This window comes from Dyella sp. M7H15-1 (genome assembly GCF_004114615.1).
GTDB lineage: Bacteria > Pseudomonadota > Gammaproteobacteria > Xanthomonadales > Rhodanobacteraceae > Dyella_B.
On sequence record NZ_CP035300.1, the window covers coordinates 573232 to 688574 of the forward strand.

Here is a 115343-nt window from a genome sequence, read left to right on the forward strand (position 1 = left end):
TGCACGTAGCGGCGTAGGTGGCCATGCTCGCGCCGCACGATCAGCATCATCTTGGCATGGGTCTTGAAACCCACCACGCCGTAGACCACCTGCACGCCGGCCTCCTGCAAGCGCTCGGCGAGACGGATGTTAGCTTCTTCGTCGAAGCGTGCCCGCAATTCGATCACCACGGTGACGTCCTTGCCATTGCGGGCGGCTTCCACCAGCAGATCGACCAGCGGGGTGTCCTTACCGGCGCGATAAAGCGTCTGCTTGATCGCCAATACATCCGGATCCTGCACGGCTTCGCGTAGCAGATCCACCACGGCGCTGAACGATTCATAGGGATGGTGCAGCAGGATGTCGTGCTGGCTGAGCGTGTCGAACATCTTTTTCTTGCCCGTGCCGAACGCGCCCGGCATGGCCGGTGTGAAGTGCGGGAATTTCAGGTCGGGGCGATCAATTTCGTCGTAAACAAGCCCCAGACGGATGATGTTGACCGGACCGTTGCAACGATAGACGTCGGTGTCTTCCAACTCGAAGTTGTCAATCAGCATTGACACGATCGATGGCGGGCAATCCGTGTCGATTTCCAGGCGCACCGGGCGGGCGTAGCCGCGGCCGATCAGTTCTTCGGTGAGTGCGCGCGCCAGGTTGTCGACTTCTTCTTCAACGATCAGCTCGCTGTTGCGGGTGACGCGGAATTGATACGCACCGGCGACTTTGAAGCCAGGGAACATCATGTCGACGAATGCCTGCAACAGCTCGGCCAGGAACACGAAATGATCGCCCGTGCCGCTGACTTCATGGGGAATGCGGATGATGCGCGGCAGCGAACGTGGTGCGCGCACCAGCGCCATATGGCCTTCGTGACCGAACGCATCGCGGCCTTGCAGCACCACCGCGATGTTGAGCGTCTTGTTGAGGATACGCGGAAACGGATGCGCCGGGTCGAGGCCGAGTGGCGACAGCACCGGCAACACCTCGTTCTCGAAATAACCTTGCAGCCAGCGGCGCTGGCGTGCGGTCCACTGCTTGCGCGTGACGAAGTGAATGTTGTCTGCGGCCAGAGCAGGGCCCAGCTCATCTTGCCAAGTGGTGTATTGCGCGCCGACCAGGTCGAGCACGCGCTCACGGATATGCATGAGCAATTCGCCCGAGCTGATGCCATCCGGACCGGGTGCGGCCGAGCCAAACGCGTGGCGTTGCTTGAGCATCGCCACGCGGACCTCGAAAAACTCATCGAGATTGCTGGCGACAATGCTCAGGTAGCGCAGGCGTTCCAGCAGCGATATGTCCGGATCGCGGGCTTGGGCGAGGACGCGGAAGTTGAACTCAAGCGCACTCAATTCGCGGTTGAGGAACAGCTCAGGCTGGGGCGTTTCGTGGACGACAGGTTGAATGGCTTGGCGACGCGGCATCCATCTATTCTCACTCATGCGCGTCGCTACGCCTATGGATGTGCAAGAAATCGTTCAACGTTTTGTAATGAAAGCAAGGTCTGAGGAGAATGGCACTTACTTAAGCTGCAACTCGCTGATCTTACAGGTAAGAAGGGCTGGCTCGAGTGATAAGATGGTGTCATCAGACATCCCACCATCACTCGAAACCAGCCCTGATGCAGCCTAACCGTCGTGTCACCTATCAGCAACAACAGAACGCATCCTGGCGTTTGTCCAACGAATCTCGCCACTCTCAAAGCGAACGCAGGAACTCGGCGAGATCAAGCCGCTCCTCCACGCTGAGATTCAATGGCCGTCCTGCCTGCAAACTGCGGTAATACACTTCGCGATCGATCGCATCCTCCAGCGTTGGTACGCTGCCATCGTGCATGTACGGCGCCGTGTGGGACACACTACGTAGCGATGGCGTGCGAAATAGCCCGATGTCCGCCGGGTCCAGCGTGACATTGAACCGCCCAAGCTGGGCTTCGTCCGCCTGCGTGGCGACGCGATCGCCGATGGCGCCACCTTGTAGCGATCGTGTGATCACGCCTTGGGTGAGTGCGGACAGGTTCGCGGCAATGCCATCCAGGCCGACACCCGATCGATGATAGGCATGATCCGTGAACGCCGATGACGAACCGTCGAGCCGATGGCATTCCGCACAGCCGGCTTTGCCTTGGAACAAGGCCAGCCCGAGTTGTGCGCGCGGATTCAACGCAGCGCGATCACCGCGCCGATAACGATCGAACGGACTCTCGGGCGGCGTCAACGAGCGCACATAGGCGGCGAGGACCGTGCCGACCTCGGTGGCTGTGAGCGAAACGCCTCCGTCAGAAAAGGCTTGCGCGAATGCCGTGCGGTACGCACCGTTGCGCGTGATCCGCCGCAACAGTTGGCTCTGATCGTGAAGGCCCATCTCCACGGGATTGGTGAGGGGATCGAGCACGGCCTGCTCAAGTGTCGTGCGGCGTCCATCCCAGAAAAAGGTGGATTCGTTCGCTGCGGCGATAGGGAGGAGACTCGGCGTGTTGCGCGTACCCGTATGCCCATATACCCCGATGGCCACGGCACGCCCATCCGTGTAGCTCCTGTCCGGCATATGGCAAGACGCACAGCGCACGGCGCCATCGGCGCTCAACGATGGATCGTTGAAGAGCTGCTTGCCCAACGCAATGCGCCGGGCAAGCCGCGCTGCGTCGGGCGACGCATGCACAACTGGATGCAACACGACTTCCGCGGCCACGCTGATCAGCACGACCGCAGCCAGCAACGCAATCCAACCCTTGCGAGGCATCCTGCACGTTCTCCTGTCGCGGGTCGGTCGTCTACATCGTCACAAAGCGCACGGTGGCGCCGCTGGCTTTGAGCGCTGCCGTGTCGGCAGCTTGCTCGGATGCATCATTGACGACCATCACCACGATGCCTTTCAGCGCAGTTGCCGAAAACGGCCCTGTCACGACGCCGTGCCATCAGACCACAACGCGGTTACGTCTGCCTACTGTGAAAATCTTCACGGATTATTCATGCCGAATCTGATGCCATTCGCAGACAACTTCACCCCCCTTTCACGCCGGGACAGGGCGTCAGGGGTTCAAGAGGTTCATGACGTTGAGATCAAGCTGGCCGTTTCCCAAGGAGCGGTAAGAAAAGGACTGTGCAATGGAATCGCTGGGGAACGGAAGGTGGGAAGTGGATGGTGCGCCATTTGGATCGAGCGCAAGCCCGTCTCGCCGGCGTTGGATCGATCGATGGTTTCATGCAGGCGTCACCGGTCTGCTTTGCTTCCTGCTGCTAGCTTCGGGTGGCTTGTCCGCACAAACCTCCCACTACGTCTACGACGCCAACGGTCGCGTCGTCGCAGTGACCGCGAGTAACGGCACCAGCGTCCAATACGGCTACAACACGCTCGGGCACGTGAATCAGGTCAGCACCCCCTTTGCGGCGGGGCAACTGGGGATCTTCTCGTTCATGCCAACCCATGGCAAAGCGGGGACACAAGTCACGCTTCAGGGGCAAGGTTTCGACAGCCAAGCTGCGAATGACACGGTGAGTTTCAACGGGACGGTAGCCAGTGTCACTTCGGCCGCGTCAACACAATGGGTGGCAACGGTTCCAAGTGGCGCCACCACGGGGCCGATCAGCGTGACGGTGGCGGGTAACACGGTCAGCAGTGCCACGTCCTTTGTCGTGGATGACACCGGGGTACCCCCTACGATTGCTCAGGTCAGTCCGGTGGTGGTGACGACAGGCCAGACGGTGACCGTCACCGGCGCGTATCTCGATCCTGTTGCGGGTGACACGCGTGTCCAAATGGGTGGCGGCAATATTCTCGCGTTGGTGAGTATCAGTGATACGCAGTTGCAATATGCCGTGCCAAGCGGTGCGATCAGTGGGCAAGTTACGGTCGACACCCCGTATGGGGAGGCGACGAGCACGTCGCCCGTTGTTGTGCTGCCTAGTTCGATCAACGCCGCCAACGTGGTCAGCAGTGGCTATGTCACGGCTGATGGTGCTGTAGCCCATCTCAACATCGGTGCTGCCGGCCAAATGGGTGCAGTGGTTTTCAATGGAACGGCAGGCGAATGGGCGAGCTTGCAGATCAGCCATATCACGACGGCGAGCAGCATTAGCTACATGATCTATGCACCGGATCATGTGCAGATTCAATCCGGAACCATTTCCACCACCTCGCCCACGATACATCTGCCGCCATTGACAACGAGCGGTGCGTACCTGGTGGTGTTTCAACCCAATACGACAGGCGCCCAGCTCACCGTGGCGATGGAAATAAACCCGGCGATTGTCAACAGCGTGCCGCTAGCACTCAGTACCGCAGGGGCGGCGCAGAGCAAACGACTGATTATCTCGGCCACGGCCGGCAGCAACCTGGAATTGACGTTGGAAAACGTCAATGTGGTGGGCGGCGGTGAGAACGGGGTGAATCTGGCTGTCTACAAGGCGGCAGGGACATCCATTGCATCATTTGGTTGCTATGCGGCCGGTTCCGGCGCTTCCTGCCGGGCGGCCTTGTGGAACCTGGCAAGCGGTGCCTATACGGCCATCGTGACACCCATGAACGGTGGCACGATGAGTTTCAGTGCGTTATTGCAAGCGGATATCGTGGGTGGCGCATTAACCGCGAACACCCCAGTCCCCGTCCATCTTGGCATGGGGCAGATCGAGCGCTTCACCTTCACCGCCAACGCCGGCGATACCGTGGCCTTGAACGTGTCAGGCGTCAGCACCACTCCGTCGGGCCAACCGCTGTATGCCTTAGTCTTCAGTCCGACCACGCAGGCGATCGCGACGAACAATGCGTATGTCAGCTTCAACACGGTCAACTCCACAACCATCAACCTGGCCAATCTCCCCGCGACGGGCACGTATACGGTGGTGTTCTACACCGCCATAGGCATTCCGGCCAGCGCACAATTGATGCTCGTGCCTGGCGTGACAGGCACGATGAACAGTAGCGGTGCAGTGCAAAGCTTCGCCACAACCACGCCAAACCAAAACGCCTATCTGCGCTTTACCGCCCATGCGGGCGATAACCTCGAGTTGGAACTGGAAAATGTTGCCGTCACCGGCGGAAGCAACAGCGTTGAGCTCAACGTCTACAACCCTTCCGGAAGCTTCTTAACAAACTTTACCTGCTATACAGGCTCCGGCGCTTCGTGCCGTGCCGCCTTGTGGAATCTCGTGTCCGGCGTCTATACCGCCATCGTTTCCCCAACCAATGGCGGCACAATCCGTTTCGATGCACTGTTGCAGCCCGATGTCATGGGTGGCGCATTAACCGCGAACACCCCAGTCCCCGTCCATCTTGGCATGGGGCAGATCGAACGCTTCACCTTCACCGCCAACGCCGGCGATACCGTGGCCTTGAACGTGTCAGGCGTCAGCACCACTCCGTCAGGCCAACCGCTGTATGCCTTAGTCTTCAGTCCGACCACGCAGGCGATCGCGACGAACAATGCGTATGTCAGCTTCAACACAGCCAGTTCGACGACGAGCAACCTGGCCAATCTCCCCGCGACGGGCACGTATACGGTGGTGTTCTACACCGCCATAGGCATTCCAGCCCATGCGCAATTAACGCTAATACCCCAGTAAAACGGATCAACACGGATCGAGCGATGAGTGGTCATGCCACGGCATGCCTAAAAGGACATTGATGATGAAAGTCAGGGAAACGCGCTGGAGTGGCGCACGGGTGGTCGGGATGATGGCGAGTGTCATCCTGCTGAGCGTGGTCGCCGTGTCGTTGCCAAAGGCATCGTCGCCCGAACGGGTCACGACCCATCATCACGCATACGTGCTACCCGCCTCGGCCGACATCCGTCGCACGCTCCTGCCCGACGGGCGCTTGCTTGAGGTGCATGGCGGAGAAGGTCTCGCTTATCTCCTTGATGAGGGCCAGCGCCTTCCCGTGAAACTGCCGGAAGCTCGTCGCTTCGGCTCGGTCACGGTGATGCCCGGTGGCGACGTGCTGCTCTGGGGCGGTGTCGATGCGCAAGGCCACATGCTGGACAACGGCGAATGGTTCCATCCATCCACGCAGCATTTCGTGCGCACGGGCGCGTTGGACTTGCCGGCGCGTGCCGGCCACACGCTTACCGTGCTGACGGATGGCAGCGTGCTGATGACGGGCGGTTGGTCGGTCGACGGCAAACCCGCGACCCTGTCTGTGGTGTGGCAGCCGCAAACCCGTCAGATCACGCTGCTGAGCAAGGCTGTATCACCGCGCATGGAAGCCAAGGCCACCTTGCAAAGCGACGGCTCTGTCGTGATCGAAGAGGGGGTCGATGAGCACGGCCTGCCGATCCACGAAGCGTGGCAATACGATCCCACAACGTCACGATGGTGGGTCGGCGTCACCGCGCCGGCCAAACCGGCATCGCTGATCACAAAAACCTCCCCCGACCAAAACACCACGTCCGCTTCCCTTCACGGCCCGCTGGTGATGCGCTTTGCAGCCCCTGTCGACGTGCGCCAACTCAACGATGGCGCGGTGACCTTGCTCGGTCCGGAAGGCGCGGTGCCAGTCAAGGCGATAGGCACCGAGGGTGGCCGCCTGGCCTTCGTGCAATTGCCGGATGATCTGTATCCCGGCTCGCGCTATACGCTGTTCGTGAAGGGCTTGCACACCGCAACCGGCGAGGCGGTGCCGTACACCGCGGTGGGCTTTACCACCGCCAGCCACGATGTCACTGGCGTGGTGTTGGCTGGGTCGGGGGCGCGTCCGGCAGCGAACACGCCGACGTCCTCGGAAACCGCTCTGCCCCCGCTCTATGTGATGGCCGGTGGCGGGCATGCGACATGCACGGGCGATCAACTTTGCCGAGATCACGGCTTCGTACGCGACGGGGCGTTCTATCCCGGCAAGAACAATGCGCCGGATGCAACAGGCGCCCACTGGCGCCTGTATGCCAAGTACCAACACCTGCCCGACACGCGTGCGCTGGAAGCGGCACTGCCAAAAAATATCACCGCATTCATCGGCCAAGTGCGCCAGATCGACGAAACGCCTGTCGCCAACGTGGCGGTGAGCATTGGCGATCAGATCGTGAAGACGGATGCGCAAGGTATATTCGTGCTGAAAGATCTTCCCGCCGGACGGCAGGAACTCTTCGTGGATGGCGACTCGGCCAACCATGGTCATGTGACATACGGTCGTTTTGTGGTCGGCGCCGACGTGAAGGCCCACGCCATCAGCCACATGCCATTCGTGATGTACCTACCACGCATCCTGCCGCGCGACGAGATCGCATTGCCGACACCGACCCCGCGCGAAGTGGTGCTTGAGCACCCGGACATGCCGGGACTGGAGCTACATATCCCTGCCGGTGCGGTGTTCAAGGATCGACAAGGCAAGGTGCTCACGCATATTGCGCTGGTGCCTACGCCGGTCGATCACGCGCCGTTCCCGTTGCCCGACAACTTCCCGATGTACTTCACCCTCCAGCCGGGCGATGCGGTGATGCAAGGGCTGACGCCGGAAGCCGCCAAGGGCATCCGCGTGGTCTACCCCAACTATGGCCAAGCGAAGGCCAACACGGCGGCTGATTTCTGGGTGTATAGCGCCCAAGACGGCTGGCAGATGTACGGCACTGGACATGTTTCTACCGACACCCAACATCTCGCACCCGATCCCGGCGTGGCGCTGACGCTTGCCTTGGGTGCGGGTGCGTCGATCAGCAGCGCCGCCGGAGGGACGGAGCAAAAGGTTTGCAATGCGCAAAGGGGCGAGCCGATCGACCTGCAAACCGGCATCCTGTTTCACGAGTGGGACGATCTGGCCATTCGCGACATCCTGCCGTTGACGCTGACCCGTACGTATAACTCGGCGAGTACGGCCTCGCAGATGTTCGGCATCGGTGGCAACAGCAACGTCGGCATGCATCTGGCCGGCACCACGCCCAACAACGATCACACCTTCAACACGGTGCAGATGGTGTTGCCGTGCGGCGAGGGGGTGAACTTCCATTTGGTCAGCGGTTCGGCCAATTGGCCGTTCCCGGCCGGTACCGTGTGGGAGCACACCGACACCGATTCGTCGCTGTATGGCGCCACCCTGCAGTTCGTCTACGACACCACGCCCAGCGCCGCCCATTGGATCGTGACGATGAAGGACGGCACGCAATACGCCTTCACCAATCATGTGCCCAACAGCCTGTCGTGGATACAAGACCGCTACGGCAACCAGATTCAATACACCTACAACGGCGGCCTGCTCGAACAAGCCCTCTCACCCAGCGGCCGCACCCTCACCTTCAACTACGACAGCGGTAACCGCGTCACTAGCGCCGTCGACCACAGCGGCCGCACCCTCGGCTATGCCTACAACAGCGCCGGAAGCCTGACCACGGTCACGTACCCGGACAACACCACCGAGCAATACACCTACGACGCCAACCACCACATGCTCACCATGCAGGATCGGCGCGGCCATGTGTGGGTGACCAATCAGTACGACGCCAATGGAAGAGTGACCAAGCAAACCTACGCCGACAACACGTCCTATCAGTTTGCCTATATCACTGACAGCAACAACGTCGTCACGGCGACCACGGTGACCGACCCGAATGGCAACCAGGAGCAGGTCGCCTTCGATCCAGTGAGCAGTTATCCCTCCAGCATCACGGAGGCTTACGGTACCTCGCTGGCGCAGACCGCCACGTTCAACCGTGAGTCGTCGGGCTTACTCGACAGCCAAACGGATGCCCTGGGCCGCACCACCGCCTACGCCCACGATGCGCTAGGCAACGTCACCCGCATTACGCGGTTGTCCGGTACGTCGAATGCGGTGACCACCCGCTTCACCTACACCAACGATTACAACCAGCTCGCCTCGGTGACCGATCCGTTAGGGCATACCACCACCTTCAGCTATACCCATGGCTGCCTCACGGGACGCACCGATGCGTTAGGTCATAGCACCACGATCCAGTGCAATGCCGCCGGCCAGCCGACGACGGTGCAGGATGCGTTGGGCCATACCGTGAGTCTTACTTACCGGGGCTACGACCTGCAGAGTGTTACCGATCCGCTTGGTCGCACGGTCAACTACGTGGTCGATACTTTGGGACGTCGGATTGCCGCCCGCGATCCATTGGGAAATGTCACGCTCACGCAATATGACAACAACGATCGTGTAACGGCTATGACAGACCCGCTCAATCAAACCACGACGCAAACTTACGACGGCAACGGCAACCTGCTGAGCGTGACGCTGCCCAACACCGGCGTGATCCACTACGCCTACGACAACCGCAACCGGCGGATCACGCGCACCGATGCCATGAACCAGAGCGAGTCGTGGACGTATGACGGCATGGGCGATGTGCTCACGCATACGGATCGCAAAGGCCAAACTACCGACCTCAGCTACGACGCGCTCAACCGCAAAAGCCTGGTGTCCTACGCGGATGGCTCCGGCATCCAGGCCAGCTACGACGCCGGCAACCGCATCACAAGCCTGACCGACTCGACCAGCGGCACGCTGAGCTGGGATTACGACGGCCTGGATCGCGTCACCAGCACCAGTGCGCCGCAAGGCAGCGTCAGCTACACCTACGATGCCGCCGGCCGGCGCACCAGCATGACCGCGGCGGCGCAAGCGACGGCCAACTACGGCTACGACAATGCGAACCGCCTCACGACGATCACGCAAGGCAGCGAAACAGTGCAACTGGCGTATGACGCCGACAACCGACGAGCCACGCTGACGCTGCCCAACGGCATCACCGTCAACTACGGCTATGACACCGCGAGCGAACTGACCGGGCTGACCTATACGCAAGGCAACGGCACCCCGCTTGGCAACCTGACTTACGGATATGACGCCGACGGAAGAATCATCAGCAAAGGCGGCAGCTTCGCCACGGACGTGCTGCCGACGGCGACCACACAGCCGGCGACGTTTGACCTGAATGATCGGGAGACGAATTTCAACGGGCAGGCGCTGACTTACGACGCGAACGGCAACCTGACCAGTGATGGGACGAACACGTATACGTGGAATGCGCGCAATCAGCTTGCGCAGATCAGTCAGGGCGGCACGGTGCAGTTGAGCTTCAGCTATGACGCTTTGGGGCGGCGGACCAGCAAGTCCATACAGGGCACTGCAACGCAATTCCTGTATGACGGCATGAATGCGGTGCAGGAAACCCAAGGTGGCACGATCAATCCGATCCTGATTGGTTTAGGCATCGACGAGCGTTTTGCGCGCAACGATGTCACGGGACGAACGTACTTCTTGACGGACTTGCTCAACAGCACGATTGCATTGACTGATCCGACTGGTGCAATCAGGCAGCGCTACAGCTACGACCCGTATGGGAACGTGACACCAAGTGACACGACAACGGGATTCACGAATCCGTACCAGTACACGGGGCGAGAAGCCGACAGCCCGGGCCTCTACTACTATCGAGCACGCTATTACAGCCCCATGATGGGTGGCTTTATCAGCGAAGACCCAATTGAATTCGACGGCGGTCAAAATAGCTTCTATGCCTATGTTGGTGGGGACCCGGTGGACAATGCGGACCCACTTGGCCTTGCTTCGGGACCTGTCTGCCAAGCTGCATGGGCAGCGGCGGGAGCGGCATGCGGTGGAGTTATTGGAGGAGGGCTTGGGGCTTTAGGAGGTGCGGTGGGTGCTGGTGGTGCTTGCACGCTTGTCGCACCAGGGGTGGGCACAGTTGGGTGCGGAGCTGCCGGAGGTTCGGCTGGTGGTTCTGCGGGCGCGGGCGCGGGAGCTGTGGCAGGTGGAGCAGTCGGCAGCTGGCTCGGTGGCAAAATGTGCAATGCGACTGATGATGGCTCGAATAAAGACCAATGCTATGCCAACTATGAGGAAGACATTAGTGTTTGTAGGGCTATTGCTCGTCGCAGAGGTTCATGGAAAGGTCGGGCTTGTTATACGTCCGCTGCTGATCGATTGGCCGCATGCGAGCGAGGACTTCCGTTGCCACCGCTGAATACATGGAATAACTAATGTCAGGCAGAATCTACAATCACTTGGTTACCGTTGATCTGGATAAGCATTGCATCCGAGTTTTTCGGGTTATGCCAAGCGGCGAGAATGTCTTGTTCACTGAGCTTCCTCTGCCAATGGAAGGGGGAGAGGGGTGGACAGATGGGCTGACTGCTGTTGCGCATGCTCTTGGCGAAGATATATTCATGGATTCGCCAGTGACGCGCGATTTTTTTGCACTTTGACTTAGGCGAGTCAGGGTGAAGGGTATTTTGTAAGGGCGTAGTGGCAAAGATAGTTATTGAATTGCCCGAATCGTTGCCCGCGCCAGCCTGGGAATGGGGGAGGATGCGAAACGCCCCCATCGTGAAGCGATGCCGGTTGCGCAAGAAACGCTTTGCCTTAGCGATTTCCGCACCGTCCGCAGTATCCTTTACACGGCTTTCGCTGCCACGGGTGAAAGCGCTTCTATCATTTCTGAGCTTCGCATGCTTCACGACGTCTTCCATTCCCGGAATCACCGGGACGAACCGTCGTAGCTCCCGATAGTGGGACCGTCCGCCCGGCGTGTCCCAACCTGCCCAACCTCGTCCCGACCTTGTCCCAACCTCGCGGACCGCATGGCAATGCGGGTTGTCCCAACCTGCCCAACCTTTTTGCGCCTCGCGCGTATATAGATTTGTTTCGGCCTTCGCCGGTTGTGTCTTATATGTGCGTAAACAGGTCGGGCAGGTTGGGTAGGTTGGGACAAGCCAGTCACACCAACGGTTTCGATGGCCCAACCTCATCCATCCGAGGTTGGGCCGGTTGGGACAACCCCGCCGCCATCGGTATATCGCCCCTGCAGCGCGGGTCCTCCCGAAGCGATCCGCATACGGGTTGCACAGCCGCATAACCGCGCTAATCGGAGCCATGCAACTTTGGTTCAAAAGGCGGCGTGGCGGTTTACCGGGTTCAAAAACAGGCTGCCATCGCACGGACTCATGCCCTGACGATGGCGCGCGACACGATCCGATGCGCTGATCGTCGCGCTGGGAAATGATTTGCCTTAGTCATTTCCCAACGAGCGGGCACGCTGCGCGCATGTGGGTTCATCAGTGAGGACCCGATCACGTTTGGTGGTGGGCAGTTGAGCTTCTATGCCTATGTCAACGGCAATCCAATTGCTTTTATTGATCCAAATGGGTTGTGGCAATTCACTGCGGGAGTTACGTTATCACCGTTTGGAATTGGTCCAGGCGGAGTGCTGACGTTTGGATACAATAATGGCCAATTCAATTTAGGTGGCTGGCTTGGAGCCAGCGTTGGAGATTCGATTTCGCTAAATTTGAACGATGCACCATGTCATACATCTGGAGCATTCCTCTCCACTCGTGCGGATGGGCGAGCAGGTATTGGAGCATTGGGAACAGATTTCTCAGCGCAATCGGGCCAGGACGGCAGCAGCGCGGATCTCACTACTGGAGTGCCAGGTTTTGAGCATTTATCGGGAGGCATTGGTATTGATAATGGACAAATAAGTGCAACACCACAGACGAATATTACTGGCGGTGCGCAAGCATTTTTAGGTGGCGGTGGGCAGATATATTTTTGAAGAGAGTAAATCATGACATCGCAACATATTTGGTTCTTTGCGCGTCTAACTTTGCTAGTGCTCGGCCTTATTGGGTTCGCTGGGTTCCTGCGTACCGGTTCCAATTTTGATCCATTAGCTGGCCTTATTTGTGGTGCCGTAGTTTTTCTTTTCGTTCAATCGACTGTGTCAAAGTACTCAACGAGAAAGGAGGATATTTTGTCGCTTGTTTCGCCATTCTGGTCGCCCTGGAAATACCCCCAGACTTATTGGTTTACTTTGGGAGCCTTGGTAGTTATTTGTTCAGTGGTTAATCTCTTTGTTCACGTTGGCATCATCATGGCAATTCGCCTGTATTCTGGCCTGACATTATTTGGAGTTGGTATTCTAGCGGGATCAATTTTTGCTCGTCGCCGATTGAGAAAAACTTAACACGTATACGTGCGATAACAGTTCGGTACGGTAACGGTTCCAGGTTCAGTTTGCGATGATGTTGAAGGTTGCGAATGTTGAGATGATCCAACATCGGGGTCAACATCGGGGTCAGGTTGCCTTATTTAGGATCACCCAACAACGATCACACCTTCAACACGGTGCAAATGGTGTTGCCGTGCGGCGAGGGGGTGAACTTCCATTTGGTCAGCGGTTCGGCCAATTGGCCGTTCCCGGCCGGTACCGTGTGGGAGCACACCGACACCGATTCGTCGCTGTATGGCGCCACCCTGCAGTTCGTCTACGACACCACGCCCAGCGCCGCCCATTGGATCGTGACGATGAAGGACGGCACGCAATACGCCTTCACCAATCATGTGCCCAACAGCCTGTCGTGGATACAAGACCGCTACGGCAACCAGATTCAATACACCTACAACGGCGGCCTGCTCGAACAAGCCCTCTCACCCAGCGGCCGCACCCTCACGTTCAACTACGACAGCGGCAACCGCGTCACTAGCGCCGTCGACCACAGCGGTCGCACCCTCGGCTATGCCTACAACAGCGCCGGAAGCCTGACCACGGTCACGTACCCGGACAACACCACCGAGCAATACACCTACGACGCCAACCACCACATGCTCACCATGCAGGATCGGCGCGGCCATGTGTGGGTGACCAATCAGTACGACGCCAATGGAAGAGTGACCAAGCAAACCTACGCCGACAACACGTCCTATCAGTTTGCCTATATCACTGACAGCAACAACGTCGTCACGGCGACCACGGTGACCGACCCGAATGGCAACCAGGAGCAGGTCGCCTTCGATCCAGTGAGCAGTTATCCCTCCAGCATCACGGAGGCTTACGGTACCTCGCTGGCGCAGACCGCCACGTTCAACCGTGAGTCGTCGGGCTTACTCGACAGCCAAACGGATGCCCTGGGCCGCACCACCGCCTACGCCCACGATGCGCTGGGCAACGTCACCAGCATCACGCGGTTATCCGGCACATCCAACGCCGTCACCACCCAGTTCACCTACACCAGCGACTACAACCAGCTCGCCTCGATCACCGACCCGCTGAATCACACCACCCGCTTCAGTTACACCAATGGTTGTCTGACCCAGGTCACCGACCCGCTGGGCCACGGCACCACGATCCAGTGCAATGCCGCCGGCCAGCCGACGACGGTGCAGGATGCGTTGGGCCATACCGTGAGTCTGCGTATTTCGGCCCATCGTGACCGCCCATTTCGGTAAGGCGTGACCGGTCATTTCGGTAAGCCGTGACCGCCCGTTTCGGTTGATCGTGACCGATTTTCGACGGTCACCGAAATCAGCGGTCACGGCTTACCGAAACGCGCCCCTCGTTGTGCATAACTTCAACGCAACGGCATCCTCCACGGCTTTTTGGAGTGGCGATGCCGACCCCGCGAGTAGCTATGCGCAAGATCAAAGAATGTCTTCGACTGAAGCTGGAGTGCGACCTCTCGCACGAACGCATCGCCTTGGCCTTGGGTCTGTCCAAGGGCGTGGTCAGCAAGTACGTGAAACGTGCCACGGCCGCCGGACTGGACTGGCCCGGCCTGTCCGCCATGGACGACAACGCGATTGCCGCCCAGCTGTGTATGTCACCACCCGCCGTGCGTGGCGAGCGGGCACCCATCGATCTGCCATGGGTGCATCGGGAGTTGCGCCGCAAAGGCGTCACGCGACAATTGTTGTGGCAGGAATACTGCGACGCGAACGCTGGCCGTCTCACGTACCAATACACCCAGTTTTGCCAGCACCTCCACGACTACACGGCCTCGCTGCGCCGTTCGATGCGTCAGTTGCACGTTGCCGGTGAAAAGCTGTTTATCGACTACGCCGGCCCCACCCTTGGCGTCGTCAACCCCGACACCGGCGAGCTGCAGCGAGCGCACATCTTCGTGGCCGTGCTGGGTGCGTCCAGTTTCACCTATGCCTGCGCCACACCGGGCGAAACGCAGATCGACTGGCTGCGCGGCTTGACGCAGGCGTTGGCATTTTTTGGTGGCGTGCCGGCGCTGGTGGTACCTGACAATCCGCGCGCGCTGATCACCCAGCCGGATCGCTACGAGCCCGTGCTCAACCGTGCTACGCAGGCGTGTGCAGAGCATTACGGCATGGCGATCCTGCCGGCCCGCCCACGACGCCCGCAGGACAAGGCCAAGGTCGAGGTCGGCGTGCAGGTGGTCGAGCGCTGGATCCTCGCGCGCTTGCGCCATCCGTGCTTTTTTACCTTCAGCGCTCTCAATCACGCCATCGCCGACCTGCTGACGGACTTGAATGCACGGCCGTTCAAGAAGCTCGACGGCTCGCGCCGTTCGTGGTTCGAGACGATCGACCGTCCCGCCCTGATGCCCTTGCCGGCGCAACCCTATGAGCCGGCGCGCTTCAAGCCGTGCAAGGTCAACATCGATTACCACATCGAGGTCGATGGCCATTACTACAGCGTGCCGCATAGCCTGGTACGCAAGACCGTCGAGGCGCGCATCACCGACACCACCGTCGAGATCCTGCATGCCGGCCAGCGCATCGCCAGCCACGTCCGCTCCCCGGCGCGCGGACGCCACACCACCGTCGCCGACCACATGCCGGCCGCACATCGTGCGCATCGGGAATGGTCACCCGGTCGCTTCCTGCACTGGGCCGACACGATCGGCGCGGCAACCCGTCAGTTGGTCGAGCACCTGCTGACCGAGCGCCCGCATCCGGAGATGGGCTATCGCAGTTGCCTGGGGCTGCTGGCGCTCGCGCGCCAGTACGGCGACGACCGCCTGGAAGCGGCCTGCGCACGCGCGTGGGCGATCGGTTCGCGCACGCGCAAATCCGTGCAGTCGATCCTGCACAACAAGCTCGATCAACACCCCTTGCCCAGCGCCATCGCCCAAACCGACTGGGTCACACCCGACCACGTCAACCTGCGTGGCCCCACCTATTACCGCGATCCACCCACCACTCACTGAAAAGGAGACCACCTTGTTGATCCATCCCACCCTTGAACACTTGCGTGCCCTCAAGCTCGACGGCATGGCACAGGCGCTGGAAGAACAGCGCCTGTTGCCGGCCTGTCACGATCTGCCGTTCGAAGATCGGCTCGGCATGCTGGTCGATCGCGAACGCCATTGGCGTGACGGTCGACGGCAGGAACGATTACTTCGTGTGGCCAAGCTCAAACACGCCCAGGCCTGCCTGGAAGATGTGCAGTACAGCGCCGACCGCGGTATCGACAAACGCCTGATCGCCACCTTGTCCGGCGGCGACTGGATCCGGCAGGGGCAAAGTGTGTTGCTGACCGGTCCGACCGGGGTTGGTAAAACGTGGCTGGCGTGTGCGCTTGGACAACATGCCTGCCGCCAAGGCTTCCCGGTGTTGTATCAGCGTGTGCCACGCCTCGCCGAGATGCTACGCATCGCCCACGCCGACGGCAGCTTCGGTCGCGTGCTTGCTCAGTTGGCGCGCATCGACGTGCTAATCCTTGACGATTGGGGCATGACACCGCTCGATCAGGCGGCGCGCCATGATCTGCTGGAGGTCATCGACGATCGCGGCAACGGCAAATCGACCCTCATCACCAGCCAGCTACCGATCGAACACTGGCACGCCTGGCTCAACGATCCCACCCTCGCCGATGCCATCCTCGACCGTCTCGTACACCGCTCTCATCGCATCGTGCTGAAGGGCGAATCGATGCGCCGAAAGTCCTCCGCCAAGCCAGCCGCCGATACCTCATCGTGACCGGTCCAGTTACACTCGAGTGCACCGCACAATGACTGGCGCTGACCGGTCACGATCAACCGAAATACGCGGTCACGATCGCCGAAATCCGCAGTGAGTCTTACTTACCGGGGCTACGACCTGCAGAGTGTTACCGATCCGCTTGGTCGCACGGTCAACTACGTGGTCGATACTTTGGGACGTCGGATTGCCGCCCGCGATCCATTGGGAAATGTCACGCTCACGCAATATGACAACAACGATCGTGTAACGGCTATGACAGACCCGCTCAATCAAACCACGACGCAAACTTACGACGGCAACGGCAACCTGCTGAGCGTGACGCTGCCCAACACCGGCGTGATCCACTACGCCTACGACAACCGCAACCGGCGGATCACGCGCACCGATGCCATGAACCAGAGCGAGTCGTGGACGTATGACGGCATGGGCGATGTGCTCACGCATACGGATCGCAAAGGCCAAGCCACCGACATCAGCTACGACGCGCTTAACCGCAGAAGTTTGGTGTCCTACGCCGACGGCTCGGGTACCCAGGCCAGCTACGACGCCGGCAACCGCATTACAAGCCTGACCGACTCGACCAGCGGCACGCTGAGCTGGGATTACGACGGCCTGGATCGCGTCACCAACACCAGTGCGCCGCAAGGCAGCGTCAGCTACACCTACGATGCCGCCGGCCGGCGCACCAGCATGACCGCAGCGGCGCAAGCGATCGCCAACTACGGCTACGACAACGCCAATCGCCTCACCGGCATCACCCAAGGCAGCGAAACGGTGCAGTTGGCGTATGACGCCGACAACCGACGAGCCACGCTGACGCTGCCCAACGGCATCACCGTCAACTACGGCTATGACACCGCGAGCGAACTGACCGGACTCAGCTACGCGCAAGGCAACGGCACCGCGCTGGGCAATCTGACGTATGCCTACGATGCCGACGGACGCATCATCAGCAAAGGCGGCAGCTTCGCCACGGACGTGCTGCCGACGGCGACCACGCAGCCGGCGACGTTTGACCTCAATGATCGGGAGACGAGCTTCAACGGGCAGGCGCTGACTTACGACGCGAACGGCAACCTGATCGGTGATGGGACCAACACGTATACGTGGAATGCGCGGAATCAGCTGACACAGATCAGCCAGGGCGGCAACGTCCAGTTGAGCTACAGCTACGACGCGTTGGGACGTAGAACAAGCAAGACCATCCAGGGCGCGGCAACGCAGTTCCTGTATGACGGTGATAACGCTGTGCAGGAAACGCAAGGCAGCACGATCAACCCGATCCTGGTTGGCTTGATCACGGACGAACGCTTTGCGCGCAACGATGTGACAGGACGTACGTATTTCCTGACGGACCTGCTGAATAGCACGATCGCGTTGACCGATCCGAGCGGTGCGATCAAGCAGAACTACAGCTATGACCCGTATGGAAACGTGACAGCAAGCGATACGACGACGGGCTTTACGAATCCGTATCAGTACACGGGCAGAGAGGCGGATAGTCCAGGTCTGTATTACTACCGCGCGCGTTACTACAGCCCGATGATGGGTGGCTTTATCAGTGAAGATCCTATCGGGTTCGGTGGTGGGCAGGGCAGCTTTTATGCCTATGTGGGGGGTGATCCGCTGAACAGCATTGATCCGCTGGGTCTGTCGGGTCTGAATATTGTCCACGGAGTTCCACCAGGATCTGTGTCATACACTGCTCCTGATGGGCAGAAATTTTATGCTCCTTCCTCGGCCGACTTTTGTGCAGAGGAGGATGCAGGCCGGAACAATGGACCGAATCCATGGGCGATGAGAGATGCTGTTGGACAGGGTGGGCGATTTGATTACCAAAGAGGTGGTAATAACTTCTATCCTGCTTACACGAATGCGGCCAACTATGGCGTTGGTGTATACATGTATGGGGCTGGGTTCTCTGAGTGGGAGATGAATGCGATTGGCGGGGCGTATTCGTTTTTTAATTCATCCAATTCGAACGCCGCGAGTCAAAGTAGCTGGTGGGACAATGGGTGGAAAGCCGCCGCAAATGGCAGCCTTGGCTGCGGTTGCAGGAAGTAAGGAATAGTCGATGACGATGACAAATATTTCGATGAAGAATGGCGCTTCAAAGTTAAAGATATGGGTTGCCATCAATGCCATTGGGCTAATCCTTTATCTATATTTTTCCTCAAGAATTTGGGCTCCCGCAGACGAGGCTGGTCTGATGGGTGGTCCTGGTGATCCCATTTTATGGGCTATGACTGCTTTGCCTTTCCTTATCGTCTGCTCGTTAATAAACATACTTTGGTTTGTGATGATACTTCTAAGGAAAAAGAGATCATCATTTTTGAAATCGTTTTTTGTTTGGGTATTGGTGGTGGCTGCATGGATTTTGGCGAACAGGTACGATGAATATCGTCAATACCGCGGAACTGTTGTAATGCAACATGCGGCGCTGATTAGCGGATCAGAACAGAGGTCTGTCAATCAAACGATGTAGCCGGATAACCGAAACAGGGGTCAGGTTGCACTTTCATCCAACGACGGAAAGAGCACATGTCCTGGGTTTCAACGTGTGCCTCACCCAGGTCGCCGACCCGCTGGGTCACGGCACCACGATCCAGTGCAATGCCGCCGGCCAGCCGACGACGGTGCAAGATGCGCTGGGCCATACGATGAGCTTTGCCTATCAGGGCTACGACCTGCAGAGCCTCACCGATCCGCTCAACCGCATGACGAACTACGTGGTTGATACGCTGGGCCGCCGCATCGCCACGCGCGATGCGCTGGGCAACGTCACCCTTGCGCAGTACGACACCAACAATCGGGCGGTATCGGCCACCGATGCGCTCAACCAGACCACCACGCAAAACTACGACGGCAACGGCAACCTGCTGAGCGTCACGCTGCCCAACACGGGCGTGATCCACTACGCCTACGACAACCGCAACCGGCTGGTCACGCGCACCGATGCGATGAACCAGAGCGAGTCATGGACGTATGACGGCATGGGTGCGTATTCCGACGAAATCGGCCACTCATTCCAGCGCAAATCGGCCACCTGATCCGAGCCAAATCGGCCGGGTCTTCCGAGGTTAATCGGCCACCCCGGCAAAGGCCGTGCGCGGGGTGGGTGGATTATGGGGTGACGGAGCGGGTCGAGGCCACCGTGGCCGGAGCGCGCTTGCGCATGGACTCGCCGGTGAGGGCGAGTCGGTAGCTGTTATGGACGAGGCGATCGAGGATGGCGTCGGCGAGGGTGGGGTCGCCCAGGTACGCATGCCACTGCTCGACCGGCAACTGACTGGTGATGAGGGTGGATTTCTTGTCGTAGCGATCGTCGAGGATTTCCAGCAGGTCGCGCCGATTGAGGTCGGTCAGCGGTGCCAGGGCAAAGTCATCGAGCACGATCACGTCGACCTTGGCGAGCGAGCGGAAGTAAGCGCTACGACGTGATTCGGCGTGTGCCTTGGTCAGTTCATCGATCAATCGTGGCAGGCGGAAGTAGCGCACCGAGTAATCTGCCCGACAGGCCGCTTGAGCGAGCGCACACCCGAGATAACTCTTGCCGACACCGGTCGGTCCGGTGATCAGCACGTTCAGGTGCTCTTTGATCCACGTCAGCGTGGCGAGTTTGGCGATCAAGCACTTGTCCAGCCCCCGTGCGATGCGTGTATCGAGGTCTTCCAGGGTGGCGCTCTGTCCGAGTTTGGCCCAGCGTAAACGCTGATGCAGGCGCTGCGTATCGCGGTCGGCCATCTCGTGCTGAACCAACAGGGCCAGGCGGTCCTCGAAGGGCAAATGGTCGGCTTGGGTAGATGCCAGTTGCTGCGTCAGGGCGGCGGCCATGCCGCGCAAACGCAAGGATTGCAGTTGTTCGATCAAGGGATGTAGCACCATCGTGGTCTCCGTCAGTGGTAGTAGGACGCGCCGCGCACGTTGTCGTGCTCGGGCAGGGAAAGTGTCAATTCGGTTTGCGGAAGGGTGTGCTTGATCAGCGCACGAATGGCGCGGTAACTGGTGCTGTTGTGCGCCAGCGCCTGCTTGCAGGCTGCCTCCAGTTGCAGCGGCGAGAAGTCGTTGGCCAAGCGCAAAATGCCCAGGCATGCGCGCAACGCATATTCGGGATGCTTGCGCATGTTGACTTGCATGTTCAGCACGCCGACGACGTTCGGCCCGATGGTTTCGGCACGTGCAAACAACTGCTCGATCGTCAGCTCCGTGACCGCGCGATGGCTCTTCGGGCGATGCGCCGGGCAGGTCGTAAAACCGCCGCGCATCGTGGAGCGCGTATGCGCGGCGACGCGCGTGCCGCGCAGAAAGATTTCCACGGTGGAGGCACACAAACGCACGTCCACCACGCGGCCCGTCAGGGTATGCGGCACCGAGTAGTAATGCCGATCCACCTCGACGTGGTAGTCCAGGTGCACCTTGGCCTTCTTCCATTCGGCGTATTCGTAGCGCGTGGCAGGCAGCCGTTGCAGCGCTGCTCGTTCGATCGCCTCGAATACGCTCAGACGGCTTCCCTCGCGCTTCTGAAAGGGTTGCCGATTCAGTTCATCCAACAATGGGCGGATGGCTGCGTTGGCCTCGTTGAGCGAGAACAAGGATTGTTCGCGCAGCGGCGCCAGAATCCGCCGTTCCACCACCTGCACGCCCACTTCGGCCTTGGCCTTGTCGCGCGGCTTTCTCACCCGTGCCGGCAGCACCGTGGTGGCGTAGTGCTCGGCCAGATCCTGATACGACGGATTGATATCCGGATCGTAGCGATGTGCTTTGGTCACGCCGGCCTTGAGGTTATCGGGCACGATCGCGCGCGGCACACCACCGATGAATTCCAGTGCCCGCACGTGCGAGGCCAGCCAGTCAGGCACGCTCTGGGTCCAGGTGGCCTCGGCATAGGTGTAGCTTGAATGCCCGAGCACGGCCACAAAGATTTGTGCCGGACGCAGCTCGCCGGTGCGACGGTCGATGATGTCCAGCGTGTGTCCCGCGTAGTCGACAAACAGCTTGTCGCCCGGCACATGGACGTGGCGAAGCACCACGTCCTGCTTGCTGGCCCATTGCCGGTACAAATCGGCAAAACGGCTGTACTGATAACCGTCGGGGTGATGGGCTTTGTACTCCTCCCACAACAGCATCAGCGTGACGCCTTTGCGCGTCAGTTCGTAGTGGATACGAGGCCAGTCGGGGAGTGGTTGGTGAGCCTGCTCAGCCGACACGGTCGGCGGATAGAGCCGATCCCACAGCGTGTCTTCGTCCACCTCCTCGGGGAGCGGCCAATGGACGCCAGCGGCTTGCGCGCGGCGCAGGTAATCGGCCACGGTGCTGCGCGCCAGCTTGACGCTGGCTGCCACCTGGCGGGCGGATAGGCCGGCCGCGGTGAGCCGGAGAACTTCTCGAATCTTGCGCATGGACAACCTCGCTTTGGGCATCGCTCTGCTCGCTGGGGAAAAGCGGGCGAGCGTGCCCGATCAGGGGTCCACGCATGACGTTGGCAGGGTGGCCGATTTGGCTCGGAATGGGGGGCCGATTTACGTCGGAACGGGTGGCCGATTTAGCTCGGAATCAGTGGCCGATTTGCGTCGGAATACGCAGCCAAGCCACCGACATCAGCTACGACGCGCTCAACCGCAAAAGCCTGGTGTCCTACGCGGATGGCTCCGGCATCCAGGCCGGCTACGACGCCGGCAACCGCATCACAAGCCTGACCGACTCGACCAGCGGCACGCTGAGCTGGGATTACGACGGCCTGGATCGCGTCACCAGCACCAGTGCGCCGCAAGGCAGCGTCAGCTACACCTACGATGCCGCCGGCCGGCGCACCAGCATGACCGCGGCGGCGCAAGCGACGGCCAACTACGGCTACGACAATGCGAACCGCCTCACGACGATCACGCAAGGCAGCGAAACAGTGCAACTGGCGTATGACGCCGACAACCGACGAGCCACGCTGACGCTGCCCAACGGCATCACCGTCAACTACGGCTATGACACCGCGAGCGAACTGACCGGGCTGACCTATACGCAAGGCAACGGCACCCCGCTTGGCAACCTGACTTACGGATATGACGCCGACGGAAGAATCATCAGCAAAGGCGGCAGCTTCGCCACGGACGTGCTGCCGACGGCGACCACACAGCCGGCGACGTTTGACCTGAATGATCGGGAGACGAATTTCAACGGGCAGGCGCTGACTTACGACGCGAACGGCAACCTGACCAGTGATGGGACGAACACGTATACGTGGAATGCGCGCAATCAGCTTGCGCAGATCAGCCAGGGCGGCGCGGTCCAACTCAGTTTCAGTTACGACGCATTTGGGCGTCGCACAAGCAAAACGGTGCAAGGTACAGCCACGCAGTTCCTGTATGACGGCATGAATGCGGTGCAGGAAACCCAAGGTGGCACGATCAATCCGATCCTGATTGGTTTAGGCATCGACGAGCGTTTTGCGCGCAACGATGTCACGGGACGAACGTACTTCTTGACGGACTTGCTCAACAGCACGATTGCATTGACTGATCCGACTGGTGCAATCAGGCAGCGCTACAGCTACGACCCGTATGGGAACGTGACACCAAGTGACACGACAACGGGATTCACGAATCCGTACCAGTACACGGGGCGAGAAGCCGACAGCCCGGGCCTCTACTACTATCGAGCACGCTATTACAGCCCGATGATGGGCGGCTTCATTAGTGAAGATCCTGCGGGTTTTGCTGGTGGACAGCTAAGTTTCTATGCTGGATTCAGGGGCGATCCCGTGGACTTTAATGACCCTCTGGGCTTTAGTGCAGCCTCGACTGGTGCTGCATGGTATTAACCGATCTCAGCGGAGCGATTCGGGAGCAGTACAGTTATGACCCTTACGGCAACGTGACGCCGAGTGACACGACAACGGGCTTCACGAATCCGTACCAATACACGGGACGAGAAGCCGACAGTCCGGGCCTCTACTATTACCGTGCGCGTTACTACAGCCCGATGATGGCTGGTTTCATCAGTGAGGACTCGATCACGTTTGGTGGTGGCCAGCCGAGCTTCTATGCTTATGTGGATGGTGACCCAGTTACGTATGGTGACCCGGCAGGACTGGCCGAGTGGCAATGGAATGGAAAAGGGAATACCTCTGTCTGCTCGTATTATGAGTCCATGTATAAGACCACGAAATTTCCATATTATAATGCGGCATTAAAAATATGCATGGGCGGTTCTCCTGCCGTTAATGCGATGATGAATGTAGGATTGATGAATGCTTGGATGAATAAAACCACTGATTTGAGCGAGGCGGATATGTATGACGTGATTAGCAAGGGTCTGATTGATATGGATCGCTTATATCGTAAAAAAGACAAATTGGGTTGCCATGACTGCGTAAAGGGTCACGAAATAGACGAGTACCACGACTACGTATTTATGGAAGTTGGGCTTGGGTCTAGCTTCTATGGTGGGAATTGGTGGCCGCACGATACGTGGCCCAACCCCGTGCCTGACAATTGAGGGTGTAAAGGCAATGATAGACAGCAAAAGGCTGATATTTCTTCGAGTAGTCTGCGGTTTATTAATCGCCGTGGGTGCATGTTTTAATTTAGTCTTTGGTTATGCATTTTTAATGGGCCTTGATTTTGGCAATGCACTTGATTTTAGCAAGGCCGTATTTGAGGTTATATTGTCATCAGGAATTATAATGCTGGTTTCTTGCATCGTTGTTCTTGTGCGGGCAAAAAATGGCGGTCAGCTGTATGCACTTTTGCTTCTTATGCCTGTCGTTTTTGCTATACATTATGTGTCAGTGGTACTTATTGCGCATACTAGCTATTTATTTTTTATAGGTTGTCTTTACGTTGCAATTGCCTTTGCTATTCCTAAATTTGTACTAAAGCTAGGTAAAGGGCGGAGCTTCCTGTGAATTTGAGGCGCGTTGGCAACATCACGCTCACCAACAAATGGGTCACCAACAAATGGGTCACCAACAAATGGGTCACCAAAACAGGGGTCAGGTTGCACCTTCGTCAGTGCAGCCTCGACTTTCTTGGCCTGCCAATTCTGGCGCGTACTATCCCGGCAAGAGCAATACGGGGCAGGATGCGCTGGGCAATATCGCCAGCTTCACTTACCAGGGCTACGACCTGCAGAGCCTCACCGATCCGCTCAACCGCACGACGAACTACGTGGTCGATACGCTGGGCCGTCGTATCGCCACGCGTGATGCGCTGGGCAACGTCACCCTCGCGCAGTACGACACCAACAATCGGGCGGTATCGGCCACCGATGCGCTCAACCAGACCACCACGCAAAACTACGACGCAGGCTGCGGAACTGATCAAAGACATTCCTGCTGAGCATCTCATGGCCGACAAAGGTTATGACAGTGATGCCATTGTTGAGCAGGCTCATGAGCAAGGCATGCAGGCGCATATTCCGCCACGTAAAAACCGAAAAGAGCCGCGCGACTACGACACGTACCTGTATCGTCATCGCCACCTGGTTGAGAATGCGTTTTTGTACCTGAAACAGTGGCGTGGTGTGGCGACACGCTACGCGAAGAATCTGTCCTCTTTCCTTGCCGCTGTGCAAATTCGCTGCCTCGTCATGTGGCTCAGAATCTTATGACGACATGCTCTAGCGGCGGCTGTAGTACGCCACAATCCGGTCGCCCAGCATTTGCAACAACTGCACCAGCACAATTAGCAGAAGTACGGTGACGACCATGTAATCGGACTTGTAGCTCAGGTAGCCGTAACGGTAGGCTAGGTCGCCCAGGCCGCCAGCACCAATGGCGCCGCCCATGGCGGTATAGCCAACCAGGGCAATGGCTGTGACGGTTATGCCTGCCCACAGGCTGGCCCGTGCTTCCGGCAGCAACACGTGGCGGACGATCTGCCAGGTGGTGGCGCCCATGGCCTGCGAGGCCTCAATGACGCCACGTTCCACCTCGCGCAGGGCCGTCTCGACCAGTCGCGCGAAGAAGGGTGCAGCGCCGATGACCAGTGGCGGTATCGCACCGCGAATGCCCAGCTTGGTGCCAACCAGAAAGTAGGTAAGTGGCATCAGCACGATCATCAAGATGATGAAGGGGATCGAGCGCAATACGTTCACAGCCAGTGACAACGCGCCATAGAGTTTCGGCATGGCGTGCAGTTGTCCTTTGCCAGTAAGAAACAGCAGTACGCCCAACGGTAGGCCGATCACTACCGTGAGCAGAAGCGAACCACCCAGCATCAGCAAGGTGTCAATGCAGGCATGGCCAAGCTCGCCCCAGTCGTCGATGTTGGGGAAGAGGTTTTGCAGCACGGGAAGTTGAGTGGCGATCATCGTGCAAGTTCCTCGACTTCAATACCTACATCGCGCAGCGCTTGCAGGGCTTTGTCCACGTTTTCGCCCTGCATCGCCAGTGTGAGCTGACCGTAGGGCAGGTCCTTGATGCGATCGATGCGTCCGGCAAGGATGTTGAAATCCACGCCCGTTTCGCGCGTCACGCGTCCGAGTGTGGGCGACCAGGTAGCTTCGCCGCGGAACGACAGGCGCAGGATGCGGCCTGCCACATTCTGGTAGGGCAGGCGCTCGTTAGCGGCTTCTTCTTCCGGCAAGGCCTCGTTGACGAAGCGGCGCGTGGTGGCGTGCTGCGGATGCAGGAATACGTCGGCCACGGCGCCTTGTTCGATAATGCGGCCAGCATCCAGCACGGTCACGCGATCACACACGCGACGCACCACATCCATTTCGTGCGTGATCAGCACAATGGTGAGTTTCAGCTCGCGATTGATCTCGGCGAGCAAGTCCAGCACGGACGCGGTGGTCTGTGGGTCGAGCGCACTGGTGGCTTCGTCGCAGAGTAGGATCGACGGATGATTGGCCAGCGCACGCGCAATGCCCACGCGCTGTTTCTGACCACCGGAAAGCTGCGACGGGTATTTGCCCGCATGCGCGGCAAGACCCACGCGTTGCAGCAATTCGTCCACGCGTGCACGGATTGTGGCCGAATCTTTTCCTCCGGCAATGCGCATGGGGAAAGCGATGTTTTCGGCCGTGGTCTGGGAGGAGAGCAGGTTGAAATGTTGGAAGATCATGCCGATGCGTTGCCGCGCAGCACGCAAAGCCGCATCGGGCAGGGTGGTGATATCGGTGTCGTCAATCAGGATGCGACCACCGCTCGGGCGTTCCAGCAGGTTGATCAGACGGATAAGCGTCGACTTGCCTGCCCCGGAGTGCCCGATGATGCCAAATACCTCGCCATCGACGATCTCCATATGGAAGGGTTCGAGCGCCGGAATGTCCTTGCCATCAATGCGGTAGGACTTGTGGACATTGATAAATCGGATCACGACAGGGCCTGGAAAAGGATCGGAGCCGGCATTCTATGCCACCGAACGTTCCAGAGCCTGTTTACGCCAATAGCGTAAACAGGCCCTAAGAGCTGGAGTAGACTTCCCTATCGATATGTCTCGGAGTGCCCTATGACCACTGTCTACGACTTCAACGCACGCGACATTGACGGCCACGATCAGTCGCTGGCCACGTGGCGCGGCAAAACCATGCTAATCGTCAACGTCGCCTCCAAGTGCGGTTTCACCCCGCAGTACAAGGGTCTGGAGGAGCTGTGGCGCAGTCATCGTGACAAAGGGCTGGTGGTGTTGGGCTTCCCGTGCGACCAGTTCGGCCATCAGGAGCCGGGGGACGAGGCGGAGATCAGGAACTTCTGTTCTACCAGCTACGACGTGACCTTTCCCATGTTCACCAAGATTGAGGTGAACGGCGACAACGCGCATCCGCTGTACCAGTGGATGAAGAAGAAAGCTAAGGGGCTACTGGGCAGCGAATCGATCAAATGGAACTTCACCAAGTTTCTGATCGACGCGGAAGGGAATGTGATGAAGCGTTATGCGCCGAACGACACGCCAGAGAAGATCGAGAAGGATTTGCAGAAACAGCGGTGAGCCTTATTTAGTGTTGCCTTTTAAGAAGTGGATCAACCTAGCGTCATTGACCAGCGAAGCTGGTCAATGACGCTGGAAGATGGACGTTAAGGCGAACGGCGTCGATTCACCACAGGCGTCAACTATGCCCCTGAAACCCTGCCAGTAACTCCGCAATCGCATCCAGATTGCGGCTGGGGCTTGGCTCATCGCCCACACGCACAAAGTTGTTGAGCATGATCGCAAACGCCAGCCGCTCGCCGGATACCGTCGTCACGTAGCCAACCAGGCAGCGCACATCATTCATGCTTCCGGTCTTGGCGTGTACGTTGTCCATTGCAGGCGTGTTGCGCATGCGCCATTCCAGCGTGCCATCCACGCCGGCGTTGGGCAGTGCGTCGCGGAACTGCGCACCATAAGGCTGGCTGGCAAGATAAGTGAGCAGGCGCACCATCGCGTTGGGCGTGGCCAGGTTCTGGCGTGACAGCCCGGCACCTTCCTCGATCCGGCTGTCAGTGGGAGCAATGCCGATATGCTCCAGCAACTCATGCATGGCGCGTATGCCCCATGCTTCAGAACTGAGGAAGCCGGATGGTGGATCGCCGCCTTGCGAGGCGCTGGCCTGCGCCTTCACGCCGGCAATTTGCAGCAGGTTCTGCAGGTAGAGATTCTGTGAACGCTTCAAGCCGCGGGTCAGCACCTCCATCAACGGCGGCGACAAAACCTGGGCAACGACGACTGCTTTATCCATGTCGATGGCGTTTTGCTCGGGCCAGTGCACCGTACGCACTTGGCCTTCGACGCGAATGCCATGCCGCACCAGCGCCTCGCGCAGCAGGGTACCGGCGAATCTTGCCGGATCGGCGATGGCCAGCTTGAAGGTTTGCGGATTGCTTCGCGCAGCGATATTACCGAACGCATACAGCGTGCTGTCGCCGGGCGCGCGATAGAGGTTGATGTCGCTGCGCGTGTGCTGTGCGCTGGTGGTCACGGTGTTGACGACACGCGTCATCGCACCCGGTGGATCGAACAGCAGTGACGCGGGGCGACCGGGCGACGCCGATGGTGTCACCGTGAGGTTGACGACGTTTTCCTGCACGCTCAGCGCCGACGAAGGTACAGCGAACCAGCTTTGCAAGTCACGCGCTTCCCATCCGGAACCGACTGAGGGGCCACTAAAGTAACTGTCATCCGCAATCACGTCGCCGTGCACATCGCGTACCTCGTTGGCAGCCAATTGCGTGGCGAGCTGATCGGCCCAGTCAGTGTTGGTGCCTGGGGTGCCCAGGGTGGGATCACCCATACCGTGCAGGATCAGCGGTCCTTCCAGATACCCGCCCGAAATCGGGTGGGTGGCGAGCAATTGGGTAGGGATGCGGTAATCGGTACCGAGCGTATCGAGCAGCAGCGCGGCGGTGTACAACTTGGCCGTGGAGGCTGGCTGCAACAGCCGCTCGGCTTCGTGCGCATACAGCGTGCGGCCGGTATCCAACGACGTGACGGCGATGCCCCAGCTTGACGAAGCGAAGCGCGGGTCACTGATCTGTGCGTCGATCGCCGCGGCGAGCTGTTGCGCGGTGGTGTTGACGGTGGTGGCCGGTGCATAGGTCGAAGCAGCTTGTGCATGCGCGAGAACATTCCACAGCATGCATGCTGCACCGATCCACGCCAGATATCGCGATGAGACAGCATTCATGGCCTCTAGTATTGCCGAACCGCCACGACGCGCGGTAGTTCATATCACCCACGCCTCGCGTATGCACAGGCTCAGCCAAGCTAGGCTTATGCTGCGCGTGGCCATGTGCATGGTCCGGGTGATCATCACTACTGATTTTTTACCGCAACGATTTGCGGTTGATGCTGAAAATACTCACTGGCAGCAAGCGTGTATGGCTTTATTGACATCAGTACCAATCCAGCAACGAAATACCTACACCCAGGTACGTCGCGTTGTGGTTGTAGTCGATGATGCTTTCGCCGTATCCCTTGAATAGCTCCATATAGCCACGCAGGTTGCCGACCAGCGGGAAACTCCAGGTCAACCGTCCGGCACCGTGTTGTTGGCTGCCGCCGCGTAGCGAATCGCGTAGCAGCAGGCCGAATTCCTGGCCATTCCATTCGTGGATGATCTGCACGTCGGCACGTCCGATGTAATGGGTGATGTCCGGATTGTTGTCATCCGCGGCCTGCTCGGGGATGCGCCACCATGGACGGAACATGATCGTCCAATTGGCGCGCTCGAAACCGATCTGTGCCATCACGCGATTCCAGCTACGCGAAAGCGGATCGGACTGGCCGTTGGACTGATGATCGACACCAATGCTGAGCAATCGTCCATTCCAGCCAAACACCTGGTAGTGGGTGTTGAACACCAGCATCGCTTCGGGTTCGTAATCGGTCTCGCGGAACGGGCGTGACAGTTTTGAGTTGTAGACCTGCCAGTAGGAGTCCTGGGTATAACCTACCCACAGGTCACCAACATCGCCGAACACGCCTTGCCAGATCTTGGTCTTCAGGCTGAGCTGGAACTTGCCTTCGACATCCTGCATCCCTAGCGGCGTATGCACGGCATTGACGGGATTGGGGCTGTAGGGAAGATTGTTCTGGTTGCTGGTAGCAAACACCGGTAGCACGTAGATCGGCTTATAGCCGCGCAGATTGAACGTGCCTAGCTTGCTTTCAGGGGACAATTCCCAGCGACTGTCGAGCAGTGAAAGCGGTGCTGGCGAAGTACCGTTGTCGGGTCCTCTTGCCACCGATTGTTCGTGCGAGAACACATTGGAGGAGGCCGTCACCGGTTCGGTGCGTTTTTGCGCCACTGGCAGCTCGTTGCGCCCGGTAGCCTTGTCATAGCAGGCAAGCCGTTGCGAATCGCTTTCGATGGCGGTGCAGGCCCGAATGTCCATGGGGTTTACGTTCTGGGCATAGGTGGCTGCATGGGCCAAAGATGCACATGTGCCCACCAGTAGGCAGCTAAACCATTGCTTCATGACGCTTCTCCAGGACGCCGTTCCCCGGCGCGTTCAGACCAAGTCTAACTACCTTGCGTGTAGAAAATAAAAAAACCGGCCATCAAAAAGGTGACAGCCGGCATGAATGACGCTGTTGATCAAGCGTCCTTGCTGTTGCTTAGTTGAGCTTGCTCACCCAGCGTTCGTATTGCGCTTTAGTGATGCTGTTGCCACCATCTGCGGCGTACTTGAAATCGTTGGCCAGGGGTGGGTAGGCATTCGCGGCGCTCTCGCTGATGACTTTGCTGCCACCGGAAAGCTGCTCAAACGAGGGTGGTGAAGCTGTGGATGGCGTCGGACCCAGTTTGGAATGGATAGTGACCTGTCCTTGTGCCGAATTGAACGTTACGCTGTTGTTGGAGCCGCTGGGGGACTGCATTGATTGCTGCGCAAGAACTGCGCTGGTAAAAAGCATGCTGGCGCTGATCAGGGAAACAAGAAGTGGGGTGTGATGTTTCATCTTCGTCGCTCCGTGCAGGAACACTCGACATATCCGACCGTGTCCTGTGCCAGGAGTTCATGGCCGAGGATGGTCTCGCCTTGTCAAGCTTGTAAGCACTGTAGCAAGGGCGTGATAAATGTCAGCACAACCAAACGGTAACGATTTCGTAAAGGCGACTATCCGTTGAGCGAATCTTCATCTGACACCAAGCCGATAGCGCTCACGCAGGCGCGTGCGCTGCAACTTGCCGCACAAGGTTTGTTGCAACCGCCGCGGCGGCGGGCGCGGCGCGATGATTTGTTGGAGGCCATTCAGCGCATGTGCCTGTTGCAGATCGACAGCATTCATGTCGTTGCCCGCAGTCCTTATCTGGTCCTGCACGCGCGCCTGGGCGAATATCCGCAAGTTTGGTTGGAAGAGGCGCTTGAAGCCGGTCGCATTGCCGAATGTTGGGCGCATGAGGCGTGTTTTGTCACGGCGAGTGATGTTGGCCTGCACCGCGCATGGAGGGCCCAATATGAGAGTAACCACTGGGCGGGCAGGCATGCGGCACGTGCCAAGGATGCGAGCATGCAGGAAATGCATGCGCTGCTGGAACGCGTGCGTGTTAGCGGTGCGGTGCGTGCATCGGATTTCGAACGCACCGATCGTGGTGTTTCCGGCTGGTGGAAATGGAAGCCGGAAAAGCGCTGGCTGGAAGCCTGGTTTTCATCCGGTGAATTGATGGTGACTCGGCGTGAGCGTTTCCAGCGCGTGTATGACCTTGCCGAACGTGTGCTGGCCAAACTCGATCCACCGTTTGATGCGGCTGTGCTTGGCATGCAACCGGCAGAACTGCGCAAACATTTCATTCTCGACAGTGTGCGTGCGCTGGGTATCACGCCAGCGCGCTGGATTGCCGATTATTTTCGCTTGAAACCCGCGGTGACCGATCGCGAGCTGGCGTTGTGTGTGGCCCAAGGTGCATTGCTCGGCGTGCAGATCGCAGGATGGGATATTCCGGCCTATGTCCATTCCGATCATGCGGAGTGGTTGGCGAAGGCTCGCCAAGGCCGCTTGCGCGCTACGCATACCGCGCTGCTGTCACCGTTCGATCCGTTGGTCTGGGATCGTACACGCCTGCGCGAGATGTTCGACTTCGATTACAGCATTGAGTGTTATCTACCTGCGACCAAGCGCAAGTACGGCTACTACGTTCTGCCTGTACTGCATCGTGGTCGCCTGGTTGGACGGCTCGATGCCAAGGCTCATCGTGCAGAAGGCGTGTTCGAAGTGAAGGGGCTTTTCCTTGAAGAGGACATCAAACCTTCGCAACGCATGCTCGACGAAGTGGCCCAGGCCATTGTCACCACGGCGGTGTGGCATGGCACACCAAAGATCCGGTTGGGACGTTGCAGGCCGTCAGCGGTCGCCTCCGTTTTGCGTGCGTACTGGTGCGATTGACGCCGGTTGGCCAGTTTGGGGTGGGGTGCCGGTGGCGGGGGCCGTACAGGAACGGTCCTGTACGGCAGCGTCGAGTTCTTGCCGCAGGCCGACGCAACGCGCTGGCAGGTAAGGGCGCACCTTGGGATCGGCCGCGCTCTGCTGCAGGCTGGACAGCATGGCCTGGTAATGGCTTTCGAGCTCGTCGGCTGGAAAGATATTCGCGGCGCGATGGCAGGCCAGATAGCGGTTCAGGTAGGCATTGCAGGCAGGAACGCCAATATCTATGGTTTGTGGCGTGGTCAGTAGCGTTGGCGTGGCTTGGCGGGCGGCATGGCTGCAACCGCCCAGCAGCCCCAGTGAGAGCCAGAATAGCCCTCGAGCGTAAGCGGGTTGAAAGAAACCTGCTTGGTTACCCCATGTCATGGATGTATCGCCTTTCACGAATGGATGACATTTAGCATAGCGTGTGGGACAAGAAGCTTTTCCATGCCTGAATGCCTATTCGCGTTGCCGATGCATTTGCGGTTATAATGGACGGACTGTGTTTGCCGGGGTCACCAGAGTCATGTGACCCGATGCAGCCGATTACGATCTGCCTCATCGCTCACCCTCCTAGGGTTTTCCTTCGCACACCAGTAAGTCGGCCACCATTGTGGTGGTTGAGTCTCTTTAGTTTTGAAAAACCTAGTTTTGGAGTGTGTTTCATGTCTGATCGTCAGATCGGTACCGTCAAGTGGTTCAACGATGCCAAGGGTTTCGGCTTCATCAGCCGCGACAATGGCCCGGATGTTTTCGTGCACTTCCGCGCGATTCAGGGCAACGGCTTCAAGAGCCTGCAGGAAGGCCAGAAGGTCAGCTTCAAGGTAGTGCAGGGCCAGAAGGGTCTGCAGGCCGATGAAGTCCAGGCTGCCTGATTGCCTGAATAACCGAAATCGGAAAAGCCGGGCTTTCGAGCCCGGCTTTTGTTTTGTTTTTGAAAGTCGGTTCACCCGCGGGATGTGAAGCCTCAATCACACCTCGATGGGCTCAATTCATTATGCTCTCTGCACTGTGTTTGCTTGGTAACGTGCGTAAACGGCGTGATTCGTCCGTGTCACCTCACCTGATCCCCAGCATCCCCAGTATGCCGTTGGCCCGGTCGGGTCGATGGGTCTTAGAGTCAAACGCTGGAACAGATGGAGTACATCATGTCAGATCGCAAGCACGGTACAGTCAAGTGGTTCAACGATGCGAAGGGTTTCGGGTTCATCTCGCCCGAAGACGGCTCAGCCGATCTCTTCGTGCATTTCCGCGCCATCCAGGGCAATGGCTTCAAGAGCCTGCAGGAAGGCCAGAAGGTCAGCTTCAAGGTGGTGCAGGGCCAGAAGGGTCAGCAGGCCGATGAAGTTCAGGCCAGTTAATTGCTAGAATAAATCGCTTTGAATCGATTTAAAAAGCCGGACTAAATGCCCGGCTTTTTTATTTTCTGAAGCATTTGGCAGCGATTATCGACGGTGGTTTTAAACGTGAAAATTTCATCACATATCGTTTTACGAAAATCACTATGCTGTATTCACTGTGTCTGCTCGGTAATACGCGTGTCCGCAATGCGGTCGTGTCCCGCAACGCTCCACTCGATCTAGGCATACCCAGTAAGCCGTCGGCTCGGGTGGGTCGACTGGTCTCAGAGTCAAACGTTTTAGCGGAGTGAGTTATGTCGGATCAACGCGAAGAAGGCACCGTCAAGTGGTTCAACGACGCCAAGGGTTTCGGCTTTATCAGCCGTAGCAATGGACCTGACGTCTTTGTGCATTTCCGGGCAATCCAGGGCAACGGTTTCAAGAGCCTGAAAGAAGGGCAGAAAGTGAGCTTCAAGGTGGTACAGGGCCAGAAAGGCCTGCAGGCGGATGAAGTAGTTCCAGGTTGAACTGCGCTTTATGAATAGATGAAAAGGCCGGCGAATGCCGGCCTTTTTGTATTTGCCCTTTTGCAGCGAACCTTTCATTGGTTAATCTGCTTTGATGTCAGTATCCCTCACATTCCCCGTAACCCATGCGGCCTCCAGCATCATCGTGCCGGTCGTTGCCCTTGATGGCGCACGCAGCGAATTGATCCTTGTGCAACCCGCCGACTATCCACGGCACGTGCTCTATTGGCTGCCAGCGATGGGTGTGCCTGCCAAGCATTACTTGCCAATGGCCGAAGCCTTTGCCGCGCACGGTATTGCTGTCGCCTTGCACGAATGGCGCGGCATGGGGTCCAGCGATCGTCGCGCTGGACGACGTGGCAACTGGGGTTACCGCGAATTGCTCGAAGCGGATCTACCGGCCGGTATTGAAGAAACACGTGCGCGTTGGCCGCGGGCGAAACTCTGGGTCGGCGGGCACAGCCTCGGCGGCCAGTTGTCGTGCCTATACGCAAGCCTTCATCAGGATGCCTTTGCCGGACTAGTCTTGATTGCCAGTGGCGCGCCGTATTGGCGACGCTTTCCGCACGGCGCATGGATTCTCTGGGCGTATGTATTGGCCGCGCCACTTGCGCAACTGATAGGGCATTTGCCGGGACGCAGGATCGGTTTCGGCGGCAACGAAGCGCGCGGCGTCACCTCCGACTGGTCGCGCAGCGGGCGTACGGGCCGTTACGCCGCCGATGGCATGGCGGTGGATTTCGCCAGGCAAATGGCTGCGGTAAAGCAGCCGGTGCTGGCCTTGCGCTTGCGTGATGATTGGATGGTGCCATTTGGTTCGCTGGAATGGTTGCTGGGGTTGATGCCACAGGCACCCAGGCAAGTCGGCGTGGTAACACCGGAACAGTTGGCCGGGCAGCGCGCCGATCATTTCACCTGGATGAAAGTACCGGATTCGCTTGCAGCACAATTGGTCGAATGGATGGATAGTTCTGTCATCATTTCCTCGGGCGGTGTCGGGCGGACTTGATCGTAGGCGGTTTGCCACCATGTGCGTGGCTTCACCTATGGCAACGCAATCATGAAACTGTTCGAACCTTATTCGCAGCGTAGCGTCACCTTGCGCAATCGCATCGTGATATCGCCAATGTGCCAGTACTCGGCTGTGGATGGGGTGCCGAATCATTGGCATTTCACGCATTTGGGCAGTCGCGCGGTGGGTGGTGCCGGCGCGGTCATTGCCGAGGCGACAGCGGTGTCGCCGGAAGGGCGTATTTCGGCATACGACACTGGCATCTGGAACGATGCGCAACGAGAAGCGTGGCGCCCTATCGCCGCATTTATCGAAGCGCAGGGTGCTGTTGCCGGCGTGCAGCTCGGGCACGCCGGGCGTAAGGCGAGTGTATTCCGTCCTTGGGAAGGCGGTGGTTCATTGGGTGCCGATCAGGGCGCGTGGCGGACGGTGGCGCCTTCGGCGATTCCTTTTGACGCGCACTGGCACATGCCGCAGGCGCTGGATGCCGAAGGCATACGCAAAGTAATTGCGGATTTCCGTGCAGCCGCCCTACGTGCTCAGCAGGCGGGATTCAAACTGATCGAATTGCACGGCGCACATGGTTATCTGTTGCATCAATTCCTGTCGCCATTGAGCAACCATCGCCATGATGAGTACGGCGGAGGTTTCGAACATCGCACACGCCTTGTACGCGAGGTGATTGCCGCCGTGCGCGAGGTGTGGCCGGTAGAGTTGCCGTTGTGGCTGCGTATTTCCGCGACCGACTGGGCCGATGGCGGCTGGAGTATCGACGAGAGCGTGCGCCTTGCCGGCGAGCTGGGCGCTTGGGGTGTGGATCTGGTCGATGTTTCCAGCGGTGGCTTGGTGCCGCACGTGAAGATTCCGGTTGGGTCCGGCTATCAGGTGCCTTTCGCAGCGCGTATCCGGCAGGAAGCAAGCATAGCCACAGGGGCAGTCGGTTTGATCACCGAACCGGCTCAAGCGGACGGCATCATTGCGGGCGGCGCGGCGGATGTGGTGCTGATTGCCCGAGCCAGTTTGCGCGACCCGTATTTTCCACATCGTGCTGCGCAGGAGCTAGGTGCAAGCATGCACGCGCCGGAGCAATATCAGCGAGCTTGGTAAGGATCGTCTCATGTGATCGAAGGCGTGGTGATCTGGGTGCTCCAAACTTAAGGTTCATGTCGGTGCTATTTCGGAGCGTATCGTCATCCCAGCGACTTTTAGCACGAAGGCACTGGATTCCAGCTTTCGCTGGAATGACGGACAGAGAATCTTCGGCGACTGGGTCGTCCTTAAGTTCGGAGCATTGGATCCATCATGCAAGGGATACCACTATGTCCGCTTTTGCCAACTTTCACGATTTCTATCCCTACTACCTCAACGAACATCGCGACCGGCGTTGTCGCCGCCTGCATTTCATCGGCAGCTCGCTGGTGCTGCTGATCGTACTGTTCGCACTAACGTCAGGAAATCTGGCTTGGTTATGGCTGGCACCTGTTGCGGGCTATGGTTTTGCCTGGATAGGCCACTTTGTTTTCGAGAAAAACAAACCGGCCACGTTTCGTCATCCGCTTTACAGCCTGATGGGCGATTGGGTGATGTATTGGGACGTATTGCGCGGCAAGGTGAAAATCTGATGGCGTAGGTCTCGAACAGGGCTGAATAAGCTGCAAGTCACCACGAACGCCGGTTTCGACTGAACGCACACTAACTTGTCACAAATGCCTGACAACCAATCCATGAGCTTCGCGTTAGATTTCCCATCCCCTGCGAGATCGATCGCCGGACGGTTATATCTGTGAATCACACTCACTCCCATGCGGCTCGAGCAAACGGTGTCGCTACCATGATCGTCATCGCTTGAGTGCTGTATGGCGACCATGCGTAAACAGTCAGCGAGGAATGAAGCATGGCCGGCAGGCGACATCGCCTGGATGGCGGGGATCCTGCTGCTTGGCCTGATCGTGCGTTTGTTTCGCATCGATCATCAGCCGTTCTGGCTTGACGAAGCCTTGACCTCACAACGCATTCACCTTGACTTGAATGGCCTGATTGCCGATAGCTTTACCAATCGGCACATGCCTACCTATTTCCTGCTGTTGCAGTTCATTTCCCAGTTTGGCAGTAGCGATGCCTGGCTGCGGGTTCCTTCAGCTTTGTTTGGTGCCATGTCGACAGGTGTGGTCTTTGCCATGGCGCGTCGTATAGGGGGGCGCGGTGCAGGCATGGTGGCAGGGTTGCTGATGGCCTTGTCGCCGCTGCAGGTGCAATACGGGCAGGAAGCACGTTCTTACACGCTGGTGACCTTGCTGATCACGATTGCGTTATGGGGATTGCTCCGTTTGGCACAGAACCCCGCGCGCGCCGCGCTTGATATTCGTCATGCTGACTCGGAGCGCTGGGGCTGGGCAACTTATGTGTTTGCAACCATCGCCGCGTTGGATGTGCTGGGTGATGCCGCTCCCTGGCTGATCGCTTCCAACCTTTCGCTATGGCTGATCTGGCGTGGCCTGTGGCTGGAGTCATCGCCGGATCTGAGTGTGGCGTTCCGACGCAATTGGCTGCTCAGCATTGCTGTGATTATTGCTTGTTGCGTGCCTTTCTATGCGGCGATCCTGGTGACTAGCGGTGGCCACATGATGCAAAATTTCGACTGGATCCCAGAGATGAGCTTGCAGCATCTGTGGGTGGTTGCCGGCAGCGTCTACCTGATGCGCATGACGGCGGTGGTGAAGTTCGACCTGTTGCACACGGCGGTGCCGATGCTTGGAGCAGTGGTGGCCTTAGCTGGGTGTGCAGGTTTGTTCCGGATGCGCCGGCGACTGGAAGGACAAGTGTTGCTGCTAGGCGTGATGGTGCTGCCGTTGTTGATCCTCGCCATCTCGTTGTTCAAATCGATGCTGCTACCGCGCTACATTCTGTGGAGCGCGGCGCCGTTCTTCGTACTAGTTGGGCTAGGCGCTGCGCTATTGCCAAGGCGTGCTTTGCCGGTTGCGATGACAGCCTTGTTCTTGATGGGGGTGGTCAACCTGGGGCCGGTCTACCGGGTGGAAACCAAGCCGCGCTGGGATATGGCCGCCGCCACGCTGGCCGCCAATGTGCGTCCCGGCGACACAGTCTTCACAGCCGATCCGAATGCACCGACTATGCTCACGGTGTTGCAGCCAAAACACGGCACACCGATCGAAGCCAATGCCCTGGTAACTTCGCAGCTCGATCAGGCTGTGGCGCGCTGGAAACAGGGTGGTCGGATCTGGGCCGTGAACGGCCGCTCGGCCTTGGGCGAACGTGAAGAACTGGCGGAGTTCAAGAATCGCATGGCGGCACTCGGCGCGCCGGCAGTGGAGATTCCCCAGGGCAAGGAAATCACCATTTTGATGTTCCCGGCGCCGGATGAGCCTGCACCAAACTAGTGTGGTGTCTCACAAGTAACGCGAATGCGGATGAAAGCCGTTGATCAGCGCGGCGGCATCCGCCGGGTCATCCTCGGCGGGGTTGTAGATCAGCAGGATCCGCAGATCAATCAGGATATGCATCAGGATCGGCAGGGCTAGGCCTCCGGAAAGGATGGCGAGCATGCCGAAGACCAAGCCAGCCGCTGTCGTTTCGATCACCCCGCGCCTGCCTTGGTAGATATGCCCGAGACCGAAAGCCATGGAGCTGAGCAGCCAGGCAAGCATCAGACTGAGGCTGGGTCCATCCGCAAGATGTCCGCGCAAATAGTGAAGCAAGAAACCGCGACATAGCAGTTCCTCGCACACACCAGCGGTGATGCTTAGCAACACCCACCACAGGCGTTCGGATCTGGAAACCGGCAACATGAAGCGGATGAAAGAGGCTTGGTAGGCTTTCAGATAGGTTTTGCGCATGTCTTTGCGGAACAGGCATTGGATGCTTGGCCACAGTATCCACGCAAAGAGCATAGCGATCAGCGCGCTCACGGCCGCCTGGCCTAGCGAATGGCCATCTCGCCAGGGCAGGTCGCTGGGCTGATGAGGTACGACCCGCAGCGTGCGCAGTGGAGCGAGCATTAAAGCTGCGACAGTGAAGGTCCACGTTGTAAGAACACTTCGGCGATAAAGAGCAAGCCGTGCGGTGCTGCTGCTGAATTGCTTCAAGCGCTGCATGGTCGGCAGGTTGATCAAGGGAAAGCCAAATACCAACGCGACGGCAAACACATCCTGTGCCAGGCCGAGATACCGATGCATGTCCACGAGGTTCCCCTTATGGCAAGTTGATGTTTGCATCTTTTCTTGTGGCGCTGCGGCTCGCAAGTTACCTCCGAATCGGGTTGATTGCTTCTGTATTGCATGATTGCCGACGGATGGTATCGATGAGGAGCGTTTTGTATCGAAGAAGGTAATTTTGATTACCGGAGCGAGCGAGACAAACAGCGCCAGTCACGGCACCATGTTTGGCACACCCATAAAAAAAGCCGCTTTGTAGCGGCTTTTTTTAGGTATTTGCAATAGCGATCAACGCTGGCGTGCCTTGAAGCGCGGGTTGCTCTTGCAGATCACGAATACTTTGCCGCGACGGCGCACAACCTTGCAGTCACGGTGCCGCTGCTTGGCGGACTTCAAAGAGGAAAGCACCTTCACGGCAGGCTCCTAGAACGAAAAGAATCAAAGAAAGCATACAACTATAACGATTTGAGTCTCTTATCACAAGCCCATAAATGTTTTGGCGGCTGCCACCGTTTCGAGGAACTGAGACACCACCGGCATAGGACCGTCGGCGCGGCTGGCGACGGCCAGCAGCAGATAGGCGTCCGGATCGGCCAACGGCACATAGCTTACGCCAGCCAGCTTGACGACCTGCATGCTCGCCGGTACAAGGGCCAAACCAATGCCAGCTGCGACCAATGCCAGCAGGCCGTTGAGCTGTTGAGCCTGCTGGCGTACCACGGGATGGAAGCCGGCCTTGGCCGCCAGTTGGACCAGTCGATCATAGAGCGTCGCGGCCAGCTCGCGCGGCTGGATCACGAACGGTTCGCCAGCCACTTCGACGAGTTCCAGTTGTTCGCGGCCGGCTAGGCGATGGTCTTCAGGCAGGGCGAGCAACAGTGGTTCGCGATCGATTACGTCCATCCGCAGGGCGTAGGCGTCATCTTCATGGCTGGGCATGTCGCGCACTAGGCCAGCATCGATCTGTCCCAGGCGAATGGCGGCGAACTGGGGTTGGGTATACATCTCGCTCAGCCAGATCCTGACATTGGGCGCGTTCTGGCCCATGCTGATCAAAATCTTGGGCAGGGCGGGATGGAACGAGACCGAAACCGTATAGGCCAGCCGCAAGTGTCCGCTGTATCCAGCCGCGGCTTCGGCGACCTGGATGCGTGTGTCGTCAGCCATGGCCAGGATCTGTCGCGCATGCTCGAGGAATAGTTTGCCCGGCTCTGTCAAAGTCACATTGCGCTTGTCACGTTTCAGCAGGCAGATGCCGAGATCATGCTCCAGGGCCTGAATTTGCTGGGAAAGCGGAGGTTGGGACAGGTGTAGTCGCTGCGCGGCCCGGGTAAAGCTCAGTTCTTCAGCCACGGCGATGAAGTAGCGGAGTTGGCGAAAATCAAACATATATGACTTTCGTATAAATGGGGCCTCAAATATATATTTGATTCTGTATCGCGTCGATCATATTATATGACTGTCGCGGCACTGACCCCCTCCCCTGAGTGCCGCTGACCCTCGCCCCGCAGCGACGCTACCCCCGTGGTATCTCGGTCTCCCTCCCCAGAGCCAATACCGACGCGTCGTTGGCGGGGCGCTTCTTTTTTGTCTGCGCAAGTTCCTGCGCAAGTCGAAGTGAAGACGATCATCCGGCCCGAAGTAGTGTTTAGCCATGCTCCGATTCCTCCCATTGGAACGGGTCTACGTTTGGAAGCATTGGCAATGCAGGAGTCTGTACCCCTTCATACTGCTACGGGAAACAAGGGTTCTTTCAATGGCGTCAAGTACTTGATCGAGCCGCTTTCCTACATCTTCGGCAAGGAAGCGCAGCACAAAATAGCCGTTCTCCTGCAGCAGTTGGTCCTTTCTCCGGTCTCGCCGGTATGCGTCGGCGTCGCCAAGATGCTGAGCGCCATCAAGCTCGATAGCGAGCTTGGCGTCGGCGCACAACAGATCCACTTCCATTTACCCCCATCCATCAAAGGGAATCGACAGCTCCACGTTGAGCCGGAAGCGTCCAGCGGTGAGCTGCAATGTTTCCAATCTGCGGAAGAGGAATGCCTCGGTAGCGCTGCGCGCCCGCTCGGCGCCTTCGGCATGGGGCGCGAAGGCTTTCGCCATATGCGCAAAAAGATGACCAAGGGGTGCATCCACACCGTCCCGGATAAGTCGCCGAACGCTGGCGGCGTAATCTTGTTTCCAGATCGGGTTGATTGGCAATGAAACCTCAGCTGGCCAGCCGGGAATGGCGCTGGCGGGAAGCAGTATTTTGTATCCGACCGCTTCATATCCGCGGCAACGCCGATCAAACATTCGGCTCAGCACAGGCAGGTTGAGATCAGCATAGTCGTAGACACGGACCTCGTGTTTTCCATCGAAGAGACGATGCAGGCGACCGACATATTGCGCGATCGTTCCTCGCCATGAAACGGGCATGGTCAGGAAAAGCGTATCCAGTCTCGCATCGTCGAATCCTTCACCGATATATCGCCCGGTGGCAAGCAGGACCCGCGGCTCATTCACCGGAACCTCGGTCAGACGCACCGCAACAGCCACGCGCTCCTTGCGTGTTGCTCCACCCTTCAGGATGATCAGATGAGGTACCTCACGCGAAAGCAGGGATGCCAATCGGTCCAAATGATCCTTGCGTTCCGTCAACACGACGGGCGAGCGCCCCTCCTTCATGGCTTCAATGACCTCACCGCAAATCAGCGCATTGCGCGCTTCGTTGTTGATCAAGTCGGTACACACGCCTTGGAACGCGATGCGTGTGTCGGGATCGGGTTCACGCATCGGGCGAAATGCTGTGGGACGGACGTAGACGAAGTGCTCGAAGGGTCTGATCGCTGCCTGTTTCTTGGCATCCACGCGATGTCGGATGGGGCCGCATTGCATGAACAGAATGGGATGGTGGCCGTCTTTGCGGGCGACCGTCGCGGTCAGTCCGGTGATGTATTTAGCGTTAGCACGGCGAAGGACCTGCTCGAAACTGGCAGCCGGCAAGTGATGGCATTCATCGACAATGATGTGGCCATAGTCACCGACTCGATCGTCGACCACGCCCTTGCGAACCAGGCTCTGGATCAACGCGACATCCAATATCCCGGTGAATTTCTTGCGGCCACCTATCAATTTGCGGAACGTGTTGTTTTCGGTCTTGAAGCTCGTTGCGGCCATGTCAATGTCCTGATCGTCCTGTCACCAGATCGTCTTTACGTGTTTATAGTTGCGAATCTTTTCGTCGCATGTCACGAGTGGAGCAGCAAGCTTGCGTGCCGTCGCCACAATCATGCGATCAGCTGGATCGTTATGGAATTCGCCTGGCAAATTTACGGATTTCACGCCAATTTCGATATCGACGGGAAGGACGCGAACGGCTTCGATTTGCGCCAAGGTGTTAAGCCAGTTGCTGACGTCCATCGACAGCACGAGTCTTTCGCGCTCCACGAGCATGGCGATTTCCCATGCTGAAATGGCCGAAATCACGATCTGATCGGCGTCGAGCTCATCTTCAATAGCTTTTTTGGCATTGGTGCTCAGAGCATCGTCACCATTCGCCCACCACACGAGGGCGTGGGTATCGAGAACGATCACTGCGCTGCTTCCCACGTCGCATTAATCGGTGCCGTGGGATCGAGATAGCGGACAACAGAGCCACGTAGCACATCGAGCGGATTGTGTTCAACCCTGCGATAGGGTCGGATCTCCAGCGTCGGCTTGCCGTGATCAGTCACGATCATGCGTTCGCCGGATGCCTCAATCTGCCGGAAGTATTCCAGCGCTCTTGCCTTGAATTCAGACTTGGAAACCTGATGATCTTCCATGGCACCTCCCATAGTCATTTGACCATGGTCATTATCGTAGGAAAGTCCGGGAGGCTGGGCAAGTCACCATGTGAGGAAGGGGTTGATAGAAATGCTTAGATTAGTGCTGTAAGTTCATGTCACTACTTGAATTTCATTCTACACTACAAGGTCGAAGCCAGCCGTGTTCCTTGTGCAATCGCCCGCTTGGCGTCCAGCTCAGCCGCCACATCGGCGCCACCGATCACATGCACTTTTTGCCCTTGCGCCATCAAGGTATCGGCCAAGCTGCGGTTCGGCTCCTGTCCGGCACATACGATGACATGCTCCACCGGCAGCACCTGGGTTTTGCCGTCCACCGTGATATGCAGGCCTTCATCGTCGAAGCGCTCATAGCTCACGCCGCCGAGCATGGTCACTTGTTTGTTCTTCAGTGTGGTGCGATGTACCCAGCCGGTGGTTTTGTTCAGGCGTGCGCCAGGACGCCCTTTGCTACGCTGCAAGAGCCATACTTGTCGCGTTGGTGGTTCGGGCTGCGGTGATTTGAGTCCGCCGCGTTGCTCAAGCTGCATGTCGACCCCCCACTCGCGTGTCCAACGTTCTACATCGGTGGTGGGCGAGGGGGTGTTTTCGATCAGGAATTCGGCGACATCGAAGCCAATGCCGCCGGCACCGATGATCGCTACGCGATGACCCACCCGTTTGTTGTGCGCAAGGATGTCTAGATAGCTCAATACGCGCGGATCGTTGCTGCCGGGGAAGCTCACTTTACGGGGTGTGATGCCGGTGGCGACGACCACTTCATCGAAGTTCGCCGCCGTGATGGAATGGGCGTCTGCCCGTTCGCCCAGACGCATACGCACACCGACGTCGGCAAGACGGTTGCGAAAATAGCGCAGAGTCTCGTGGAATTCTTCCTTGCCAGGGATGCGCTTGGCGTAGTTGAATTGGCCACCGATGTCGTTGGCGCCATCGAACAGCGTGACATCGTGACCACGTTCGGCAAGCGTTGTCGCGCATGCCAGGCCTGCGGGCCCCGCGCCAACCACGGCAATGCGTTTACGTACTTCTGTCTGCGTAATCTGCAGTTCGGTTTCATGGCAAGCGCGCGGATTCACCATGCAACTTGCTCGCTGGTTCTGAAATACATGATCGAGGCACGCCTGGTTGCAGGCGATGCATGTATTGATGCGCTCGCTGCGGTCGTTTTTTGCTTTTACCGCCCAGTCCGGGTCGGCGAGCAGTGGCCGCGCCATCGAAATCATGTCGGCTTCACCGCTGGCAAGAATCTGCTCGGCCACTTCTGGCATATTGATGCGATTGGTGGTGATCAACGGAATCGATACTTCGCCTTTCAGCTTCTTCGTTACCCACGCGAAGCCTGCACGCGGCACGCTGGTAACGATGGTGGGCACGCGTGCTTCATGCCAACCTATACCGGTGTTGATGATGCTGGCGCCAGCGGCTTCAATGGCCTTGGCCAGTGTCACGATTTCCTGCCAGTCCTGTCCACCTTCAACGAGGTCGAGCATCGACAGGCGATAGATGATGATGAAGTCGGGACCGACTGCAGCACGCATGCGGCGCACGATTTCGATCGGGAAGCGCATGCGCCGTTCCGCATCGCCACCCCAAGCGTCGTTGCGATGATTGGTGCGCACAGCGATGAACTGGTTGATTAGATAGCCTTCCGAGCCCATCACTTCGACACCGTCGTAACCGGCATCTTGCGCAAGCCGAGCGCAGCGGGCGAAGTCGTTGATGGTACGTTCGACACCACGTGTGCCAAGTGCTCGTGGCGTAAATGGTGTAATCGGCGATTTGATTTTCGACGGCGCTACCGACAGCGGGTGATAACCGTAACGTCCTGCATGCAGGATCTGCATGCAGATACGGCCACCTTCGGCATGCACGGCTTGGGTGATCTTGCGGTGCCGTGGCTTGTGCCAGGGCAGGGTCAGTCGACCGCCGAAAGGCTTGAGCCAGCCTTCGATGCTCGGAGCGATGCCGCCGGTCACCATCAGGCCGACGCCGCCACGAGCGCGCTCGGCGAAATAGATAGCCAGCTTGTCAAAATCGGCTGCCTTGTCCTCCAGCCCGGTGTGCATCGAGCCCATCAGGATGCGGTTGGGCAGAGTCACATGGCCCAGCAAAAGCGGGGCGAACAGGTGTGGGTAATTCATACGGAACCGTCTTCAAACGATCGTATGAATGTGCCTGCTATACATCCTGGGCGCAAGTGGTCCCGTTGCAGCAGGTGCGACGCTCAACTCAGCAATTGTCGTACCAGTGAGATGTATTGCCGCTTGGCGTCATCCTGGGACATGCCTTTGAGCAACGTCCAGGCCTCCTTTTTGGCGGTGCCGATGAAGTCGAAGAAGCCCGGATCGCAGCCACGGACGTCGCCATCCATACCTTGTCTGTAGAGTGCATAAAGCCTCAGCAGAGTGTCATTGTCGGGGCGTTCGTGCAGTTGCTTGATGTCTGCAGCGGCTTGCTCGAACTCGCGTTGAAGATCATTCATGGCTGATGGCTGGTACGGAAAAGTGATCGGTTGAGAGCTGGAGAGCATGCGCTTGGAACCCCTGTATACACGTTAAGCTAGGCACTTCCCGTGCCATCAGATCAGTCCATGCAAACACGTCCGCCTGCGCCTGTACTCACCATCGACGGACCATCCGGATCAGGCAAAGGCACCATCAGCCGGCTCGTTGCTGAGCACTTGGGTTGGCGATTGTTGGACTCCGGTGCGTTGTATCGCGCGCTGGGCTATGCAGCCGGGGCCGCCGGACTAGATCTGTCCGACGCCGAGGCAGTCACCCGTTGTGCTGAAACCACCCGGATCCAGTTCCGAGCGGCGCCTAATGATGGCGAAACGCGGGTCATCGTCAATGGTCGTGATGCAACCGACGAGTTACGGACCGAGACGGCGGGAGCGGCAGCGTCCGCGATTGCGTCAGTGCCTTCCGTCCGCAAGGCCTTGGTAGACCTGCAATTAAGTTTCCGCAAGCCGCCTGGCCTGGTGGCGGACGGGCGGGACATGGGCACGGTGATCTTCCCGGATGCAGCGTTCAAGGTATTCCTGACTGCCAGCGCCGCCGAAAGGGCGAAAAGGCGCTATAAGCAGTTGAAGGAAAAGGGACTAAGCGTTACACTTTCAACCCTTCAGAGCGAAATTGAAGCGCGTGATGCCCGCGATGCCTTGCGAGCTGTCGCACCGCTCAAGCCCGCCGCCGATGCAGTGCTGGTCGATACCACCGGCATGGGGATCGAAGACGTGGTCGCTAAAGTTTTGGCCGTCGTAAAGCCGTAACCCGGTTTGCGGCGGCTTTGGTGCTTCATGTCGCGGCATGGAGTTTGGGGTCAACGGTGCCAGGGAGCGATCCCGCAACACCCACAACCGGTGGGCCTGCCCAAGCGCAAACATCCGACGACACGCGATGGGTCAAGGGCCTTTTCTTAATTTACGGAATCAACATGACTGAAAGTTTTGCCGAGCTGTTTGAACAGAGCCAACAGGCCATCTCCAAACTGAAGCCGGGCGCCATCGTCACTGGCATCGTGGTGGAAATTCGCAACGATGTCGTTGTGATCAACGCGGGCCTCAAGAGCGAAGGCATCGTCCCGATCGAGCAGTTCAAAGACGAGAAGGGTGAGTTGGAAGTGCAGGTAGGCGATGAGGTGAAGGTTGCCCTCGACGCCCTGGAAGACGGTTTCGGCGAGACCAAGCTCTCCCGCGAGAAGGCCAAGCGTTCCATGGTGTGGGACGACCTCGAGCAGGCCTTCGACAAGGAAGAGACCATCACCGGCATGATCTCCGGCAAGGTCAAGGGCGGCTTCACCGTCGACATCAAGGATGTCCGCGCGTTCCTGCCGGGCTCGCTGGTCGATGTGCGTCCGGTGCGCGATCCGGTGTACCTGGAAGGCAAGGCCCTCGAATTCAAGATCATCAAGCTGGACCGCAAGCGCAACAATGTCGTGGTCAGCCGCCGTGCTGTCGTCGAGACCGAATTCTCCGAGGAGCGCGAGAAGCTGCTGGAACGCCTGACCGAAGGCGCGGTGGTGAAGGGCACGGTCAAGAACCTCACCGACTACGGCGCGTTCGTGGACCTGGGCGGCATCGACGGCCTGCTGCACATCACCGACATGGCGTGGAAGCGCGTGCGTCATCCGTCCGAAGTGGTCAATGTGGGCGATGAGCTCGATGTGCGCGTGCTGAAGTACGACCGCGAGCGCAACCGCGTATCGTTGGGTCTGAAGCAGCTGGGCGACGACCCATGGGTCGCCATCTCACGTCGCTACCCGGTCGGCAGCCGTTTGTTCGGCAAAGTTTCCAACGTCACTGATTACGGCTGCTTTGTTGAGATCGAACCGGGCGTCGAAGGTCTGGTTCACGTTTCCGAAATGGATTGGACCAACAAAAATGTCAATCCGGCCAAGGTCGTGCAGGTTGGCGATGAGACCGAAGTGATGGTGCTGGACGTGGATGAAGAGCGTCGTCGCATCTCGCTGGGTATCAAGCAGACCCGATCGAACCCGTGGGAAGCTTTTGCAGCAATGCACAAGAAGAATGACAAGGTGTCCGGACAGATCAAGTCGATCACCGACTTCGGTATCTTCATCGGCCTGGACGGCGGCATCGATGGTCTGGTTCACCTGTCCGACATCTCCTGGCAGGTTTCTGGCGAAGACCTTGTGCGCAACTTCAAGAAGGGCGACGAAATCGAGGCTGTGGTGCTGGCCGTGGATCCAGAGCGTGAGCGCATTTCGCTCGGCATCAAGCAGATGGAGCAGGATCCGTTCGGTCACTTCATGGCAGTGCATCCACGCGGCGCCATCGTCAACGGTACCGTGAAGGAAGTGGATGCCAAGGGCGCGGTGATCGACTTGGGCGACGGCGTCGAAGGTTACCTGCGCGCTAGCGACATCGCCAAGGATCGCATCGACGATGCTACTCAGCATCTGAAGGTGGGCGACAAGGTCGAAGCCAAGTTCACCGGTATGGACCGTAAGGGTCGCCAGCTCTCGCTGTCGATTCGCGCCAAGGACGAGGAAGAGCTGCAAGACGCCATGGCCGAATACTCGTCCGCGTCGAGTGGCACGACCAAGCTTGGTGATCTGCTCAAGCAGCAGCTCAACAAAACCGAGTAATGTAGTGCCTGCATCGGGGCGGTGTTGCACCGCCCCGATTCGTTCCACGTCACGGACATTGGGGACCCATGACCAAATCCGAGCTGATTGAGGCGCTGGCCAGGCGTCAAACCCATCTTGCGTTTGGCGACGTCGAGCTGGCGGTCAAGAACGTCATCGAGCAGATGAGCCAGGCCCTGGCCAGCGGTGAGCGTATTGAGGTTCGCGGCTTTGGCAGCTTTGCCCTGCATTACCGGCCTCCGCGCATGGGCCGCAATCCCAAGACTGGCGATGCGGTTGCGTTGCCTGGCAAGCATGTTCCGCATTTCAAGCCCGGCAAGGAGCTGCGCGAACGCGTCAACATGCATCTGATGGAAATGCGGGAAGACTGATCTTCATCGCTTCAACACGGTTATCCGACAGGCAGGTGGCTTAGGGTTGGTCTTGCCTTTCTTTTTTTCGGGACTCGGGACTGGTGTTACCTTGATTTAGGTGCAAAAAGTAACGCTTCGCGACCTTCTACATCACTTTGACTGTATTAGAAAAAGCTGTACGTCGTTTTGACGAATAGCTTTACAATCAAAGAGTTGCTGTTACCCCTTTTTGAGACCCTCATTCGCGCTCATTGGCGATAGCCCGCGATAATTTTGCTGCAAATAGTGACACTTCGGTTTTGGCGGCAGGCCGAAACGGCTGGACTGAAACTTGGCGGTCAACGCGAGGAACGAGCGCGAGGTCGGGCTGATTTCGTGGCCTTCTTCACCGGACCCGCACGCTTGGCCTTCGTTACTGGTCCCTGGGCCCGGAGAATGGCCGGCAAGTCCCCTAACGTGGCCCACTGGCGTTCTAGAGCATGTCGTCATAAGATTCTGAGCCACATGACGAGGCAGCGAATTTGCACAGCGGCAAGGAAAGAGGACAGATTCTTCGCGTAGCGTGTCGCCACACCACGCCACTGTTTCAGGTACAAAAACGCATTCTCAACCAGGTGGCGATGACGATACAGGTACGTGTCGTAGTCGCGCGGCTCTTTTCGGTTTTTACGTGGCGGAATATGCGCCTGCATGCCTTGCTCATGAGCCTGCTCAACAATGGCATCACTGTCATAACCTTTGTCGGCCATGAGATGCTCAGCAGGAATGTCTTTGATCAGTTCCGCGGCCTGCGAACAATCTGCCCGGGTACCCTCTGTAACAAGAATTCGGACTGGCATACCATGCGCATCCACGGCCAAATGTATCTTGGTGTTGCGCCCCCTTTTGTGAGACCTATGCCCTGATTGCCGCCACGAGCTCCCGCTGCATGAGGATGAACCTTGCAGTGACTGGCATCGATCATCAGCCACTCAAAGTCCGGCTCATCCATCACACGTTCCAACAGACCTTCCCATGTGCCGTTATCGCGCCAGCGACAAAAGCGCCGATGGGTATTCTTCCAATCGCCGTACTCGGGTGGTAAATCTCGCCACGGCGCTCCGGTGCGAAGTATCCAGAACACTGCGTTGATGAATTGCCGATTATCTTTGGCTACACGCCCCCATCGGCCCGCTTGACCCGGCAAATGGGGTTCAAGCAAACCCCATTTTTCATCGGAGATGTCATGGCGTCGATAGGCCGCAGTCACAGAGGATTCCATCCAGCAAGATTCGATGGCGGGTAGTTAACCATATTTCAACACCTCATGACGACAGGCTCTAGCGTCTCAACGCGAGCCCGGTAAGCGGCCACGTCCTGCTGCGCCGTGGTCAGACTGGTACGGAGGGTTACGAGTTCGTGCTGATGCCGCTCCCGTTCGGTGGTGCGCTCCTTCTCCATCGCGGCCAGCCGGGTGCGCAGCCCCTTGCTCTCCTGGCGAGCGCGATCCACTTCGGCATGACCGTGATCTTCCGTTGCGCGCAGTTGCTGTGTCAGGGTCTCGCGCTCCGCGGCCGCCGTCGTTTCTTGCGCCTGGAGACGCGTAGTCACGTTGAGGAATTCGGCTTCCAGCCGTTCGTTCCGCGTTTCCAGTGCCTCGCGCTGCTGCGTTAGATCGACGAGTTGCGCCGCCTGCTGCTCGACCAGGCGTTGAATATCAGCCAGACGTGCTGCCATGGCCGTTTCAGCTTGTTGCGCCTGGGCAAGCAGCTGCTGTTGGCGCACTTCTTTCTGTTGAAGGGCCTCCCGCTCGCGATCAAGCGCAGCTCGATCGCTGGCCAGTTGCGCGCGTTCGCCGGCGACTTCGGCCTGCACGGTTTCGCGGGCCTGCTGCCAGGCCCACGCCCACCATTGTCCCGCCAGTGCTGCGATCTCAGCCGGCGCGTCGGGGATCGTCGCTATCGCTTGGTGCGCAGTCAAGCGCGCGCCGAGCGCTTGCCACCAGAAGTCCAGCAACCGCGTGACCGTATTCGGTGAGCCGGTACCGAGGTGCGCGCGGATCCGTTCCACGGTAGGCCGCTCGCCAGCAGCGACCAGGGCATCGGCGGCGGTGTGAACCTGGGCTTCGGTGATGCCTTTGGTCATGACGGGCTTTCCTATGTGCGGCGGAGGCGGGTTTGGTGCTATACAAGCGATAAGGGATCGTTATCGCAAGTACGCAATTCAAATCGTTATGCATAGTACATATTACATATGAAACGAAACAGCGATTTGCGGCTTCCCGCCGTGCCTCCTATCCCCGCGCCGGAGCAACTGGCCGAGGAAGCGGCTGCGGCCGTGCGGGAAATCCTGGCCGAGGTCGCCTCGGCGAATACCACGCGCAGCTACGCGAGTGCGTTGCGCTACTGCGCGGCCTGGTATCAGGGCCGCTACGGCTAGCCATTTGCGCTGCCGCTGCCCGAAGCCGTGGTGATCCAGTTCATCGTCGACCACTTGGCCCGGCGCGGCGAGACGGCGCTCGCCTGGGAGTTGCCCTCGGCGCTCGATGCCGCCTTGGTCGAGGCGGGCCTTAAACAACAGTTGGGGCCGCTCAAACTCACCACGATCAGCCATCGCCTCGCGGTGTTGTCCAAAGCTCATCAGGCGCAACTTGTCGCCAACCCATGCGAGCAACCGGCCGTCCGCCACCTGATCGCACGCGCCCGGCGCGCGGCGGTCAAGCGCGGCGAACGCCCTACCAAGAAGACCGCCATTACCCAAATCGAGTTGGCGGCCATGCTGACCACCTGCGACAGCTCCTTGGTCGGTTTGCGCGATCGCGCCTTGCTGCTGTTCGCGTTCGCCAGCGGCGGGCGCCGGCGCAGTGAAGTGGCTGCTGCTGACATGGCGGATTTACGTCAGGTGGGTGATCGGGCGTTCGTGTACCACTTGGGGCACAGCAAGACCCAGCAGGCCGGGCCGAGTGCCACCTCGACCCCGGACAAGCCCCTCTTGGGTCCGGCGGCCGATGCGCTGGCCGTCTGGCTCGCGGCCGCTCAGCTCACCGAGGGTCCGATTTTCCGTCGGTTGTGGCGGCACCGCGTCGGCGGTGGACTTTCGCCCGCCTCGGTCGCCGCCATTGTGCAACGCCGTGCGGCGATGGCGGGACTGGAGGGGGACTTTGGGGGACACAGCCTACGCTCAGGTTTTGTCACCGAGGGTGGCCGCCAGGGCATCGCTTTGCCGGCGCTCATGGCGATGACTGAGCACCGCGCCGTGGGCAGCGTGATCGGATACTTTCAGGCCGGCGGTGTGACTGATAACCCTGCGGCACGCTTGCTCGACGATGGCATCCTAAATCCGTCGCCCGAATCGTCCACGCCACCGGCTCAGAACAACAGCGTGCCGCGACCTTGAGCGCAGCTATGGTCGGTTGCCAGACACAACGAAAGCAAATTAACATCAGGCACTTGGAACGGGGAGGCAGGATGCGTCATTGGATCATTGCACTGGGCATCATAATCGTCACGGGGGCTTTTCTCCCCGTGTATGGCGCTGCGCGGACGGCGCCTCAGACCCCTGGAACAATTATTCCCCAGCCAGACGCAGACATGCAGGTATTGCGCGCCATCCTTTGGCAGCAAGATGATCGCATCGATCTGGCGAAGGCCGAGATCACGCTCGATCATCTGATCGATCCATCTGTGGACCAAGCGGCGGAGTTAAAAGCGGTTGACCATTGGGCCGATCGCGTGCGGAACCGCATCCCTGCGGGCGCTACGACTTGGGCAAAGGTGATGGCGATTTACACCACCATCTACGTGCCGGGTCCTTGGAACGACGGCAAGAAGTTTGATTACAACTTTGACGACCCCTTCGGCAAAGATGTGCATACCACGATGCTTTCCAATTACCTTGCTACACGGCGAGGTAATTGCGTGTCGATGCCGATTTTCTTTGCGATCTTGGCGCAACGAATCGGGCTGCAGGTAACTTTGGCAACCGCGCCCAATCACCTACTGGTCAAGGTGAAGCTGGATGACGGGCAATGGAAAAACATTGAGGCCACGAGCGGCAGCACGCTGACTGATCAGGAGTACATGCAGCGATTCCAGATCACGCAGACAGCCGTCGAGAATGGGCTGTATCTGCGCCCGTTGTCCATGCGGGAGGCGGTGGTGGCCATGGCGACGCCGTTCCTGGAGGATTACGCCAAGCGCCGCACACCTGAGCAGATCATGGCCATGGCCGATTTAGCCCTAAGTTACGACCCCAAAGATGTGGGGGCCTTGATGATGAAGGCGTTGGCCTACGACAAGCAGGTGACGATTCAATACCGCAGCAAGTATCCCGATCCACGCCAGTTGAGCCCTGCCCAGCAGGCGGATTACCGCGCCTTGATGGACGGCTATTTCAAGATCGCCGATCAGCTACAAGCCATGGGCTGGCACCGACGCAGTGCGAAACAGGATGCGGAATACATGCAAGCCATTCAGAAGGCTAAAACAGCCGAAAACGGAGGTTGAATCATGGTTAAGCAGACAACTTTGGCACTGCTGGCGCTAGCAGCATCCATATCTAGCCACCAAGCCAACGCAAGTTATGCGAAAGGCAATCCACTGACTTACGTTGACCCATCGGGTAAAGTTGCTTACGTCAATGTCAGCGGCAACAACATTACCATCGTGCTGCCCATCGTGTTTCAGGGCGGCACCTGGGATCAGCAACAGGCCATGGCCGGGGCGATCACCGACGCCTGGAATGGACAGTTTGGGCAATACAACGTGCAAACGACCGTCGTGAACGGTTCGACGCTGACCACCCCCGTCAACACCATTCAAATCGACCCGGGTCAGAGCGATGCGCTCGGGCTTTCTCGCGTGTATGGCGATGCGATGAGTGGCAAGTGGTTCGCCAAACCGACGCGCACGTGCGGTTTGGACTACGCACATGAAGCCGGCCATTTGATGGGCCTGGGCGATCATCCGGGGACGAACCAAATCATGGACGACATCACGACCACGCCGACGGTCACTGGGGATGACATCACGTCGATCATCAACTCGCCCGTCAACATCATTACGCACGAGCACTGATGAAAGCTGCCCTGATCACCTCATTGTTTTTGACGACCAGCGCCGCGTCGGCAGCACCTGTCGTGTTCAGTAAGATCTTTGATGTTTGTGCAACGCCTGTCCATGGCGTGCACTACCACATAACTGATGGCCTGGATGCCGCGTCGGGAACGGCCAAGCAAGGCGCCGCCACGGTGAGCATCTTGATCGGGCGCCATCCGGAGCTGCCACCCGGCATCAAGAACCCATTTGGTACCACCTTGCCAACTGCGATCGTTTTGCAAGGGCAGGCGCCCAAGGCGGACGGCACTGGCAACGTGAGGTTGTATGCGTATGGCGTGGGCACGGTCAGCATGGGACCCAAGCCCTTCCAGGACCAAATTCTGATCACAGTTCAGGCCGATAGCGGTGCGATCAATCTCGCCTTGCTCGACAAAGTGGGCCACGCCCTCGTACGTTGCGGGCTGAACTGACGCAACAGAGCCTGCACGCCTATGAGCAAGGTCATCAAAGCTATCGTTTCCTGCTCGGGGATGTACTGCGGAAACGCTCGCTTTGCGTCAGCCTGCACCCCTGCTTGCTAGAGGGCACGGTTTTTTTGGCGGTTCCGGCTTAGAACTCCTTATCGGGGTAGTTACAAATAGCCAAAGACGAACACCTCGCGAATCGTTATCGGCAATGCCCTGTCAGCAGCGACGTGACGTGCAACCGAAACTGGTCAGGGGTGAACGTCGTGATCGGTTCACGCTGCGGCCACACCTTCATGATGGCAGCTCGGAAATTGGCGGGCATACTGCCTTGCTCGGGACCAATGATGTAGGTCTGCGCGGTGGTGACCGCATAGTGCGGATACATTTGCCGCGCGACATCTTCGAACCGACCAGGATCGATGGCGTCTTCGGCAAACACCAACAAGGCCACGAGTGCACCGCACCGGTCGCAACGCACCTCTTCGACAGGGATGGTGCCGCCGGGCATCGAATGCTTTGCTGCCAGGGGCGGTGGTGGCGTACTGCTCGGGCCGCGAATAGACTCCAGCGCCGTCACAATCTCATGCGACAAGGGTTCCAATATCGCGCGCCGTTGGACAAACATCGCCTCGCGTTCGTCGCCGGCGATTTCGGTAACCACGCAGGTTTCGCCCGACGCGGTACCCGTAACGCACAGGCGTCCCAATTCACCCAGCTCGGCGTGCCGAAAAACGTAGGCGATGCCGCCCGGCAATGGATCACGACGAAAGGACACATTCGGTGGCAGTTTTAATCCTGCAGCCACTTCGGCGGGCGATTTGCGTTGGGTAGTCATGTGAAATTCCGTTCGAGCTCGTGGTTGCTTCCGACTACGTTAGCGCATGTTCCGCAGCACGGGCCTCACCGGCTGTAGGGTAGGCAACAACCGCGCCATATACCGCTCGATCGGGAACAGGAACAGCCCGCGAAAATTCACGAGTCGCTCTTGGATCGGCGCGATGTGGCGCAGGTTCTCAGGCACCGCCAGGGCCGCGATGTCCGCGGGCAACGTTGCGAGCGATTGCTGCATGCGCGCCGTCGTCCACGCCATGACGATGTTGCTCAACAAGGTAATAGACGAAGAGACGCTGCGCAGGCGTGCTTGATGACTCATTTGATGCCGCGGCACCTTGCCCGTTTCGAGCGCATGCTCCAGCACATGGACACGTTCCCCATGGTTGAGGGTGCGTAGAATTTCCCGACGGAAGTCGAAGAGCGTGAACCAGCGGCACAAATAGAGCGTCAGCAACAATCGACCGATCTGCACGCCAGCGTCGTACAGCTGCTCACCGGCGGCGGCCGAACCGAAGCGAGACAGGATGTCGACCGCGCTGGCTTTCCCGACATGGGTCGAGGCCGCCATGCGGACCCATTCATCCCAGACTGGCTCCATCTTCTCGGGGTGTGCCCGGTTCTTGGCGATCACGCTGCGCAGTCCGTCGGGCACTGTCATCTCTGGGGTCACATATAATTTGTGCGCACTCGCATCACGCAACCGAGGACACACATCTGTGCCTACCGATTTTCCCAGGGACATGCCGAATTCGGTTTGACCATGCGTATCCACCGCCAGTTGATTGATCGTGACCGCGCTTTGGCGAAGGACACCTTCCAACGCCACGCCCGCCTGGCGTTCACCGAGCACGATCGGTTGATCGTAGAAGATGCCCCAACGGTCATGGATGTGCGTGTAGATGCCAATGGACTTCTTCTTCGTGCGCGGATCACGGCGTGCCAGAGGGCTGCTCTTGACTGTTTCGCGGCTCATCATGTCTGCTGAGGCCAAATCGGCGCGCCCCCAGCTCTCGGCAATGGGATGGCTGTGCATGTACTCGAAGACGGTGGTATTGGCTTCGCGCAGGCGCTTTTCCTGGCCGATCCAACCCATGCTCTGGTTGACCGCATCGGCGGAGAGGCCCGGCATCATGCGTGCCGTATCGGCGGCGGACAACGCGGTGCCGTGCGCGAGAAGACCTGCATACACCAAGCGCAATTCATCGATCGAGCGCGGCTCGCGGCCCAGCAGTGTCCAACTGAAACGGGTGTGGCTGTCCACCTCCATCATGACGCCCGGCAGCTCTTCCGCCTCCATGCGTTCCATCAGCGCCTCCCGAAGCACCACCACGGCTTCCGGCACGTCCTCGGCCGGGAGTTTGGGAAGATGCACACCGTCTTTGTCCACGGTGACATCGCCGGCCTGCGCGGTTTCAGTCAGGTTCTGGAGCTGCCGGGACACTTCCTCGACCAGAGGGCCGGTGAATTCTTTCGCATCGCGGGGCAACTTCAGGCGCGCGTAATGATGCGTCTTGCTCTTGGCCCATTCCGCCGGCGGAATCAGCATGCTTTCGCGACTGCGGAAGCTGAAGCTATGGGCGACATACACGCTGCCGTTCTTCAGGGCACGGCGTAGCGCAAGCAGCGTCGCCACCTCGAAGGCCTGGAGAGCACGTTGTCGATCGGTATCCGCGAGCATGTCGTCCCATACTTTGCCCAGGTGAACCGGTATCGCCTCAGGAAGCGCCGGTTTGCGTTGCAGATATATCTCACGCAACGCATCCAATGCCTGACGAACGGGGTGCGGCGCCACGCTCTCAAAGGGAAGCGCGCACAGCATTTTGAGCAGCGCGCGCGAATGGCGGTTGTTCTGGACCAGCAATTGTTCGCGGGTCAGGTGAGCCCGACTGAGTTTCTTGCCGCCACCGACCTGTTCCACGGCATGCAGGATCGCCGCACGCAGATCGTCTTCGCGAAGGGAGCGGTCGAGGGCTAGTTCACGCACTTCTTTGGCGAACGTAGTCAGCGTGCGCGCACGCGCTTCGGCGGATTGGACCACGGCGCGCATGCCGCTGCCCCAAAGATCCGCCACGTGTTGACGCGTCATGGCCAGCACCTGATCCGTGGCTGTGCACAGCGCCGTCTGCAGGAAGCACGCAACTTCGATTGTCCGTCGCGTTTCCGCAATGCGCTGGCTGACGGATGGTGGTCGATCCGCCATCGCTTGGGCGTAATGACGCTTGATGTGATCCGACACCGAGGGAATGGCGTGTGAGGCGACGCCCAACTGTGTCAGATGCTGAACCCGCTCAAACTGCTCCCGAATCTGGGGAAGCGATTGTCGGCGCGGTGCTTGTGAGAGCCACTCTTGAAAGGAAAGGCCGGAACGATGGGATTCGGCACAAGCTTGCATCCAGGTGTCCAGCACGTCAGCAGGAACATCATTGCGAAGCATCTCGCCAAGTTCATCTTCCGCAAGGGTCAACGCCACATCAATGGCGCTCTTCAAGGGACGCTCACCTTCGATGAGGATGCCGTGCTCGTACAGCCACGTTTTGACGTGCGCAATCAGACGATGACGATCAAACTCAGACAGCACTTCGACACGCAGGTGGCGTACCAGAGCGCGACGCTGGTGTTCGGACATGCGAACGAAACCGAGTGTCTCGATCGCGGTATTTTGATGCGCAAACAAGGTTGGCCGACGACGGTACAACGATCGTAGCGATGCAATATCCGGCGTAGCGATGCCGAGCGTTTTTCCGAGATGCGTCCATAACTCGGTAGGAATCACTTTGACGGCCGCAAGGGAACTGCCCGTCATCCGGATAAAACCAATTTGCAGCGCCAAGCCAAGCCGATGTAGCGCGTCGCGCTTGGCAAGGATGGTGCGTTGCTCCTTGGGAGAGAAGGTGAAGAAGGCGTTGAGCTCGAACTGGTTCAGTTCCTTGGGGATGGACCGCAACCCAAGATAAGGCTTCTGCCAGTACTGCATGCCTGACTCCAGCTGTGAGGTAGGGAAGGCTGGAGACTAACAGCAAAGGATTGATTTTAAACAATTTATCGCTGAGATGCAGGAATTTTATCTTTGTAAATCATGAAGTTACACAGTGCCGCTAAGCGTTACTTTTTACACCGAAATCAAGGTAACACCGGGACTCGGGACTCGGGACTCGGGACTCGGGAAAAGCGAAAAGGCACCTGATCTATTGTGCAAGTGCCTTTGGCTCTTTATTGAACAGACCAAGAGCGAAAACGCCTCGCACTTGCCTCAACGCGAGTCCCGAGTCCCGCCAACCACGCGTGAATCAAACCCCGTCTTCCCCTGTGCCCCGTTCAGCCAATCGGTTAAAGTTTCCGAATGCGACTGATTGTCATGCTGCTATTGCTATTGTTCATCGCCGGGGGAGTGGTACTCGGGGCGCTCAATGCGGACCTCGTCGGCTACGACCTTGCCTTTGCGCGCGTCCAGGTTCCGAAAGGGGGCGCCTTGCTAGCAGCGCTGGCCTTGGGTTGGATTCTTGGCGGCCTAACCGCCTGGCTTGGGGTTACCACACGACATCGGCGCGAGCGACGACGCGCTGCGAAGGCCGTGAGTGTGAAGGCGTCGAAAAATCCATGAATGCTTTCTATTTGCTGCTGGCATTGCTTATACCGGCGGCTTTTCTAAGTGGCTGGTGGACCGCCCGACGCGCAAGTGTACGCCGCTCGGGTGCGCAGGTCAGCGAACTGTCCTCCGACTATTTCCGCGGCTTGAACTATCTGTTGAACGAAGAGCAGGACAAGGCTATCGAAGTCTTCCTCAAGCTGGCCGAATACAACCGTGACACGGTAGAAACGCACTTAGCGTTAGGCAACCTTTTTCGGCGTCGTGGTGAAGTGGATCGAGCTATCCGTCTGCATCAACATCTGATCTCCAGGCCGGGTATGTCCGAAGGCATGAAGACCGTTGCCTTGTTGGAGTTGGGCGAAGATTATATGCGCGCGGGCCTGCTCGATCGGGCCGAAGCCCTGTTCTCCGACCTTGTCGCGATGAATGCGCATGCACCCTCGGCGCTGCGTCATTTGATCGCGATCTACCAGCACGAGCGCGACTGGCACAAGGCGATTGAACACGCCCGCCGCCTCGAAACGATGACGGGTGAGGAAGAAGTTACCACCATCGCGCAGTTCTATTGCGAGCTGACAGAGCAGTCGCGTCAGCATGGCGCACGTGCCGAAGCACGCGAATACCTGCAACATGCGTTCGCGTGCCAGCCCGATTGCGTGCGTGCATTCATGCTTACCGGTCGTTTGCACGCGGAAGAAGGGCAACATGCCGATGCTGTCGATGCTTACGAACATGCCGTTGTCGCGGATATCGCCTTTGTGCCCGAAATCCTGCCGCCATTGCTGGACAATTATACGCGCTCAGGACAGATGGAACGGGCGGAGCATTTCCTGCGCGATATCCTTGCGCGTTATCACGGCATCTCTCCGGTGCTGGCGCTCACGCATCTGTATCAGAAGCGCGATGGTGAAAAGCCTGCCGTCGACTTCCTTACCTCACAACTGCGACAGCGCCCTTCTGTTCGCGGTCTGATGGCCTTGATCGATGCCACGATGGACAAGATCGAAGGTGGGGCGCGGGAAAATTTCCTGATCCTTCGCGACCTCACGCACAAGCTGCTCGAAGGCCAGGCCATGTACCGCTGCAGCCATTGCGGCTTCGGTACCAAGGCGCATCACTGGCAGTGTCCGAGCTGCAAGGGCTGGAGTACGATCAGGCCTATTCACGGTGTGGCCAATGAGTGACGCCATCGTGGCCAGCTTCGCTTCGATGACGCTCACCGTTCTGTTTGCCTTCTTTATTGCGCTCGGTGTGGTACGTGCAGCGATTGCCTATGCGCATCGCCGAGGTATGCTCGATCAGCCCGGACAGCGCCGGTCGCACAAGATACCGACGCCGCGTGGTGGAGGCATTGGCATCATCGTATCGGTATTACTGACCGTGCCGGCCTGCCTGCTGTACTTGCGGCCCGCATGGCATTTTTACGTCATCATCACATTGATGTTGGCGGTTGCACTGGTCGCATGGATTGGATGGTGGGACGACCACAGCTCCTTGTCCGCACTGCCTCGCTTTGGCGTGCAAATTCTTGCGGCGGCCTTGTTTTCAGCGGCTTTGTTGATCGATGGATTGAGTTGGTTCTGGTTGCCCTTGCTGATCTTGGCCGGCGCCTGGAGTATTAATCTGCACAACTTCATGGACGGCATTGATGGCTTGCTCGCGCAGCAGGGTATCTTCGTCGCAGCAGGTCTGGCGGTATTGGCGTGGCTTGCCGGGCAGCATGCACTGGGCGGTGCGTCAGCTTGTCTTGCGGCAGCCTGCCTGGGATTTTGGTGCTACAACCGATCCCCTGCACGGATTTTTATGGGTGACGTGGGTAGCGGCAGTATTGGGCTGCTCGTGTTTGCGCTAACCGCCATGCTTTGGCAGGTGAACTGGCTATGGCTGTGGCCAGCCCTGATCCTCAGTTCAGCTTTTGTGACGGATGCGACCCTTACCTTGCTGGCTCGCATGCTGGGTGGGCGCCGCTGGTACACGGCGCACCGCGAACATCTGTATCAATGGATTGTGCGCAGGGGCCATACCCACACGGTGGGAGCGGGGTGGTATGTGGGGTGGAATCTGTTAGTGGCGGCACCATTGGCGGTGCTGGCCTGGGAGATACCAGGGATGGGGCTGTTGACCTGCATCGTCACCTATGCGATGGCGGCGGCAATCTGGCTGATGGCCAAGCGCCACATGCTTCGCCGAGATCGATACAAGGCTCGTCATGTCCATACGTAAGTGGGTCGGCATAGTTCATCCGCGAGTCGCAGTCGTTGCGCACGATCTGCTGATCACAGCGTTGGCTTGGTGGGTTGCGAAAGAGCTGCGTTACGCTTTGGATCCGCAACTGCTGGTGACATTCGAGTCGTTCGAGTTTCCGATCGTGTTGCTGGTACAGGGGCTGGTCTACGCATGGACCGGACTCTACAAAGGCGTGTGGCGTTTTGCCAGCTTGCCGGATCTCTGGAATATCTTGCGCGCGGCGGTTGTCGGTACCGTAGCGATTGGTGTTGCGCTGTTCCTCTACGGTCGTCTTGAGGGCGTGCCGCGTTCGATCCTGTTGCTGTATCCGTTTGTGCTGGCGCTGTTCCTGGGTACGCCGCGACTGGCCTACCGCTTCTGGAAAGATAGTCGCATCGATCTTTTCATGAGCACGAAAACCCAACGCGTGCTGATCGTTGGTGCGGATCGCGCAGGCGAAGCACTGGCTCGCGACCTGCATCGCGACAGTCGCTACATGGTGGTGGGCTTCGTCGACAATGAACGATCCTTGCGCGGTGCCCGTATCAACGGCAAGCCGGTGCTTGGGACGCTGGACCAACTTCCTGACGTGGCCAAGGAGGCAGCCGTCCAGATGCTGTTGATTGCATTGCCTAGTGCAAGCGCACGGGAAATGCGTCAGGTGGTGGAGCTTTGCGACCGCACCGGGCTGCCTTATCGCACCGTACCCAAGCTTGAAGATGTCGTCGCCGGTCGTGCACAGTTCAATCAGATCAAGGAAGTGTCGATCGAGGATCTGCTGGGACGCGATGCTGTCGAACTCGACTGGACCAAAATTCGCGAAACGCTCACCGGTCGCCGTGTGCTGATCACGGGCGGTGGCGGTTCCATTGGTTCGGAACTTTGTCGACAGGTAGCCCGGCTTGGCGTGCATGCACTCACCATCGTGGAGTCGTGCGAGTTTAATCTCTATCAAATTTCGCAGGAATTGCGCGCGGCTTATCCGGAACTGCTGCTCAACAGCGTGCTGGCGGATGCGGGTGATCCCATTGCCATGCGCCGCCTGTTCACCGATGTGATGCCACAGGTGGTATTCCATGCGGCGGCCTACAAACACGTGCCGATGCTGCAAGGGCAATTGCGCACGGCGGTTCGCAACAACGTGCTGGTCACGCGCACCGTGGCTGATCTTGCCAGCGAAGCGCGCGTTGAATGCTTCGTACTGATTTCCACCGACAAGGCTGTCAATCCCACCAGCGTCATGGGGGCTTGCAAGCGCATTGCGGAAATCTGGTGTCAGAATCTCAACGCACATTCGAGTACCCATTTCATCACGGTGCGATTCGGCAACGTGCTGGATTCGGCCGGTTCGGTGGTGCCGCTGTTCCGTCAGCAGATCCATGCGGGTGGTCCGGTCACGGTCACACACCCAGAAATCTCACGCTACTTCATGACTATTCCCGAGGCCACGCAATTGATCCTGCAGGCCGCGGCGCTAGGCAAGGGGGGCGAGATCTTCGCGCTGGACATGGGGGAGCCGGTCAAGATCCGCGATCTGGCCGAACAGATGATCCGCCTGGCGGGCAAAAAGCCGGGTACGGAGATTCCGATCATCTACACAGGCCTGCGTTCCGGCGAGAAGCTATTTGAAGAGTTGTTCCATCCGCTAGAAAACTACAGTGCGACGACACACAACAAAATTTTCCTAGCGCAGCATCGGCCGGTGTCATGGGAGTTGCTGCAGGCTCAGATGGTAAAGGCCGCTGATGCCGTACGCGGCTACGATGAAGAAGAACTCCGGAACTGTGTATCCAGCCTGCTTCCATCATTCTGCTGGAGCGATGTTGCCCTGCCAGGCAATGTGGTCCCGCTTCGCCGCAACGACATTGGAGAGAAGTGAGTGAGTAAGCCATTGCGCAAGGTAGTGTTCCCCGTAGCAGGCCTCGGCACGCGTTTTCTGCCTGCCACCAAGGTCGTTGCTAAGGAAATGCTGCCGGTTCTGGACAAGCCCCTGATCCAGTACGCTGTCGACGAAGCCGTTGACGCCGGCGCTGACACGCTTATATTCGTTACCAACCGCTACAAGCACGCCATTGCGGATTACTTTGACAAGGCTTACGAGCTGGAAGCCAAACTGCAGGAGAAGGGCAAGGACGAACTGCTAGCCCTGGTGCAGGGTACGCTTCCCCGGCACGTGCGCGCGATCTTCGTTACCCAGCCGGAAGCGCTTGGCCTGGGGCACGCTGTGTTATGCGCTAAACCCGTCGTGGGCGACGAGCCGTTCGGCGTCATTCTTCCCGACGACCTGATCTGGCATCGCGGCAAGGGCGCCCTGCGCCAGATGGCGGAGCTGAGTGAGACCGAGCAGGCGGGCGTGATTGCGGTGGAGGAAGTGCCGCACGACCAAACCGATAAGTACGGCATCGTCGATGCCGAGTCGGTCAACGAGCGCAGTGCGCGAATCCGCTTCATGGTGGAAAAGCCCAAACCGGCGGATGCACCGTCCAACCTGGCCGTCGTCGGCCGTTACGTGCTGCCTGGCCGCATCTTTCAGTTGCTGGAGCAGACCAAACCCGGTGCAGGTGGGGAAATCCAGCTTACTGACGCCATCGAAGCGCTGTTGACCGAGCAGGGCAAGGTACTGGCCTATCGCTTTGAAGGTACGCGTTTCGATTGTGGCAACAAGGCCGGCCTGGTGCGAGCCACCATGCATATGGCCATGCAGGATCCTGCCTTGGCTAAGGTTGTTCGCGAAGTTGCCAGTACGCTCTGACCGGATATAGGGAAGCCAAAGGCATGAAGCAGCCACTGGTTCCTTCTTATTACCGCGCTACCGCCACGCCCTATGAACCTTACGCGCCATTGCAGGGGCGCGAGGATGCGCGCGTTGCCATTATCGGTGGCGGTTTTGCAGGATTGAACACGGCACTGGGCCTGGCCGAGCGTGGCGTGCGCGACGTGGTAGTGCTGGAACGCGAGCAGATTGGCTTTGGCGCTTCGGGTCGCAATGGCGGCTTTGTCTTTGGTGGCTATTCACTGGGCGAGGAAGTCTTGCGCAGCCAGCTTGGCGAACAGCGTGCGAGGCAGCTCTTTGAGCTGACCGCCACCGCCGTTCAGCGCATACGTGAAAGGGTTGCGCACTACGTGATTCCCTGCGATGTAGTGGATCAAGGTGTTATCTGGGCCAACTGGTTTCGCGATCCGGAAGTGTTGCGCAAGCGTCAACGGCTTTTGGCTGACCATTACGGCGTGTACTGGGATTGGTTGCCGCAGGAAGAGCTACGTGAGTTGATACGCAGCGAGCGCTATAGCGATGGCCTTTACGAGCGCAATGCCCTGCATTTGCACCCGCTCAATTACACCATCGGTCTTGCCACTGCTGCTAAAGGGCAGGGCGTGCGCATTCATGAAAATAGTGATGTATGGCGATTGCGGCGAGAAAACCGTCACTGGTCCATCAGTACACCGCAAGGAGAGCTGCAGGCTGAGCATGTGGTGCTGGCTTGTGGTGGCTACCTGGCCGGATTACGCCGGCAAATCGATCGTGCGATATTGCCGATTGCCACCTACGTTATGGTGACAGAGCCCCTGGGCGAAAGGCTGGACGATTGTCTGCAGACGCGTGCTGCCATCTACGATACGCGATTTGCGTTCGACTACTACCGCTCGTTGCCCGACAAGCGTTTGTTGTGGGGCGGGCGAATTTCGATCCGCAATCGTTCGCCAACCGTGGTGCAGCGCATTTTGACACGCGATCTGTTGCGCGTCTTTCCGGCCTTGAAGGGTATTGGCGTCGAATACGCATGGTCGGGCATGATGAGTTATGCTCGTCATCAAATGCCGCAAATCGGCAGCAGTGATGACGGCTTGTGGTGGGCGCAAGCTTTCGGCGGGCATGGTTTAGCACCGACGTGTGTTGCGGGTGAGCTGCTCGCCGCCGCTATCGCAGAGGATGATCAGGGCTGGAAGCAATTTTCCAAATACGGTCTGGCCCACACCTACAAACCTTTTGGCTTTATCGGCGCACAATCCCATTATTGGTGGGCGGAATTCAACGATTGGTTCAAGACGAGTCTAGAAGGATGAGCGAGCAAACCGTTGCAGAAATTAGTTGGGACGAATTTCAGAAAGTGTTGATTGTGGCAGGTACCGTTACGCGCGTGGAACCTTTCCCCGAGGCGCGCAAGCCGGCCTGGAAAGTCTGGGCTGATTTTGGACCTTACGGCGAGCGAAAGACCAGTGCACAGATTGCTGCGTTGTATACGCCGGAATCCCTGGTCGGTCGGCAGATTGTTGGCGTCATCAATTTTCCGGAAAAACAGATCGGCCCATTCTGCTCACAATTCCTGCTTACCGGTTTTCATACCGATCAGGGTGTGGTGATTACTGCCGTCGAACGCGCGGTACCGAATGGCGCAAGGCTAGCCTGACATGGCAGGCATTTCAGACAAAAAAGCCGGCCAAAGGCCGGCTTTTCATGAAACATTTGGTCGGGGTGACATGATTCGAACATGCGACTTCTACGTCCCGAACGTAGCGCTCTACCAGGCTGAGCTACACCCCGTGGGAGCCGAGTATCTTATCGAGGCCTGCTGGCCTTGGCAACAGATTCCGAATGGTTCTGCGGGTGGGAATTCTTGCCAGGTTGCGAGGCGGGTTGGGTGAGTGCATCTGTTACGCTATAGGGCTGCCGTCGAACGGCTCTTCCCTACGTTTAGCAGAGGATTCCATGGCGCTTACCCAGGCCCGTACCATGCCCGGCGTGCTCGAGTTGCTGCCGCTCGACCAGATTGCTTTCCAGCGCATGCTCGACGTGATCCGTCGCCATTACGAGCGCTTCGGTTTCCTGCCAATAGAGACGCCGGTGATGGAGTTTTCGGACGTGCTGCTGACTAAGACTGGCGGCGAGACGGAGCGTCAAGTGTATTTCGTGCAATCCACTGGCGCGCTGGAGCAGGGTGAGAAGCCGGAACTGGCCTTGCGCTTCGACCTCACTGTGCCGCTGGCCCGCTACGTGGCCGAGCACGAGCATGATCTAAGCTTCCCGTTCCGCCGCTACCAGATGCAGCGCGTGTATCGTGGCGAGCGCGCCCAACGTGGTCGTTTCCGCGAGTTCTACCAATGCGATATCGACGTGATCGGCAAGGATAGCCTGTCGATCCGTTACGACGCCGAGCTGCCGGCGGTGATCTACAGCGTGTTCCGCGAGCTGAACATGGGTGCGTTCACCATCCAGCTTAACAATCGCAAGCTCATGCGTGGTTATTTCGAGAGCCTGGGCGTGACCAATCCGGAGCAACAGACGCTGGTGCTGCGCGAGGTGGACAAGCTGGATAAGCGCGGCGCCGATTACGTGCGCGAGACGCTGACTGGCGAGGTTTTTGGCATGAGCACCGAAGCTGCGCAAAAGGTACTCGATGTCGTGCAGGTGCGCTCGACGTCGTTGCAGGATGCCTATAACAAACTCGACGCACTGGGTGCGGGCCCGGAGGCGATGGAGCAGGGGCGTACCGAGCTGAAGGAAGTGCTGGGCCTGATCCATGCGTTTGGTGTGCCGGAAACGCATTACGTGCTGAATCTGTCGATCGCCCGTGGCCTGGATTACTACACCGGCACCGTTTACGAGACCACGCTGAATGACCATCCGCAGATCGGTTCGATCTGCTCTGGTGGCCGTTACGAGAACCTGGCCGGCCAGTACACCAAGTCGCATCTGCCGGGCGTAGGCATTTCCATCGGCCTGACGCGGCTTTACTGGCAGTTGCGCGATGCGGGCCTGGTCAGCACGGCGCACAGCACCGTGGATGTGCTGATCACCCAGATGGATGCGGCGCAGTTGCCCGCGTATCTGACGCTGGCCGGCGAACTGCGTGCGGCGGGCATCGCCACCGAGGTAGTGCTGGATGGCGGCAAGCTGGGCAAGCAGTTCAAGTATGCCGATCGCGCGGGCATCCGTTTTGTCATCGTGCTGGGTGAGGACGAGCTGGCCAAGGACGTGGTGACGGTAAAGGATCTGCGTCGCGAAGATCAGTTTGAAGTGTCGCGCAGCGAGTTGATCAAGACACTACGTGTTGAGCTCGCGCAGGCGGAGATTGGTGGTTGAACACATATGGAAGGTGGCATTTGGAAGCTGGCATTGATCGAAATCGGCAACCTCGGCTCGCTCGATCCTTGGGATAATGGGTTGGATTGAAGCATGGCTTCCCGCTCACGCGGGAATGACGACATCAAGAACATGTTGGAGATTTTGTGAGTCAGACCATTCTGCTGGACGGCAACAGCCTCAGCCGTCAACAACTCGTTGCCGTAGCACGCCAGGGTTACGGTGTTCGCCTCGATCCCGAACAACTCAAGTGTGTGCAGCGCGCGGCGGATTTCCTGGCCGACAAGGTAAGTTGCGGTGAGCCGATCTACGGCGTGACCACCGGTTTCGGCAGCAATGCAGACAAGTTGCTGGGTGCCTATCGCCTGCGTGACGAATTGCTGGGCGGCAATCCGCACAAGCCTGAGGGCACGTTGCTGGAAGAGCTGCAGCACAATCTGATCACCACTCATGCTGTGTGCGTGGGCAAGCCGTTCTCCACGGAAGTGGTGCGCGCGATGCTGGTGATTCGCATCAATACGTTGATGCGCGGCCATTCCGGCATTCGTGTTGCCACGCTGGAAGCGCTGACGGCGCTGCTCAATAACGACGTCATTCCCGTCGTGCCGGAGAAGGGCTCGGTGGGGGCGAGCGGCGACCTGGCGCCGCTATCGCACCTTGCCATTGTGTTGTTGGGTGGTGGTGAAGCGTTCTACAGGGGCGAGCGTTTGCCGGGCGCGGAAGCGCTCAAACGTGCAGGCTTGCAACCGATCCGGCTTTCCTTCAAAGAAGGCCTGGCACTCAATAACGGTACCGCGCAGATGCTGGCTACGGCGGTGCTTGCGCTGGATACGCTGGAATATCTGCTCGGCGTGGCCGATCTGGCTGCTTCGATGACGCTGGATGCTTTTGCCGGCCGTAGCGGGGCTTTGCGTCCGGAAGTGCATGCACTGCGTCCGCATCCTGGTCAGGTGCAAACAGCCGAGCACGTGCGCGCGCTGCTGACGCAATCGACGCTAGTGGATATTCCTTATCACCTAGTACCGCGCTTTAAGCAATGGAGCGCCGAGGCGTGGAGCACGCCGGAAGACCAGACATTGAGTTTCGACATTAGCTGGGACTGGGTACCGACCAACCAGCGTCACGGCCGCGAAGCGTTCTACAGTCGCTTCCTGCCATTCAAGGGCGGCAAGAAGCATCAGCCACAGGATGCCTATTGTTTGCGCTGCATGCCGCAGGTGCACGGTGCCGTACGCGATGCCTGGGTACAGGCCTGCCGGGTGATCGACATCGAACTCAATGCCGTCACCGACAATCCGCTGATCTTCCCGGACAACACCGATGCGCTGAATATCGAAGAGCAGGTGATTTCCGCTGGGCACTTCCACGGCATGCCGCTGGCGCTAGCGATGAGCTACGTGAAGGCGGCTATTCCGGTGTTGGCGTCGATTTCCGAACGTCGTCTCAACAAGCTGGTTGATCCGACGACCAATGACGGCTTGCCGGCGTTTCTCACCGGCAACGAAGACGGCACCGATTCCGGTTTCATGATTGTGCAGTACACCGCGGCGGCGCTGGTGAATGATCTGGCTACCCGCGCGCATCCAGCTAGTGTGTATTCGGTGCCGACCAGTGCGAATGCGGAAGATCACGTTTCGATGGGCGCCAACGAAGCGCGTCATGTGCTGGAGATGGTCGAAGATCTCAGTCATGTGCTGGCGTTGGAACTGTATACCGCTGCGCAGGCGCTGGATTATCGCCAGGAAATGCTCAACGCGGCGCGTCGTCTTGCGGCACGTGGTGACTGGCAGGCGCTGGCATCCAAAGTGGCCAATGCACCGCGTGAAGACAATGCGCATTACGCGCAATTCGTCGAAGAAGTGAAGCAGCTCACAGCGGCGCTGGCCGAGGTGGGTGATTTCCATGCGGGCGAAGCGGTGCGCAAGGCGCATGATGCATTGCGCAGGCAGATCCGCTTCATGCATCGCGACCGTGCGATGGATGGCGATGTGCGCACGGTGTGCGAGCTAGTGCAGAAGCGCCTATTCGTTGGCTGAGGTAGTTGATCACCTCGAAGGGTTTGCCATGTTGCTCAAGCAGAGCCAAGGCGCTGCGCGATTTCGAGCAGCGACTGTTGTGATAAATGCGAATCATCGCCGCTTAGCGATTGCCTGAACGGTTGCCACCACCGTGAGGGCGACCACCGCCCCCATGCGGACGATTACCGCGGCCTTGCGGGCGAGCGCCACCGCTGCCTTGGCTGGGGCGACCACCGCCCTGACCGGGACGGCCGCCACCGCGAGTATTGCGGTTGGTATTGCTGCCGGTACCGAAGCCGCTATAAGGATTCGCGTTGCCAGCACCGCTGCCACTGCTACCACCACGGCGATTGCCATAGGCATTCGCACCGCTACTGCTGCGGCTGCTTTCACGGCTTTCACCCGCAAACCAGGTGCGTGCGGGTGGCAGTTCCTGTCCCGGACCGATGCCGCGCTTCTTTTTGTGAGGTTTGGCACCATGATCGGGCCGGTCGACATTCCCGTTCACTTCGCGATTCGGATTGCGGCGACGCTGCTGTTTGCCGTGTACGGGTTCTTCGCGGATACGATCGAAAGCGCGCAGTTCGCGGGCTTCGTCGTGATAGCCACCGCTCCACGCTGCGCCAGCGCCTTTTTCAGGACGATATTCGGTGACATTGCGCGGCGCTCGGCGCTGATGCAGCACCGGACTCAGCGTAAGCACCGGTTGCGGTGCGCCAAGGCCGGCGACCTGGCGCAGTTCTTTCACTGATTCTTCATGGAGTGTTTCGCAATCGCCACGACGCAGCATGCGCGGCAGTTCGATATTGCCGTAGCGGATACGTTTCAGGCGACTGACCAGGAAGCCCTGCGAGTCCCACAGGCGGCGGACTTCGCGGTTACGGCCTTCGCGGATCACTACGCGGAACCAGCTATGGCTGCCGCCGCGGCTGATGATGGCGATCTCGTCGAAGCGGGCCGGGCCGTCTTCTAGCTCCACGCCGGCCTTGAGTTTTTCGATGATTTCATCCGGCACTTCACCGTGCACGCGGCAAAGGTATTCGCGTTCCAGGCCGCTACGCGGATGCATCAGCGCGTTGGCGAGTTCGCCGTCGGTGGTCAGCAGCAGCAGGCCGGTGGTGTTGATGTCTAGGCGGCCCACGGCAACCCAACGTGCGCCTTTGAGTCGCGGCAACTGTTCGAACACGGTCGGTCGGCCTTCGGGATCTTCACGCGTGGTGACCACGCCCTCGGGCTTGTGATAGACCAGTACTTCGGCGTTGTCGCGGTTGTCGGTGGCAACGACGAACTGTTTGCCATCAAGTACCACGCGGTCGCCGGCGTGGACGCTGGCGCCAATGTTGGCGGCGGCGCCGTTCACTTCGACTTCGCCTGCCTGGATGCGTTGCTCCAGCATGCGGCGCGAGCCGAGGCCGGCGTTGGCGAGCACCTTGTGCAGGCGTTCTTCGATCAGGGGGGTGTTTTCAGGCGGCGCGGCGCGCTTGAGGCTCAATACGGATTTTTGTGGCGCATTCATGCGCGGTACTCCTCGGTGTTTTGCTCGGCGGAGCCTTCGTCGGCATCCGCGTGGTCCGCTGCCTCGTCGACAGTGGCGTGGTGTTGAGTGCCGTTGTCCGCTTTGGCAGCGATGGCGTCATGTCTGGATTCAGTATCGTCCGTGTGGTGCTGCGGTTCCGGCATTTCGTGTATTTCGTCGGCGGACTGTTCGCTGGCTGGTTCTTCCGAAACGGGTTCTTCGTGAGCAGCCTGCTCTTCGTGTTCTTGTGCCTCGACGGAAATGTTGCCTTCGGCCTCTTCGGCATCCGGATCGATCGGCAGATCCTTGATGATGCGTGGCGGGAAGGGGGCGTTATCCAGCCGGAGCTGGGGGTCTTCCATGTCGCGGATTTCGGAAAGCGGCGGTAGTTCGTCCAGCGACTTCAGGTTGAAGTAGTCGAGGAACATGCGCGTAGTGCCGTACAGCGCCGGCTTGCCGGGCACATCGCGGTGTCCTAACACACGGACCCACTCGCGTTCTTCCAATGTCTTGATGATATTGGACGAGACCACGACGCCGCGAATCTGTTCAATTTCCGGGCGGGTGATTGGCTGGCGGTAGGCGATTAGTGCCAGTGTTTCGAGCAGAGCGCGGGAGTAGCGGCTCGGCTTTTCGCTCCACATTCGCGATACCCACGGGTGCACGCCCTGGCGTACCTGGTAGCGGAAGCCGGAGCCGACTTCCTTCAGTTCGATGCCACGCCCCTGGCTGTCGTCGGCCAGCATCTCTAGTGCCATGGCGATCTGGGCTCGATCGACTTCGTTTTCATCGACGAATAGCTCGCTGAGCTGAGCCACCGTTAGGGGTTGGTTGGCCGCTAGCAGGGCTGCTTCGATAATCGCTTTGAGTTGCTCGATCTGCATAGCCTTGGGATTAAGTATCGATCACGGTTGCACACCCCTGTCAGGTGCTGGTCATTCGGTGCCGGACGCGGCGTTCTGTTCTTCAAAAGCATCGTCGTCAGCGGCGACTTCGGCCTCTTCACGCGCCGAGCTGGTATTGGCCTTGATGTAAATCGGCGCCAGCGGCTCTTCCTGCACGATATTGACCAGGAGCTCCTTGGCCAGCTCCAGCACGGCTAGGAAGGTGACTACCACGCCCAGGCGTCCTTCGCTGATGTCAAACAGGCTTTCAAAACGGTGGAACTGGGTGTCGTCCAGGCGACTAAGCAGTTCGCCCATACGCTGGCGCACACTCAGTGCCTCGCGCTTGATGGCGTGATGCCCGAACAATTCGGCCCGATGCAACACATCCTTAAGGGCCAGCAGCATTTCCTTCAAGTCCAGCGGCGGCGGCAGCTTGATCACGTTGCGCTCGCCTACATCGGCCTGCACGGCTACCGTATCACGCTCCAAGCGGGGGAGGGCGTCGATATCCTCGGCAGCCTTCTTGAAGCGCTCGTATTCCTGCAGGCGGCGTACCAGTTCGGCTCGCGGATCTTCTTCCTGGCTTTCTTCCGAGGGCGGCCTGGGCAGCAACAGGCGCGATTTGATCTCGCCCAGGATCGCCGCCATCAGCAGGTATTCCGCAGCCAGCTCCAGGCGCATCACATCGCGCATCATGTCGATATATTCCATGTACTGCCGGGTAATTTCGGCAATCGGGATATCGAGAATGTCTAGGTTCTGCCGGCGAATCAGGTACAGCAGCAGATCGAGTGGTCCTTCGAAGGCCTCCAGGAACACTTCCAGTGCATCCGGGGGGATATACAGGTCCTGAGGCATTTGCAGGATCGGTTCGCCGCGCACGACGGCAAGCGGCATTTCCTGCTGTTGAGGTACCCCTGCAAACGCATCTTGCGCTGCTTGTACAGGTTGAGACTCGGTTGGCTCAGTGCTCATTAATGCATGTCATTAGTCCACCCTGGCGGGCTGGCGTTCGCTCTGTTGACGATCAAAACCCTCTACGATGCATGATCGAAGAAAGGTTCATGCCTAGAATGCCTTCGGTTGCACAGGCACCCTTAATGAAGCCAATCACTTCGCGAGATGCCCAGCCAGGGCATTCGGCGTCCCCACAAACAACAAACCTGATAAAGCCACTTAAAGTGTGGTTTCGGTCAGGTGGGCGGCCGCTGGATGCCGAATTGAAATCACTGAATAACGATCAGGCTGAAACTAAGCGCAACGCTACTGGCGTCGTCCGCGATTCGTAAAGTCGGCTAAGTACATCGGGTGGAGGCCATCCCAACCAGGGCTCCCGGTGGCCATCCATGCATAGATCCACACGCGGGTTACAGATTAACGGCAGTATGGCGGCATGTCCAGTCAGTGCTTCAGCTTCCGTAAGGGCGTGTGAAGCCCGTCTGAAATACACCGGGTAGGTGCCTGCAAGGCGGTTGTAGCAGTGGTATATGGCTTGCTTCATTATATGGCTATTCGGAGTATCGGCCGATGATGGTTGGTGCTGACGGGCACAGGCTTCGTTGCTAGCGGAACGGATCTGGGCGTGTGGCGGGAAAGCTGTGCGGGGAGATGAAGAGCATGACAATGGGTAACGGTGCCATGGACGGTTCCGACAAAGAACATCTGCGCCCGGCACGCATGCGCATCAAAACCACGGTGTTGATAAGCCATAGCGACGAGTCGCATACGACTGATCTGATCGATATCTCGGCCACGGGCGTGTTGCTGCGCCGGCCGCGCGAGTGGGGCGGCAAGGCCGGTGAGAGCTGGATGCTGGACATGATCTTCGGCAGTGATCTGCATATCAACCTCGAAGCGAAGGTGGCTCGCGTATCCGAAAGACACATAGGTTTTGCCTACACACGCATTCCGGAAGACAAGCAGGTACCACTGTGGAATCTACTGGGCGGCTATGCGGATATTCTGGAGATGTGGCACGACGAGTGACGAAGATTGGGATGCAAACCCTTACCTGATCACGCTTGCTTTGGTAATGATCTCCATCTCACTCGCCGGGTGAGTCAAAGATCACTCGCAAACCCAAAGGCCATGCGCAATGTGCGTTAGGAGGTCACGGAATCAGGCCTTATTCAGCGTTGCCTTAATGCGTTTATTATGTTGCAGGTTCACCCAGCCATCCGCCGTGCGTACCTGCAGCGGCTGGAAGCGCCGCTTGTAATCCATCTTCGGATGATCTTCGATCCAGAAACCCAGGTATACCCAGGGAATACCTCGCCGTCGTGCTAGTTCCACTTGCTGCAGGATGGCGAACGTGCCCAGACTGCGTTCCTGCTCATCCGGTTCGTAAAAGGTATAGACGGCTGAAATGCCGGTGGCGCAAATGTCGGTAACCGCCACTGCAAGCAAACGTTCGCCCAGGTGCAATTCCAGGAACACCGTGGGGCTCCACGGTGCGGTTAGAAAGCGGCGAAAATCGCTGGCTTCGGCTTCGTCCATGCCGCCACCGGGATGGCGTGTGCGCAGATAGCGCGAGTACAGCGCATGGCGCTCGCTGTTGTAGCCGGCCATGTGCTCGGTAAAGGTCAGGTCGGCATTGCGTCTCAGGCAGCGGCGCTGCGAACGGTCTGGCTTGAAGTGGGCCACGTCGATGCGGCAAGGCGTGCAGGCATGGCAATGGGGGCAATGCGGAAAATACAGATGCCCGCCCGCACGGCGAAAACCGTGATCCAGCGCGGCGCCATACAGGTGATCCAACTGTGGGGCAGCCGGATCGATCACCAAGTTCTGCGCTGTGCGCCCGGCAAAATAGCCGCAGGTGTGCGGCAGGGTCTGAAACAGGCGGACGTGATCGGAGCGCATGGAGCGATTCTATGACTGCCGCAGGGCGCTGTGGCAAGCGTCTTTAAAAGAAGTGCAAGTAATGCAGCGCCAGCACCGTGAACACGCCTAGGATCGCTAGTAAAACAATGCGGCGCGCCCTGGCTACCATGTGCTCCCGGCGAACATACATAGACTGCACCGGGTTGCGTTCCGCCTTCAGCTCTTCGCCATGGCGGATCACCGGCTCAATGCCGAGTTGGCGCAGCAACTCGCGTCCTTTGGTGTAATCGTCCGCCCGGGTGATCCACACCTGCGGCCAGCTATCGCGATTTTCGCTGCGTTGTGCGTAGCTGAAACGCTGGTAGCTGGGACGGTTCCAGTTGGAACGATGGGTGATCGTGGTCTCGACGCCGTTTTCGGCCATATAGGCCACAATACGGTCGATGTTTTCCTGGCGGGGCGAGGTATAGAGCAGACGCATGGGGACAGTTTAATGGCCTTAATTACCACAGAGGCGGATCAAGCCTTCCTGCGCCGTTGAAGCCACTAAGCGGCCGTCGCGGCTGAAAATTTGCCCCCGCGCCAAGCCGCGCGCACCCTGCGCCGTGGGGCTGTCGAAGGAGTACAGCAGCCACTCGTCCACCCTGAACGGGCGGTGGAACCACAGCGCGTGATCCAGGCTGGCCATCTGGATGTTGTGGGTGAGATAGGAAATGCCGTGCGGCAACGTGGCGGTGCCGATCAGGTGGTAGTCCGAGGCATAGGCCAGCAGGGCGCGATGCAGGATCGCCGAATCGTCGACCGGCGCCGTGATGTGAAACCAGATGTGCTGGATGGGCGGACGCTTGGACGGGTGGATCTCGTCACGCGGCCATACTTGGCGGAACTCGAAGGGGCCATCGCTACCCAGCCAGCGCTGCAGTTTCACCGGCAGGCGGGCCAGTTCTTCGGGCGGCACCCGGATGGAGTCCAGATCTTCCGGTGCAGGCACTTCCGGCATTGAGGATTGGTGCTCCACGCCTTTCTCCGGCACTTGGAACGAGATGGCGCCACTGAGGATCGGCTGGCCATGCTGGATCGCAACGACGCGACGAGCCGAGAACGAGCCACCGTCACGCGCCCGCTCGACATTGTAGACAATGGGCGCATCGATATCGCCCGCGCGCAGGAAGTAGGCGTGTAGCGAATGCGCCTCACGCGACGGATCAACCGTCTGTTGTGCCGCCGATAAGGCCTGTCCCAGGACTTGCCCGCCAAACACGAAGCGCGTGCCGATATCCCGGCTCTGGCCGCGAAAGAGGTTGTCTTCCAGCCGTTCGAGCTGCAACAGCTCCACCAGTTCCTTGACGTGCGCGTCTCGCATGCGGCTAACCCCTGAACAGAATGGGCACAATTATAGTGGTGGTACTTGATCCGCACTGACCCTCACCAGGCCACTGCCCTCCAGCACCTCGGTCCACGGAAATAGCGGGCCCGGGTCGAGCTTGCGCGGCACTTCCTTGCCGGGATCGTCACTGGCAGGGATGCGCGCCGTATCCAGATCCTCATGACCTGCGATCTCGTACAGGTTGGGGAAATTCGCCCGCAGTTGCACCAGCAGCGCCCGCAACGAAGCGATCTGCGCAGCGGTGTAAGGTTCGGTCATGCTTTGCTGGCGCGAATCGAACCAGTTCGGGTAACGCCCCTGGTTGACCAGCTCAATGCCGATCGATTGTGGGTTGTAGCCGCGCACATGGTTGGCCACGTGCGTGCCTGGCACATAGCGATACACCGCGCCGTCGCGATCGATGTAGTAATGACCGCTGTTGCCGGCGCCACTCTCGTACAACACCCGCGCGCCGTATTCCCGGGCCGTGGCCAGGTCAGGCAGTTCAGTGCAGTGGATCACCACCAGCGTGACGATGCTCGCTGGCCGCTCGGGCAGCTTGGTGACATAGGGTAGGAATTGATCGTGGATGGTCAGCATGGGCATGACAGCAGTTTTGCATAACGACATAGCCATGATTCGTCTCCTTTAATGGCTCCTCACGTTTCCTTTATCGGTTTATTGCTTTATTGAAAAAGTACATGCTGGCGTAGTCCGGTCAACGGATCAACACAAGAGGGTAGACCTTAGGTATGTTCAATCGTCCCGCCACTGAAGCCCGTAGATTCCGCCTGGCTTTTCCACTCTTAGCATTAGCCTCCGCTTTGGCAAGTCCGGCCGCCTTTGCGGCTAACCCCGAAGATGGCCAAGTCTCCTCGCCAGAGGCCAAAATCATTCAATCGATCGTGGACCAGGTCATCCCGCAGTACCATCTCAAGGGCATCATCGTTCAGGTAAGGCGCAACGGCAAAGATCTCTATCTTAAGGCCGCGGGAGAATCAATGCCCGGCGTGCTTGTGACCACGAACATGCACTTCCGCAATGGTTCCATGGTCTTTACCTACATCAGCACCATGTTGCTTGAGCTCATCGATCAGCATCCGCAAACGCTGAGTCTTAATGACAAGCTCTCTAAGTTCTTCCCCGAAATTCCCGGTTCCAGCGACGTCACGTTGAAAAATCTTCTGAACATGACGTCGGGTTACCAGGATTACGTGGGTATACCCGAGGTGTTCAACGGGATAAATGCGGACCCCCTCCGTCAATGGACTCCTGAGGAATTGATTGAGATTGGCGTCACCCCGGAGCGATGGTTCAATCCCGGAGAAAACTGGGCTTACTCCCACACCAACTACCTTATCCTGGGACGCGTGCTGGAGAAGATCACCGGCATGCCTCTCGATCGGGCTATGCAGAAATATATTTTCGAACCCATGGGGCTACGAGAAACCAAGAGCATCGACACTGCGCAGATTCCCGGTCCCGTGATGCATTCCTTCACCTCAGAGCGGCGAGGGGCGCTGCAGATTCCCGCAGATATCCCCTTCTATGAAGAGTCGACATTTTGGAATCCTTCCTGGACCACTGCGAAAGGAGCTATACAGATCACCGACATCAACGACATGAGCAGGTCGATGGAGATCGTCGGCAACGGAGCTCTGCTCTCTCCCACTTCCTACCTGGAGCAGGTAAGCCCTAACTTAGTCGGCTTCGGCCACCCACAAGACGGCTGCCCACATTGCACAGAAAACACGTATGCCCGCAACTATGGTCTGGGAGTCATCAATCTCGGTCCCTGGATCACGCAAACCAAGAACTTTGCCGGGAATGGCTCTACGGTAGGTTATCTCCCTGCCGCGCGGCTAACCATCGCCGTGGTCATCACTTACACAGCGGGAGCCTTTGACGAGCAGGGCAACAGTACGGAAGCCAGCCAGCCGATCTTCGTATCGCTGGCAAATGCGCTGGCGCCTAACATCTTTTCACCGCACTGAAGCCTATTTGGAGTGTTCGCTTTTTCGCTCGTTGTCCCGGCCTGCGTCGGGATGACGGGCAAAAGCGTGTGACATTGTCCAACCGCGAAACCTTGCAGACCTTAAGCGCATTAATAGGGCTATCATTCGCGCTCTGTTGTCGCACACATGGAGCGCCGTCATGCCCGGGCACGTCATACTCTCCCACGGTTCGGATGCCGGCCCGGATGCCACCAAGGTCAGCGTGCTAGCGAAAGTCGCCGAATCGATGGGTTGGAGCACGGAGCGCCCGGACTACCGGGCGGACGATGCGTTGGGCCATGCGGATTCGGTCACGCCGCGCATGACACGCCTGCACGACCGGATTGCCGCGTGCGATGCGCCGCCGGTGCTGGTGGGATCAAGCATGGGGGCCTTCGTGTCGGGACTGGCATCGTTGGAGCAGCCAGTGGCGGGTCTGTTTTTACTGGCCACCCCGTCGATGATCCCGGGCACCGACTACGCCTTTGACTTGCATGAGGACGTGCCGAGCTTACTCGTTCACGGTTGGCAAGACGACGTCTGTCCGCTGGACGATGTCTACGAATTCGCACGCCGTCGCTATCTGCCCCTGCTGGTGCTGGATGATGACCATCGCCTGGGCGCTCATATTGATGAACTCAGCCGGCAATTCGGCTTTTTCCTGGAACAGCTGGCGAAGCGCGCTTGAGCCCTTTTTTTGCGACCTGCCCCAAGGGACTCGAATATCTGCTGCGCGATGAATTGATCGCGATGGGCGGCAATGACGTGCACGAAGCGCTTGCCGGGGTGCGCTTTTACGGCACGCTGGAAACGGCGTATCGCGCTTGTCTGTGGTCGCGGCTTGCCAGCCGTATCTTGTTGCCGATTGCAGAATTCGACGCAGCCTCTGACGAGGCGCTTTACGCCGGTGTGCAGTCCGTTGACTGGTCGCAACACTTAGCGCCGCACGCCACATTAGCGGTGGATGCCAACACCACGCAGAGCAAAATCGCACACAGCCACTTCCTTGCGCAGCGCGTGAAGGACGCCGTGGTGGATCAGTTCCGGCAGCATGGGCAGGAGCGCCCGGGGGTGGATACGGAAGAGCCGGATGTGCGCATCAATCTACGCTTGCGGCGTGACCGTGCCACGCTGTCGATCGATCTGGCCGGTGCACCCTTGCATCGCCGCGGCTGGCGTGAACAGCAAGGCGAGGCGCCGCTCAAGGAAAACCTTGCCGCGGCGATGTTGTTGCGCGCGGGCTGGCCAGACATCTACGCGCAGGGCGGCGCCTTGCTCGATCCGATGTGCGGATCGGGCACCTTATTAATCGAAGGCGCGCTGATGGTGGCTGACGTAGCGCCGGGTTTGCGTCGCACTTATTACGGCTTCCTCGGCTGGAAGCAGCACAATATTCTGCTCTGGCGCAGCCTGCTCGATGAAGCACGCAAGCGCGCCGAAGCCGGTTTGCCGACCTTACGCGCCTGCTTCTTCGGTTCGGATGCCGATCCACGCATGGTGCAGACTGCCAAGCGCAATGCGCAGGAAGCGGGTGTTGCAGGGTTCTTTACGCTGGATCGTCATGATGTGCAGCACGTCGCCCCACCGCCGGGTGTGGCAAGCGGATTGGTAATCACCAATCCTCCGTATGGCGAGCGCCTGGGTGATCGCGAAAGCATGCCCAAGCTGTATCGCATGCTGGGTGAAATCCTGCGTGATCGCTTTACCTGCTGGCGTGCGGTTATTCTTGCCGGCGATGTGGAGTTGGGTCGCGCTACCACTCTGCGCCCCGAGAAGAAATACGCGCTCTACAACGGCGCGCTCGAAACCGTATTGCTGATTTTCGAGTTGCACCCGCGTGCTGAATCACCGCGCGAAAAGTCGCCGCTATCGCCTGGCGCGGAAATGTTGAAGAACCGGCTGGACAAGAATGTCCGCCATCTGCGCAAGCGGCTGGAACGCGAAGGCATCCACGCCTGGCGTGCCTATGATCAGGATCTACCTGAGTATGCGGCAGCCATTGACGTCTATACCGACACCTCCGGCGCCACGCATTTGCATATCCAGGAATATCGTGCGCCTGCCAGCGTGTCGCCTGAACGGGCGCGCACGCGTGTGCGTGAGATTGCGCGGGTGGTCGGTGAAGCATTCAATACGCCACGCGCGCGCATTGCGCTGAAAACGCGCGAGCGCGGCAAGGGTGGCTCCAAGTACGGCCAGTTCGACCAACGTGGTGAATGCATCGAAGTGGAAGAGGGTGGTTTGAAGTTCCTGGTGAATCTCCACGATTACCTGGATACCGGCCTGTTCCTCGATCATCGCTTAGTACGTGCAAAATTGCGCGAGCTGGCCGTCGGCAAACACTTCCTCAACCTGTTTGCCTATACCGCTACCGCCAGCGTTTACGCGGCGGCAGGCGGCGCGCGCGATACCACCAGCGTCGACCTGTCCGGCACCTATCTTGAGTGGGCGTCGCGCAATCTTGCGCTGAATGGTTTCACGGGCGACAAGCATCGATTGGTGCAAGCGGATGCGGCGAGCTTTCTCAAGCACTCGCGAGAGCGCTATGGCCTGATCTATGTCGATCCGCCCACGTTCTCCAATTCCAAGCGTGCCGATGATTTCGACGTACAGCGCGACCACGTGAAACTGTTGCTGGCTTGCGCTGATCGCCTCACCAGTGATGGTGTCATCGTGTTTTCCAACAACTTCCGTCGCTTTGAACTTGATCGCGCCGCACTGGAAGAACGGTTCACCATCGAGAACTGGGGCACTGGCAGTATCCCGTTCGATTTCTCGCGCCGAGCGAACATCCACGACTGCTGGTTTCTGCGATTAAAGGCAGCTGAGGGCCAGCTAAATCCCTGGGAAGGCGCCCGTGTAAAGAAATGAAATCCTTCAGTACAGATTAAGCGCGCGAGAACAACCATAACCTTCATGTTGACGGAGGTGTGTCATGTTCAAACGTAGTGTCGGCAAGTTCGTTGCGATCGGCCTGGCTCTTGCCACGGCCGTAGCTTTGCCGGTCGGTGTATCCGCCCACGGCAGGTATGGTCCTGGTCCGGGTTGGCACGGTGGTTATTATCACCATGGTGGTTATTATCACGGTGGCTGTTGCTACCGTGGCGGTTACTGGAGTGGAGGTCGCTGGATTGCTGGCGCCATCGTTGGCGGTGCCGTGGCTGGCCTGGTGGCCGGCGCCGTGGCGGGTCCGCCGGTGTATTACGCGCCGCCGCCCGGCGTGGTCTACGCCCCGGGCACCGTGGTCTACCAGACCGCGCCGCCGCCGGTCGTGACCACCACGGTGGTGACCTCGGATCCCTACCAGACCCGTTACATCGGTCCGGCTTACTGAGTCGGCTAGTCGCAAGTGCATAAAGAAAAGAGCCCGGCCTGTGCTGGGCTCTTTTCTTTATGCACTTGATCAACGGTGCGTGACATCCTGATCCCGCTTCCACTTACGACGCGAAGCTAGAGCATGTCGTCATAAGATTATGAGCCACATGACGAGGCAGCGAATTTGCACAGCGGCAAGGAAAGAGGGCAGATTCTTCGCGTAGCGTGTCGCCACACCACGCCACTGTTTCAGGTACAAAAACGCATTCTCAACCAGGTGGCGATGACGATACAGGTACGTGTCGTAGTCGCGCGGCTCTTTTCGGTTTTTACGTGGCGGAATATGCGCCTGCATGCCTTGCTCATGAGCCTGCTCAACAATGGCATCACTGTCATAACCTTTGTCGGCCATGAGATGCTCAGCAGGAATGTCTTTGATCAGTTCCGCAGCCTGCGAACAATCTGCCCGGGTACCCTCTGTAACAAGAATTCGGACTGGCATACCATGCGCATCCACGGCCAAATGTATCTTGGTGTTGCGCCCCCTTTTGTGAGACCTATGCCCTGATTGCCGCCACGAGCTCCCGCTGCATGAGGATGAACCTTGCAGTGGCTGGCATCGATCATCAGCCACTCAAAGTCCGGCTCATCCATCACACGTTCCAACAGACCTTCCCATGTGCCGTTATCGCGCCAGCGACAAAAGCGCCGATGGGTATTCTTCCAATCGCCGTACTCGGGTGGTAAATCTCGCCACGGCGCTCCGGTGCGAAGTATCCAGAACACTGCGTTGATGAATTGCCGATTATCTTTGGCTACACGCCCCCATCGGCCCGCTTGACCCGGCAAATGGGGTTCAAGCAAACTCCATTTTTCATCGGAGATGTCATGGCGTCGATAGGCCGCAGTCACAGAGGATTCCATCCAGCAAGATTCGATGGCGGGTAGTTAACCATATTTCAACACCTCATGACGACAGGCTCTAGTCTCAGGGATGCAGGAAGAGAGCAAATCGATCAAGGACTCTTGCCCGGCTGCTGAGTGGTCGTACTGTGTACTTGGCCTTGGATCGCAACAGCCACATTCTTGCCATCTGCCTATTACATAATATGAACGATGCTTGCGGCATGGTGAAGACCTATGATCGTTTGCTTGTTCATGCTCCACAAGATGTACCGCCATCTTCCCGCTCGATTCGTAGCTGTGTCATGAATGCTTCAACGTGGGTAGTACGCACGGAAAATCACCTTGCGCGCTTCGTGCGTATTCGTCGGCAGACGCAGGCGCTCTGTGCCGGGCTGACGGCGGAAGACCTAATGGTGCAGTCGATGCCCGATGCCAGTCCCGGCAAATGGCATCTGGCGCACACCACCTGGTTCTTCGAGCAGTTCGTGCTGGGACACGATCCCACCTATCGCTCGCCGAATCCCGCTTGGTATTACCTGCTTAACTCCTACTACGAATCGGTAGGGCCGATGCATGCACGTCCGCAACGTGGCGTGCTGTCTCGACCCACGTTGGATGAAGTTCGCCATTACCGCGCACGCATCGACGAAGCAGTGGGTGAGTTGTTGGTGCACGGTATCGATGACACCTTGGCTGCACGTATCGAACTGGGCCTGCATCACGAGCAGCAACACCAGGAATTGCTGCTTACCGATATCAAGCATGCATTCTCGTGTAACGCCCTGCATCCGGTTTATCGGAAACAGGCACATGAGCAAGTCAGCCACGCATCCCTGCCGATGCGCTTCCTGCAGGGCAGGGAAGGTCCGGTCGAGATCGGGCATCGCCAAAGCGATGGCTTTGCGTATGACAACGAAACACCACGTCATCGCACCTGGCTATCTGCGCATGCGCTCGCCAACCGCCTGGTGACCAATAGCGAATACCTTGCATTTGTGCGTGAAGGCGGTTATCGCAAGGCTGGCCTGTGGTTGTCCGACGGCTGGGCCACCGTGCAGCGTGAAGGCTGGCAACGGCCGCTATACTGGCAGGAGGATCTTTCCAGCGAGTTCACGCTGTCAGGTATCCGTGCGCTGGATCCGCAGGCGCCGGTATGCCACATCAGCTACTTCGAGGCGGATGCATTCGCACGCTGGACCGGTGCACGCTTACCTACCGAGGCCGAATGGGAAAACGCCGCGGCAAATGTGCAGGCAATCGGCAATTTTCAGGAAAACCAGCACTTTCACCCCATCGCCGCACCGCACGGTGACGGCTTGCTGCAAATGTATGGCGATGTATGGGAGTGGACGGCATCTCCCTATGTGAGCTACCCAGGTTTCAAACCCCTGCCGGGTGCGCTCGGTGAATACAACGGCAAGTTCATGAACGGGCAATGGGTGCTGCGCGGTGGCTCGTGTGCAACGCCTCAGAATCACATCCGGGCCAGTTACCGCAACTTTTTTCCGCCCCATGCCCGTTGGCAGTTCTCGGGCATTCGATTGGGACAGGACCGATGAATGTTCAAGCTTATGCTGTACGTGACGAACAACGCCCACCCGATAACCTTCTGCTGCAAGTCATACAACGTGGCCTGCGTTCACAACCCAAACGTTTGCCATCCTGGCTGTTCTACGATGAACAAGGTTCGGCCCTGTTCGAACAAATCTGCGAACAGCCCGAGTACTACCTGACACGCGCCGAAATCGCATTGCTTGGCGCGCACGCTGGCGAGATTGCCAAAGTGCTTGGCCCGGATGTGCGCCTGGTCGAATACGGCAGCGGCCATGCGATCAAGACACGATTGCTGCTGGAGCATCTCGCCACGCCGGTAGCGTGGGTGCCGATCGAGCTTTCGTCGGCGCCATTGCGGCTGAGCATGCAACGTATGGAGCAACATTTTCCCGAACTTCCCATTCAGCCATTGACCGTGGATTTCACCCGATCGTTAAGGTTGCCGGTTTCGCCGCGTGTTCCGCGTCGCACGGTGGTGTATTTCCCCGGTTCCACCATCGGCAACTTTGATGATCGCGAAGCCGCGCAATTGCTGCGCAAGATGCGCGGCGAGATGGGTGACAATGGTGGCATCCTGATCGGTGTGGACCTGAAAAAAGACAAGGCTATTATCGAAGCTGCCTACAACGATCGCGCGGGTGTCACCGCGCAATTCACGCTCAACATGCTGGCGCGCCTCAATCGCGAGCTGGGTTGCAATTTCGAACTGGGTGGATTCTGTCACCGCGCGCATTACAACGCGATGGCTGGCCGCATCGAAACACATATTCTCAGTCGTCACGAACAGCGTGTGTGCGTGGGACGTTTGCAGGTCTTGTTCCGCGAAGATGAGGCGATGCTGGTGGAATACAGTTACAAGTATTCGCTGGAGGATTTTGCTGCGCTGGCAGCCACCGCCGGGCTAGTGGTGCAGCATGTCTGGTTTGATCCAGACCAGATGTTCAGTCTGCAGTACCTCGCTCGTGCGAACTAGAGCATGTCGTCATAAGATTCTGAGCCACATGACGAGGCAGCGAATTTGCACAGCGGCAAGGAAAGAGGACAGATTCTTCGCGTAGCGTGTCGCCACACCACGCCACTGTTTCAGGTACAAAAACGCATTCTCAACCAGGTGGCGATGACGATACAGGTACGTGTCGTAGTCGCGCGGCTCTTTTCGGTTTTTACGTGGCGGAATATGCGCCTGCATGCCTTGCTCATGAGCCTGCTCAACAATGGCATCACTGTCATAACCTTTGTCGGCCATGAGATGCTCAGCAGGAATGTCTTTGATCAGTTCCGCAGCCTGCGAACAATCTGCCCGGGTACCCTCTGTAACAAGAATTCGGACTGGCATACCATGCGCATCCACGGCCAAATGTATCTTGGTGTTGCGCCCCCTTTTGTGAGACCTATGCCCTGATTGCCGCCACGAGCTCCCGCTGCATGAGGATGAACCTTGCAGTGACTGGCATCGATCATCAGCCACTCAAAGTCCGGCTCATCCATCACACGTTCCAACAGACCTTCCCATGTGCCGTTATCGCGCCAGCGACAAAAGCGCCGATGGGTATTCTTCCAATCGCCGTACTCGGGTGGTAAATCTCGCCACGGCGCTCCGGTGCGAAGTATCCAGAACACTGCGTTGATGAATTGCCGATTATCTTTGGCTACACGCCCCCATCGGCCCGCTTGACCCGGCAAATGGGGTTCAAGCAAACCCCATTTTTCATCGGAGATGTCATGGCGTCGATAGGCCGCAGTCACAGAGGATTCCATCCAGCAAGATTCCATGGCGGGTAGTTAACCATATTTCAACACCTCATGACGACAGGCTCTAATCATTGATCTTGCTTTGCGAGTCACAGATACCCGATAAGCCCGCTCATGAAATTAATAAATATTCCATCAAGGCTTAACGCTATGTTTGCCTGGCATGCAGTAAGAAATACAACCTAAATTGCATCGCCCCATGCCAGACCGGGAGCTACCCCGGTCAATAACTATCCCTCAGCGCGAGCCCGAGCACGATCGCAAGCACAAGCACAAGCATCGTGTTCCACCGACGCTAGGCTGTTGTGAATGAGCGTTTCTTGCATGGAGCAGTGACAAGGCTTCACCTGAAGAAAGCGGTGTGTCGTAAGGGGCGGCCACCGTCATGTGGCGTGCATCGCGCCACGAACGATCGGCCATCCAACCACCTATAACGAGCCCCCGAATCGGCTCGGGGGGTGATGTTGTCACCAATACCATCGCAAGTTTACCCGTGGGAGGGTACGGTTTATGAAACGTCATGCTTTGGTTCAACCGCGCTGGCTCGCGCTGTGTGTGATGAATGCGTTGTGTCTGGGCGTAGCGCCGCTCGCGCTGGCCCAATCCACCCCGCCAGTGCCCTACACCTTAACCTGGATTCCGAATCTGACCGGCACCAGCGCCGGTTCGGCTGCTGGCGTGAACAACGCCGTCCAAGCCATCGGCAGTCTGCGCAACGCCTCCGGCACGTATGCCGCGTTCCTGTTCAACAATGGCGCCCCCGCACCGCTCGAACTGACGCCCTTGTCGGGCACGCTCTCCAGCGTGGCGGCGGGGATCAACAGCGCCAGCACCGCGGTGGGCACGCGCACGTTATCCGTCGCGGTGTCACGCAAGTCTTCGTGCACGATCACGCATGCGTTTGTCTATACCAGCCAAATGGTGGACATAGGCACGTTGAACAACAGTCAGCCGTGCAATCTCAGTGCCGGCTTTGCCATCAATAGCCAAGGACAAGTGATCGGCTCGAGTTCGACCGGCACCAATGTGCATCCGTTTTTGATCAGCGCACCGTACACCCCCGGCACCATGCAAGACCTCGGCACCCTCAATGGCCCCTCCGGATTACTGAGCCAAGCATCGGCCTTTGGCATCAATAGCAGTGGACAAGTGGTGGGTACCAGCCTGGCCGGCGGTACGAAAACCCCGGCCGCGCACGCGTTTCTGACCTCCGCCCCGTATGCCGCGGCGAATATGCAGGATTTAGGCGCCTTGGGCAGCGGCAGTGTGGCGGTGGCGTACGGCGTCAACGACAGCGGTGCGGTGGTGGGCGTCAGTGCCTTGAAGGGTTTGCAGGGATCGCACGCGTTTCTCACCGTATCGCCGTATGGCGCCGCCCAGCGACAGGATTTGTATACGCTCGCCGGCCAGGCCGCGACGGTATCCAGTACCGCGTATGCGATCAACAATGCCAACCAGATTGTCGGCGCCAGCTCCTGGAGTACCAGCAACCCGAATGCGCAGCATGCGTTTGTGTACCAGAACGGCGCGATGACGGACCTTAACACGCTGATGCCCGCGAGCCAGCTCAACGGCGGTGTCTTGACCACCGCTTACGCGATCGACAGCAACGGCGATATCAGCGGGACCGGCACGCTCGCCAACGGGGTGACGGAAGGGTTTATCGCCGCACCGTTTGAAATCACCAGCATCAGTCCCAACAGTGGCGCAGCCAATACCAGCAATCTCCCCGCCGTCACCCTGACCGGCGATGGCTTTGTCGGGGCGACCAGCGTGAACGTGACCCTGGGTAGCAGCAGCACGTCGGTCACCAACTTCAGCGTGAGCAACAACGGCACCCAGATCAGCTTCGTCCCGCCGGCGGAGCCGGCCGGTAGCTATGCCGTGACGGTGTCCAATGCATCAGTCACCACCAACGCGGTGACGTACACGTATGTGATGCCCACGCCCCTCGAGCAGGTGCTCTATGCGTTTAAGGGCGCCCCCAACGATGGCGCCAACCCTTATGGCGGACTGATCCGAGGCGCGAGCGGCAATCTGTATGGCACGACTGCTGGCGGCGGTGACAGCAACGACGGCACGGTGTTTGAACTCGTCTGCCAAAGCAATGGCGTGGGAGGATGTAGCGCTTACACGGAAACCGTGCTCTATCAGTTCCAAGGGACGGCAGCAGGGGATGGCGCCCTGCCTGCTGCTGGACTGATCCGGGACGGGAGCGGCAATCTGTATGGCACGACCAGTGGCGGCGGTGACAACAACAACGACGGCACGGTGTTTGAACTCGTCTGCCAAAGCAATGGTGCGGGGGGATGTAGCGGTTACACGGAAACCGTGCTCTATCAGTTCCAAGGGGGGAATGATGGCTCCGAACCCAGTGTCGGATTGTTTCAAGACGAACAGGGCAATCTCTACGGCACCACATACTTCGGTGGTGCCAGTGGTTTCGGTACGGTTTTCAAACTCGCTCCCAATGGCTCGGGAGGAGGGTACACGGAAAGCGTGATCTATACGTTTACGGGAGGGAGCGATGGCCGCAATCCCTATGGGCAGCTCATCCAAGACGCGAGCGGTAATCTAGATGGCACCACATACTACGGTGGTGCTAGCGATGACGGTACGGTTTTCAGACTCGCTCCTGATGGTTTGGGAGGGTACACGGAAAACGTGCTCTATGCGTTTAAGGGAGGGGCCGATGGAAGCGGCCCCATAGCGGGACTCGTCGGAGGTATTGTTGCGAGCAGCAATCTCTATGGCACCACATACCAAGGTGGTGCTAGTAACGCCGGCACGGTTTTCGAACTCGCGCCCAATGGCTCGGGAGGGTACACGGAAAGCGTGCTCTATGCGTTTACGGGAGGCAGCGATGGAAGCGCCCCCATAGCGGGACTCATCCAGGACGCGAGCGGCAATCTATATAGCACGACCGTCTTTGGTGGCGCCTACGGCCAAGGCACGGTTTTCAAACTCACTCCCAATGGCTTTGGTGGGTACACGGAAAATGTGCTCTATGCGTTTACGGGTGGGAACGATGGCGGCAATCCCTATGCAGGAGCACTCATCCAGGACGGGATTGGCAATCTGTATGGCACGACAGTTTATGGTGGCACCTACAACGACGGCACGGTTTTTAAGATCACACCCTGAGGTCATTTGAGCTAAGGCGTTGCCTTACCCGGTTGGGCGCACGACTGACGAGGCATCCCTCCTCCACCCGGAGCGAGGGACAATGCTCCGAACTTAAAGGCCGAACGAACACCGGGGATTCCATGCTCGTCATCCCAGCTTTCGCTGGGATGACGGCACATTGAAATGACGTTTAAGTTCCGAGTTAGGTTGCCCTTGGAGGAGGCCGATAGATAGATCGCGGGGTACCTTAAGTGGTTATGCGGCCTTGCGTGCACCAAGTTTGCCTAAAATTTCTTCCGCCGCGCGAATCCGCTCGCTGGCCCCTGGCAACTCCAGATTCACCTTCAACTTGTCCTTTCCGTCCAGCTTGTAAACACGTGGATAGTTCTGAATCAGGCGAATGATTGCCATCGGATCGACATCCGGCTTGTCGCGGAAGGTGACGCGTCCGCCGTTGGCGCCGACGTCGAGCTTGCGGATGCCCAGCGGGGTTGCCATCAGTTTGAGGCTGGCCACGGCAAACAGTTGCTTGACTGCATTTGGCAGCAGGCCGAAGCGGTCGATCATTTCCACCTGCAATTCGCGCAGTGACTCCTCGTCGCGGGCGCTGGCAATACGCTTGTACAAGGTCAGGCGTGTATGCACGTCAGGCAGGTAATCATCGGGAATCAGCGCAGGCAGATGCAGTTCCACTTCGGTTTCATGCTCGCTGCTCAGGTCGAAATCGGGCACCTTGCCGGATTTGAGTGCGCGCACGGCGCGTTCCAGCAGTTCCGTATAAAGACCGAAGCCGATTTCCTGGATCTGGCCAGACTGCTCATCACCGAGCAATTCACCGGCACCGCGAATTTCCAGGTCGTGCGTGGCCAGCGTAAAGCCGGCGCCCAGTTCTTCCAGCGAGGCCAGCGCTTCCAGTCGTTTTTCCGCGTCGGCCGTGATGCTCTTGCGATCGGGCACGATCAGGTACGCATAAGCACGATGGTGCGAACGACCCACGCGGCCGCGTAGCTGGTGTAACTGTGCCAGGCCGAAACGATCGGCACGGTTGATGATGATGGTGTTGGCGGTTGGAATGTCGATGCCGGTTTCGATAATCGTGGTGCACACCAGCACGTTGAAACGCTGGCGATGGAAGTCGGCCATCACCTGTTCCAGCTCGCGTTCCGGCATCTGGCCATGGGCGATCCCGATGCGTGCATCGGGGATCAGCTCCTGCACTTCGCGCGCGGTGCGCTCGATGCTTTCCACTTCGTTGTGCAGCACATACACCTGGCCACCGCGTTGCAGCTCGCGCTGGAAGGCTTCGCGGATCAGTGCTGGTTCCCAGGTGGAAATGAACGTGCGTACCGCCATGCGGTGCGCCGGTGGCGTGGTGATCAGCGAAAGATCGCGCAGGCCGCTCATTGCCATGTTGAGCGTGCGCGGAATCGGCGTGGCGGTCATGGTCAGCAGATCGACCTCGGCGCGCAGTTTCTTGAGTTGTTCTTTCTGACGCACGCCGAAACGCTGCTCTTCATCCACGATCACCAGGCCAAGCTGTTTGAACTTGATGTCCGGCTGCAATAGCTTGTGCGTGCCCACGATCACGTCGATGTGTCCGTTGGACAGGCGCTTGAGTGCTTCGTTCACTTCTTTGGTGGAGCGGAAACGGGATAGCACATCCACACGCACCGGCCAATCGGCGAAGCGGTCGGCGAAATTGCGGTAGTGCTGCTGGGCGAGCAGGGTGGTGGGTACCAGTACCGCCACCTGTTTGCCTGCCGTGGCAGCGGCAAAGGCGGCGCGCAACGCGACTTCGGTCTTGCCGAAGCCAACGTCGCCGCAGATCACGCGATCCATCGCACGCGGCGCGGCTAGATCGCCGAGCACGGCATCAATAGCGTGCAACTGATCCGGGGTTTCCTCGAACGGGAAACTGCCGCCGAATTCTTCTACCAGTTGGCGATCGATCGGCAGCGACTCGCCGCCGCGTGCCTCGCGTTGTGCGTAGATCGCCAACAACTCGGCGGCGACGTCGCGCACTTTCTCGGCGGCTTTCTTACGTGCGCGTTCCCACGCATCGCCACCCAGCGAATGCAACGGTGCCAGCTCCGGTGCGGTGCCAGAGTAGCGACTGACCAGGCCGAGTTGGGCTACTGGCACGTAGAGCTTGTCGCCCTTGGCGTATTCAATGGTCAGGAACTCGCCGGCCATACCACCCAGTTCCATCGATACCAGGCCCTGGTAGCGGCCCACACCGTGATCGACGTGCACGATCGGCGAGCCGATCGAGAGTTCCGTCAGATCGCGGATAATGGTGTCCGGATCGCGCGTCGCGCTGCGTCGACGCTTGCGCTCGGTGCGCACGCGTTCGCCGAACAATTCGCGTTCAGTCAGTACCGTCATCGCTGGTTGGGTCAGGGCGAAGCCTTGTTCCAGCGGCGCGATGGTGATGGTGAGCGGACGGGTATCGGCGAGGAAGGCTTGCCAATGATCGACGTTCTGCGGGCGCAGGCCGGTAGCGGCCAGTTGTTCCAGCAACGCCTCGCGACGTCCCGCCGAGTCGGCGGCAATCAGTACGCGGCCCGGATAATGCTCGATGAAGTGCCGCAGCGAGGCACCTGGTTCTTCGCCCTTGCGATTGAGCGGTACGTCCGGCGCCGGCTGCGTGCCCGCTGCGATGGCGTGTTCGTGGCTGCTGTCGACCATTTCCACGCGTAAGCGCTTGTTGAGCTGTTCGCGCCATTGCTCAGGCGACAGATACAACTCGGTCGGCGGCAGCGCCGGGCGCTCGATATCGTGTGTGCGCTGGTCGTAGCGTTCGGCCGTCTGCGCCCAAAACTGTTCCGACGCTTCGCCGGTACCTTCACCCAGCACGAACAGTGCATCATCGGCGAGGTAATCGAACAGCGTGGCGGTCTTGTCGAAGAACAGCGGCAGGTAATACTCGATGCCGCCCGGCGTCACACCTTCCTTCATATCCTGATAGAGCGGGCAGCGGCGCACATCGATCGGGAAGCGTTCGCGCAGGCAACTGCGGAAGGCCTTGGCCGCGTCGTCACTGACGGGGAATTCGCGCGCCGGCAGCAATGCTACTTTTTCCACTTGCTGCTGTGAGCGTTGCGTTTCTGGATCGAAGCTGCGGATCGATTCTACTTCGTCATCGAACAGCTCGATGCGATAAGGTTCGCGCGCACCCATCGGGAAGATGTCGATCAGTGCACCACGCACCGCGAAATCGCCGGGTTCGGCGACCTGCGGCACATGGCGATAGCCGGAGGCTTCCAGCCGGCGCTGTTCGGAAGCGAGATCCAGCTTTTGCCCCTTGTGCAACATCAGGCCGGAACCGGTGATGTGCGTGCGTGGCGCAATGCGTTGCATCAAGGTGGCAGCCGATACCACCAGCACGCCGCGCTTTACGCCCGGCAACTGATACAGCGTGGCGATGCGTTGCGAGACGATATCCGGATGCGGGCTGAAGACGTCGTAGGGCAGGGTTTCCCAGTCGGGGAAATGCAGCACCGGCAGCGAGCCTGCGAAAATCCGCAGCTCATCTTCCAGAGCATGGGCACGCTGGGTGTCCCGGGTGACGACCACCAGCAGCCCATCGTGCGATTTGGCGGCTTCGGCTATCAGCAGGGCTCGCGCCGAACCGTGTGGTGGGGTCCAGAAGCGGCGTTGCTTGGGGGTGGTGGGAAGAGGCGGGTGACTGATCTGGGTGGTTTGCATGGGGCGCTAGGCGGGGCGCGGGTTGCCGACGTGGAACCAGCAAGTGTAGCGCGTTGGGGGTGGGGGACCCATCATGCCGTCATGGTTGCGATAACCCGCCTATTGTCGTAGACCAGCTCCCTCTCCCCGTCGGGGAGAGGGTTGGGGTGAGGGGTCAACCTCGCGCAATGTTTGGTTGCTCTATGGATGATTCGAAGAGCAAAACGTGCTCGCATAGGTTGAGCTTTCCGCAAGCCCCACCCCTCACCCTAGCCCTCTCCCACAGGGGAGAGGGACAGAGTTCATAGCTTCAAGCTGATCTGTGCGGTACCCGGTTCGCCTGGCACCCTTTGGGCGACAAAACCCCATTCACGGCACAGGTCAAGCATCGGGCGGTTTTCCATCAGCACATAGCCCCACAATTCATCGAGGCCGCGACGACGGCATTCGTCGACTAGTTGCCGCATCAGCCTTGCGCCAAGGCCGACACGCGTCCATTCGCGTTCCACCAGTACCGAGAATTCGGCGCTGTTGGCGACCATGTCGACAAAGATGCGACCTACACCACGCAGCTCGACGGGCTTTACCGTTTCGTCCATCAGTACATAGGCGGCTTCCAGCTCCGGGTCGATCTCGCACAGGCGCTGCGCCATCGAGATCGGCAGTTCCGCCATCGCATGCATGAAGCGGCGGCGCACGTCCTGTGGCGACAGGCGCTTGAAGCAGCGCTGCACGGCAGCGACGTCGTCCGGTTCGATAGCACGCATCACCAGTTCGCGGCCATCGGCGGTATGCACCACCTCGCCCTTGGGTGTGGTGATGATGCGGGGATAGGCGAAACGCTTGCTGCTGCGCGGTGGCGGCAGGGCGTGTCGAGAGTGGGATCCAAAATCGCGAGCAGGGGTCATAAATATGCCCATACTTTAGCGTATTGTTTGCGCTGCAGCATGAATGAATCGGAATGATTCAGTCTGGTACTGCCTGTCAGGGCAGCGTCTATCGCTCGAGATTAACGGCCTCGCTTTGATGGCGATAGCCGATTCTTCTGCATGGAATGGGCTGCGTCAGCCGCTTCGCCGTCCTGCACCAGCCAATCCAGCCGCCATTTGGCTGCGCGTTCCTGCGACAGCAGACGGGCCATCGCCTGCAAGGGTTCGCGCAGCCCCTGATCGAGATTCCACGGCGCATTGAGGATGACCATGCCTGATCCGTTCAAGCGCAGCGGCGAATCATCCGAATGCACCAGCAATTCCGCGCGCAAGACACGTCTGGCTCCACAGTGCTGCAACCCGCGCAGGAACGGTTGTACCTGGCTGCGCAGCTTGATCGGATACCAGATCGCGTAGATGCCGGTGGGCCAGCGTTGCAAGGCAGCTTTCAATGCGGCTTCGATCAGGCGGTATTCCGTTTCCTGCGCTTCGTAAGGTGGATCGATCAGCACCAATCCGCGTTTTTCCTTCGGTGGCAACAAAGCTTTCAGTGCTTCATAACCGTTGCGGTTATGCACATGCACGCGATGATCGTGGTGGAACAGTTCGCGCAGCAAGCGGGTTTCTTCGGGGTGCAATTCGCACAGATAAGCACTATCGATGTCGCGCATGGCCCGGGCGGCTTGCAAGGGCGAACCTGGATAAAGCTTCAGGCCGTGTTCGTTGCCGGGCAGCACAAGGATGGCATCGAGCCAATGGCGAAGCAGCGGCGGCAAGGTTTGCTGGGGCGTGTCGCCGTGTCGCAGGTCCGGAAACAACAAACGCGCGATGCCATCGCGGTATTCGCCGGTCTTGTCGGCCTCTTCGTTATCCAGTGCATAGCAACCGCTGCCGGCATGCGTGTCGATCAGTGCAAAAGGTGTTTCTTTTGCCTGCAACGCCTGGATCAGCGCAAACAGCACGCTGTGCTTGAGGACGTCGGCGAAATTGCCTGCGTGATAGGCGTGGCGATAATTCATGGCGGTCGTGGCAAATTGGGGGCTTAAGGCAACGCTGAATGTTATAGCTTCGTTGGGTAACCCAACGAATGGGGTAGCATCAATCGAGATGGTGGCTCTCGGCTGTACCTAGCAATTCCGGCTGGATGGCTACCTCATCCTTACGATGCAGCAGTGGATACGCAAACACCGCCGCCAGAATCACCACCACGCCTGCGTAGAACCAGCCATCGAGCTGGCGTTGTTCGCCCAGCAACAGCATGGCCAGCACGATCGCGTAGACTGGCTCCAGGTTGGTGATCATCTGCATGGCAAAGGCGCTGACATGGCGCAATGCCACCAGTGCCAGGCTGAACGGCAACAGGGTGCAGCCGAATGCGAGCAGGATCAGCAGCAGGGCATCGTGCGTATCCGGTAGTGGGTAGGCGGGTCCGGCATGCGGCAACAGCGGTGCCAGCAAGCTAAGAAAGATGGCGCCTGTACCCAGTTCGATGCAGGTTACGGTCAATGGCTCGCCGTGTTCCACCAGGCGCTTGTTGAGCGAACCGAACAGCGCTACGAACAAAGCCGATAGCACGCCAACCGCAATACCCAAGCGCATATGGCTCGGCACGCCACCTGCCACCATGGCCACGCCCGGAACCACGGCAATAGCCATCAAAACTTCGCGCAGATCGAAGCGGCGGCGTGTCAGCCATGGCTCGACGAACGCAAGGAACGCCGGCCCTAATGCCATACACGTTGCACCCACCGAGGCATTGGCGAGTTTGATAGCGGCATAGAAAGTCAACCAGTGCAGCGACACCAGCACGCCGATGCAGGCATAGGCCAGTCGCAGACGCACCGTCATGGCACGCAAACCGCGCCACACGCGCGGCAGCAACAGCAGGGCGCCGGTCACCAGCAACATGCGCCACCACACCAGCGACAGGGCGGGCAGGGTGATCAGTTTGCCAAGGATGGCGGTGACGCCCCAGAGCAGCACGCAAAAATGGATTTGCAGGCGGGCTTTGTTGACGGACTGCATGAGGATGCGGATCAAGGGGGACGGCGGCCATTCTAGCTGGCGAATGCGGATAGGTAATGGCGCATCGCCTTGTTGCCCGTCGTCCCGGCGTAGGCCGGGTCGACGGGCAAGGGATGTAAGTCACGTTTGCGGTTTACTTCTTAACCCCTGCCGGCGGCTTGGCATGGCGAAGATCCGTCAATACCCGTTGGCAGGTATTCGCATGGTCGTTATGGCTCGGCGCTGTCAGTGCCAGCAGTGCTGCGGGTGGCGCTAGTACACCTAGCGCCACGGCGCCGCCGCCACGCAACAACAGCGGCCCAGCGTGCACGCCGACATCCGGATGCTTCATGGTGCCTTTTACATAAAGCGGCGAGCGCAGCGAGAAGATGCGCATGCCCTTGGTGTGTGGCGTGACATTCAGATCCAGTTGCTCGCTGGCGAAGTTGATGGTGCCATCGACATAGATGGTTGCGTCGCTGGTATCGAACACGAACAGGCGGCTGGTGAACAGGCCGTCGGTGCCGGCGAGATCGGCCGCAGCACAATTGATCTGCACGGTCTTGTCGCCGAACAACTTGCCGATCACTACGTTGGCGACATTCAAACCTGCTGTTTCGAGCAAGGTCTTGCTGATTGCGCCATCGTTCATCAGCAGCTTCAATTCGCCGTTTGCATCACCCATCAAGGCGGCAATGGAATTGCCGTGGGCAGTGAGTGTGGCATCGCCGTTGATTTCACCGAAGCTGGTGCTCATCGGCTGGAAGGTCGGGAACAACTGTTTGAGTTGCAAATGGCGGGCGCGCAGATCGGCTGCCACCCGCAGCGGTTGCGCACCACCATCGACGTGGATGTGGCTGTCGATCGTGCCGCCGGCCACACCCATATGCAGCGGATCGAGTTGCAGCAGGCCGTTGTCCAGAACCACATGTGTGTCGAGTACGTCCAGCGGCACGGAAACGGGGTGTTCGATGTGTGCCGCGGAGAAAGTGACATCCGCATCCAGAGTGCGTAGGCGATCAGTGCGGAAAGGTTCGATCGGCAGCACCTTGTCGGTAGGTTGCAGGGTGGTATCGCCACGCTGCTGTTTCTGCGCCTGGCTATCGGCGCCGATCAACGGTGCAAGGTCGACAAAGCGCAGTTGTTGTGAATGCACATCGCCCGTGAGCTTGGGACGATCACCACCGGTCATCACTTGCACATTGCCGCCCAGGTCGCTGCCGCCGACACGCCCGCGGAAATCGCGATAGGCGAAATGGCTGCCATGGGCGTGCAGTTCGGCCGAAAGGTGGCCCTCTGTTGCATAGGGCGGCGTTTCGGGCAGTGCAATGCCAATAATCGGATACAGCTTCGCCATGCTGGTGCCGGCAAACCACAGGCGCAGGTCCAGTGCACCCAGGTGCAGCGGATCGGTAAAGGTGCCCACCAAGGCGATCTTGCTGTCGCCAATATGCACACGCGCCTGCATGGGGAAGGGCTGGTCGGTTTGCTGCAACGCAAGCACCGCACCGCTCTTGCCGGCGCCAGTCACCGGCGTGCCTTGGTAATGCCCATTCACCGTCCACGCGAACTGATAGCGGGTGCTGTGGGCATTGGGCGAGGTATTGGGTTTGGTCTTGTCCGCGTTCACGACTTTGCCGACATCGTGACCCATATCCGCACGTGCGTCCGTAGTGGCTTGCGCCACGATCTGATCGTACAGAATGGCTTGCTGCAATGGCGTGATCGTCACTTGCAGGTGCAGCCGGTGGGCGGTGTCATCGAGTGTGATCTGCCCCTTGTCGAAACCGATAGCGCCGATATCAACGCGCCAGCTCGATGGCGTCGAGCTTTGGGGCAGGGTGAACAGCCAATTGGCCTGCCCATGATCATCGCGTTCAAGATCGAGCTGCGGATTCACCAGTTGTATCGACGACACATACACGTGGTGCAACAGCAACGGCAGTGGCGAGACGCGAATCATCAAGGCATCAAGCTGTGCGAATTGCGGCTGTTTGGTCCATGACGGATTGCCGATGCGGATATCACGTGCCGTAAACGTGGGCCAGGGCATCCATCCACGCCATCCGCTTGCAGATGGTTCACGCTGCCAGACCGCTGTCAGGTCGCCCTGGATCACAAACGGACGACCTATGGCTGAACTCACTTGTTCATTAATGGCGGGTTTAAGCCGATTCCAGTCGAACAACGCCATCACCAGGATCAGCGCCGTCACCAACACCAGCAGCACGCCTGCGACCCAGGTCAGTATTTTATGGCTGCGCTTCATCACTCCCGGTCTCTCGCTACCTGACCGGCTGTCGAGCAGTCGGCATGCCGTCAACATTACTACGATATGGGCGATGATAGAGGTCGACATTTACGCGCAGGCCATGAGTGACATGTTCTGCGGTTACCTTGAATGTCTGCAGCATGATTGTCAGCAACTCGCTGGCAGATTGTCATACAGCCATATGCCTTGCGTCCAACCGAGCGTGGTGGTAAATGTTGAAACGCGCGGCGATTGACGCCGCTGCATCCCCTACAAGATAGGTGGCCCATGTTCAAGAAACGTCTTTTGCTAGTTGCGCTGATGACGGTCTCCTTCATGGGTTACGCACAATCCCCCACATCGACAGCGCCGGCGCACCCGCTCACACCGGAAGAGCAGCGCCAGAATCAGCAAATGGAGCAGGCAGCGTTACAGATTGCCCACATGGTCGATCAGCATCAGGTTGCCCAGATATGGGATGGCGCTTCGTCGGTTACCAAGCAGATCATCACCCGCGATGCCTTTGTGAAGGGCGTGGAGGCTGACCGCAAAACCGTGGGCGTACTCGAAGCACGCAAGCTAGCCTCGCTGACCTACAACCAGTCCGATGGCAGGAAGCTGCCCCCGGGACTGTTCGCCAACGTGGTCTTTGCCACACGCTTTGCCAATGAGAAGCAGCCGGTGCGCGAGCTGGTTTCCTTTCACCTGGACAATGATCACGTATGGCGCGTTACCGGCTACTCCTTGCGGTGATGGGATCGTTTCGCCAGGGTAAGCACTGAAAGGAAAGCCCATGCTTGACGAGTCAGCATTGCAGTCCATGAACGTACTGTGGGCGACGCCTTGTTACGTCTCGGCGGTGTCCATGCACTACGTCACCAGTATGTTCAATCTGACCCATGAATCCATGCGTTTGGGTCTAAGGTCTTCGTTGAACATGCGCGCGGAAAGCCTGGTGACCCGCGGCAGGAACGAGATCGTCAAATTCTTCCTGATGCATCCGGAATACACGCACTTGTTCTGGATCGATGCGGACCTGGCGTTCCAGCCCTCGGCCGCCATCCGCCTGCTACTCTCCGATTACGACGTGGCTGCGGGGATCTACCCCCTCAAACGCTTCAACTGGCCTGCGCAGGGCGTGCCAGCGGGTACCACGCAGGAAGCCTTCAACACGCTCTACACGGACTACCCTTTCAACGCGGTAGGTCATGGTGCGGCGCCGCTGCAGAAGTACATGAAGGACGACGGCTTTGTCGAGGTCGCGGAAGCGCCGACTGGTTTCATGGCGATCAAACGCCACGTCTTCACCAAGCTGATGCAGCGCTATCCGGAGCTGAATTACGTTCCGGACGGACCACGCAACAACCCGGAACAACCATATTACTGGCTATTCTTCGATTGCATGGTCGATCCGGACACGCGCCGCTATCTCTCCGAAGACTACGCCTTCTGCCGTCGCTGGCGGGATATAGGTGGCATAGTGCATGCCGATATGCACTCCAACCTGGGACATCTCGGGCAGCATCTGTTCCAGGGCAATCTGGCGGAAAGTATTCGCTTGCGGAATGGGCCTTTGCAGTCGACGGGCGAAGCGTCGGAGCAAGGCGGAGAGACAACATCGGTTTGATTGAACATTCAAGCGCACTACTGCCTGGTATGTATTTTTCTGGCTGATGACAAAAACCATTCTGAGGTTGCAGATGCCATGCAAGATCCATTTCATTTCCGGCTTGCCGCGTTCCGGTTCGACGCTTCTGACGGCGTTGCTTCGGCAGAATCCACGCTTCCACGCCAGCATGAGCGGCCCGCTCGGCGGTTTGTTCGGAACGATGCTGGTGGAGATGAGTCAGCGTAACGAGTCGGCCGTGTTCATCAGTGATGCCCAGCGTCAGAGCCTGCTGAGCGGTCTGTTCGAGAATTACTATAGGCCGGAAACCGACGCCGAAGTGATTTTCGACACCCACCGTTCCTGGACCACGCGGCTGCCGGCGCTCAAGCAACTGATGCCGCACAGTCGCATCATTGCCTGCGTGCGTGATATCCATTGGACCATCGACAGCATTGAACGGCTGGTGCGCAAGAATGCTTTTAGCCCATCGAGCATCTTCAGCTACACCGCCGGTGGCACGGTGTATTCGCGTGCCAATGGCCTGGCTGGCGTCGACGGCATGGTGGGCTACGCTTACGACGCCTTGAAGGAAGCCTTTTTTGGCGAAGACACCGAGCGGTTGATGCTGGTTCAGTACGACACGCTAGCGCGTGAGCCGGCAAAGGTGCTGGCGGCGATTTACGATTTCATCGGCGAGTCGCACTTCCAGCACGATTTCGACAACGTGCACTACAACGCACGCGAGTTTGATCTACGCGCCGGGACACCCGGGCTGCACGACGTGCGCAAACGTGTCGAGCCGGTACAGCGTACGTCCATCGTTCCGCCGGATCTGGTTCGGCGCTTTGAAAACGACAGTTTCTGGAAGCATCCGGAAAACAATGTGCGTGGTGTGCGGATTGTTTAGGCGGCTTTGATTTATTGAGTTGGCATCCTCAAAAGCGCTTGGTGAATCCAACGCTCAGCGCGTTGTCGTGCAAGCGGCTGCCGAAGAATCCTTGATAATCGGCATACAGGCTCCAGGATGCACTGGCTTGCGTCGTGATGCGCGCGCTGGCCATGCCCATGCCCCGCCCTTGTGCCGCGCTCGGCAGATCGAACAGGGTGCCATCCTGGGCGGTGACCTGCACGATCGGTGTCACCGCATTGTGCGTGTCGTAACGGTAACCCAGGTTTACTTCGGGTACGTAGGTCACGCCGTGTGCCACAAAGCTATGTTCGAGGGCCATGACCGCATAGGGTTGCAGGGTGGTATAGCGGCTGCGTGTTCCATCGACCGGAAAGCTTGATGCTTCTGGGTTCGTGCTATTCAGTGCTTCACCGAAACCGTCCAGCGTCTGCTGCTGATACAGCACGCCTACCTTCGGTGTGAGCTGCCACTGCGCAAGCTGCACAGGCCAGGCCGCTTGCAAGGCGGCGGAGAGCATATGGCCGCCTGGCGCGGAAGTGGCCGTGCCGATGCCAGTAATGCGATTGAAGTGGTAATCGCTGTGCATCGTGTCGACGACGGCCGACAGCACTGTCGGGCCCGCATCGGCATAGGCGTAGAGGCCGCCATGCACGTTGTCTGCACGACCATTGCCGCCCAGCTTGTCGCTACCGTTGACCTGTCCCACGCCCGCCTGCAAGCCGACGTGGACGAGATCGCTGACGGCATAGTCGGCGCCGCCCAGCAAGCCGAAGGTCGTGCTGTTCAATCCGTTGGCGCCGTCGAGCGATATATTGGAACCGGTATATTGCACCCATGCGCCGTTACCGCACGCGCTGCTGACATTTTGCATGGCCGGCGCATGGTCGGCCTTGCATTGCACATCGTGCGACATCAGCGCAACGTCGAGCACCGAACCCATATCCTGCTGACCGGCAAGATTGATGCTGCGCATCAGGTTGCCGAACAGACTGCTGTCGAGCGGTATCACCCATCCCCGCGTCGCTGATCCTTGCGTCCCTGATTCCTGCATCAGGACCAGTTCGGCCGCGGTCGCGCTGTAGTTGATTTGAGAGTCGAGCGATCCCGGCACGGTACCGGTGACCGTGCTGAACGTGCCGCTGAGCGACCCAGCCTGCACCAGGGGGAACTTGCTGGTGGCGTAGGTGCCAGGCGCGAAGATCAGATCGAGTGTACCGGCGAGGCTCGCATGGCCGCTGACCTTCAGCATCGAGAACTGCGTCGGCGTGACGTCCAGTTGCAGTGTGCCATCTGCGCTCTGGGTGTAATTGCCCCGGATGGTCAGCGTGCCCATCGACCCGCCGGACCACACGATGCCGTCGCTGGTGACGTCGCCCACGATGGTGCCGTGACCGCGCAGCGTGCCACGGTTTTGCACATCCACCGCGCCTTCGATGGATGCGCCGGGGGTATTGTTTCCGTGATTGCCTGCAGACTTGTCGAATCGCCTTGCAGCGTACCTGCGCTGATCAGCGTGCTACCGCTATAGGTGTTGCTGCCGCTGAGGGTCAGCGTGCCCGTACCGGCCTTGATCACCTCCCCGTCGCCACCGATCACGCCGGCATAAGTGCCCGTGGTGGTCTGATCGAAATCCACGCGATGGCGTGCCGAGGCCATTGCTAACGAACGTCAGGTCGCCATCGAAAGCATTGCTGGCGCCGGTCAACTCACCTTGCTGGATAGTCCAATCGATGCCGGCGTTGCCCGTGCCGGTCAGCGTCCAGTTGTCGCTACCGGTTTTGATGTTGTAGGCGAAACCCTGGATCAATCCGGCATTGAGTGAAGCGTTGGTGCTGCCGGCCAGCACCAGCAAGTCGCCGTCGTTGGTGTCGCCGCTGGTGCTCACGATATGGCCGATAAAGGTGGCGCCCGGTTCGAGCACCAGCTCGTTGCCGCCACCGGAAAACAGCACTGAATCGGCCTGCACGCTGGTGCTGCCGCCGTCAATCGCCCCGTCGGTGACGACGACGACCCCGCCCCATGCCAGCACACCGGCACCGGGGTCGGTAGCGGCAGTCGCATCGCCGCCGACGCCACCCGTGCCGCCGACGATCATCGTGGTCAACCCGACGACCGGTGCTGAATTGCCATTGTTGATGAACACGCCGGCACCGCCGCTAACGGAAGTGTTGACGCCGCTTGATCCGGTCGCGCCCACGGCGCCGACATCTAAAGACGCCGTCTGCGCCGGCGCCACCGTTACCGTTGCCCGCCGTGCTCCCAGGGCTCTCGGAGCTGTTGGGATTGAACACGGTCGCATCGCCGCCCGTGCCATTGCCCGAACCACCATCGTTGTTGCGGCCGGTATGCCCGCCCACACCACCTGGTGCGCCACATCCGGATGAATTGGTCGACGTGCAGGTTTGACTCCATGCAGGCGCGCTCGCACACGCCAATGTCAAGACGGCGATCGCCAAGGCAAGCGGATGGCGGCGAGGTGTGCGCGTTGCACAGATGGCGGAAGACGAACCTCCCGCGTGGGTGAGTTCGGAGGCCACTTGCACGATAGCCAGCGACCGATTCCACACGAGTCGATAGACACGGTTCATGCGATGTTTCCCCTGTCATGCGCCGTGCCGCAGGAGCGGGATGCGATCGCGGCATCAAACGGGCGGCTGAATGCCGCCGATGAAAACCCTTATGGGCGATGCTCTTGCGCATATAACATTCACCAATGCACGTGCACAACTTGCCAAGTTGGCCCGTACGTTGGCGCTATCCTGACCGATGTCGCACGAGGCATCAATCACTTTTCGCGCAAACAGCCTCGGGCGCGCGTTGTATCCCCTGTATTCGGATCTGGGCGTCAATCTTGGCGATCACGCAGTTCAAATGACTGATTATTTCCCCATGAAAGTATCTTTCGCCATGCTGCCCAAAAGTTTCATTGCATATTCAGTCATTTCTGTCCTGGTTATTTCTACATTATGAAGATCGTCAGAGAACATCTTTTTCATCAATTCATAGGCTTTCATGGCGACGCTAATTCCGTTTTTTTGTATATTCCAAATGCCCGACATGCTAGGCATATCGTTGGTAGTTACAATTCTAGCTACATCGAGACAATACGTAGCAAGTGTCTCCTTGATGGCTTTGTCTTTCTCCTTTCTAGTCAATGATGGACTGGCTTCGAGCCCGTTAATCATGCCTATGACTGCAGTTCTATACATCTGACCACGTGGAATAGCGGCGATTGTCTCAGGGCTTCCGCCCAACATATGAAATGCATCAAGAGCAATGATTAGATGATCAGGTTGCTGCTTCTTCCCAGCTATGCGTTGGATTTTAAAATCATCACCTGCAATAGTGGCTTTGTGATTGTTTATAGGTTCTAATATTTTTTCTTCCGCTTTTTTCTCATCGTCACTTAATGAGTAAGATAATGAATGAACACCCAATTCATGTGCCACCATGCCTATAATAGATCCCATTCCCTGGGCAAATTGGGTTGCGCTTACATTTATTTGAATAACGTTACCTATTCGTGATGTAAAAGCACTTTCCTTCATGCGGTCATTATGAATATTGATGCGAATCGTTGGCTGCGTCGGGCTTTTCATGGCATTGATAGCGCCTAGCAAGCAGTATCCAAAAATTTCTAACTTTTCCGGGTTGATTTGTTTACCATTTTGTGTAGTGTGAAAGCTTATATCTGTAGACTTGAAATGCTGCGGAGTAATGTCCTTGGAAAATTTTAGAGAACGCATCTTAGGATAGTCAGGAAGACTTTTCGCAAAATTTTCACGGCGATGCATGAGCTCCTTTGCAAGGATAAAAGCCGTTGTTCCGTTCTCACGCAAAGAAGAATGCATGCACGCGTTGATGGAATCATTTAACTGTTCATCTGTCCATTTTTTGATGCCATGATGAGCGAACTTCTCGCGTATAACCTTATTTACTTCGGCTTGTGAGGGTCGGGGAAGTGAAAGGACCCTATCAATATTAGGATTGATGAGTGACGCGTATGTTTCACAATTTTCATCCGTGGCATATGCGGCAAAGTCTATCGCTGTATAGATATCCGCCCCGTCTTTGCTAAGAAATCCGTGAAGGAGAAAATGTTTTTGTTTCATAGTGGTGAAATCTTTCTCCGACAATTGCCCATCAAAGGGAGGTGCCCAAGTATTTAGCCTATCCATCAACATGGTATCGGTCGTCAATTTGTGCGCCGGCGTTGATTGGTTTTTGTTTTCGCACCACACATTGTGTAAGGTTAATTCTTTTTTTTCTACGGTTTCTTGCGTTGGCGTGCAATCCGTCGTTTGTCGCGTAGGGGTTGCCTGTTGGATGTCAGATGGATCATCATTCGATGACGTTAATGTCTCTTTGTTTTCGAAGACTGGATCATCATTTTTATTCAAGACATAGTATGATATGAGTTTGTTGGTTGAGATGGACTCTCTTAATTCTTGAATATTAAAATTTCCAACAAAATGTCCAACAAGCGGCACTTTACCCTGCGCATCCTCTCCTTTCGCATGACTAACATACACATCTCCATTACTTTCCCACAAACAATAACGATGTCCATCGAGATGAAAATGGATCTCTGAACCATCGCTTGATGTGAGGATGTTCTCCATTACATTTTTGATATCTTCAGGATGGCTGAATTCGATAAAGGCATGACCTGGACTTTTAAATATCTCATAAATGAGATCTCCGGCATATTTTAGGTCGTGTTCATGCGTCTCATTCAAAGCTGAAATGGATGGAATATAATGATTACTTGTGCGAATTTCCATGATTATATTTTAAAAATGATGATGAGAAGTGACGGGATGATGAGAAGTGATGGATTGGCTAGACATAGGCAGTGGGATAGGGCATTACAATGTTGTCTGACAGTCCATCATGGTTAAAGGAAATCTTTTCAGCCAATAATTTTCGGTCGGCGCACGTATCTAACCAATACTTTAAGGTGACCGCCCTGAGTTAAATATCAGGGAAATACCGTATTTCACAACGCTAAGCTGAACTTGAACGTCACCTATTTGACGAACCGCAAGGGCGATTACCCAGTGTCGGTGGCGCGGCTTCTAGCATCTACAACACCCATTCGATCGCGCCGCGACAATATTTCCTTAGGTGCTCGCCCAAATTTTGACGGCCGCTTTCTCATTATCGATAGTGCTGGCGACCCGCTAGCACGTTATGCTTTCTGCTACGGAGTTGAGATATGCGTTACGGAGACGGTCGCTGATGTCATGCCCAACAGAATCGCCGACAACACCGAGCGAAAGGCGGTCGTGGCATAGCTGCGGTTGATTCTGCGCTTTTCCGGAAAATGGGCCTCTTTGTGAGCCTTGGCCGTGACTAACGCATGCAGGTTGTCACACATGACTTTGGCGTCCAGATCCTGTATCACGGCCAGTTGCGACAGACCCGAGACATGTTCCAGATGGAGGCGATGTTTGAGGCGTTTGAACGCTTCTTCGATACGCCAGCGCGGGTGATACAAATCGCCAAAGGCCTTGGCTGGAAACAGGCTCCGATCAAAGAGCGTGGTCATGAGCACACGCACGCGACCGGCCGAAGCGACATGGCGCACCCCGCGCACTTTCATGGGTGTGGCAGTGACATTCATAGTCTGCGACATCCTTGGGATTGGGTGGTTGACTCAAATCAACGCGTTGCGCTTAACTTGCGTAGATTGGAATCTGGGCGTCAACCTTGGCGATCACGCAGTTCAAATGACTGATTATTGCCCTATGAAAGTATCTTTCGCCATGCTGCCCAAAAGTTTCATTGCATATTCAGCCATTTCTGTCCTGGTTATTCCTACATTATGAAGATCGTCAGGGAACATCTTTTTCATCAATTGATATGCTTCCATGGCGACACTAGTTCCGCTTTTTTTTAGATTCCAAATGCCAGTCATGTCCAATGTATCGTTGGTAACTACAATTCTAGCTACATCGAGACAATACGTAGCAAGTGTCTCCTTGATGGCTTCGTCTTTCTCCTTTCTAGTCAACGATGGACTAGCGTTGAGCCCGTTAATCATGCTTATGACTGCAGTTCTATACATCTGACCACGTGGAATAGCGGCGATTGTCTCAGGGCTTCCGCCTAACATATGAAATGCATCAAGAGCAATGATTAGATGATCAGGTTGCTGCTTCTTCCCAGCTACGCGTTGGATTTTAAAATCATCACCTGCAATAGTGGCTTTGTGATTTTTTATAGGTTCTAGTAGATTTTTTTCAGCGTCTTGCTGTGCTTCACTTAATGAGTAATCTAATGAATGAACACCCAATTCATGTGCAACCATGCCTATAATCGATCCCATTCCCTCGTAAATATGGGTTTCGCTTACATTTATTTGAATAACGTTACCTATTTGTGATGTAAAAGCACTTTCCTTCATGCGGCCATCATGAATATTGATGCGAATCGTTGGCTGCGTTGGGCTTTGCATGGCATTGATGGCGCTTAGCAAACATAATCCAATAGTTTCTAATTTTTCCGAGTTAACTTCTTTGCCACTTTGTGTGATGTGAAAGCTTATACCTGTACACTTGATAGATTGCGGAGTAATGTCCTTGGAAAATTTTAGAGAACGCATCTTAGGATAGTCAGGAAGACTTTTTGCAAAATTTTCACGGCGATGCATGAGCTCCTTTGCAAGGATAAAAGCCGTTGTTCCGTTCTCACGTAAAGAAGAGTGCATACACGCGTCGAGGTAATTATTTAACTGTTCATCTGTCCATTTTTTGATGCCAGGATGAGCGAACTCCTCGCGCATGACCTTATTTACTTCGGCTTGTGATGGCCGTGGAAGTGACAGGACTCTATCAATATTAGGATTGATGAGTGACGCATATGTTTCACAATTTTCATCCGTGGCATATCTTGCAAAGTCTATCGCTGCATGGATATCTGCCCCGTCTTTGCTAATAAATGCGTGAAGGAGCAAACATTTTTGTTTTATAGTGGAGAAATATTTCTCCGACAATTGCCCATCATGGGGAGGTGCCCAAGTATTTAGCTTATTCATCAACGTTGTATCAGTAACCAATTTGTGCGCTGGCGTTGATTGGTTTTCGCACGCATCGTGTAAGGACTGCTCTTTTGCCTCTATGGTTTCTTGCTTGGGCACGCAATCCGTCGTTTGTCGCATAGGGATTGCTTGTTGGATGTCTGGACATGAATATTTATGATTGTCTATTATGCAAGATGGGTCATAATCTGATGGCGTTAATGCCTCTTCGTTTTCGAAGAGTGGATCATCATTTTTACTCAAGCGATAGTACGCTATGAGAGGGTCGGTTAAGATGGACATTCTTAATTCTTGAATATTAAAACGTCCAACGTGCAGTGCCTTCTCTTGCGAATCCTCCCTTTGCGCATGGCTAACATACACGTTGCCATTACTTTCCCACAAACAATAACGATGCCCATCGAGCTGAAAATGGATATCTGAATCATTGCTTGACCTTAGGATGTCCTTCATTAAAATTTTGACATCTTCGGGATGCTTGGATGTGGCCATGACATGGCCCGGACTTTTAGATATCTCATAAATGAGATCGCTGACTTTGTCTAATTTGTGTTCATGCGACTTATTCGAAGCCGAAGTGGGTGGTATATGATGATTATATGCACGAATTTCCATGGTTTATATTTTAAATACGACTATCGTTAATATATGAGATTATTTGAAATTGAAATTACAATGATGAAAGGCAGCGGATTAGCTAGACAGAAATAGTGCAATGCTCCGAACTTAAAGTTCATGCTTGTGCCATTTCGGAGCGCAAAGCGAATCATCCCGCGACTTTTAGCACGAAGGCACTAGTTCCATCTTTCGCTGAGGCGCTTTACAACAGCGAAGCTGGTCAATGACGAAAGATAATCTTCGGTGACTGGTCGTTCTTAAGTTCGGAGCATTGGAAATGGTGGGATATAGAGCATTATAATGTTGTTTGACAGTCCATCATGGTTAAAGGAAATCTTTTCCGCCGATAATTTTCGGTCGGCGCACGTATCTAACCAATACTTTAAAGTGACCGCCTTGAGTTAAATATCAGGGGAATACCCCATTTCACGGCGCTAAGCTGAACCTGAACGTCACCCATTTGACGAACCGCAAGGGCGATTACCCAGTGTCGGTGGCGCGGCTTCTAGCATCTACAACACCCATTCGATCGCGCCGCGACAATATTTCCTTAGGTGCTCGACCCAATTCTGACGGCCGCTTCTCATTATCGATAGTGCTGGCGACCCGCCAGCACGTTATGCTTTCTGCTACGGAGTTGAGATATGCGGTACGTCCCTTTATGGATTACAGTCGTGTTGGCGCTGGGATCCATGACGACACAAGCGATGGAAAAACCCCTGGCTTCCAAGGTGCTGGTCATCGGCCATCGCGGTGCGAGCGCAATGCGCCCCGAACATACGCTGGCCTCGTACGGCAAGGCGATCGCGGATGGTGCCGACTATATTGAACCGGATCTGGTGATGACCAAGGATGGCGTGATGGTGGCACGCCACGAGAACGAGATCAGTGGTACTACCGACGTGGCCGATCATCCGGAATTCGCCGCACGGAAGATCACCAAGACCATCGACGGCAAGACCGTCACTGGCTGGTTCACCGAGGACTTCACGCTGGCCGAATTGAAGACCTTGCGTGCGCGCGAACGGTTGCCGCAGTTACGCGGCACCCGGTATGACGGCGAGTTCCAGATTCCCACGCTGGACGAAATCATCGACTTCGTCGCTGCCGAATCAGCGGTGGTCGGTCGGCCCGTTGGCATCATTCCGGAAATCAAGCACGGCACGTACTTCCAAAAGCTTGGCCTGCCGATGGAGGACAAGCTGCTCGCCACAGTAGCTGCGCATAGCTACACGCGCAGTGCGCCGGTCGAGATCCAGTCGTTCGAGATCGCTAATCTCAAGTATTTGCACGCCAAGCTGGGCGGCGTACAAGCTCGTCGTGAGCACCCGAATATGCGCCTGTTGCAGTTGATCGAGGACGAGGCGAAAGCACAGCCTTATGATGTGGTCGTGTCCGGCGGCATGCTTACCTATGGTGACATGATGACACCGGCTGGATTGCGCGAGATTGCCAACTATGCCGATGCCGTCGGCCCATCGACGCGCTCGATCATTCCGTTGCGTGCCAATGGCACGCTAGGAAAGCCTACGACCTTGGTACACGATGCGCATGCTGCGGGGTTGGAGCTTCATCCCTACACTTTCCGTCCAGAGAATAAGTTCATCGCGAAGAATTTCTGGCACGGTAGTGACCCGAAAACCTTCAACGAATCCGGTTCGATCGCAGAGATTCGCGCTTATCTGAACACCGGCATCGATGCGTTCTTCACCGACGATCCCGCGGTTGGTCGCGAGGCGTTGGATAAGCGCTGATCAATGCTGCAAAAAGTGCTGCTGGAGAATAACGACTCAAAATGGATACGCGCTCGACAGCGTAGGCTGCTCAAATCAGGCACCTTCTGGCATAGATATAGAAAGTGGACTCACAAGTGGAGCCGGGTAAGATGTGCTCATGCTCCCCAAAACCATCCCCATCAAGCAGTACCCAGAACTGCGCTTGGCCGCCCGGCATCTCCCCGAGAATGCCCGCGTGACACCAGCGGAGGCGCTGGCCTTGTACGAGCGTGGGTGGCGCGGGATCGATCGGCAGCACATGCAGCCCACCGAACAAGCGCTCCTCAACCGCCTCATCAAGGAAGTGGGACATGGCGTCTTTAACGGTTAACCGGGCGCACCACCAACGCATCATGACCGCGCTGCGCGCGTTCGACCCCGAGGTGCTGATCAGGTGCTCGTGCTACTTCGCCGGCGGAACCGCGATTGCGCTTCTGGCCGGCGAGCATCGCGAGTCGGTGGACATCGACTTCCTTTGCACCACCCGCGATGGTATGCGCCAACTGCGCACCACGGTGACGAGCAACAGCCTCGGCGATCTGCTTCGCGCCGAGGCACAACTCCCCCTGATGCGAGAGGTCATGGCCGACCGCTACGGTGTGCGCACCGTTGTGTGGGTGGACGGCGCTCCGATCAAACTTGAACTCGTCCACGAAGATCGCATCGATGTGACCGGTGGGATGATCGATACACTACCCGTGCCGGTATTGAGTCGCACGGACCTCTACGCCGAAAAACTCCTGGCCAACACCGATCGTGGAACCGATCAGGCCGTGCTCTATCGAGACATGATCGATCTGACAGTCATGATCAACGCCTGGGGCCCGATACCCACGGCAGCATGGCAGAAAGCGCGCGGGGCGTATGGTCAAAAAATCGACCAGGCGTTCGAGGTGGTACAAGCATTCCTACGTGCTCACCCGGAGAAATGGAAGGAGGCGTGTCAGCGCATGCATATCGACATGGACTGGCAATACAAAATTGGCCAAGCGATCGGCATTCCACGGCATGCGTACCGCAAGGATCCGGAATCCGGTCGCTCGATCTGATCCGAATGGACGGCCCAGCGGCTCGTCCTAAACAGCTACATGTGGCCCGGTGGGATTAAGGCAACGCTGAAGCTGCGCGAGAGATCGTCAGTGCCGGCGAAGGGAATGAATAAGGTTTCGAAGCGTGAAGCATATGCCGCCGTGATTCACAAAAATTTAGGTCGCTAGAAAGTTCAACAGAGTCCAACCATGCCCAAAACTTACGACCAGGCGTATTTCGACAAGTGGTATCGCGATCCCAAGCATGCCGTCACCTCCACGGCGACCCTGAAGCGCAAGGTCGCGATGGTGGTGGCGCAGGCTGAGTATTACCTGGGCCGGCCGGTCCGCAACGTGCTGGATATCGGCTGCGGAGAGGGTGTATGGCGCGCACCATTGCGTGCGCTGCGGCCGGATATCCATTACCGCGGACTGGATTCCAGCGAATATGTGGTGAGGCGCTTTGGGCACAGCCGCAATATCGGCCTTGCGCGCTTCAGCCAATTGGCCCAACTGCGTTTCGATGCGCGTTTCGATGTGATCGTGTGCACGGATGTATTGCATTACCTGAAGCCAGTGGAGATCAGGGCTGGCTTGATCGGCATTGGAGAGATGTTGGAGGGGATTGCCTTTCTGGAAGTATTTACCAGCCGCGATGACGTGGATGGCGATCACCAGGATCTGCATTTGCGCTCACCATCGTGGTATTTGCGCGCGTTTCACGAAGAGGGATTGTTGCCCTGCGGATCGCACTGTTATTTAGGGCCGAGGTTGGAGCGGCATTTTGCGGCATTGGAGCGGGCGCAGGTTTGCTAGTGCGGAGTCTCACAAGTAACGCGAAGAAATTCCGAGTGGATTTCTTCGCGAGACAAGGCGCGAGGGGGAGTCATAAGGTCGATGCGTCCGATCATGCCTTCGAGTAGGCGCTAGGTACGGAGATTCGGATCGGTATCGGCACCATGGTGAAGGCCATGGCTGTCATTCAGCTCAGACTTCGAGTGTGGCGAGGTCGCCTTTTTCTTCCAGCCAATTCTTGCGGTCGCTGGCGCGCTTCTTGGCCAACAGCATGTCCATCAGCTTGGCAGTGCCATCGCTGTCTTCCACGGTGAGCTGCACCAGGCGGCGCGTGTCGGGATAGATGGTGGATTCACGCAATTGCGAGGGATTCATTTCGCCCAGGCCCTTGAAGCGGGTCACGCTGACCTGGCCTTTCATCTTCTCGCGTTCGATGCGTTGGAGCATTGCGGCTTTTTCGTTTTCATCCAGGCAATAGAACACCTGCTTGCCCACGTCGACGCGAAAGAGCGGCGGCATCGCCACGAATACATGCCCTTCGCGCACCAGGGCCGGGAAGTGGCGCAGAAAGAGTGCGCTGAGCAGGGTGGCGATATGCAAGCCATCGGAATCGGCATCGGCCAGGATGACCACCTTGCCGTAGCGCAAGCCGCTCAGATCGTCCTTGCCCGGATCGCAGCCGATTGCCACGGCAAGGTTGTGCACTTCTTCCGAAGCCAACACCGAGGTGGATTCTACTTCCCAGGTGTTGAGGATCTTGCCGCGCAACGGAAGGATGGCCTGGAATTCCTTGTCGCGCGCCTGCTTGGCGCTGCCGCCGGCCGAGTCGCCTTCCACCAGGAAGAGTTCCGTGCGGGTGAGATCGGTGGCGGTGCAGTCGGCCAGCTTGCCGGGCAGGGCGGGGCCTTGCGTGATCTTTTTGCGGACGACCTGCTTGGCGGCTTTCAAGCGCGCGCTGGCGCGTTCGATCGCCAATTGCGCAATGCGCTCGCCAAGATCCACATGCTGGTTCAACCATAGGCTGAAGGCGTCGTGCACCACGCCTTCCACCAGCGCGGCGGCATTGCGCGAGGACAGGCGTTCCTTGGTCTGGCCGGCGAACTGTGGGTCCTGCAACTTGGTCGAAAGCACGAAGGCCAGGCGCTCCCACACATCTTCCGGCGCCAGTTTCACGCCGCGTGGAAGCAGGTTGCGGATGTCACAGAATTCGCGCACGGCATTGGTGAGGCCGGTGCGCAGGCCGTTGACGTGCGTGCCGCCTTGCACGGTGGGAATCAGGTTGACGTAGCTTTCCTGCACCAGCTCGCCTTCGGGCAGCCAGGTAAGGGCGACATCCAGACCTTCCGTTTCGCGCGTGACGTGATGTACGAACAGATCGGACGGCAGGCATTCGGCGCCATCGAGTTCGCCGCGCAAGTAATCGCGCAGGCCGTCTTCGTAATACCACTCGCTGACTTCGCCGCTGGCTTCGTCGGTGAGCTTGACGTTCAGGCCGGCGCACAGCACGGCTTTGGCGCGCAGCAGGTGCTTGAGCTTGGGTAGGGAAATCTTCGGTGTGTCGAAGTATTTCGGGTCTGCCCAGAAGCGCACGGTGGTGCCGGTTTTCTTCTTCGGCACCGTACCGATGACTTCCAGCGGGCTGATGCGATCGCCATTGGCGAAGGTCATGCGGTGCTGGTTGCCGTCGCGCAGGATGGTGACCTCCACCTTGTTCGACAGCGCATTCACCACCGACACACCCACGCCGTGCAGGCCGCCGGAGAAGTTGTAGTTCTTGCCGGAGAATTTACCGCCCGCATGCAGGCGCGTAAGGATCAGCTCGACGCCGGGAATGCCTTCTTCCGGATGGATGTCCACCGGCATGCCGCGGCCGTCGTCACTCACTTCCACCGAGCCGTCAGTATGCACGATCACGTCGATCGATTTGGCGTGGCCGGCCAGCGCTTCGTCGACCGAGTTGTCGATTACTTCCTGCGCTAGATGGTTCGGGCGCGTGGTGTCGGTGTACATGCCTGGGCGGCGCTTGACGGGGTCAAGACCGGAGAGAACTTCGATGTCGGCGGCGTTGTAGCGACTGCTCATGCGGAAAAAGTCGATGAAATTATGCGTGAAAGCATATCGTAGGTTGGGGTGCGAACCCCAACATCATTCGAAGCATTGACTTAGGTGTGTTGGGGTTTGCACCCCAACCTACAGCGGTGCGCAATGTTTCTCCAACCACGCCAGATCCGCATCCTCCAGCAGTGGCGCCAGCGCCGCGCGCACGGAGACGTGGTAATCGTCCAGCCAGGCCCGTTCCTCGGGATTGAGCAGGTTCGGCTCCAGAGCGCGGCGATCAAACGGGCACAGGGTCAATGTCTCAAAGGCGTAGAACGCGCCGAATTCGGTCTGATCGGCCTCGATCACCACGGCCAGGTTTTCATGCCGGATGCCGTGGCGTGCCGGCTTATATAAGCCAGGTTCGATCGAGCTGATCATGCCGGGCTCTAGCGGCACCAGCGCACCGCCTGTAACAGGTGGACGGATACCCTGCGGGCCTTCGTGCACATTAAGGAAGTAGCCCACGCCGTGGCCGGTGCCATGACCATAGTCCATGCCGGACGCCCATAGCGGTGCGCGGGCCAGTGCATCGAGCTGCGGGCCGCTCGCGCCTTTCGGGAAACGGGCGCGTGAGAGGGCGATCATGCCTTTCATCACCAAAGTGGCGTCGCGGCGCTGCTCGGAGGTGGTCGGCCCCAGGGCCAGCACGCGCGTGATATCCGTGGTGCCGCCTTGGTATTGGCCGCCAGAATCGATCAGCAGCAGGCCATGGCGCTGCAAGGTGTTATGCGCTTCAGGCGTGGCGCGGTAGTGCGGCAGCGCGCCGTTTTCCATATAACCGGCGATGGTGGCGAAACTCTCGCCAACAAAGTTCGGTTGGGCCGAACGTTCCTCGCGCAACAAGGTATCCACGTCCAGCTCGGTCTGGGTCATGCCGGCGGTGAGGCGCTCCTCCAGCCGGCGGAACGCACACACCAGCGCGGCGCCGTCGCGGCGCATCACTTCGCGAATATGGTCTAGCTCGATCTTGTTCTTGCATGCTTTAGAGATCGTCGATGGATTAGCGCCTTCGATGCGCCTTACCTCGGGCCTGACTGCTTGTAGCACCGCACTGACCACACGCCCCGGATCGAACAGCAAGGCATGGCTGCTGCCAAGTTCGCCCAGTGCATCGCCGAGCGCGGTGTAATCGGTCATGCGGATACCGTCTTCCGCCAGGGCCGCAACCAGGCCGTCGCTGAGTTTGCTGCGGTCGATAAACAGCGTCGATGCACCTTCCGTCTCAACCAGCAAGTGCGCGAGGAACACCGGATTGCACTCGACATCGCTGCCGCGCAGGTTGGTAAGCCAGGCGATGTCGTCGAGGCTGGATACCAAATGATGGGTCGCATGCTGCTTGCGCAGTGCGTGACGCAGCTTGTCGAATTTTTCGCCACGTGGTGTACCGGCGTAACTCAAGGCGTGTTCAACCACCGGCGCCTTGGGCAGGGCGGGGCGATTAGGCCAGATCATGCCCGGAAGATCCAGGTCGACACGTAGTGTGATGTCGTCGTTGCCGAGTAGACTGCTAATTTGCCGCTGTGTGCCCACCGAAACACTGTCACCCGCGATGGCAATCACGTCACCCTTATGAAGATGATGCTGCAACCATGTGAGATGTTCGGGCGCGTGTGAGATGCGCTGCTTCATCAGCGCAATACCCGTACCTGCAAGCTGTTGTTCTGCCTGTGAGAAGTAGCGCGAGTCGGTCCACAATCCCGCTTCGGTGGCGGTAACGAGCAAGGTGCCGGCCGAGCCATCGAAACCGCAAAGCCACTGACGTGCCTGCCAATGTGCGGGCAGGTATTCGGACAAATGTGGATCGGCAGTCGGAACAAGGCAGGCGGCGATGCCATGCCGGGACATAGCCTCTCGCAAATCTGCGATACGGGCGGGGATCGGTGCGCTCATGGGCGCATGGTAGCAGCACTCGCGCAAGGGCTCGCTCAGTCTGGAAATTCAGTGTTTTTGTGATCGCGCACATCGCGTGCTCGTTTCTGTCTGCAGGCGCTTGACCACGTCGAACGCGAGATATGACGCGACTATTTCTGCCGCGACATTCTGTCCCGGACTAGTCATGACTTGTTGCGGCGCGATATCCTTATAAGGTCGTCCCCACGACACATCCCCATTCGACCTCTCTAAAGAATCGTTCGTGAACAAGTGTTCCCTCGTCTCCGCCTTGCGCTGGTCATGCGCAGGTTTGGCCGTGTTTCTCAGCGGCTGCAACTTGGAAGTCCTGTCACCGAAAGGTGACGTGGGCATGCAGGAAAAGTCGCTGATCCTGATC

Annotated in this window: 101 protein-coding genes, 1 tRNA gene and 2 pseudogenes (2 of these 104 only partly in view); 55 read left to right on the top strand and 49 right to left on the bottom strand. The window is 58.2% G+C overall.

Going from position 1 to position 115343, the window contains the following annotated elements:
• The 3 genes from ppk1 to EO087_RS16880 all read right to left on the bottom strand — a co-directional run.
• A protein-coding gene (gene ppk1, locus EO087_RS02905; protein ID WP_128897568.1) for a polyphosphate kinase 1 crosses the window boundary here: on the bottom strand, positions 1-1400 show its 5' portion. Its footprint begins 721 nt before the window's first position; 1400 of the gene's 2121 nt are visible here — the first part of the coding sequence; the start codon lies at positions 1398-1400; its stop codon lies off the left edge, out of view.
• 274 nt (positions 1401-1674) lie between these two features.
• Positions 1675-2718 carry a cytochrome c peroxidase gene (locus tag EO087_RS02910; RefSeq protein WP_128897569.1) on the bottom strand — a complete coding sequence of 348 codons (1044 nt, stop codon included), beginning with the start codon at positions 2716-2718 and terminating at the stop codon, positions 1675-1677.
• A 31-nt stretch (positions 2719-2749) separates the two neighbouring features.
• Positions 2750-2881 carry a hypothetical protein gene (locus EO087_RS16880; protein WP_255417040.1) on the bottom strand — a complete coding sequence of 44 codons (132 nt, stop codon included), beginning with the start codon at positions 2879-2881 and terminating at the stop codon, positions 2750-2752.
• Positions 2882-3083: 202 nt separating this feature from the next.
• Between EO087_RS16880 and EO087_RS02915 the strand changes: the two genes are divergently transcribed.
• Positions 3084-5537 (top strand): IPT/TIG domain-containing protein, encoded by a 2454-nt coding sequence (locus EO087_RS02915; RefSeq protein ID WP_128897570.1) that lies wholly within the window; start codon positions 3084-3086, stop codon positions 5535-5537.
• Between the two features lie 61 nt (positions 5538-5598).
• Positions 5599-10926: an RHS repeat-associated core domain-containing protein gene (locus EO087_RS02920; RefSeq protein WP_205744419.1), complete on the top strand. Its 5328-nt coding sequence runs from the start codon at positions 5599-5601 to the stop codon at positions 10924-10926.
• Between the two features lie 2 nt (positions 10927-10928).
• Here the strand turns inward: EO087_RS02920 and EO087_RS02925 are convergent, their stop codons facing one another.
• The gene (locus tag EO087_RS02925; protein WP_128897571.1) at positions 10929-11414 is read right to left on the bottom strand and encodes a hypothetical protein; all 486 of its coding nucleotides are present in this window, start codon (positions 11412-11414) and stop codon (positions 10929-10931) included.
• Between the two features lie 620 nt (positions 11415-12034).
• Between EO087_RS02925 and EO087_RS02930 the strand changes: the two genes are divergently transcribed.
• The 8 genes from EO087_RS02930 to EO087_RS02965 all read left to right on the top strand — a co-directional run bounded on the left by EO087_RS02930 (position 12035) and on the right by EO087_RS02965 (position 19727).
• On the top strand, positions 12035-12499 hold the full coding sequence (locus EO087_RS02930; protein WP_240669113.1) for a hypothetical protein: 465 nt from the start codon (positions 12035-12037) through the stop codon (positions 12497-12499).
• Positions 12500-12511: 12 nt separating this feature from the next.
• Complete coding sequence (locus EO087_RS02935; RefSeq protein ID WP_128897573.1) at positions 12512-12910, top strand: hypothetical protein; 399 nt, start codon at positions 12512-12514, stop codon at positions 12908-12910.
• A gap of 116 nt (positions 12911-13026) precedes the next feature.
• Positions 13027-14172, top strand: a complete 1146-nt coding sequence (locus EO087_RS02940) for an RHS repeat protein (protein ID WP_205744420.1) — start codon at positions 13027-13029, stop codon at positions 14170-14172.
• A 161-nt stretch (positions 14173-14333) separates the two neighbouring features.
• The gene (istA, locus tag EO087_RS02945) at positions 14334-15902 is read left to right on the top strand and encodes an IS21 family transposase (protein WP_128897574.1); all 1569 of its coding nucleotides are present in this window, start codon (positions 14334-14336) and stop codon (positions 15900-15902) included.
• Positions 15903-15915: 13 nt separating this feature from the next.
• Positions 15916-16674, top strand: a complete 759-nt coding sequence (gene istB, locus EO087_RS02950; protein WP_128897459.1) for an IS21-like element helper ATPase IstB — start codon at positions 15916-15918, stop codon at positions 16672-16674.
• A 93-nt stretch (positions 16675-16767) separates the two neighbouring features.
• Entirely contained in the window at positions 16768-18741 is a 1974-nt protein-coding gene (locus tag EO087_RS02955; protein ID WP_205744421.1) for an RHS repeat-associated core domain-containing protein, read from the top strand.
• A gap of 10 nt (positions 18742-18751) precedes the next feature.
• The gene (locus EO087_RS02960; protein WP_128897575.1) at positions 18752-19162 is read left to right on the top strand and encodes a hypothetical protein; all 411 of its coding nucleotides are present in this window, start codon (positions 18752-18754) and stop codon (positions 19160-19162) included.
• Between the two features lie 73 nt (positions 19163-19235).
• Positions 19236-19727 carry an RHS repeat domain-containing protein gene (locus EO087_RS02965; RefSeq protein WP_128897576.1) on the top strand — a complete coding sequence of 164 codons (492 nt, stop codon included), beginning with the start codon at positions 19236-19238 and terminating at the stop codon, positions 19725-19727.
• A gap of 73 nt (positions 19728-19800) precedes the next feature.
• On the opposite strand, the gene istB (EO087_RS02970) is transcribed toward EO087_RS02965, so the two are convergent.
• Both istB (EO087_RS02970) and istA (EO087_RS02975) read right to left on the bottom strand, forming a co-directional pair.
• The gene (istB, locus tag EO087_RS02970; RefSeq protein ID WP_128897577.1) at positions 19801-20562 is read right to left on the bottom strand and encodes an IS21-like element helper ATPase IstB; all 762 of its coding nucleotides are present in this window, start codon (positions 20560-20562) and stop codon (positions 19801-19803) included.
• A gap of 11 nt (positions 20563-20573) precedes the next feature.
• The gene (gene istA / locus EO087_RS02975; protein WP_128897578.1) at positions 20574-22097 is read right to left on the bottom strand and encodes an IS21 family transposase; all 1524 of its coding nucleotides are present in this window, start codon (positions 22095-22097) and stop codon (positions 20574-20576) included.
• A gap of 113 nt (positions 22098-22210) precedes the next feature.
• Here istA (EO087_RS02975) and EO087_RS02980 point away from each other — a divergent pair, with 113 nt between their 5' ends.
• From EO087_RS02980 to EO087_RS03000, 5 genes and pseudogenes are all read left to right on the top strand, one after another.
• Entirely contained in the window at positions 22211-23488 is a 1278-nt protein-coding gene (locus EO087_RS02980) for an RHS repeat-associated core domain-containing protein (RefSeq protein WP_205744422.1), read from the top strand.
• Entirely contained in the window at positions 23479-24165 is a 687-nt protein-coding gene (locus tag EO087_RS02985; protein ID WP_128897579.1) for an RHS repeat-associated core domain-containing protein, read from the top strand. The genes EO087_RS02980 and EO087_RS02985 overlap by 10 nt, the downstream gene beginning before the upstream one ends.
• 13 nt (positions 24166-24178) lie before the next feature.
• On the top strand, positions 24179-24574 hold the full coding sequence (locus EO087_RS02990; protein ID WP_128897580.1) for a hypothetical protein: 396 nt from the start codon (positions 24179-24181) through the stop codon (positions 24572-24574).
• A gap of 106 nt (positions 24575-24680) precedes the next feature.
• The gene (locus tag EO087_RS02995; RefSeq protein ID WP_128897581.1) at positions 24681-25007 is read left to right on the top strand and encodes a hypothetical protein; all 327 of its coding nucleotides are present in this window, start codon (positions 24681-24683) and stop codon (positions 25005-25007) included.
• Positions 25006-25278 (top strand): annotated as a pseudogene (locus EO087_RS03000) (transposase); the annotation flags it as partial. The gene EO087_RS02995 and the pseudogene EO087_RS03000, both read left to right, overlap by 2 nt.
• A 9-nt stretch (positions 25279-25287) precedes the next feature.
• On the opposite strand, the gene EO087_RS03005 reads toward EO087_RS03000, so the two are convergent.
• The gene (locus EO087_RS03005) at positions 25288-25980 is read right to left on the bottom strand and encodes a methionine ABC transporter permease (protein WP_128897582.1); all 693 of its coding nucleotides are present in this window, start codon (positions 25978-25980) and stop codon (positions 25288-25290) included.
• Positions 25977-26990: a methionine ABC transporter ATP-binding protein gene (locus EO087_RS03010; protein ID WP_128897583.1), complete on the bottom strand. Its 1014-nt coding sequence runs from the start codon at positions 26988-26990 to the stop codon at positions 25977-25979. The genes EO087_RS03005 and EO087_RS03010 overlap by 4 nt, the downstream gene beginning before the upstream one ends.
• A 132-nt stretch (positions 26991-27122) precedes the next feature.
• On the opposite strand from EO087_RS03010, the gene EO087_RS03015 reads away from it, so the two are divergent.
• Positions 27123-27602 carry a glutathione peroxidase gene (locus EO087_RS03015; RefSeq protein WP_128897584.1) on the top strand — a complete coding sequence of 160 codons (480 nt, stop codon included), beginning with the start codon at positions 27123-27125 and terminating at the stop codon, positions 27600-27602.
• A gap of 118 nt (positions 27603-27720) precedes the next feature.
• Here the strand turns inward: EO087_RS03015 and dacB are convergent, their stop codons facing one another.
• The 3 genes from dacB to EO087_RS03030 all read right to left on the bottom strand — a co-directional run bounded on the left by dacB (position 27721) and on the right by EO087_RS03030 (position 31052).
• The gene (gene dacB, locus EO087_RS03020; RefSeq protein ID WP_128897585.1) at positions 27721-29277 is read right to left on the bottom strand and encodes a D-alanyl-D-alanine carboxypeptidase/D-alanyl-D-alanine-endopeptidase; all 1557 of its coding nucleotides are present in this window, start codon (positions 29275-29277) and stop codon (positions 27721-27723) included.
• A gap of 208 nt (positions 29278-29485) precedes the next feature.
• Complete coding sequence (locus tag EO087_RS03025; RefSeq protein WP_128897586.1) at positions 29486-30571, bottom strand: phospholipase A; 1086 nt, start codon at positions 30569-30571, stop codon at positions 29486-29488.
• A 139-nt stretch (positions 30572-30710) separates the two neighbouring features.
• Positions 30711-31052 carry a hypothetical protein gene (locus tag EO087_RS03030; RefSeq protein WP_128897587.1) on the bottom strand — a complete coding sequence of 114 codons (342 nt, stop codon included), beginning with the start codon at positions 31050-31052 and terminating at the stop codon, positions 30711-30713.
• Positions 31053-31217: 165 nt separating this feature from the next.
• On the opposite strand from EO087_RS03030, the gene EO087_RS03035 reads away from it, so the two are divergent.
• A complete protein-coding gene (locus EO087_RS03035; protein WP_240669114.1) occupies positions 31218-32477 on the top strand; it encodes a crosslink repair DNA glycosylase YcaQ family protein in 1260 nt (419 codons plus the stop codon).
• Here EO087_RS03035 and EO087_RS03040 read toward each other — a convergent pair.
• Positions 32436-32882: a hypothetical protein gene (locus tag EO087_RS03040; RefSeq protein ID WP_128897588.1), complete on the bottom strand. Its 447-nt coding sequence runs from the start codon at positions 32880-32882 to the stop codon at positions 32436-32438. The genes EO087_RS03035 and EO087_RS03040 overlap by 42 nt on opposite strands.
• Before the next feature lie 281 nt (positions 32883-33163).
• On the opposite strand from EO087_RS03040, the gene EO087_RS03045 reads away from it, so the two are divergent.
• From EO087_RS03045 to EO087_RS03075, 7 genes are all read left to right on the top strand, one after another.
• Positions 33164-33373 carry a cold-shock protein gene (locus EO087_RS03045; RefSeq protein WP_090450316.1) on the top strand — a complete coding sequence of 70 codons (210 nt, stop codon included), beginning with the start codon at positions 33164-33166 and terminating at the stop codon, positions 33371-33373.
• Positions 33374-33646: 273 nt separating this feature from the next.
• Entirely contained in the window at positions 33647-33859 is a 213-nt protein-coding gene (locus EO087_RS03050; RefSeq protein WP_128897589.1) for a cold-shock protein, read from the top strand.
• Positions 33860-34152: 293 nt separating this feature from the next.
• Positions 34153-34365, top strand: a complete 213-nt coding sequence (locus EO087_RS03055) for a cold-shock protein (RefSeq protein WP_128897590.1) — start codon at positions 34153-34155, stop codon at positions 34363-34365.
• Between the two features lie 145 nt (positions 34366-34510).
• Positions 34511-35374 (top strand): alpha/beta fold hydrolase, encoded by an 864-nt coding sequence (locus tag EO087_RS03060; protein WP_240669115.1) that lies wholly within the window; start codon positions 34511-34513, stop codon positions 35372-35374.
• Positions 35375-35425: 51 nt separating this feature from the next.
• Positions 35426-36484 carry an NADH:flavin oxidoreductase/NADH oxidase gene (locus EO087_RS03065; protein WP_128897592.1) on the top strand — a complete coding sequence of 353 codons (1059 nt, stop codon included), beginning with the start codon at positions 35426-35428 and terminating at the stop codon, positions 36482-36484.
• A 212-nt stretch (positions 36485-36696) separates the two neighbouring features.
• The gene (locus EO087_RS03070) at positions 36697-36999 is read left to right on the top strand and encodes a DUF962 domain-containing protein (RefSeq protein WP_128897593.1); all 303 of its coding nucleotides are present in this window, start codon (positions 36697-36699) and stop codon (positions 36997-36999) included.
• A gap of 243 nt (positions 37000-37242) precedes the next feature.
• Positions 37243-38775 carry a glycosyltransferase family 39 protein gene (locus EO087_RS03075; RefSeq protein ID WP_164931748.1) on the top strand — a complete coding sequence of 511 codons (1533 nt, stop codon included), beginning with the start codon at positions 37243-37245 and terminating at the stop codon, positions 38773-38775.
• Positions 38776-38784: 9 nt separating this feature from the next.
• Here EO087_RS03075 and EO087_RS03080 read toward each other — a convergent pair whose 3' ends face one another.
• The 9 genes from EO087_RS03080 to EO087_RS03115 all read right to left on the bottom strand — a co-directional run bounded on the left by EO087_RS03080 (position 38785) and on the right by EO087_RS03115 (position 45858).
• Entirely contained in the window at positions 38785-39570 is a 786-nt protein-coding gene (locus EO087_RS03080) for a CPBP family intramembrane glutamic endopeptidase (protein ID WP_164931749.1), read from the bottom strand.
• A 267-nt stretch (positions 39571-39837) separates the two neighbouring features.
• Entirely contained in the window at positions 39838-39963 is a 126-nt protein-coding gene (ykgO, locus tag EO087_RS03085) for a type B 50S ribosomal protein L36 (protein WP_008215056.1), read from the bottom strand.
• Positions 39964-40026: 63 nt separating this feature from the next.
• Positions 40027-40938, bottom strand: coding sequence for a LysR substrate-binding domain-containing protein (locus EO087_RS03090; RefSeq protein ID WP_128897596.1), 912 nt, complete (start codon positions 40936-40938; stop codon positions 40027-40029).
• A gap of 294 nt (positions 40939-41232) precedes the next feature.
• On the bottom strand, positions 41233-41496 hold the full coding sequence (locus tag EO087_RS16360; RefSeq protein ID WP_205744423.1) for a DUF559 domain-containing protein: 264 nt from the start codon (positions 41494-41496) through the stop codon (positions 41233-41235).
• The gene (locus EO087_RS03095; RefSeq protein WP_205744424.1) at positions 41497-42708 is read right to left on the bottom strand and encodes a DEAD/DEAH box helicase family protein; all 1212 of its coding nucleotides are present in this window, start codon (positions 42706-42708) and stop codon (positions 41497-41499) included. It lies immediately after the preceding gene.
• 21 nt (positions 42709-42729) lie between these two features.
• Positions 42730-43125, bottom strand: coding sequence for a type II toxin-antitoxin system VapC family toxin (locus EO087_RS03100; protein ID WP_128897597.1), 396 nt, complete (start codon positions 43123-43125; stop codon positions 42730-42732).
• Positions 43122-43355: a type II toxin-antitoxin system Phd/YefM family antitoxin gene (locus EO087_RS03105; protein WP_128897598.1), complete on the bottom strand. Its 234-nt coding sequence runs from the start codon at positions 43353-43355 to the stop codon at positions 43122-43124. The genes EO087_RS03100 and EO087_RS03105 overlap by 4 nt, the downstream gene beginning before the upstream one ends.
• A 143-nt stretch (positions 43356-43498) precedes the next feature.
• Positions 43499-45517: an NADPH-dependent 2,4-dienoyl-CoA reductase gene (locus EO087_RS03110; RefSeq protein ID WP_128897599.1), complete on the bottom strand. Its 2019-nt coding sequence runs from the start codon at positions 45515-45517 to the stop codon at positions 43499-43501.
• Between the two features lie 83 nt (positions 45518-45600).
• Positions 45601-45858 (bottom strand): acyl-CoA-binding protein, encoded by a 258-nt coding sequence (locus EO087_RS03115; RefSeq protein ID WP_128897600.1) that lies wholly within the window; start codon positions 45856-45858, stop codon positions 45601-45603.
• A gap of 108 nt (positions 45859-45966) precedes the next feature.
• Between EO087_RS03115 and cmk the strand changes: the two genes are divergently transcribed.
• The 3 genes from cmk (at position 45967) to EO087_RS03130 (ending at position 48856) form a co-directional block, all read left to right on the top strand.
• Entirely contained in the window at positions 45967-46647 is a 681-nt protein-coding gene (cmk, locus tag EO087_RS03120; protein WP_128897601.1) for a (d)CMP kinase, read from the top strand.
• A 164-nt stretch (positions 46648-46811) separates the two neighbouring features.
• Positions 46812-48485 (top strand): 30S ribosomal protein S1, encoded by a 1674-nt coding sequence (rpsA, locus tag EO087_RS03125; RefSeq protein WP_128897602.1) that lies wholly within the window; start codon positions 46812-46814, stop codon positions 48483-48485.
• 68 nt (positions 48486-48553) lie between these two features.
• Positions 48554-48856 (top strand): integration host factor subunit beta, encoded by a 303-nt coding sequence (locus EO087_RS03130; protein ID WP_128897603.1) that lies wholly within the window; start codon positions 48554-48556, stop codon positions 48854-48856.
• A 467-nt stretch (positions 48857-49323) separates the two neighbouring features.
• Here the strand turns inward: EO087_RS03130 and EO087_RS03140 are convergent.
• Both EO087_RS03140 and EO087_RS03145 read right to left on the bottom strand, forming a co-directional pair.
• A protein-coding gene (locus tag EO087_RS03140) for an IS5 family transposase (protein ID WP_240669003.1) occupies positions 49324-50099 on the bottom strand; the annotation gives its coding sequence in 2 pieces (ribosomal slippage) (positions 49324-49730 and positions 49730-50099; 777 coding nt in all).
• Between the two features lie 35 nt (positions 50100-50134).
• Positions 50135-50962, bottom strand: a complete 828-nt coding sequence (locus EO087_RS03145) for a DNA-binding protein (RefSeq protein ID WP_128897604.1) — start codon at positions 50960-50962, stop codon at positions 50135-50137.
• A 108-nt stretch (positions 50963-51070) separates the two neighbouring features.
• On the opposite strand from EO087_RS03145, the pseudogene EO087_RS03150 reads away from it, so the two are divergent.
• The 4 genes and pseudogenes from EO087_RS03150 (at position 51071) to EO087_RS03165 (ending at position 54344) form a co-directional block, all read left to right on the top strand.
• Positions 51071-52213 (top strand): annotated as a pseudogene (locus EO087_RS03150) (site-specific integrase).
• Positions 52214-52284: 71 nt separating this feature from the next.
• Positions 52285-53322 (top strand): transglutaminase family protein, encoded by a 1038-nt coding sequence (locus EO087_RS03155; protein ID WP_164931750.1) that lies wholly within the window; start codon positions 52285-52287, stop codon positions 53320-53322.
• Positions 53323-53325: 3 nt separating this feature from the next.
• Complete coding sequence (locus EO087_RS03160) at positions 53326-53892, top strand: hypothetical protein (RefSeq protein WP_128897606.1); 567 nt, start codon at positions 53326-53328, stop codon at positions 53890-53892.
• Entirely contained in the window at positions 53892-54344 is a 453-nt protein-coding gene (locus EO087_RS03165) for a hypothetical protein (protein WP_128897607.1), read from the top strand. The genes EO087_RS03160 and EO087_RS03165 overlap by 1 nt, the downstream gene beginning before the upstream one ends.
• A gap of 196 nt (positions 54345-54540) precedes the next feature.
• On the opposite strand, the gene EO087_RS03170 is transcribed toward EO087_RS03165, so the two are convergent.
• Together EO087_RS03170 and EO087_RS03175 are read right to left on the bottom strand one after the other, a co-directional pair.
• Positions 54541-55176 carry a hypothetical protein gene (locus EO087_RS03170; RefSeq protein WP_128897608.1) on the bottom strand — a complete coding sequence of 212 codons (636 nt, stop codon included), beginning with the start codon at positions 55174-55176 and terminating at the stop codon, positions 54541-54543.
• A 39-nt stretch (positions 55177-55215) separates the two neighbouring features.
• Positions 55216-58149: a Tn3 family transposase gene (locus tag EO087_RS03175; protein ID WP_128897609.1), complete on the bottom strand. Its 2934-nt coding sequence runs from the start codon at positions 58147-58149 to the stop codon at positions 55216-55218.
• A 366-nt stretch (positions 58150-58515) separates the two neighbouring features.
• Here EO087_RS03175 and EO087_RS03180 point away from each other — a divergent pair, with 366 nt between their 5' ends.
• From EO087_RS03180 to EO087_RS03210, 7 genes are read left to right on the top strand one after another with little or no spacing between them, the layout of a single operon-like run.
• The gene (locus EO087_RS03180; RefSeq protein ID WP_128897610.1) at positions 58516-58776 is read left to right on the top strand and encodes a lipopolysaccharide assembly protein LapA domain-containing protein; all 261 of its coding nucleotides are present in this window, start codon (positions 58516-58518) and stop codon (positions 58774-58776) included.
• On the top strand, positions 58773-59948 hold the full coding sequence (gene lapB / locus EO087_RS03185) for a lipopolysaccharide assembly protein LapB (protein WP_128897611.1): 1176 nt from the start codon (positions 58773-58775) through the stop codon (positions 59946-59948). The genes EO087_RS03180 and lapB overlap by 4 nt, the downstream gene beginning before the upstream one ends.
• A complete protein-coding gene (locus tag EO087_RS03190; protein ID WP_343133205.1) occupies positions 59941-60987 on the top strand; it encodes a glycosyltransferase family 4 protein in 1047 nt (348 codons plus the stop codon). The genes lapB and EO087_RS03190 overlap by 8 nt, the downstream gene beginning before the upstream one ends.
• Positions 60974-62869: a nucleoside-diphosphate sugar epimerase/dehydratase gene (locus EO087_RS03195; protein WP_128897612.1), complete on the top strand. Its 1896-nt coding sequence runs from the start codon at positions 60974-60976 to the stop codon at positions 62867-62869. Before EO087_RS03190 ends, EO087_RS03195 begins: the two co-directional genes overlap by 14 nt.
• Complete coding sequence (gene galU / locus EO087_RS03200; RefSeq protein ID WP_128897613.1) at positions 62870-63742, top strand: UTP--glucose-1-phosphate uridylyltransferase GalU; 873 nt, start codon at positions 62870-62872, stop codon at positions 63740-63742. It abuts the gene before it with no gap.
• A gap of 23 nt (positions 63743-63765) precedes the next feature.
• A complete protein-coding gene (locus tag EO087_RS03205; RefSeq protein WP_128897614.1) occupies positions 63766-65055 on the top strand; it encodes an FAD-binding oxidoreductase in 1290 nt (429 codons plus the stop codon).
• On the top strand, positions 65052-65399 hold the full coding sequence (locus tag EO087_RS03210) for a tRNA-binding protein (RefSeq protein WP_128897615.1): 348 nt from the start codon (positions 65052-65054) through the stop codon (positions 65397-65399). Before EO087_RS03205 ends, EO087_RS03210 begins: the two co-directional genes overlap by 4 nt.
• Positions 65400-65456: 57 nt before the next feature.
• Here the strand turns inward: EO087_RS03210 and EO087_RS03215 are convergent.
• Positions 65457-65533 (bottom strand) — tRNA-Pro (locus tag EO087_RS03215).
• A 165-nt stretch (positions 65534-65698) separates the two neighbouring features.
• On the opposite strand from EO087_RS03215, the gene hisS reads away from it, so the two are divergent.
• Positions 65699-67072 (top strand): histidine--tRNA ligase, encoded by a 1374-nt coding sequence (gene hisS / locus EO087_RS03220; RefSeq protein ID WP_128897616.1) that lies wholly within the window; start codon positions 65699-65701, stop codon positions 67070-67072.
• A gap of 146 nt (positions 67073-67218) precedes the next feature.
• Positions 67219-69108: an aromatic amino acid ammonia-lyase gene (locus EO087_RS03225; RefSeq protein ID WP_128897617.1), complete on the top strand. Its 1890-nt coding sequence runs from the start codon at positions 67219-67221 to the stop codon at positions 69106-69108.
• 103 nt (positions 69109-69211) lie between these two features.
• On the opposite strand, the gene EO087_RS03235 is transcribed toward EO087_RS03225, so the two are convergent.
• From EO087_RS03235 to EO087_RS03245, 3 genes are read right to left on the bottom strand one after another with little or no spacing between them, the layout of a single operon-like run.
• Positions 69212-70606: a pseudouridine synthase gene (locus EO087_RS03235; protein ID WP_128897618.1), complete on the bottom strand. Its 1395-nt coding sequence runs from the start codon at positions 70604-70606 to the stop codon at positions 69212-69214.
• The gene (scpB, locus tag EO087_RS03240; RefSeq protein WP_128897619.1) at positions 70603-71490 is read right to left on the bottom strand and encodes an SMC-Scp complex subunit ScpB; all 888 of its coding nucleotides are present in this window, start codon (positions 71488-71490) and stop codon (positions 70603-70605) included. Before scpB ends, EO087_RS03235 begins: the two co-directional genes overlap by 4 nt.
• A gap of 51 nt (positions 71491-71541) precedes the next feature.
• The gene (locus tag EO087_RS03245) at positions 71542-72390 is read right to left on the bottom strand and encodes a ScpA family protein (protein WP_240669174.1); all 849 of its coding nucleotides are present in this window, start codon (positions 72388-72390) and stop codon (positions 71542-71544) included.
• A gap of 720 nt (positions 72391-73110) precedes the next feature.
• Here EO087_RS03245 and EO087_RS03250 point away from each other — a divergent pair.
• Entirely contained in the window at positions 73111-73479 is a 369-nt protein-coding gene (locus EO087_RS03250) for a PilZ domain-containing protein (protein WP_128897621.1), read from the top strand.
• A 132-nt stretch (positions 73480-73611) separates the two neighbouring features.
• Here EO087_RS03250 and EO087_RS03255 read toward each other — a convergent pair whose 3' ends face one another.
• From EO087_RS03255 to EO087_RS03270, 4 genes are read right to left on the bottom strand one after another with little or no spacing between them, the layout of a single operon-like run.
• Positions 73612-74352, bottom strand: a complete 741-nt coding sequence (locus EO087_RS03255) for an arginyltransferase (RefSeq protein WP_128897622.1) — start codon at positions 74350-74352, stop codon at positions 73612-73614.
• A gap of 43 nt (positions 74353-74395) precedes the next feature.
• A complete protein-coding gene (locus EO087_RS03260; protein ID WP_128897623.1) occupies positions 74396-74794 on the bottom strand; it encodes a hypothetical protein in 399 nt (132 codons plus the stop codon).
• Between the two features lie 18 nt (positions 74795-74812).
• A complete protein-coding gene (locus EO087_RS03265) occupies positions 74813-75676 on the bottom strand; it encodes an acyl-CoA thioesterase II (RefSeq protein ID WP_128897624.1) in 864 nt (287 codons plus the stop codon).
• 30 nt (positions 75677-75706) lie between these two features.
• Entirely contained in the window at positions 75707-76285 is a 579-nt protein-coding gene (locus tag EO087_RS03270) for an N-acetylmuramoyl-L-alanine amidase (RefSeq protein WP_128899787.1), read from the bottom strand.
• 146 nt (positions 76286-76431) lie between these two features.
• Between EO087_RS03270 and EO087_RS03275 the strand changes: the two genes are divergently transcribed.
• The 4 genes from EO087_RS03275 to EO087_RS03290 all read left to right on the top strand — a co-directional run bounded on the left by EO087_RS03275 (position 76432) and on the right by EO087_RS03290 (position 81007).
• The gene (locus EO087_RS03275) at positions 76432-77673 is read left to right on the top strand and encodes a serine hydrolase domain-containing protein (protein ID WP_128897625.1); all 1242 of its coding nucleotides are present in this window, start codon (positions 76432-76434) and stop codon (positions 77671-77673) included.
• 160 nt (positions 77674-77833) lie between these two features.
• Positions 77834-78361: an alpha/beta fold hydrolase gene (locus EO087_RS03280; protein WP_128897626.1), complete on the top strand. Its 528-nt coding sequence runs from the start codon at positions 77834-77836 to the stop codon at positions 78359-78361.
• On the top strand, positions 78358-80544 hold the full coding sequence (rlmKL, locus tag EO087_RS03285) for a bifunctional 23S rRNA (guanine(2069)-N(7))-methyltransferase RlmK/23S rRNA (guanine(2445)-N(2))-methyltransferase RlmL (protein WP_128897627.1): 2187 nt from the start codon (positions 78358-78360) through the stop codon (positions 80542-80544). Before EO087_RS03280 ends, rlmKL begins: the two co-directional genes overlap by 4 nt.
• A 64-nt stretch (positions 80545-80608) precedes the next feature.
• The gene (locus EO087_RS03290; RefSeq protein WP_128897628.1) at positions 80609-81007 is read left to right on the top strand and encodes a hypothetical protein; all 399 of its coding nucleotides are present in this window, start codon (positions 80609-80611) and stop codon (positions 81005-81007) included.
• A gap of 129 nt (positions 81008-81136) precedes the next feature.
• On the opposite strand, the gene EO087_RS03295 is transcribed toward EO087_RS03290, so the two are convergent.
• Positions 81137-81912, bottom strand: a protein-coding gene (locus tag EO087_RS03295) for an IS5 family transposase (RefSeq protein WP_240669116.1) whose coding sequence is annotated in 2 segments (ribosomal slippage) — positions 81137-81543 and positions 81543-81912 — 777 coding nt in all. Because the reading frame shifts where the segments join, the coding sequence is not laid out codon by codon here.
• Positions 81913-82196: 284 nt separating this feature from the next.
• On the opposite strand from EO087_RS03295, the gene egtB reads away from it, so the two are divergent.
• Both egtB and egtD read left to right on the top strand, forming a co-directional pair.
• Positions 82197-83453, top strand: a complete 1257-nt coding sequence (egtB, locus tag EO087_RS03300) for an ergothioneine biosynthesis protein EgtB (protein ID WP_128897630.1) — start codon at positions 82197-82199, stop codon at positions 83451-83453.
• Complete coding sequence (gene egtD / locus EO087_RS03305; protein ID WP_128897631.1) at positions 83450-84421, top strand: L-histidine N(alpha)-methyltransferase; 972 nt, start codon at positions 83450-83452, stop codon at positions 84419-84421. Before egtB ends, egtD begins: the two co-directional genes overlap by 4 nt.
• A gap of 9 nt (positions 84422-84430) precedes the next feature.
• On the opposite strand, the gene EO087_RS03310 is transcribed toward egtD, so the two are convergent.
• A protein-coding gene (locus EO087_RS03310; protein WP_240669003.1) for an IS5 family transposase occupies positions 84431-85206 on the bottom strand; the annotation gives its coding sequence in 2 pieces (ribosomal slippage) (positions 84431-84837 and positions 84837-85206; 777 coding nt in all).
• A 504-nt stretch (positions 85207-85710) separates the two neighbouring features.
• Between EO087_RS03310 and EO087_RS03315 the strand changes: the two genes are divergently transcribed.
• Positions 85711-88344, top strand: coding sequence for a choice-of-anchor tandem repeat GloVer-containing protein (locus tag EO087_RS03315; RefSeq protein WP_128897632.1), 2634 nt, complete (start codon positions 85711-85713; stop codon positions 88342-88344).
• Between the two features lie 237 nt (positions 88345-88581).
• Here the strand turns inward: EO087_RS03315 and mfd are convergent, their stop codons facing one another.
• From mfd to EO087_RS03340, 5 genes are all read right to left on the bottom strand, one after another.
• The gene (gene mfd / locus EO087_RS03320) at positions 88582-92034 is read right to left on the bottom strand and encodes a transcription-repair coupling factor (RefSeq protein WP_128897633.1); all 3453 of its coding nucleotides are present in this window, start codon (positions 92032-92034) and stop codon (positions 88582-88584) included.
• A gap of 281 nt (positions 92035-92315) precedes the next feature.
• The gene (locus tag EO087_RS03325; protein WP_128897634.1) at positions 92316-92921 is read right to left on the bottom strand and encodes a GNAT family N-acetyltransferase; all 606 of its coding nucleotides are present in this window, start codon (positions 92919-92921) and stop codon (positions 92316-92318) included.
• A 101-nt stretch (positions 92922-93022) separates the two neighbouring features.
• Entirely contained in the window at positions 93023-93961 is a 939-nt protein-coding gene (gene rlmJ, locus EO087_RS03330; protein WP_128897635.1) for a 23S rRNA (adenine(2030)-N(6))-methyltransferase RlmJ, read from the bottom strand.
• A gap of 79 nt (positions 93962-94040) precedes the next feature.
• The gene (locus EO087_RS03335) at positions 94041-94967 is read right to left on the bottom strand and encodes a DMT family transporter (protein WP_128897636.1); all 927 of its coding nucleotides are present in this window, start codon (positions 94965-94967) and stop codon (positions 94041-94043) included.
• 133 nt (positions 94968-95100) lie between these two features.
• A complete protein-coding gene (locus EO087_RS03340) occupies positions 95101-97215 on the bottom strand; it encodes an AsmA family protein (RefSeq protein ID WP_128897637.1) in 2115 nt (704 codons plus the stop codon).
• Between the two features lie 270 nt (positions 97216-97485).
• On the opposite strand from EO087_RS03340, the gene EO087_RS03345 reads away from it, so the two are divergent.
• Genes EO087_RS03345 through EO087_RS03355 form a run of 3 tightly spaced genes read left to right on the top strand, consistent with a single transcriptional unit; the run spans position 97486 to position 99713 of the window.
• Positions 97486-97950, top strand: coding sequence for a DUF4019 domain-containing protein (locus EO087_RS03345; RefSeq protein ID WP_128897638.1), 465 nt, complete (start codon positions 97486-97488; stop codon positions 97948-97950).
• Positions 97951-97990: 40 nt separating this feature from the next.
• Positions 97991-98824 carry a hypothetical protein gene (locus EO087_RS03350; protein WP_205744425.1) on the top strand — a complete coding sequence of 278 codons (834 nt, stop codon included), beginning with the start codon at positions 97991-97993 and terminating at the stop codon, positions 98822-98824.
• 46 nt (positions 98825-98870) lie between these two features.
• Complete coding sequence (locus tag EO087_RS03355; RefSeq protein ID WP_205744426.1) at positions 98871-99713, top strand: sulfotransferase; 843 nt, start codon at positions 98871-98873, stop codon at positions 99711-99713.
• A gap of 28 nt (positions 99714-99741) precedes the next feature.
• Here EO087_RS03355 and EO087_RS03360 read toward each other — a convergent pair whose 3' ends face one another.
• The 6 genes from EO087_RS03360 to EO087_RS03385 all read right to left on the bottom strand — a co-directional run bounded on the left by EO087_RS03360 (position 99742) and on the right by EO087_RS03385 (position 107250).
• Positions 99742-101139, bottom strand: coding sequence for an autotransporter outer membrane beta-barrel domain-containing protein (locus EO087_RS03360; RefSeq protein WP_164931751.1), 1398 nt, complete (start codon positions 101137-101139; stop codon positions 99742-99744).
• A gap of 99 nt (positions 101140-101238) precedes the next feature.
• Positions 101239-101859 (bottom strand): hypothetical protein, encoded by a 621-nt coding sequence (locus EO087_RS16105; RefSeq protein WP_164931753.1) that lies wholly within the window; start codon positions 101857-101859, stop codon positions 101239-101241.
• Between the two features lie 13 nt (positions 101860-101872).
• Entirely contained in the window at positions 101873-102304 is a 432-nt protein-coding gene (locus EO087_RS03370; RefSeq protein ID WP_128897641.1) for an ESPR domain-containing protein, read from the bottom strand.
• A 291-nt stretch (positions 102305-102595) separates the two neighbouring features.
• Complete coding sequence (locus EO087_RS03375; protein ID WP_128897642.1) at positions 102596-104500, bottom strand: hypothetical protein; 1905 nt, start codon at positions 104498-104500, stop codon at positions 102596-102598.
• Positions 104501-104919: 419 nt separating this feature from the next.
• Positions 104920-105342, bottom strand: coding sequence for a transposase (locus EO087_RS03380; protein ID WP_164931754.1), 423 nt, complete (start codon positions 105340-105342; stop codon positions 104920-104922).
• A 114-nt stretch (positions 105343-105456) separates the two neighbouring features.
• Entirely contained in the window at positions 105457-107250 is a 1794-nt protein-coding gene (locus EO087_RS03385; protein WP_128897644.1) for a hypothetical protein, read from the bottom strand.
• Positions 107251-108068: 818 nt separating this feature from the next.
• On the opposite strand from EO087_RS03385, the gene EO087_RS03390 reads away from it, so the two are divergent.
• Positions 108069-109130, top strand: a complete 1062-nt coding sequence (locus EO087_RS03390; protein WP_240669117.1) for a glycerophosphodiester phosphodiesterase — start codon at positions 108069-108071, stop codon at positions 109128-109130.
• Between the two features lie 70 nt (positions 109131-109200).
• Here the strand turns inward: EO087_RS03390 and EO087_RS03395 are convergent, their stop codons facing one another.
• Complete coding sequence (locus EO087_RS03395) at positions 109201-109464, bottom strand: hypothetical protein (RefSeq protein ID WP_128897646.1); 264 nt, start codon at positions 109462-109464, stop codon at positions 109201-109203.
• Here EO087_RS03395 and EO087_RS03400 point away from each other — a divergent pair.
• Positions 109463-110200 carry a nucleotidyl transferase AbiEii/AbiGii toxin family protein gene (locus tag EO087_RS03400; RefSeq protein ID WP_128897647.1) on the top strand — a complete coding sequence of 246 codons (738 nt, stop codon included), beginning with the start codon at positions 109463-109465 and terminating at the stop codon, positions 110198-110200. The two genes, EO087_RS03395 and EO087_RS03400, sit on opposite strands and share 2 nt — an antisense overlap.
• Positions 110201-110389: 189 nt before the next feature.
• Positions 110390-110995, top strand: coding sequence for a class I SAM-dependent methyltransferase (locus EO087_RS03405; RefSeq protein WP_128897648.1), 606 nt, complete (start codon positions 110390-110392; stop codon positions 110993-110995).
• A gap of 171 nt (positions 110996-111166) precedes the next feature.
• On the opposite strand, the gene parE is transcribed toward EO087_RS03405, so the two are convergent.
• Both parE and EO087_RS03415 read right to left on the bottom strand, forming a co-directional pair.
• Entirely contained in the window at positions 111167-113056 is a 1890-nt protein-coding gene (gene parE, locus EO087_RS03410) for a DNA topoisomerase IV subunit B (protein WP_128897649.1), read from the bottom strand.
• Between the two features lie 108 nt (positions 113057-113164).
• Positions 113165-114964 (bottom strand): aminopeptidase P family protein, encoded by a 1800-nt coding sequence (locus tag EO087_RS03415; RefSeq protein ID WP_128897650.1) that lies wholly within the window; start codon positions 114962-114964, stop codon positions 113165-113167.
• Between the two features lie 244 nt (positions 114965-115208).
• Here EO087_RS03415 and cyoA point away from each other — a divergent pair, with 244 nt between their 5' ends.
• Positions 115209-115343, top strand: the beginning of a protein-coding gene (gene cyoA / locus EO087_RS03420) for a ubiquinol oxidase subunit II (RefSeq protein WP_128897651.1). Its footprint extends 792 nt past the window's final position; only the first 135 of its 927 coding nucleotides appear in the window; the start codon lies at positions 115209-115211; the stop codon falls past the right edge of the window.

Excerpts from the sequence above, each read along its gene's own strand:
- EO087_RS03030 (WP_128897587.1), bottom strand. The coding sequence starts at position 31,052 with ATGAAACATCACACCCCACTTCTTGTTTCCCTGATCAGCGCCAGCATG.
- EO087_RS03255 (WP_128897622.1), bottom strand. The coding sequence starts at position 74,352 with ATGCGCTCCGATCACGTCCGCCTGTTTCAGACCCTGCCGCACACCTGC.
- EO087_RS16360 (WP_205744423.1), bottom strand. The coding sequence starts at position 41,496 with ATGGAAGTGGATCTGTTGTGCGCCGACGCCAAGCTCGCTATCGAGCTT.
- egtB (WP_128897630.1), top strand. The coding sequence starts at position 82,197 with ATGAATGCTTCAACGTGGGTAGTACGCACGGAAAATCACCTTGCGCGC.
- EO087_RS03115 (WP_128897600.1), bottom strand. The coding sequence starts at position 45,858 with ATGAATGATCTTCAACGCGAGTTCGAGCAAGCCGCTGCAGACATCAAG.
- rpsA (WP_128897602.1), top strand. The coding sequence starts at position 46,812 with ATGACTGAAAGTTTTGCCGAGCTGTTTGAACAGAGCCAACAGGCCATC.
- EO087_RS03095 (WP_205744424.1), bottom strand. The coding sequence starts at position 42,708 with ATGGCCGCAACGAGCTTCAAGACCGAAAACAACACGTTCCGCAAATTG.
- rlmJ (WP_128897635.1), bottom strand. The coding sequence starts at position 93,961 with ATGAATTATCGCCACGCCTATCACGCAGGCAATTTCGCCGACGTCCTC.
- mfd (WP_128897633.1), bottom strand. The coding sequence starts at position 92,034 with ATGCAAACCACCCAGATCAGTCACCCGCCTCTTCCCACCACCCCCAAG.
- EO087_RS02920 (WP_205744419.1), top strand. The coding sequence starts at position 5,599 with ATGATGAAAGTCAGGGAAACGCGCTGGAGTGGCGCACGGGTGGTCGGG.
- EO087_RS03315 (WP_128897632.1), top strand. The coding sequence starts at position 85,711 with ATGAAACGTCATGCTTTGGTTCAACCGCGCTGGCTCGCGCTGTGTGTG.
- EO087_RS03145 (WP_128897604.1), bottom strand. The coding sequence starts at position 50,962 with ATGACCAAAGGCATCACCGAAGCCCAGGTTCACACCGCCGCCGATGCC.
- EO087_RS03055 (WP_128897590.1), top strand. The coding sequence starts at position 34,153 with ATGTCGGATCAACGCGAAGAAGGCACCGTCAAGTGGTTCAACGACGCC.
- EO087_RS03175 (WP_128897609.1), bottom strand. The coding sequence starts at position 58,149 with ATGCAGTACTGGCAGAAGCCTTATCTTGGGTTGCGGTCCATCCCCAAG.
- EO087_RS03180 (WP_128897610.1), top strand. The coding sequence starts at position 58,516 with ATGCGACTGATTGTCATGCTGCTATTGCTATTGTTCATCGCCGGGGGA.
- EO087_RS03005 (WP_128897582.1), bottom strand. The coding sequence starts at position 25,980 with ATGATCGCCACTCAACTTCCCGTGCTGCAAAACCTCTTCCCCAACATC.
- EO087_RS03130 (WP_128897603.1), top strand. The coding sequence starts at position 48,554 with ATGACCAAATCCGAGCTGATTGAGGCGCTGGCCAGGCGTCAAACCCAT.
- EO087_RS03235 (WP_128897618.1), bottom strand. The coding sequence starts at position 70,606 with ATGAATGCGCCACAAAAATCCGTATTGAGCCTCAAGCGCGCCGCGCCG.
- EO087_RS03405 (WP_128897648.1), top strand. The coding sequence starts at position 110,390 with ATGCCCAAAACTTACGACCAGGCGTATTTCGACAAGTGGTATCGCGAT.
- EO087_RS03070 (WP_128897593.1), top strand. The coding sequence starts at position 36,697 with ATGTCCGCTTTTGCCAACTTTCACGATTTCTATCCCTACTACCTCAAC.
- EO087_RS03345 (WP_128897638.1), top strand. The coding sequence starts at position 97,486 with ATGTTCAAGAAACGTCTTTTGCTAGTTGCGCTGATGACGGTCTCCTTC.
- EO087_RS02960 (WP_128897575.1), top strand. The coding sequence starts at position 18,752 with ATGACGATGACAAATATTTCGATGAAGAATGGCGCTTCAAAGTTAAAG.
- EO087_RS03355 (WP_205744426.1), top strand. The coding sequence starts at position 98,871 with ATGACAAAAACCATTCTGAGGTTGCAGATGCCATGCAAGATCCATTTC.
- cmk (WP_128897601.1), top strand. The coding sequence starts at position 45,967 with ATGCAAACACGTCCGCCTGCGCCTGTACTCACCATCGACGGACCATCC.
- EO087_RS03015 (WP_128897584.1), top strand. The coding sequence starts at position 27,123 with ATGACCACTGTCTACGACTTCAACGCACGCGACATTGACGGCCACGAT.
- EO087_RS03205 (WP_128897614.1), top strand. The coding sequence starts at position 63,766 with ATGAAGCAGCCACTGGTTCCTTCTTATTACCGCGCTACCGCCACGCCC.
- EO087_RS03335 (WP_128897636.1), bottom strand. The coding sequence starts at position 94,967 with ATGCAGTCCGTCAACAAAGCCCGCCTGCAAATCCATTTTTGCGTGCTG.
- EO087_RS03190 (WP_343133205.1), top strand. The coding sequence starts at position 59,941 with ATGAGTGACGCCATCGTGGCCAGCTTCGCTTCGATGACGCTCACCGTT.
- istA (WP_128897574.1), top strand. The coding sequence starts at position 14,334 with ATGCCGACCCCGCGAGTAGCTATGCGCAAGATCAAAGAATGTCTTCGA.
- EO087_RS03340 (WP_128897637.1), bottom strand. The coding sequence starts at position 97,215 with ATGAAGCGCAGCCATAAAATACTGACCTGGGTCGCAGGCGTGCTGCTG.
- EO087_RS03370 (WP_128897641.1), bottom strand. The coding sequence starts at position 102,304 with ATGAACCGTGTCTATCGACTCGTGTGGAATCGGTCGCTGGCTATCGTG.
- EO087_RS03050 (WP_128897589.1), top strand. The coding sequence starts at position 33,647 with ATGTCAGATCGCAAGCACGGTACAGTCAAGTGGTTCAACGATGCGAAG.
- EO087_RS03245 (WP_240669174.1), bottom strand. The coding sequence starts at position 72,390 with ATGCCGCTTGCCGTCGTGCGCGGCGAACCGATCCTGCAAATGCCTCAG.
- EO087_RS03265 (WP_128897624.1), bottom strand. The coding sequence starts at position 75,676 with ATGCGAGACGCGCACGTCAAGGAACTGGTGGAGCTGTTGCAGCTCGAA.
- EO087_RS03040 (WP_128897588.1), bottom strand. The coding sequence starts at position 32,882 with ATGACATGGGGTAACCAAGCAGGTTTCTTTCAACCCGCTTACGCTCGA.
- EO087_RS03390 (WP_240669117.1), top strand. The coding sequence starts at position 108,069 with ATGACGACACAAGCGATGGAAAAACCCCTGGCTTCCAAGGTGCTGGTC.
- EO087_RS03415 (WP_128897650.1), bottom strand. The coding sequence starts at position 114,964 with ATGAGCGCACCGATCCCCGCCCGTATCGCAGATTTGCGAGAGGCTATG.
- EO087_RS03165 (WP_128897607.1), top strand. The coding sequence starts at position 53,892 with ATGAAAGCTGCCCTGATCACCTCATTGTTTTTGACGACCAGCGCCGCG.
- istB (WP_128897577.1), bottom strand. The coding sequence starts at position 20,562 with ATGGTGCTACATCCCTTGATCGAACAACTGCAATCCTTGCGTTTGCGC.
- hisS (WP_128897616.1), top strand. The coding sequence starts at position 65,699 with ATGGCGCTTACCCAGGCCCGTACCATGCCCGGCGTGCTCGAGTTGCTG.
- EO087_RS03155 (WP_164931750.1), top strand. The coding sequence starts at position 52,285 with ATGCGTCATTGGATCATTGCACTGGGCATCATAATCGTCACGGGGGCT.
- EO087_RS03195 (WP_128897612.1), top strand. The coding sequence starts at position 60,974 with ATGTCCATACGTAAGTGGGTCGGCATAGTTCATCCGCGAGTCGCAGTC.
- EO087_RS03045 (WP_090450316.1), top strand. The coding sequence starts at position 33,164 with ATGTCTGATCGTCAGATCGGTACCGTCAAGTGGTTCAACGATGCCAAG.
- EO087_RS02925 (WP_128897571.1), bottom strand. The coding sequence starts at position 11,414 with ATGGAAGACGTCGTGAAGCATGCGAAGCTCAGAAATGATAGAAGCGCT.
- scpB (WP_128897619.1), bottom strand. The coding sequence starts at position 71,490 with ATGCAGATCGAGCAACTCAAAGCGATTATCGAAGCAGCCCTGCTAGCG.
- dacB (WP_128897585.1), bottom strand. The coding sequence starts at position 29,277 with ATGAATGCTGTCTCATCGCGATATCTGGCGTGGATCGGTGCAGCATGC.
- EO087_RS02990 (WP_128897580.1), top strand. The coding sequence starts at position 24,179 with ATGATAGACAGCAAAAGGCTGATATTTCTTCGAGTAGTCTGCGGTTTA.
- EO087_RS02910 (WP_128897569.1), bottom strand. The coding sequence starts at position 2,718 with ATGCCTCGCAAGGGTTGGATTGCGTTGCTGGCTGCGGTCGTGCTGATC.
- EO087_RS03280 (WP_128897626.1), top strand. The coding sequence starts at position 77,834 with ATGCCCGGGCACGTCATACTCTCCCACGGTTCGGATGCCGGCCCGGAT.
- istA (WP_128897578.1), bottom strand. The coding sequence starts at position 22,097 with ATGCCCAAAGCGAGGTTGTCCATGCGCAAGATTCGAGAAGTTCTCCGG.
- lapB (WP_128897611.1), top strand. The coding sequence starts at position 58,773 with ATGAATGCTTTCTATTTGCTGCTGGCATTGCTTATACCGGCGGCTTTT.
- EO087_RS03270 (WP_128899787.1), bottom strand. The coding sequence starts at position 76,285 with ATGCCCATGCTGACCATCCACGATCAATTCCTACCCTATGTCACCAAG.
- EO087_RS03260 (WP_128897623.1), bottom strand. The coding sequence starts at position 74,794 with ATGCGTCTGCTCTATACCTCGCCCCGCCAGGAAAACATCGACCGTATT.
- parE (WP_128897649.1), bottom strand. The coding sequence starts at position 113,056 with ATGAGCAGTCGCTACAACGCCGCCGACATCGAAGTTCTCTCCGGTCTT.
- EO087_RS03375 (WP_128897642.1), bottom strand. The coding sequence starts at position 104,500 with ATGGAAATTCGCACAAGTAATCATTATATTCCATCCATTTCAGCTTTG.
- EO087_RS03025 (WP_128897586.1), bottom strand. The coding sequence starts at position 30,571 with ATGAAGCAATGGTTTAGCTGCCTACTGGTGGGCACATGTGCATCTTTG.
- EO087_RS02985 (WP_128897579.1), top strand. The coding sequence starts at position 23,479 with ATGGTATTAACCGATCTCAGCGGAGCGATTCGGGAGCAGTACAGTTAT.
- EO087_RS03090 (WP_128897596.1), bottom strand. The coding sequence starts at position 40,938 with ATGTTTGATTTTCGCCAACTCCGCTACTTCATCGCCGTGGCTGAAGAA.
- egtD (WP_128897631.1), top strand. The coding sequence starts at position 83,450 with ATGAATGTTCAAGCTTATGCTGTACGTGACGAACAACGCCCACCCGAT.
- EO087_RS03170 (WP_128897608.1), bottom strand. The coding sequence starts at position 55,176 with ATGACTACCCAACGCAAATCGCCCGCCGAAGTGGCTGCAGGATTAAAA.
- EO087_RS03350 (WP_205744425.1), top strand. The coding sequence starts at position 97,991 with ATGCTTGACGAGTCAGCATTGCAGTCCATGAACGTACTGTGGGCGACG.
- EO087_RS03105 (WP_128897598.1), bottom strand. The coding sequence starts at position 43,355 with ATGGAAGATCATCAGGTTTCCAAGTCTGAATTCAAGGCAAGAGCGCTG.
- EO087_RS03075 (WP_164931748.1), top strand. The coding sequence starts at position 37,243 with ATGCGTAAACAGTCAGCGAGGAATGAAGCATGGCCGGCAGGCGACATC.
- EO087_RS03400 (WP_128897647.1), top strand. The coding sequence starts at position 109,463 with ATGGCGTCTTTAACGGTTAACCGGGCGCACCACCAACGCATCATGACC.
- EO087_RS03250 (WP_128897621.1), top strand. The coding sequence starts at position 73,111 with ATGACAATGGGTAACGGTGCCATGGACGGTTCCGACAAAGAACATCTG.
- EO087_RS03080 (WP_164931749.1), bottom strand. The coding sequence starts at position 39,570 with ATGCATCGGTATCTCGGCCTGGCACAGGATGTGTTTGCCGTCGCGTTG.
- EO087_RS03110 (WP_128897599.1), bottom strand. The coding sequence starts at position 45,517 with ATGAATTACCCACACCTGTTCGCCCCGCTTTTGCTGGGCCATGTGACT.
- EO087_RS03325 (WP_128897634.1), bottom strand. The coding sequence starts at position 92,921 with ATGACCCCTGCTCGCGATTTTGGATCCCACTCTCGACACGCCCTGCCG.
- EO087_RS03380 (WP_164931754.1), bottom strand. The coding sequence starts at position 105,342 with ATGAATGTCACTGCCACACCCATGAAAGTGCGCGGGGTGCGCCATGTC.
- EO087_RS02935 (WP_128897573.1), top strand. The coding sequence starts at position 12,512 with ATGACATCGCAACATATTTGGTTCTTTGCGCGTCTAACTTTGCTAGTG.
- EO087_RS03275 (WP_128897625.1), top strand. The coding sequence starts at position 76,432 with ATGTTCAATCGTCCCGCCACTGAAGCCCGTAGATTCCGCCTGGCTTTT.
- EO087_RS03160 (WP_128897606.1), top strand. The coding sequence starts at position 53,326 with ATGGTTAAGCAGACAACTTTGGCACTGCTGGCGCTAGCAGCATCCATA.
- EO087_RS03065 (WP_128897592.1), top strand. The coding sequence starts at position 35,426 with ATGAAACTGTTCGAACCTTATTCGCAGCGTAGCGTCACCTTGCGCAAT.
- EO087_RS02915 (WP_128897570.1), top strand. The coding sequence starts at position 3,084 with ATGGAATCGCTGGGGAACGGAAGGTGGGAAGTGGATGGTGCGCCATTT.
- EO087_RS03290 (WP_128897628.1), top strand. The coding sequence starts at position 80,609 with ATGTTCAAACGTAGTGTCGGCAAGTTCGTTGCGATCGGCCTGGCTCTT.
- EO087_RS03395 (WP_128897646.1), bottom strand. The coding sequence starts at position 109,464 with ATGTCCCACTTCCTTGATGAGGCGGTTGAGGAGCGCTTGTTCGGTGGG.
- EO087_RS03385 (WP_128897644.1), bottom strand. The coding sequence starts at position 107,250 with ATGGCCACATCCAAGCATCCCGAAGATGTCAAAATTTTAATGAAGGAC.
- EO087_RS03210 (WP_128897615.1), top strand. The coding sequence starts at position 65,052 with ATGAGCGAGCAAACCGTTGCAGAAATTAGTTGGGACGAATTTCAGAAA.